Source organism: Bacillus rhizoplanae (assembly GCF_917563915.1).
Taxonomy (GTDB): domain Bacteria; phylum Bacillota; class Bacilli; order Bacillales; family Bacillaceae_G; genus Bacillus_A; species Bacillus_A rhizoplanae.
Map to the genome: position 1 here is coordinate 1 of NZ_CAKJTI010000013.1, position 89408 is coordinate 89408.

Here is an 89408-nt window from a genome sequence, read left to right on the forward strand (position 1 = left end):
AATAACAAGATTTATAAGTAATTTTATATTGTCAAATGATTTGTTAGGTTTAGTTTTAAAAGGAATTGTTTGTCTGATAGTGCCGAATTTAATCTATGTGTGCATCTTCCGTAAAACAGATGAGTTTAAGTATTTATTCGGGATTTTTAAAAATATTGTGGGCAAGTTATTGAAACGGTCTAAACTCGGTAAAGGAATCTCATATTAACTTAAGCTAAGTGATTTTTAATTATAATATTATGTATTTTTGGTAAATTTTCTCTTCGTAATAAATTTACCAAAAGGGGAAAAAGAAGAGTCTATTCATAGAATGAACTTTTCTTTTTTTATCCTAACTCATACACCCAATCTATTTAATATATAGGAGCATAATATATAGGAAAAAAGGAGAAAGGTGTAAATGTATGACGATCTATTTAAATGCTAATCTTGGAGATATTAGTGATGTAGATTTAACAACTATGTCTCCTGCCGATGGTGATGTGTTAACTTATGATAACACTAAATCAAAATGGATTCCCAAAAAGCCTTCAATCTCAAGTGCAGGAAACGTTTCGAATTTATATGTATTAGAACTAACTAGATGGAATATTAAAAATGACGGGACGAATTCTGCTGCCACTACAACAGGAATAAATGAAGCATTAGTTTGGGCTAAATCTCAAGGGTATAATCATGTTATATTGCCAAGTGGCACATATAAGTTAAAGATTGATAGTACATCATTTTCATGTATTGTCATGCAAAGCGGCATGCATTTTGAAATGGCAGATGGATGCTTATTACAGCTAGAAGCTAATTCATCACCCTGGTATCGGATATTTGACGTGAAAGGGATTAAGAACGCTAGAATTTCCGGTGGGAAAATAGTCGGAGACAAAAAGACGCATATATATGAAATAGGTGTGAAGTTTGTTAGGGGAGGGGTAAATTCCGATGGTTCATTAAATAATAATCCTAATTTTATCCGTAGTGAGATAGTGGACAGATATGAAAATCCTGGACTCCTGAAATCATTTAGATTATGGTCTATTCCTGGAGTAACTACTACGGGATATAGTTTTTATCAATATAAAGGCGTCGTTTCTCCTAGTACGTTAGTCGGATTCAGAACAAACGGACAATTCGCTCCAGCATCTCCAACAGGAAGAGGATGGTTTGCTCCAATAGAAGATGTCAATAAGATGATTTTTGTTATTGATATTACATCATCGCCTTTAAGTGATACCCAAATTGCGCAAATTAATGCAAAAGTCGACAGTCAGAACTATACACATGAATGGGGACAAGGTATAGAAATAAAGGGTTCAAACTATGTTGAAATAGATCATGTAGAAATAAGTAATTGTACTGGCGATGCTGTTTCCACGGGCTGGTTAGAATATAAACTTAATCCAGCTGACTATACGCAAGAACAGATGGGGTCGCATATTTACATTCATAACTGCGATATCCACAACTGCAGAAGGCAGGGTATTACTCTTGGTGGTTCAAATGATACCTACATCTTTGAAAATAAAATCTATTTTATCGGCAAAGCTGAGGATGGTATTACAACAGATGGAATTGCTCCAATGTTTGGGGTAGATATTGAGTCTATGTGGTCTGAAAGCAATATACCGACATGGCGGCCTGAACTAAATAAATCGGGATTTGAATTAAATACTAGAATCTATATTTACAATAACTACATTTACAATAATGCACGCGGGCACTTTGTAAATGCTGATGGTATTCATGTAGTTTTGGAAAATAATATATTTGAAGGCTCTAATGTTGGAGGCGTTAGTTCTTATCAGGATAACTGGTATATCAAATATCTTAACAACACTTTCATCGGATGCGAACTCGTTGTTAAAGGAGATAATTTTGTCAATGGAGCGGTATGTAATAACGGAAATATAAAGTTACAGGATATTAAAGGAGCAGTCGTTAGAAATTGTAAAATAAAGGACGGTTCATTTTTCGCTTCTAGCATCTATGGGTATTTTGGAACTCCTACCGTAAATGTCACTACCGGGACATTTACTTATAGTTCTCCGCACGGAATGGGAAATGGTGCAAAGATATGTTTTGAACAATGGGTTGGTAAAGTTCCTGCTGGAATCAGTGTGGATAAGCTGTATTATACCGTAAACATAACATCAACAAGTTTTCAAGTATCTGAAACATTAAATGGATCACCAGTAGGGATAACAGACGTAGGAAAAGCAGGATTCAATATAAGCAGATATGATTATGGTAGATGCTATATCTCAGATATTACAGTTGAAAGGGATTGGAGAAATGATAATACTGTAGCACAAAATTTTTCAGTGCTTTTGACAGGTGGGGTTCTTAAGAATATTACAGTTAAGAACTATGACATCAGCATCAAGCCACCTGCCAATTACGCTGGACGGCCTATCACAGTAGAAGGATTGACTTTGATAGAAGGCGCAGCAGATTTGGAATGTTGTAATATAAGCAACGGCAAGTTCTTAAGAGCAAAAACTAGCCGAATCGGTGGAGATATATCATTAGGCTCCAACAATGCCCAATATATGAGAAAAATAAATGCGGACAATTGTTTATTTCAAAATGTGGGCATAAATTTTGAAGGGAACGTTGTAAATAATCGTAGTACATTTTTGAACTCTATTATTAGGAAAACAGATAGTTCTGTAGTTTCCATCATTACACATGGTTATTTAGAAGACACTTTAGTTAGCTTACGATGGTTAACGAAAGAAAAAGCGATGACAATAGCACGGTGTGTATTTAATAATGTGTCTACTGATATAAACACAAGTACTAGGTTGATAGACAACACTGTCATCAATTAAGTGGGGATTCATATAGAAAAAGGAGAGCCGCTATGTTTTTATAAACATATTGGCTTTATTATTATATTTAGACTTCTGAGTTCTTAGAGTCAGCCGTTGTTTTAGATAATTTCCTCAATCGGAAAGGCGTGAAGAAACTAAAAAGCATCTCAATTCGTTATTTTATAATAACGAACCGGGATGCTTTTTTATGTCTAATGTAAAAGTTGGTCGTGCTTCAATAAAAAATGTATGAAAAGGATACATGATAACGAGGAGGAAGAATATATGAAAATCCTAGTCACAGGTGGAGCAGGCTATATCGGAACTCATACGTGCGTAGAGTTGTTGAATGCTGGATATGAGATAATCGTAGTCGACAATTTTTCAAACAGCAAGCCAGAAGCTTTAAATCGTGTTCGTGAAATTACAGGAAAAGATGTTATATTTTATCAGGCAGATTTATTAGATAAGGCTGCATTAGATTCCATTTTTTCTGAAAATCAGATTGATGCTGTAATCCATTTTGCAGGATTAAAGGCAGTTGGTGAGTCAGTCTCCTTGCCACTTTGGTATTATGAAAATAATATTACAGGCACTCTTAGACTATGCGAAGTCATGAAAAAGTACAATGTAAAAAAAATAGTCTTTAGTTCTTCGGCTACTGTATACGGAATGTCGGAATCTGTACCTATATCTGAAGAATGTTCACTTGGAGCAACGAACCCTTATGGGCGCACGAAACAGATGATCGAAGAAATGTTACGTGATCTGTATGTGTCTGACCATGATTGGAGCGTTGCTATTTTACGTTATTTCAATCCGATTGGAGCGCATAAAAGCGGACGAATCGGAGAAGATCCAAGTGGTATTCCAAATAATCTTATTCCATACATTACGCAAGTAGCTGTTGGAAAGCTAAATGAGCTAAGCGTTTTTGGTAATGACTATTCAACGCAGGATGGTACAGGTGTGAGAGATTATATACATGTTGTAGATCTTGCAATTGGACATTTGAGAGCTCTTGAAAAGGTATTGGGTTCTAATGGGGTAGAAGCGTATAATTTGGGAACTGGTCATGGTTATAGTGTATTAGAAATGGTTACTGCCTTTGAAAAAGCATCAGGTAAGGGAATTCCATATAGAATTGTAGATCGTCGCCCGGGTGATATAGCTATTTGTTATGCAGATGCAACAAAGGCCAAACTAGAGCTGGGATGGGTTGCTGAAAAAGGAATCGAAGAGATGTGTGAAGATTCATGGAGATGGCAGTCAAATAATCCAAGTGGTTATAAGGAAGAAGTTGATACACTAACGGTAAATGGTGTTAGAGAATAAAAATAATTATTGGTGATGTTTACTTTGTTTAACATTTAATAGTAGAAAGTAAATGTCAACTTAATTGGAAGCAGCCGAACTTTCTATATTCAATTATATTTTGTGAAAGCGGGGTTAAACATGAACATTTCTGAAAAATTAACTCAACAACAATTTGAAGAGATACTCATGTATATATACAAAAGAGGTCAAGAATCAAAAAATGTAGAAGCAAAATATTTAATAGAAGAAATTAAGCAACAACTCATTTCGATTACACATACATCGAAAGAATCTATAAATTTTAAAAAGTAAGAGGCGATTAAAAAATTTGTTTCTAAAATTTATTGTGAAATGATATTAAATGCATAACAAAAGCCTTTCATACTAGTTATCTGTGAAAAGGCATTAATAAGAATCTGGGTTAGGAGTATGATCACTAATGAAGCGGCTTTTTGATTTGGTTATTTCTTTGTCGTTATTATTGTTTTTTTCTTTCGTTATTCTTGTAGTGGCAATCCTTGTTAGATTGAAAATAGGATCTCCTATACTATTTAAACAACAACGCCCTGGGCTATATGGAAAACCATTCTATCTTTACAAATTTCGTACAATGACCGATGCAAGAGATAATAATGGTGAGTTCTTACCTGATCAAGTTAGGTTAACCACATTTGGGAAACTTCTCAGAAAATATAGTTTAGATGAATTGCCGCAGCTTATAAATGTTGTAAAAGGTAATCTAAGTTTAGTAGGACCGCGGCCATTATTAATGGAATACTTACCTTTATATTCTAATGAACAGGCTAAAAGACATCATGTAAAACCGGGAATTACTGGGTGGGCCCAAGTGAATGGGAGAAATGCGATTACTTGGGAAGAGAAATTTGAATTAGATGTATGGTATGTAAATCATCAATCCTTTTTATTCGATATGAAAATATTATTTCTTACAGTAATAAAAGTGTTTAAATCAGATGGAATAAACCAAGTTGGTCACGTAACAATGGAACGTTTTACGGGTACAAAATCAGCTGTAAGAGAGGGGAGCGAATGAAAATTGTAATGATTGGACAAGGTGGTCATAGCAAGGTCGTACGGGATATTATTTTATCAAACAATGAATATGAAATCGTTGGATATTTAGATGATCGATATGAAGATATAGCTATTGTAGATAATATTTATTTTGGGCCGATTTCAACTGCACACGAAATGATTAATTATTTTAATCAAATAAAATTTGTTATCGCGATAGGGGATAATAAAGTTAGAAAGTTAATTGTCGAAAAATTGTGTTTATCAGAAAATTATTACGCCACGTTAATACATAAAACAGCCGTTGTCAGTCCTAGTGCTAAGATAGGAAACGGTACAGTTGTAATGCCCAATGTAGTGATAAATGCCGATACTCAAATTGGCAATCATGTCATTATAAATACAGGTTCTGTCGTTGAACACGACAATATAGTAGGTGATTTTGTGCATATTTCTCCTCACGTTACACTTACAGGTTCTGTCATCATAGAAGAAGGGGCACATATAGGGGCAGCGGCTACTATGATTCCAAGTGCCAAAGTCAGAGAATGGTCTATTATTGGAGCAGGATCTGTTGTAATAAATGATATTCCACCTAATTGTACTGCTGTTGGTATTCCAGCCAAAATTATCAATGAAGTAAGTTACTAGGGGTGATAAAAATGGTAATGACACAACAAAAAAAACGAATCTATCTCTCTTCTCCGCATATGAGCGGTAATGAACAAAAATATATTCAAGATGCATTTGATACAAACTGGATTGCTCCTCTTGGTCCAAATGTAGATGCTTTTGAAAAGGAACTTGCATCTTTTGTTGGAGCTAAGGATGCTGCAGCGGTTAGTTCAGGCACTGCTGCTATTCATTTGGCACTGCGGCTATTAGATGTTCAAAAAGGGGATAAAGTGTTTTGCTCAAGTCTTACTTTTGTAGCAAGTGCAAATCCAATTGTTTATTTAGGAGCTGAACCTATATTTATTGATTCAGAGCCGGAAACCTGGAACATGTCGCCTCAAGCATTGGAATGTGCGTTAAGTGATGCTCATAAAGAAGGGGAATTGCCAAAGGCCGTTATCGTTGTTAACTTATATGGACAGAGTGCGAAAATGGATGAAATTCTTTCATTATGCAATGAATATGATGTTCCTGTAATTGAGGATGCAGCAGAATCCCTTGGTTCTACATATAAAGGAAAACCAAGTGGAAAATTCGGAAAATTCGGTATTTATTCATTTAACGGCAACAAGATTATTACAACTTCTGGTGGGGGAATGCTTGTTTCTGATGATGTTGAGGCATTACAGAAAGCTCGGTTTTTAGCAACTCAAGCAAGAGATTTAGCACCGCACTATGAACATAGCGAGATAGGTTATAATTATCGAATGAGTAATATATTGGCGGGTGTTGGAAGGGCTCAATTAGAGGTGTTAGATGAGAGAGTTAAGGTTAGAAGATTTATATTTGAGCGGTATTACCGAGAATTATCCAATATACCTGGGTTTCACTTTATGCCCGAACTAGAAAATACTTACTCAAATCGTTGGCTTACAACTTTAACGATTGATGAAAAAGAAGCAGGTATATCTATAGAATCACTATTGGGATTCTTGGCCGAAGAAAACATTGAAGCTCGTCCTGTTTGGAAACCGCTTCATATGCAGCCGCTTTTTGAAGGAATGAAATATTATAGTCATAGTGAGAATGAGCATGTGTCTGAACAGCTATTTAAAATGGGGATTTGTCTGCCTTCTAGTTCCAACATGACGGATGAGGATCAACTAAGAGTCATTCAATGTATCAAAAACGTCTTATAAAATAAAGGACCTTTTGAATGGTATGTGGACATTCAAAAGATCCTTTTATAGGTTCATCTTTTTCTCATGATGTTGTCTTCTTTTATAGAACTTTTCCTTTAATTGAATATCAAGGCAATCTTTATAAAGAATGTGATTATAAGTATACATAATCTTATGGTAATTGCGCTTTGCCTTTTTATATGAAAGTGTTAACAGTGAAAACATAGTGCTGAACCTCCTTGGTAAACTTTATGAGCGCAAAGAAGTATGTATTCAATGATGTGTAACACATTAGCTGTTTTACGTTGCTATTTTTTAATAATTTTATTTATGATAATTGTACATTTCTATTTTTAGAATTAAGTTTCTTGTTACAAAAATACTTTATGAACATCAACCTTTTATATCTTAACAGTTTTTAGAAGAAGGGTAAATCTTAGTTTCCCTTATATAGAATTGTATGATATGAAAAAATGGGGCTAAGGAGGAGTATAAACGAATGATTGGAAAAAATATTTATCGATTTCGAAAAAATAGGGGACTTACTTTATCTGAACTAGCAGAAAGGGCTGGAATTTCCAAATCTTATTTAAGCAATATTGAAAGAAATATAAATCAAAACCCGTCTATCCAAGTGATGGAAAAGATAGCATTGGTATTGGAGGCAGATCTCAATACATTACTCGAAACAAAAATAAATGTGGAAAAGAAACAGCAGATTGAAAGAGAGTGGATTGATTTTGTTTATGAATTAAAAAAAGCAGGGGTTGATAAAGAGGAGCTTCGGGAATATAAAATTTTAATAGATTTCATTAAATGGCAGAATTCAGGAGTAAACAAGTAAGGGAAGTTTTCGTTATTATTACGGATTTTATGTTATGTAGTGTGCTGCAAAACTTATCTCCATATAGAAATTGCAGGCTTCCCCTTATGACAACCCGAATTTCTTATCCGCCTAAACGTGTCTTACTAAAGTTGTTTCATTATGTTGACAGTAGCACTCTGCCTGTTTTTTTACTTCTATCTTTTTAGATTGAATATGGTGAATTTTACTTCATGTAAAATTGTAAGCGTTTTTTTATTGTTAACCTTACCAGTAATACCCCACCTCAGAATTCGGAAGAAAGTAAAGAAGTTAGGTGGGGAATAAACTGCTGGCATGTACCTGATTGGGCTGATTTTAATTCCTAAAGGATGAACCTCCGCTGATGAAAGTTTTATTTTTATAAAATAGAGTTTTTATTACTTTTCGCTTTTCTGGCGACGTAATATTGTGTGTAAAAAGTTATCTCCCCTCTTTTTATATAACCTTACATATTCAAAGAAAAGGTGCCTCTCCGTACTATTTGATTCCAATTCGAAAGAGAGTTCTATTTTAGAAGGCAGTATCCAGCTGTATATGGCTATCAGACAATGTTCGATTGTATCAAAATCTAAAAAGTTGAAGTAAGCAAAATTGATGTATTGTTTAAATGATTTAAAATCCCTGTCTCTGATTGCTTTGTATTCCCACCACAAGTTGTCTCTTCTTTTGGAAGGGAGCTGTTTTACATTTTCTAATTGTGGAAACAAATTATAGACAATCGCTAAAGTTCTAATAATTCTCTTTAAAGTTTTGTGAGAAGCTGCTTCTTTAAATAAAACAGCATAATCTAGTTTGTCATGTAACACGTATATCATTTGAATCATATCTATAAAATACTTCAAAGAATTCAAATTGTGCTTCCAGCCATGGAGGCAAATCATATAAAAGGTATGGTAATCAGATAGTTCTTTTATATGATTATACGGTTTTAAAGATTTTGCTTGGTTCCAAAATTCTTCTATTTGAAGATTAGATGTGTTTTCTTTTAATAGATCCCAATGTATTTCAACAGTTAGCGGAATTGTTGAGCCAGGCAATACCTTACTAAGGCTACAATGGAAATGAGAAGGGATATATTCTTCTTCAACTGTAAACCCTAGTGATTTTATGCAATCAATCGCTTTATTTAGATTGTGTGCCTTGATTAACAAATCAATATCTGATGTAGATCTAGCGCCTATGTGACCAAAATATTTTTCAGCAAATACCACACCTTTAAGTGGAATAACATCAACTCCAATATCCTCAAATTTGTTTAGGATTTGTTCTGTTTGATTTTTAATGAATAAATTTAGGTATAATGATTCGTTGTATTTTTGAGTTAACTGTTCTTGGAAAAAGAGAGGTGTTTGATGAAATATCTCCTGTTGTTTTAATAAATAATAAATTTGGGAGTGAATTTCAAAAAACTCAATATCCCCCATGGCTTGTTTATAAAATTCTTCGTCAGTTGGTACAGGAATTTGTGGATTATATAATGCTTGTATTAAATGAACAATCAAGGGTTTCAGCACCTTTCTACATTAGGTCAATGTCAATTTAAGCATTTAAAGTTATAGCATTGTTTTCTTTTGATTGTTGAGAAACTTGCATATGATATAAGTTACGATACAATCCGTCTTTTACTACGAGTTCCTCATGGCATCCTGTTTGCACAATTTTTCCCTCATCCATTACAATAATGAAATCTGCATTCTGAATCGTTGATAATCGGTGTGCGATGACAAGTGTCGTTCGATTCATCATTAATCGATCTAAAGCTGTTTGTACTTGCTGTTCAGTTTTGCTGTCTAGTGCAGATGTCGCCTCATCTAACAAGAGAATAGGTGCATTTTTTAATATGGCTCTTGCTATGGCAATTCGCTGTTTTTGTCCCCCGGACAGTTTTATACCTCTTTCGCCAATTTCTGTGTCATATCCATTCGGCAGAGATAGAATAAACTCATTGATATTAGCGGCCTTTGCAGAATCGATCATTTCCTCCTCTGTAATAGTAGTACCTGGACGTGCTAATAGAAGGTTTTCCCTTATTGTTCCTCCGAAAAGGAAGGTTTCCTGAGGAACATGGGCAATTGAACTTCTTAGTTCAGAAGGAGAGAGGTTTTCAATTGCTATATCATCAATCAAAATGCAGCCAGATTGCGGTTTATAAAAACCTTGCAGTAAATTAAATAGAGTTGTTTTCCCTGCACCGCTTAAACCAACAATTGCAGTTACTTTCCCTGCGTGAATCTGTAAATTAAAATGATTCAATATTTTTTGTTGTTCATCGTAGCTAAACGTGATGTTTTGGAACTGGATTGACTTTACCACTGGTTTAGCTGGGGAATAGGTTGCTACATCCGTAGATTCAGTTGGTAATTCCAAAATCTTTAGGAGCCTTTCTACTGCTGTAATTGATCTTTGAAAGCCTGCCCATTGACCTGCTAGTCCTGTTAACGGATATACTAAATGATTAACTAGATTGATAAAGGTTAATAACGAGCCTACTGACATGACTCCATCTGAAACAAAATATGCGCCTAAACAGAGACTGATAAGAAATGTGAAGGAGCTTACAGCTTGTCCGCCTGCATAAAACCATCCACCTAGTTTTGTGTTATCTAATTCTAGAGAATATAGCTGTTGATTTTGCTTGGTGAATTTTTCATATAGCAATTTTTCCATTGTAAACGAACGAATCACAGAGAAGCCAAGAAAAGTTTCGTTAAGCAGGTTATTCATAGTACCTAGTAGGCTATGTATGAGTCGACTATTTCGCCGAAGTAGTAGGCCGAAAACGACACCTGATAGTGCTGCGAGAGGCGCAACTAATATACTTAATAAAGCTAATTTCCAATTGATATAAACTAAATAAATAAAAACAGTAATATAAATAAGAGGAAGTCTAATTAAGTTAATAAGACTCCTTCCTATAACGCCATTAATATTATGAATATCATTAGTAAAGTGAGATAATAATTCTCCTGAACGGAGGTTAGAAACATCTTTGGCAGGGAGCAGTAATATATGTTTAAATAACTGTTTTTTTAAATCTCTTTTCACACCGTTTGTTGCAACAGATTCGAAGTAAGTATCAAAAAAACTTGATGTAATACTCATGAATGTTAGGATACATGCTAGCGGAACTAGCCATTTTATACGCTGAAAGTCGCTTCTTACAGCTGCGTCCAAAATATTTCCAAAGAGCCAAGCGAACGTTAAAGTAAGGAAGATATCAATAAATAGCAAGAAAAGGAGAACCATATACGCTATGCGATGTCTCATAATATAAGGCCTTAATAAGGAAAAGGTTTTTTGTATGTCTTCCATTGTAAAGTATTGTTTCATTGTATTTAGTATCGCCTGTTTTTTTCGTCCGATCATATGAACCCCTAATTTTATATTTTTTCTTTTTTATATATTCTCTGTCATAGATATGAAAGCTGATAGTGTTTGTGCCAGAGAATTCAATTGTAAAGGTAACAACGAACACTCTGGCAGACATGTATTTATCCCGCATTAACGGGCAGTAAGCCCCCCACCTCAAGATTCAGAGAGAAGCAAAGAAGATAGGTGGGGGATAACTGCCTGTAAAAACTCGATTGGTTCAACTAGCCGTCAGTGGGGGATGAAAAAAACTCCCCACTGACGGAAGTTTCACTTTATTATTTAATTGCCTTTTCCACCGCCATGGCCACCGCCGTTCCCAGGACGCGGACCTGTGTATGGAGGGTTTGGATAGTGTATTCCTCCATTTCCGTGTCCTGGGTGATCTACATTACCATGCCCTTTGTTCCAGCTTTGGGCGGTTTCAAAGCGAATAGGTTGAGTGCTTAATACCATAGGACGAGTATAGGATTTTTTTCTATTTTGATTCTCTGTCTTCATCGTTTTACCCCCTAAAATAAAATGTAGCGCTTGTTGTTCATTATAAAGAACGCGCGATGCGAAGTAAAGATACATAAAATGATATTTTCTGAATTTTTTATTATATTGATAAGTAATTATTTCCCATATCAAGGTTGTCAGGAATCAAAGGAAATATATGTGGAATAGATACTACTGGAATGTACTGCTTTGTCATACTTTCCATCAATGAGGATGAAAAACCACCCACTGATGGAAATTTCATTTTATACTTGTATTTCATTACTGCAAAATAGAGAATTTATTCGTGGTGCTAGATTAAAAAAAGAAATGAAGGGACTAAAGAAAGGGTACAGACCATATGGGAATTTTGTAAGTTTCTAAGTTGAAAAGAGTAAGGGATAGCAAAGAATGTTTCAGTAGCTATATCTATTTTGAATCATATAAAAATATATTTACAAACAGAATATCAGTGTTTAAAATGAAAATAAATTCATTATATAGAACAAATTAGGGTTAAATAGTTCATTTTAAAGAATTTTATGTAAGGTTTTATTAAAGGAATTTAAATTTTGTTACACACAGAAACCAATATGAAATATAGGAGTTCATGCTATGGAAAATATATTAGTTCAAATAGGAGAACATATAGTTTCAATCTATTCTACATCTGAAAAGTTAATGGATTGGATAAAAACACATTTTCAAATTGCTGAAGGAAATCATGTTGCAAAAATTAACTCACCAAATTTATCTATTCGTATTGAAGACAATTATGGAGTTTCTTTTGTGGATTATAATGTAGAAATCTGTTCCGATTCAGACAAGATTACGTACCAACGTGCTGATTATCTCATAGATGTTAACAGTACATATAATGAAGCAACGATTTTGGTTTATGATGAACTAGCTTTAAAACACGCTTTACATAATCTATATAGCGCTTTTATCGTCCATAATCGTTGGGGACTGTTAATTCATTCATCTTGTGTGGATCATCAAGGAAAAGCTTATTTATTTAGTGGTCAATCGGGAGCAGGTAAATCGACAGTTGCTAAGTTATCAGCCCCTAGACCGCTTTTATCTGATGAAGCCACTATTGTGAAAATAGATGAGAATGAAATTAAAGTGTTTGATTCTCCATTTCGAAGTGAATTAACGACATCTTATGTTCATCAATCTTGTCATCTTTCGTCAATTTATCTTCTAATTCAATCGTTGGATGTGAAAGCTTTACCAGTGAAAAAGTCAGACGCTATGTTAGGAATAATGGATAAAATTTTTTATTGGCACCATGACTCTTTAGAAACAGCAAAACTATTGGATATGTGTAAACAATTAATAGAAAAAATTCCAGTTTACAATATGTATTTTCAAAAAAATGATAGCTTTTGGGAGATGATATCATGAATCTAAAATACGAATGTACAAAAAACATAAATATTGTAGAAATTGATAATGAGTGGATTGTCATGGATACAGAAAATTTTACGGTAACAAAAGTAAATGCTATCGGTGCTTATATTCTAGAGGAAGTAAGAGGACAAAGAGAGCTTGAAGACATCATTTGTAATATTGCAGATAACTACGATGTTGATTTAAATACAGCAAGATCAGATGCATTGGTTTTTCTAGAAGAATTAAAAGGGATAGGTTTAATCCAGGATGAAAGAGCATAGCCTTCCAGTTTCAGGTATAAAATATTTGCTTCAAAAGCAAGGATGGGTTGATATTCCTTCCTCTGGAGTCAGCATGTATCCTCTGATTAAAGAGGGGGATATTTGTAGGTTTATCCCCTTAGGTAGTAATGAAACATTAAAAAAAGGTGAAGTTTTATTATTCGTATCGAATCAAGGGCAGTTAATAGGACACAGATATTATTATAATTTTGTGGAAAACGGTGTGATTTATTATGTATGTAAGGGAGATACGAATGTTTCTGTTGACTCCCCTATAAAAAAATCTCAATTAATAGGGAAATTAGTTTGCATTAAAAAAAAGAAATTTCAACTGAATTCCCAAGGTTTCATAGTTCAATTATGGGGAGGTATTGTCTTAACCTTCCCTAGTTTGCCAAGGGGTTGTAAAAAATATCTTGACTTACGGACAAGATTGAGGATATGGAGCAAATATTAAGTTCACTATAATGAACTTAATATTTGAGAAAATGTTATCTGAAAATTCCGTTTACTAATTGACTTAGAAAAGGTAAAGTGATAATTTTATTTTATATAAGTTCTTTTTATAGAACGAAAAAATATCTATATAATAAAAAGTAGATAGTAATATTAATATTAATTCGTAGCATTTAATTGGTAATTTACTGAAGAAAAAACTTAAGTTCTTTAAAAAGAACAAAAACAACGTAACACAATGCAGGAATTCAACCACATATTAACGGTTATTTATCTAAATAGGCTTTTATTTACTTGTTGCATAATGGGAGGAAAAAATGAGTGCTATAACAGGGATTTTACATTTTAATGATGAGCCTATATCGATTGAGCACGGTACAAGATTAATGAAGGATTTGCAAAAATATCCTGCTGATGATGTTCAAATATGGCACAAAGATAACGTCTTCCTCGGTTGTCACGCACAATGGATTACACCAGAGTCCATTGGTGAACAAATGCCTTTTTATGATTACGAAAGACAATTAGCGATTACAGCAGATGCCATTATTGATAATCGTGATGAGTTATTTGAAAGGCTACAAGTGGAATACGCCGATAGAAAAAGGATGACAGACAGCGAATTAATCTTGCTCTCCTATCAAAAGTGGGGAGAAGAAACTCCTAAGTATTTAGTAGGCGATTTTGCTTTTATGATTTGGGATGAGAGAAACCAGAAACTGTTTGGAGCAAGGGACTTTTCTGGGAGTCGGACTCTTTATTTTTATCGTGGCCAGCAACGGTTTGCTTTTTGTACGATTATAAAGCCATTATTTACTTTACCATATATCGAGAAGGCGCTGAACGAGCAATGGCTTGCTGAATTTTTAGCTATACCAGTGAATTTCGAATCGGTAGATCCTTCTTTAACAGTTTATAAACATATAGAACAGGTACCTCCTTCGCATATTATCTCGGTGAAGGACGGCAGAGTAACACTTTTGAGATATTACACACCGATTGCTGGAGAAATGCTTCGGCTCAAGTCAAATGAAGAATATGAAGAAGCATTTCGGGAGGTATATCAAAGTGCGGTAAAGGCGCGTTTACGCACTCACCATCAAGTAGGAGCTCATTTGAGCGGAGGACTGGATTCAGGTTCTGTTGTTAGCTTTGCTTCAGGAGATTTGCGCAAGGAGAATAAGAAATTACATACGTTTAGTTATATCCCGGTAGAGGGCTTTGTAGATTGGACACATAAAGGTAGAGTAGCTGATGAAAGACCTTTTATTCAATCGACTGTACAGCATGTTGGAAATATAAAGGATCACTATTTGGATTTTGCAGGAAGAAGTCCCTTATCAGAAGTTGATGATTGGCTTGAAACATTAGAGATGCCATATAAATTTTTTGAGAATACTTTTTGGTTGAAGGGGGTTTATGAAGAAGCGCATCAGCAAGGAATAGGTGTACTTCTGAGTGGACAAAGAGGTAATTGGACAGTATCATGGGGCCCTGTTTTAGACTATCAAGCTATGCTTTTGAAAAGGCTGCGTTGGATTCGCTTTTTCCGTGAGCTGCATTTATATAGTAGAAACATAGGGGTAAAAAAATCGAGAGTCTTCGCAGTAGTAAGAAAAAAGGCATTTCCATTTTTAAATCAGGTATTTTCATCTGAAGAACAAAGCCTTTTTCCCGTAATAATCAACCCAGAATTTGCAAAAAAAATGAATGTTTTAGATAAACTCAAAGAGCATGATATCGATATCACTGGTTCCTCTATTTCAACTGCATATGATATGAAAAAGCAACAGTTTGAGCAATTGTATTATTGGAGTATAAATGGGACGTATGGAACGAAATTATCTCTACGTTACTCTTTATGGGATCGTGACCCAACGAATGATTTACGAATGATTCAATTTTGTTTATCAGTTCCGGAAGAGCAATATGTCCAAAATGGTTTAGATCGGGCGCTTATTCGAAGAGCAACAAAAAACTATCTGCCTGATAAGGTTAGGTTAAACCAACGGGTTCGAGGTGTTCAGGGGGCAGACGGAGTGTATCGTATGACTCCTGCTTGGAATAAATTTATTGAGGAACTTCAACAGCTTAGCACAGATCCTATAATCTCTGAATTTCTAAATGTAGAAGTAATTAAAGCAGCAATTTTAAAGATTCGAGAGGAACCGCGGCCAGAATATGCATTTGATTTAGATTTTAGAATTTTAATGCGTAGTCTAATCGTTCATCGGTTTATAAAAAATTTTACCTGAAAGGGGGTGATATCATGAAAAAAGAGTGGCAAAAACCAGTACTAGAAGTGCTTGATATGAACATGACCATGGCTGGACCTGGACATAAAACTCCTGACGCTGTTCAACCTGATCCGGATGATCCTGTGAAGTATAGCTAAATTATGAAAAATTTTAAAGCCCTTATATAGCTTGAAACCATATAAGGGCTTTAAAAATAATTTTGTTGAAAATGTGGAGTGAGCATGATGATAAATACCGTAAGAAATGTGGCATATAAAGCTTTCGGATTAAGAATAGTAAGCGAAATTCCTCTACCAGAATTACCTCAAATGAGTGAACAGAAGGATATGGCAGATATCACAATTGAAATTGCCGATTTATCTGGACAATGGCGTAAATATACTGCTGAGCAACAACAAAGGTTTGTTGTTGAAGAAAATGTAGTGATGTTTCGGGTCCCTCATACTGCTATATTTTCTATACAAGAAGGAAAAAAAATTATTTTTTCACCTATGCCAGGGGTGGAAGAAGATAAAATACGGCTTTATATTCTTGGAACTTGTATGGGAGCGTTATTAATACAGAGAAAAATACTCCCATTACATGGAAGTGCGATAGCCATTGATGGAAAGGCTTATGCTTTGGTAGGTGATTCAGGGGCTGGAAAATCAACGCTTGCTTCAGCATTTTTGTGTAAAGGATATCAACTTTTAAGTGATGATGTGATTGCTGTGTCTCTTTCATATGAAAATTCTCCACTTGTTATGCCATCTTATCCGCAGCAAAAGTTATGGCAGGAAAGCTTAAATGGGCTTGGAATGGAAACAACACTCTATCGCCCGTTGTTTGAAAGAGAAACGAAGTATGCTGTACCTGTATCTTCCCAATTTTTTGCTGATCCATTGCCTCTCGCAGGTGTGATTGAACTAGTTAAAACGGAGAATGAAAGCATTGAAATTCTTCGAACAGAAGGACTTGAGCGTTTGCACACCTTATTTCGGCATACATTTCGCAACTTTTTAATCCCACGTTTAGGATTGATGGAATGGCATTTTGCAAATTCTGCAAATATGGTAAATAAAATTGATATGTTCCAATTACAACGTCCGACTTCAAGATTTACAGCTCACGAACTTGTGTCTCTCATTTTAAGTTCTTTAAATAAAGGAGGAATATAGATGATTAATGCTCAAAAGATTTCCTTAGAGTGCCAGGTTGTACAAAGTAAAGGAAACATCGTAAGCGATATGGATGGAGAAAAAGTAATGTTGAATGTTCAAAAAGGAAAGTACTACAATTTGGGTGAAATGGGAGGAGAAATATGGGATCTTATTGAAGAGCCAATCACGGTTGCTCGGTTGGTTACTACGTTAATATCCAATTATAATGTAGAACGAATAGAGTGTGAAGAACAAGTTCTTTCCTTTTTAGAACTTTTATTCAAAGAGAATTTAATTCATATTGAAGATTAGTTTTATATCTTTTTACTAGATTTGTTAGGAAGGGATTCATGAACATTGTGAAAAAGTTAAGAATATTTTTATCGTTGAATACGAAAACAAAGCTTTTATTTTTAGAGGCTTTTATTTTTTTAGGATGGGCTCGTGTTCTTAAAAGTATACCATTTTCTAAAGTTGCACCTTCTTTAGGCGATCACATGAATGAAACACCTTTTACTCACATTCAGTTACACAGAGAGGTATTAAAGAATGTGTCTCATGCCATACATATTATGAGCCGTTATACGTTTTGGGAAAGCCAATGCCTTGTTAAGGCGATAGCTGGGATGAAGATGCTCGAGAAACGTCAAATTGAAAGTACTCTTTATTTAGGAACCGCTAAGGATGATAATGAAAAATTGATTGCGCATGCATGGTTACGTAGCGGTCCTTTTTATGTTACTGGATCGGAAGGAATGGAGAAATTTACTGTCGTTGGAAAATTTGCAAAGAGGATAAGCGAGGAAACTACTAAAGGAGAATACAATGAGTAATGATTTTAGTATCGATGTGGAATTTATGTCTAAGGAATTAAAATTCTTGCTTGAAGTTTTGAAATTGAAAGATGACGATGCCATGCCAGTGAACAGCAATAAATGGTTTATAGACATTGATTGGAATAAATTTCTTGAACTAGTAATGCATCATCGCGTCTATTCATTTATTTATTCAAAGGTGAAAAAGATAGATGAAAAATTGATTCCTTCACATGTTGTTCAAACTCTGTATCGATTGTTTAAAAAAAATACGTTTCAAATGCTGCATTTAAGTGCTGAAATGGAACAAGTAAGTAAACTGTTTACCGAAAATGAGATTCGTACCCTTTTTTTAAAAGGACCAGTGCTTGCTTATGATCTTTACGGAGATATCTCTTTGCGGACATCCTGTGATTTGGATATTCTGATTCCTATTCATAAGCTAGAAGAAGCGGAAAGCCTTCTTTTAGAGCAGGGCTACGTGAAAGATGATTATATTCAAACGATATTAAATGACTGGAAATGGAGACATCATCATATAACATTTTTCCATCCTCAAAAGAAAATCAAACTTGAAATTCATTGGAGGCTAAATCCTGGTCCTGGAAAGGAACCAAGTTTTGAGAAACTGTGGGAACAAAAACGAAAAAGCCCGCTTACGAGTTATCCTGTGTACTTATTAGGAAGTGAGGACTTGTTTCTATTTCTTGTTTCTCATGGAGCACGTCATGGATGGTCTAGACTGCGTTGGTTAGTAGATATAAACCAAATGGTAAAGCAAGGGCTCGATTGGAAAGAAGTTAAAAAGTTATTCGAAAAATATCAATGTGGGCATGTAGGAGGACAAGCACTAATTCTATCTGCTGAGCTTTTAAATGCAACAATCCCTGAAGAAATGAAAGTGTTGACAGAACAGAGGCGGTCCAGACAATTGGCGCAAGATGCGCTATTTTATATTAAACAAATGATAAATCTGCATACAGATCCTGTTCCAGATGAAGTAGCTGCGTATCACAGTCGACATTTATTTTCATTAATGTCAAATCGACAAAAGTTTTTATTTATTATGAGTTATCTTTATCCTTATCCCATTGACGCTAAAACGTTACCACTACCTAAACCCCTTCACTTTTTGTATTTTCCTTTACGTCCTTTTTTATGCTTCTGGAGGAAAACAAGGAAACACGCTTTAACATAAGGGGGATAAAAATGAAACATATTTTATATTTTATGAAGCAATTGCAGTCTTTTTCAGGAAGAATTCTTTATGTGAATCTTTTTGGAATGGTTTTGATTAGTTTGCTTGAAGGTATAGGGCTTCTTTTATTAATTCCTATGATAAGCATGAGTGGAATTGTCAATATGGGGGGGGAGGATTCTCCCATTTCGTTTATTTTTAAATTTTTGCAGGAAGTTCCTAAGGCAACTAGTTTATCTTTTATTCTAGGTATATACATTTTAGTAGTCGTTAGTCAAAACCTTTTACAAAGAAATTTAACCATTCGAGATGTGAAAATTCAACAAGGCTTTACTCGGCAGTTAAGATTGGACATTTATAGTGCTATTTTGCAGGTGAAGTGGAGTTTTTTTCTAGAAAAAAGGAAAACTGATCTTATAAATACATTAACTTCAGAATTAGCACGTGTTAGCTATGGGATTAATCTTGTTTTGCAGCTTTTAGCTTCTATCGTTTTTACCTTCATGCAGATTTGCATTGCTTTCTGGTTATCTATTCAAATAACTATATTTGTTTTATTTTGTGGTTTGTTCTTTTCAATCGTTTCTCGTATTTTCATTAAAAAAGCTAGAATACTAGGGAGCAAAACATCTGAGTTAGCACAAAGTTATCTTTCAGGTATAACAGACCATTTTAATGGGATTAAAGATATAAAAAGTAATACTTTAGAAGGATCACAGTTAATATGGTTGCGCTCCTTAACGAGAAAAATGACTGACGAACAAATTGAATACATGGAAATAAGGTCAGCTTCTCAGCTTTTTTATAAAATTTCATTGGCTGTTCTAATTGTAGTTTTTATTTTTTTATCTGTGACGTTGTTTCATGCCCAATCAGAGCAACTATTGTTAATAGTTCTTATTTTCTCTAGACTATGGCCGCGATTTACAAGCATTCAGTCTAACCTAGAACAACTTGCTGCAAGTATTCCCGCTTTTAAGTCTTTAATAGAATTGCAGGAGGAATGCAAGGAAGCAGCGGAATTGCAAGATATAGAACAATGCTATAAATGTGTAAAACCAATGTCTATAGAAAAAGGGATTGAATGCCGGAACGTATATTTCCGTTACAATCAAAAAGAATCCTTATATGCTCTTCAAAATGTTAACTTACAAATTCCATCTAATTGTATGACAGCTATTGTCGGACGTTCGGGTGCTGGAAAAAGTACATTGATTGATATTTTAATGGGACTCATGCAGCCGGAAAAAGGACAAGTATTAATAGATAGTACTCCTCTTACAAGTGATAATTTATTGTCATTAAGAAGGTCCATTAGCTATGTACCGCAGGATCCATTTCTATTTAATGCAAGTATAAGAGAAAATTTGCTAATGATTGAACCGGATGCAAGTGAAGAACAAATTTGGGAGGCGTTGGAGTTTTCAGCAGCAGCTGAATTTGTTAGGAGGCTTCCGCAAGGGCTTGATACACTCATTGGAGATCGTGGAGTTAGGCTTTCTGGAGGAGAACGGCAACGACTTGTGCTAGCGCGGGCTATTTTACGAAAACCTTCGATTCTCGTTTTAGATGAGGCTACTAGTGCTCTAGATACGGAAAATGAAGCGAAAATTCAAGCTGCACTAGAAAGGTTAAAGGGAACGATGACTATTATCGTTATTGCCCATCGGTTATCAACGATTCGCAATGCTGACCAGGTGATTGTATTAGACAAGGGAGAAATCGTTCAAAAAGGGGCATTTCACCAATTAGCAAAAGAAAAAAGAGGTATGTTTAGTAAACTGTTAGGAACTCAAGTAGAAGTTAGTGTCTAAAGATAGGAAGAAATAAAGGTGATTATTAACAGCGGATCTTGACTGAATTAAAAATAAACTAGCGGTACTAGCTGAAGTAGATCGCAACGTCGTTTGCGTAATAATACCAGAAGAGCGTGAAAAAGCAAGTATCGTTGATTTACCAGCTACATTAGCACAAGCACTAAATGAATTAAAATAAAATGAAGTTACTTGCGATGCGTTAGGCGATCATTTACCTGAGCGTTTCATCGAAGCAAAAAAATTGAGTGGGGTATGTTCCGCACGCAAGTTCACCAATGGGAACGCGATCAATATATGACTCTTTACTAAGAGTGAGAGGCCTTGATACTACTGGTATCGGGGCTTTTTTCTTTTTGTGGCTAAATCGATGTTTGAGATGTGAAAAGAAAAACAGCCACAAAACAGCCACAAAAAATCGGAAAAAATTTTTTTACCTAAAACATCATTCATATATGCTTCGAATTCAGCGATGGAATCTTTATTAATCTTGTCACTGATATGTGAATAAACATTCGAAGTGATTTCGATATTTTTATGTCCTAAACGATCCTGGATGTATTTCATACTTAAATTTGGATTTGGAGTGAACCTATAATGATTCGGTTACATGTAATTTCACCAGAAGAAATGAAACAAACATTTGATATTAGCGAACTGTTTGGAATGCAAAAGGAATTGGACAAGCGTATTGGATATAAAGGAAACGACAAATCTAAAAAAAGAAAACTAAACCAAAGCGTTATTTTAACTAAAAGAGCAGTTAGCATCAGCTAACTGCTCGTCAGTTTTAACTTAGTTTTTCAGATGTATCTTTAACTTTATAGTTCTCAGCAGAGTTTACAGTAGCAGAGATTTTTTGCTGTTCATTGCCAGCAACATGCCCATCTATATAAATTTCATGTGTCGCATACTCACCTGACAAACTAATCTTATCAATTACAATATCAACATTCTTTTCTTTTTTAAAGTGTTCGATAGTTGCTTTTTTAGCTGTTTCTTCTGTTTTGGGCCATGCCCCTTGACTAAATTCTTTTGGCATACCGCGATCTATGACGCAATACATCCATATAGCTGGGACCAGAATTATAATACTACAAAATACAAATAAAGGATGTAATAAGATTCTTTTCATTAAAGTTCACCTTTCAAATTTGTTTTACTATTTTAGTTTCAATATTAACACTTTGTATTCTATAGTTCGGGAAACGTTTTTACTATTGCAAAAGGTGATGATAGTATTACAAATTTGTAAGGTTTTTAGAAAAAGTTAGTCAAATGAATACTTAATAAAATAGTTATCTTGTAGAGAAGGAGAATGAAAGATGAAAGATTACTATTTAGTAAAGTTGAACCATTTGTTTGTAAATGATGCTGCATTAGAAGATATGCATAATCCGTTTGATGTAATTGAGCTTACTGGTGCAAAGCAATTTGCTCATAAATTCGAAAGTGAACAAAGTGCAGGAAATGTAACAAGAAAGATAAATGGCCAAGTAATAATGGTTAAAGTGACAGTGCAAGAGGAAGAAACGTATCTGAATTAATTTGAACAAAAACGCTATTTTAAACACAAGAACAGTTAACATATGTTAACTGTTCAATTACTTGGAAAACAAAAATTAGATATGGTGTTCAAAATGATTCGTACGAATTAATGGAACTGCTGTAGAGAAACTAATAAATCTTTATGAATGCGTAATAATGTTTGAATATCTTCTTCCTGAAGTTGTTCTAGTGCTAGTGCCATCGCTTTATAGGAAGTAGAGTTTTCAATGGATTTCTTTGATACCTCTTGACCTTTTGTTGTTACTTTTAATTTTATTTCTCTACGATCTTCTTGTGATTGTTTTCGCTCGATTAATCCTAGATTAACTAACTCATCTACATTTACACTCACTGTACTTTTAGGAGCTGAAAGACGTTCTGAAATGTCTTTAAGGGTAATATTAGGAATTGCATAAATTGTGTTTAAGATACCCATTTGTTGTACAGTTAATCCTAAACTGGAGGCGTTTTGATGTGTGAATTTTATAATTTCTTTGTTTATTGTTACAAAGGATTGGACAACTTCTCCTACTTGTTTGAAACTTTGATTTTTTACACTCATATTATTAATTTCCTTTCTTTTTAGCGATGTTCATAACGGAATGATTCATAATTGAACTATTTTACTATGAATCAATTCGAGGGAGAAGTCAATAAATGCTATCGATAGAAGGCCTGATAAAAATTTCATTTTGTAGTAAAGGGGAATGGATAATGGGTACTTATTGGGAAAATGCAGTTAAAGAGTTTTTCAAGAAACAAGAGCAGGAGAGAAATAAAAGAGCAGCTAGCAAAAGCTAACTGCTCTCAATGGAAAAGTAGGCTCAAAGATGCAATACATGGAGTTGTCTGTTTGTAGTATGTGCAGGTTGTGGAAAAGTATGCGGATGGAAGTATCAATTCAATAAGAAAAGACACTCAAATTGAGTGCCTTCTCTTAGCATCAGCAGCCAAATCCACCTCCAAAACAACTACAACCGATTATGATTAATAAGATAAATAACACAATCAGTAAGGCGAAGCCGCCGCCGAAGCCACCACAACCAGCAAAACCCATGACCTATTCCTCCTTTTGGTGAGGAAACAAACTATGAGGGCTGTCGTTATAGATATTCCAGCGGATTTACATTACATTATGTGGTGTGGAGCTAAAGAGTGCATGTATGTTGTCAATAAAAAATAGGCTTTTTAAACAAAATAATCCTTTTGTACATCAGGAGTTAAGTGTGATGCAAAGAGAGTAAGATAACGTGTTCATTGATTGGAAATCTTTTGTAGGATATTCTAAATGTAGAAATGCAGGAGGAATATCCTCTAAAGGAGAGTAATTACTTTATGTTAGGAAAATGGATGAATAAAGTAAGAGAACCTAAATGTATACACAAATATAAATTCATTAAAACTCAGGATAGTGAAAATTTTAAAACAGGGCAGATGAGGATAGCTAGTTTTTATAAGTGTGAAAAGTGTGGAAAAGAAAAGATTGAATATAAATATAACAGTGATATAAATAGTGACTTTTGGGATATATAAAATAATTTGTTTAATGAAACGGAGATTTAATAATGGGAAAGAGCAACGAGATAAAGGAGCAAGACGTGAACGTGAATTTGCAAGTTTGATAGGAGGTTCTTGTGTGCCGCTCTCTGGTGCGATGAACGGGAACAGCCCGATGCATTAGCGATCAAGGCGGATAGAAAACTGTGGTTGATGGTTATGCCGTTGGATACATTTCTGAAGATGGTGAAATAGATCTTTTAATGAGAAGGTGAGGAATCAATAAGAAAGATTAAGCCCCTGTTGTTAAATGAAAGTGCTATAAAAGAAAATGTTCTTAATGCAATAGAAACGTATAGGAAATTTATAAAGAATGTGAACAAAACGAAAGAAAGAATTGATTATATAAATTACATGAATGGAGCGTTGTAAAGATTAGATAGTGAAGGTGACAAAAAATATACAAGAATACATGTTGAAAGACAAGGTAAATAGATTTCGAATTTTAGGAGAGCTCAATATATCAGAAGGAAGCGATTACAAAGTAAGAAATGAAGCTTTTGGTAATTTTGTCTACGCTTTTGGCATAGCTGTAGAGGAGGAAGACCGCTTATTTTAGCGTTTTTTTATGAAATTTTAAAAAAATATTTATTATTTTTATTTAGGTATATAATGGGAATAGCAAAATTGGTAGGAGGATATTGAAAATGGGATTTAGTTGGAATCTTGATTTACCGTTGATACTTCCTCATAACTTTAACAAGGTTCACATAATGTACACAAATTTACTATTTGCACTATGATAATATAGAAATTGTAAGCCGTTGGTAAATAATGTATCATTATGACCTGTTTTTACATGTCTATCGGCTGATCCAAAATATGAGTTATGTAAAAATATTATTTTAGAACGTAACGGAGATGATAAAATATGACGACCTGGTTTATACTTTCGTTGATTCTTTTTTTTGCTATTAAATTAATAGTGACGAGTCTTCCAACCTCTGTTGTGGAATCGTTTGTCAGCAAATTTGAATTGCATCCAAAACTTAATGAAGCTGCTGTCACCGTAACCATCGACGGAAAACGCTTAGAAGGTGAAGATAAAATTCAAGTTATTAATCATTTTAACGAAGCGTTATATTTAGAGAAATATTATTTTCCTCCACAGAGCAGCGGGACTCCATTGGTCATTGATGCTAAGAGGGGCAAAAAAGATGTTAGGTTTTCTATATACAGTTACAACGATCACGTTGATGTGTTCAAACAGAACAAGAAGAAAGTAGTTGCGTATAGCCTACGTTCCGATAGCCTTCAAAAAAGTCCTATGTTAGTAACGGGAGATGTAGTTTAAAAGGATCGTCAAAGACGGTCCTTTTTAAATAGAAATTTTATTTTCTTTGTTTTGAAGTATTAAACATTTTTGGAAGAGTTACAAAGCGTGCGCCTTTAGATGTAAGGTCAGGAATAAATCGGTCAAGGGCATTTACAGAACCTTGTAGTTTCCCACCTGGTGCAGAGTGTTGCAAGAGAATACTTCCAGGGAAAGTATTCCCTAATACTTTGTTGGTAATTTCCTCAGCGTTTAACCCTTTCCAATCTAATGTATCGACACTCCATTGAATAATCATAAAGTTTTGTTCAGTAGCCCACTTAACTTGATCTTCATTTATAATGCCATAAGGCGGACGGATTAGTTTCGGAGAATATCCTATTAGTTTTTGTAATATGTTTTCTGTTTTTATAATTTGTTCATGATATTGCTCATCACTTATTTTTGCTAAGTTAGGGTGGTTATAAGTATGATTCCCCACGATGTGTCCCTCGTTAACAATTCGTTTTACAACTTCAGGATATCTTTCGGCATTTTCACCTAGCAAAAAAAATGTAGCTTTTACACTATGTTTTTTTAATTTGTCTAACACTTGTGGAGTATATAAGAGATCGGGACCGTCATCAAACGTGAGAGCCACCTCGGATTTATTATAAGGTCCTGCAAAAGCGTATGCATATTTTTCAACCCAGGGAAAAGGAGTCCATGATCCTCTCGTTGCTTCTTCCTTAGATTGAACCTGAAAAGGAAACGGGGCTTGTGATGAAGTAGGAACTGATTTCATATAATCTAAAGTATAAAATGGATTTTGAATTGATGGATATGAAATTTTTGAAGGAAGAAAACAACGTGAAATATGATTGTAGGGAGTGCCCTGATAGGGAAATACCAATTTGGGTGGATAAAAAGAATACATGATTGAAATACCTCCTTAGAAAAGATAGAAATCTCTCTAAAATTTTTATATGCCAATGATTACAGTTTGGTTAAGGAAGAAAAAAGTGTGAGTAGTTTGTTTTTCACCCGTATTAACGGGTGGTAAGATCTATATCTCAATGGGGCGGGAGAGATAAAGAAACCCTCTTCTACCTAATTTTTACTTTATTTTATAAAAATTGGAATAGTACCTTGTAATATTCAGTACTGAATGGTATATTATGGTTAATCGAGTACCTTGTATTAAATAGTACTGAATGGGAAGGAGGGTGCCTTTGAACGTTCAATTTAAAAAAGGGGTATTGGAGCTTTGTGTTCTTGCGCTTGTAAGGAAACGAGATTGCTATGGCTATGAATTAGTTCAGCAAATTTCAAATAAGTTTTTAATATCAGAAGGATCAGTGTACCCATTGTTACGTCGGCTAACGAATGAAGGATATTTTCAGACATATTTAAAGGAATCATCGGAAGGGCCTCCGCGGAAATATTATCAGTTAACAAATCAAGGTGCAGAGCAACTCTATGCGCTTGTGACAGAATGGCGTGATTTTGCAAGGGGAGTACAAGAAATTATTGAAGAGGTGTAGCAAATGACTAAAGAACAATTTCTTCATGAATTATCAGAACACCTTAGAAAACTGCCAGAAGAAGAACGAAACGATATTTTATATGATTACGAGGAACATTTTCAATTTGGAATAGAAGAAGGAAAAACAGAAGTGGAAATTATAAAAGCGCTTGGTTCACCTAAAACAATTGCTAAGGAAACGTTAGCGTCCCATCGTTTAGAGCAGGTGAAGCATAATCCAACTTTTTCTAATGTAACAAGAGCGATTGTAGCAATCATTGGACTTAGCTTTCTAAATTTGGTTATTGTGGTAGCTCCGTTAATAACGATCGGAAGTCTTATTTTAACACTTTGGACAGTTAGTGCTGTATTTGTTTTATCACCTTTACTTTTACTAACAAAAATTATTTTTGCTCAAATTTTTATTTTATCTGATGTATTTGCTTCTATTGTACTCTTCGGTATTGGTTTACTTTTAGGGATTGGTGCGTATTATTGTACAATTTGGTTTAAAACGCTTTTTGTCAAATACGCCAATTGGAATTTGAAAGTAATTAAAGGGGAGTAGATGAGATGAGGAAAATTGTATTCATAGCATTTGTTTGTATTGCGATTGGAGGAATTGGGTTATTTTTTACAGGATCAGCCTTTTTTATGAAATCTGTGACTGGGTCAGCAGAAACAAAGGAATTGGAACAGAAACAATTTAAAAATGAGCAAATTAAAAACATCAATGTTGACAGAGATGTAGGAGATGTTGTGATTGAAAAAGGAAAAACTGATTCATTTGAAGTTCGGTATAGCGGTGATCAGGAAAAACGAAAGTTAGACATAAATGAGAACGGTGAAACGTTACAAGTGGAAGTGAAAACAAAAACGAAACATATATTTGACTTTTCTTTTTCACCATTTGGTTTTAAAAATGAAAGCTTAACGGTTATTGTACCTGAACGCGTGTACAATAAAATTGAATTAGAGACAGGAGCAGGAAAGATCCAAGTACAAGATATTCAAAGTGAAGATATATCTGCACATACAGCAGCAGGGAATGTGGAAATGAAGCAAATGAAGGCGCAGAAGATAAAAACTTCATCTAGCGCGGGAAAGATTGTTCTTCAGAAAGTAGAAGGGAAAGTGCGTGCAGAGACGGCAGCAGGAAGTGTAGAGGTAACACAGCACAACCCGCAATATAGTATTGAAGCGGAGTCAGCAGCAGGAGATGTAAATATTCAGCTGCAGGAAATGCCGAAAGATGCCGTTGTAAAGGGCTCTTCTCATGCAGGAAATGTAAAGATTTTTGGGAAAGAAAATAAAGAAGTTACTTTAGGGAACGGAAAGGTACAGATTAGCGGAGAAACAGCAGCAGGATCTGTAAAAATCGAGACGGATTAAAAACAGACCAGCTCAGCTGGTCTGTTTTTAATGTAAATGACGATAGACACCAATTACTTTTCCGATAACAGAAACGTTATCTAAAATAATAGGTTCTAAAGAAGAGTTTTCTGGTTGCAAGCGGAAATGATCTTTTTCTTTGTAAAAACGTTTTACCGTAGCTTCATTGTCTTCTGTTAAAGCGACAACGATTTCACCATTATAAGCAGATTGTTGCTGGCGAACAACAACTAAGTCTCCATCAAAAATACCTGCTTCAATCATACTGTCTCCGGAAATGCGCAACATAAATACTTGATCTGAGCCAGAAACGAGGTTTGCCGGAAGTGGAAAATGTTCTTCTACACTTTCAACTGCTGTAATTGGTGAACCAGCTGTAACTTTTCCGACAATCGGTACGTGAATGACTGGTTGTGTATCCGTTTCGATGCTATCGTTTCCTAAAATTTCAATAGCTCTCGGTTTTGTTGGATCGCGGCGAATGTATCCTTTTTCCTCTAAGCGAGATAAATGTCCGTGCACAGTAGAGCTAGAAGCAAGACCGACTGCTTGACCGATTTCACGTACGGAAGGCGGATAACCTTTTTCTTGTACTTTTTGTTTAATAAAGTCGAGAATGTCTTGCTGTCGTTTCGTTAACTTCTCCATGTTTTTCACACCTCGTTTTCTTTAAATTTTCTTACTTGTATTATAACATGCGAAAAAATATTCTACAAACATAAGTTCGAAAACATCCTCAGTTTGTGATACACTATGATGTAAAAAGTGAGATAGAGAAGAGGGTATGAAATGAATGCGATTATTTATGCACGTGTGAGTACGACGAAAGAAGCGCAAGAAACATCACTAACACGCCAAAAGGATGAATTATTGCATTTAGCTAAGCAGTATCAAATGAATATCGTAAGAGTAGTAGAAGAGAAAGCGAGTGGGTATAACATAGAACGAGATGGTATTTTAGAAGTGTTAGATACTATTCGCGATGAACATGTTGATGTACTTCTTATTCAAGATGAAACACGTCTTGGGAGAGGGAATGCGAAAATTGCTTTAATGCATTGTTTACATAAAGAAGGAGTAAAAGTATATACACATGCACATAATGGTGAGCTACAGCTTTCTGACTCAGATTCAATGGTACTTGATATTATTGGTATCGTAGAAGAATACCAGAGAAAGATTCATAATTTAAAGATTAAACGTGGAATGAAGCGAGCGGTAGAAAATGGATTTCGTCCAGAGAAAAATTTAAAGAATCGTCATTTAAGCACAGGTCGGGAGAAAAAAGAAGTACCTATCGAAGAGATTGTTCGTCTGCGCCGCAATGAATTAACATTTGAAGAAATTGCAGCAACGCTCCGTGGTTTTGGTCACGATGTATCAAAAGCGACTGTACATCGTCGGTATGTAGAGTATACGAAGCAATTGCTTGATAAACAAGAGTAACTATTGTATGATAATAATCAGTTTTTAGTAGAAAGGGGATTCGAGATGCTAAGTCACGAACTCATTGAACGCATTAATTTCTTAGCGAAAAAAGCAAAAACAGAAGGTTTAACGGAAGAAGAGCAACGTGAGCGTCAATCGCTCCGTGAACAATATTTAAAAGGATTTCGTCAAAATATGTTAAACGAATTGAAATCAATCAAAGTCGTTAACGAAGAAGGTAAAGACGTTACGCCGAAGAAGTTAAAAGAATTAAAAAAACAAGATAAAGCAAAGTTAAATTAAAAGATGGGCGCAGCCCATCTTTTTTAAGTTTGATAGGAAAATTCATTATTTAACAACTTTCCAATTATGATTAGTCATCGCTTCGATTGTTTTTCGTTCTAATATGTAATTTGCAATGAGCTCAGACATATCAATTGGTATATCTTTTATAATGGTCTTATTTTGATACATTACGTAATTTCCGCCACCACTTGCACGATAATTGTTCATGACAACGTCATACTCTTGATGCAAGTGAATAGGAGACCCTTCATATTGTAGGGAAACGACTCTTTCCCCAACTGGTTTTGAAATGTTTAATATGTATGAAATTCCTTCCCACATATCGTAATTATAATGCTGTGGTTTTGGTTTGATATATGCAGGGTTTACAATGATATTTCCATCTGTATCTAACGAGAAATATTCGGCAGATAGCTCAAGGGCCTCTTTTATATCTTTTCCTGTAACACGAATGACTTTTAGGGTATTGGGATAAATATAATTCGAAACAATATCTCTCATTGTAATGCGGTTTGGAAAGCCGGAAGATTCATTATGAAACAAGCTTGTACAAGAAATATTCACTCCAGCTACATCCATCTGTACTTTATTTATAAATTCGATGAAGGGATGATCTTGCAAACGAGTTTGCATCGCATCGCGAATCAGCATATCACCAATAATAGTACCAATGGGTTGATCTAACCAATGCTGAGTTTGGTTTTCGTATGCAGATGCCAGTGAAAGTACCATTTCGTCTGCTGGAACATTTTCCGCAGATAACAATTCAGAATAACATTCCTCAACAATCCACTCGGTATTATCCTTTTTTAAGGAGACGTGTACTTTTCCTAATGATTTCCCATTGCTGCCCGCCTGTAAGACGGTTACTCCATTTATTTTTGTATGAGCAATATAGCGATGTTGGTGTCCTGTTAACAATACATCGATTCCTTCTATTTCTTGACATATTGCATATCCTTGATTTTCCCCAGTTAAAACTTCTGTTGGCTCTCCAGTTTGCAAATCTCGTTCAAACCCTCCGTGATATGACACAATAAGTAAATGAGGTTGTTCCCGTTTACGAATATAAGAAATCCACTTTTTTGTTGATTTTAATGCATCTTCAAAAGTTAAATTTTCAATATGTTGTGGTTGTTCCCAGTTTGGGATGTAGTGAGTTGTAACCCCTAGTATCGCAACTTTTATATCAGGATGTATATGTTTAATGATATAGGGTTTTCCAAAGTAGGGCTCCATTGTTTTTTTATCTAAAATATTAGCAGCTAGGTAGGGCATTTTTGCATTTGTAATTGCTTTGTTTAATACGTCCATTCCATAATTGAATTCATGATTGCCAATAATTGCTGCATCATAGCCGATATGATTGGCAATGATAGACATTGGATGTTCTTCATGCTGTATATATTTGGCGTAGTAATAAGTAAACGGAGTTCCTTGTATGAAATCACCGTTATCGATCAAGATTACATGTTTATTTTGAGTACGTTCTTGCGCAATACGTGTTGCAAGTTTTGCTAATCCGAATTCTGCTTTTTCGTTATTTTGATAGTGAATAGGGTAAACCGTACCGTGTACATCACTTGTTAGTAAGATAGTTATATTTACTACATGATTCAGATTCAATAGTATCAACCTTCTTTATTGTTATCTTATGATAAATCATAACAAATAATTTTAATAAAATATTTATGGTTATTATTGATTTCATTTTTAATTCAATTCGCAAATAGAGTGTATAAATAATTTGTATCCTACTTGAAAAACGTCTTCTATTTTGGGTTAATAACTGAATAGAAAACGTTTTTTATATTTTTTAACTTTTTGTGTTGACTCTAACGTTACGTCATACTTTATCGTATGTACTAAGGGAGGGCAAAATGATGACAATGAAAGTAAAAGAAGTAGCAGATTTAGTTGGTATTAGTGTGCGCACACTACATCACTATGATGAAATTGGGTTATTAACTCCTGAGGAGATGACCGAATCTGGTTATCGCCTTTATTCCAACGATAATTTAGAGACATTGCAACAAATCCTGTTTTTTAAAGAACTTGGCTTCCCTTTAAAGAAAATTAAAGAAATTATCAATGATCCTTCATTTAATCGAGAAGAGGCACTTGTTTTGCACCGTAAAATGCTGCTTGAGAAGCGCTCTAGACTAGATAAAGTGATTGCGACGATTGATAAGACGATTCAACATTCGAGAGGAGAAATTCAAATGACGAACAAAGAAAAATTTGAAGGGTTTGATTTTAGTCAAAACCCATATGAGCAAGAAGCACGTGAAAAATGGGGAAATGAAGCTGTTGACAAGGCAAATAAAACAGCAGCAAACATGACGAGAGAAAAACAAGAAGAATATAATACGATTTATAGGAAACTTGCAGCACTTCGTAATGACTCACCTGAATCAGAGCAGGCTCAAAAAGCAATTAAAGAATGGTATGACTATTTGCAGAACTTTGGTCATTATTCATTAGATGCCTTTAAAGGTCTAGGGAAAATGTATGTTGATGATGAACGTTTTACAAAAAATATTGATCAATTCGGTGAAGGTTTGGCGGAGTTTATGCGTGATGCGATGGCAGTGTATGCAGATCGTAATAAGAAGTAAAATGTATGTATACAATTTTAAAGGTCCTATTCTCCATTTGGAAGAATAGGACCTTTTGTTTATGAGATAAGAAAAAGTTGGTTTTTATATTAGGAAATGTAGTGTGGTTATCAATTGTAATCAAAATACGATATTTTAAATCATAATTGAACTACCCCCACCTAAAATCCTAACGGATTTTTGAGGAAGGAGATTCCCCAAAAGGACAACTAAGACAAAATGCTTAGCAGACCATACCCATTCAACAAGGTATGGTTTTTCTGCTTTCAAACTTAGACAAACCTTTTACTTCCAAGTCTGTAAGAGCCCCTGGAGGAAAAAGTTCGTTCACAGAACGAATCTTGTTATGGTTCGAAAGCTCCATCTGATAGAATGTGTGAACACGCAAATCAGACAGGATGCCAGACAGCCACTTCCATTGCGCCCAATGATGCAGACCTACCATCTTCTCCGGTAATAGTGAATACAAAATTGGTGGAAGTTTTTCTTTAAATCCCATTGCTCTTCTAGCAATGACATAAGAAGCTGTTTGGTGAATGCTGATACCAAAACGTTTCATATATTTGATTTTACCGATTTGAGAAGTGTACGCTGGATTTACCTCAAATACTGCTACACCCATCTTCTCAGCACGGCCTTTAATAGCTAAAATCATCTTTTTATAAGCAAACATGCTCATCATCATGTTTGCTTTTTTGTTACCATAAGGGTTCTTAACCTTTGCTTTTGTTGTGTTTAATTTTTCTACAACAATCGGTTTGTTTGCTTTTACAGCAATATCAACTAATGCAATGGCTTCTGCTTCAATAATTTTAGTAATTTGTTCTGATGTTTTACTTAAAATATCAAAGGATAATACGCCCGTTTTTATGAGTTGTCCTTGTTTATTGATGTTTGACCAAGCAAAGTGGTCAAAATTACAATCTACTCCAATAACACCATCGGATTTGCTGAAGTTTTTATTTTGCTTCTCTTCAATATCTATTAAACATTTAAAAATGTAGTAATCCCCGTGGTCTTCAATTGCCCAACTGATTGGTTTTCCTGCATTCTTTTTATCTTTGCAATTCCATTGGTTTTGAACAGCTAGAGTCACTTGTTCTTGTCCATACGGAAATGTAAGGTTCGGAATTTCAACTGCAACACCGTTTGGGGTTGTAAAGTGTAAAGATTGTGATTCTGTATTGTATGTAAATACAAAGTTTCCTGATTTCGCGTCTTTTCGGCCTGAAATCAACATTTGATTGTAACGAGCCTGTTCAAAATCCTGAACCCAAAGTGTATGATTTTGAACATAAGTATCTACAGTATGTTGTGCTTTGAATCGTTTTTTACTCCCAAATACAACAGAAGAAACTTTGTTTTTTAAACTATGAAGTAGTTTTTGTAGTCTATCCAGCCGAAATTCCAGGCTACCTAAACGAGAACGAAGTGTTTGAATACGTACATTTAAATATTCATGCTCAAATTGATAGGCATGATAGTAAATATCTGTTCTCTTTTTAAATTGCACAACAAAATATCGTCCCATTTGTTGTTCTTTGGACGTTTTATTGAACTTTGGTTTTCCTTTGATAAAAGATGTTTTAATTTTATTCAGCACTGTCAAATCTGACTTGGTTTTCTTAATCTTCTTTTTTACAGCATTAATCTGTTCGTTTTTATTTTCGATATACAATTTCTTCAATTCTGTCTGAGAAGAAGACAGTGCATTGGCTTCCTGCACAGCACTATTTGCATAATAGTCATTCAGACTAAATCGTGATTTTATAGTAATTTGCATACTATCAGAACGTCTGGAGGTGCCAGAACGTTTCTCTAACACTTGCGTTTGAAAAGTAAAATGCTTCGCACGATTAAATACGAAAAGAGCATGTCCAATAGCTTCAACATACTTCGGATTCAGTGCATTCTTATAGATACGAATTGAAAAATATGCTTTTTTCATTGAACACGCTCCCTTCTTGTTTTGTATACACAAAGTATACCAAAAAGGAACATATGTTTCTATTTATATGTTTAAAAAAACAAAAATGCGATTCATCCCCCACCTATCGGCTTCGCGCTTGAGGTGGGGGTCTTCTCGCCAGATATGATAAAAAATGCGGGAAAAAATATGTGTATCATTTCGGATGCAATGTTTAAAGATAATGAGGGGTTGTATGTAATTATTGATTAGTGACAAGCAATAAAGAATCCAAGGGTTTAAGAAAGGTTTGGACATAAGAGTATAGCAAATATACATTGTGAATTTTAGTGCGTTTTTTGAACAAATACGAAAAAACATCAACATATTTGTCCGTACATGTTGTATAATCTTGCAAGGAAAGATATCATATAGATGTGTAAAACGAAAACGTTTTCTACTATAAACGAAGGGAAGAATAGCATGTCACATTCAATCGAACAACTTTCTATCAACACGATTCGCACATTATCCATTGATGCGATTGAAAAAGCAAACTCTGGTCACCCAGGAATGCCAATGGGTGCAGCACCAATGGCGTATACAGTATGGACGCAATTTATGAAACATAATCCAAATAACCCAACGTGGTTTAACCGTGATCGTTTCGTATTATCTGCAGGTCATGGTTCAATGTTATTATACAGCTTACTTCATCTATCTGGTTATGATGTAACAATGGATGATTTAAAGAATTTCCGCCAATGGGGAAGCAAAACACCAGGTCATCCTGAGTTCGGTCATACACCAGGTGTAGACGCAACAACAGGTCCACTTGGACAAGGTATTGCAACAGCTGTTGGTATGGCAATGGCTGAAAGACATTTAGCAGCAAAGTACAACCGTGATGAGTATAACGTCGTTGATCATTATACATACGCAATTTGTGGTGACGGAGATTTAATGGAAGGCGTTTCTGCTGAAGCATCTTCATTAGCGGCTCATTTAGGATTAGGTCGTCTTGTTGTGTTATATGATTCTAACGATATTTCATTAGACGGCGATTTAAATCGTTCTTTCTCTGAAAGCGTAGAAGATCGTTATAAAGCATATGGTTGGCAAGTAATCCGCGTTGAAGATGGAAACGATATCGGAGCGATTACGAAAGCGCTTGAAGAAGCAAGGTCTGACGAAAAACGTCCAACATTAATCGAAGTAAGAACAACAATTGGATTCGGTTCACCAAACAAATCTGGAAAATCAGCTTCACATGGTTCTCCGCTAGGCGTAGAAGAAACGAAATTAACAAAAGAAGCATATACTTGGGCATTTGAACAGGACTTCCATGTACCAGAAGAAGTGTATGAAAACTTCCGTAAAACAGTACAAGATGCTGGACAAACAACAGAAGCTGAGTGGAACGCAATGCTTGATGGTTATGCAAAAGCATATCCAGAATTAGCAACTGAACTGCAAACAGCAATGAAAGGTCTTCTTCCAGAAGGTTGGGATAAGAACTTACCAACATACGAAATCGGTTCAAAAACAGCAACTCGTTCATCTTCAGGACAAATTATTAATGCAATTGCTGAATCTGTACCATCATTCTTTGGTGGATCTGCAGACCTTGCTGGTTCTAACAAAACATACATGAACAAAGAAAAAGACTTCACAAGAGAAGACTACAGCGGTAAAAATATTTGGTACGGTGTACGTGAGTTTGCAATGGGTGCAGCAATGAACGGTATTGCACTTCATGGCGGTTTAAAAACTTACGGTGGTACGTTCTTCGTATTCTCTGACTACTTACGTCCAGCAATTCGTCTTGCTGCGTTAATGCAACTGCCAGTAACATATGTGTTCACACATGATAGTATCGCAGTTGGAGAAGATGGACCAACGCATGAGCCAGTTGAACAGCTTGCAGCTCTTCGTGCAATGCCAAACGTATCTGTTATTCGTCCCGCTGATGGTAACGAATCTGTTGCAGCTTGGAAGTTAGCGTTAGAATCTACAAAAACACCAACAGCATTAATCTTAACTCGTCAAGATCTTCCAACATTAGAAGGTGCTAAAGACGATACGTATGAAAAAGTTGCGAAAGGTGCATACGTAGTTTCTGCAAGCAAAAAAGAAACTGCTGATGTAATCTTACTTGCAACTGGATCTGAAGTAAGCTTAGCGATTGAAGCGCAAACAGCATTAGCACAAGAAGGTGTTGACGCAACTGTTGTCAGCATGCCGTCTATGGACCGCTTTGATGCACAATCTGCTGAATATAAAGAATCTGTATTACCAAAAGCAGTAACAAAACGTTTCGCAATTGAAATGGGTGCTACATTCGGATGGCATCGTTACGTTGGTCTTGAAGGAGATGTACTAGGTATCGATACATTCGGTGCTTCTGCTCCTGGTGAAAAGATTATGGCAGAATACGGATTCACTGTAGAAAACGTTGTTCGCAAAGTAAAAGAAATGCTTTAATGATTTTGGAAAAATCTCTCCGGCATGGAGGGATTTTTCTATATAAAAGGGTTTATCCCGCTGCTCAGGAGCAGTAAAACTCTAATTGGTGAGAATTTTCTATCAGTAGGGGGGAGAAAATCCCGGTTGATGGAAGTGTCACTTTATTCGACAGAAAAAGTTTTTTCTTTCTCCGCAGTCAGACAATCATTGCATATTTGTTTCTATATAATGAAAAGAAATGAAGTTGTCCAATGCGGGAGGGAAAGTATGAGAACGTATGAACTGTACTTAATTCAAGAAGATGTTACGAAGTCGTATTTCGGTCGTGAGTTTTTATTGTTTGATTTGTTTGCTCGTTTTGCACAGTCTCGTTCCCTTTCAGAAAAGAAAGTGTTGTATAAACAAATGAAGTATATTACATTGCCCTTACAAGTAATGAAATTACATCATAAAATGGAACAGGCACTGCGAACATACGGGAAATATGAAAGCAATGAGCATACGCATATTATATCTAATGAAAATATGTATGGGGAAGTGAGTATTAAGCCGCAGTATATTCGAATGCATACTTCCGAAAATGTTGAAATAGAAACAGCTATTTTTGAAGTACTTAGAAAATGTGAATTAACATTTCTCGCGATGGATTATGAGAGTAAACAATACGGATGGTTAAATCCTCTCAAACAAGTGCGTACTTATATATAAAAAATGTCGAATACAATCTTGTCTTATTGAAAAGGTTTTAGTACACTGTAAGGTAGACAACATGAAGGAGGAAAATATATGTCAATTTGGGTAGTTGTTCTAGTGGGCGTATTAGCACTAGTAGCAGGCGTTGCGTTAGGGTTTTTCATCGCACGCAAATATATGATGAACTATTTACAAAAAAATCCACCAATTAATGAACAAATGTTAAAAATGATGATGATGCAAATGGGACAAAAACCATCCCAAAAGAAAATCAATCAAATGATGAGCGCAATGAATAAACAACAACTGAAATAAGCGCTAAAAAAGGCACTCGATAGGAGTGCCTTTTTTTTGCTTTTTTAAAATGTTTTAAACTTTAAAAAATTCAGTAATTTTGATAAACTGAAAACATCGCTCATTTGGGATAGGAGGTATATAATGAAAGTTTTTTTAGACTTGGCATGGTTTTTTAAGCAAGAGAAACGAGCGTACATAACTGGTATTTTTTTATTGTTTGGCGTTGCTCTTCTTGAGCTTGTGCCACCAAAAGTGATCGGCATCGTTGTTGATGAAATTAGCAATCATTCATTAACAGCTGAGAAGCTATTACAATGGGCAGGAATTTTAATTGGTGCTGGGGTGACGATGTATATTTTGCGTTATGTGTGGCGCATAATGATTTTCGGTTCTTCTTTAAAGTTAGCCCGTCAATTACGTCAAAAACTGTATAAGCACTTTACTAATATGAGCCCATCATTCTACCAAAAGCATCGTACCGGTGATTTAATGGCACACGCAACAAATGATATTCAAGCAGTTCAACAAACAGCTGGTTCTGGGGTGTTAACATTTGTAGACTCATTAGCGGTGGGCGGATGTGTTCTTGCTGCGATGGGGTTTACGATTAGTTGGAAGTTAACATTACTCAGTTTAATTCCAATGCCAATCGTAGCGATTGCGACAAACTATTATGGAACGTTGTTACATCGTCGTTTTCATAAAGCGCAGCAGGCTTTTTCAGAAATCAATGATAAAGTTCAGGAAAGTATGAGTGGAATGAAAGTAATTCGTTCACTTGGTCAAGAAAAAGAAGATTTACAAGCATTTCGCGATAAATCGGAAGATGTAGTACAGAAAAATATTCTTGTTGCCCGTATTGATTCATTATTTGACCCAACAATTTCTTTAATTGTAGGTTTTTCTTTCTTAATTGCAGTGTGTTATGGCTCTGTATTGGTTGTTCGTGGTGAGCTTACGATAGGAGAACTTATTACGTTTACTTCTTATTTAGGAACGCTCGTATGGCCAATGTTAGCGTTTGGCTGGCTATTTAATATTATGGAACGTGGGCGTGCTTCTTATGATCGTATTCAAAAATTATTCATGCAAGTATCAGATGTTGTGAATAGAGAAGAGGCAAGCGAAGAAGTAGCAAGTGGTAATATCGAGTTTGATATTGATGCATTCTCGTACAAGAAAAATGAAGTGATAAATCTACAAGGAATTCATTTTTCTTTACAAAAAGGGGAAACTTTAGGGATTGTAGGACGTACTGGAGCAGGAAAAACAACATTATTAAAGTGTTTAATTCGAGAATATGATCATTTTGATGGAGCGGTACGAGTTGGAGAAACCGATATTCGAGATATGACGTTACATGCTATTCGTTCCGCTATTTCGTATGTACCACAAGATCATTTCTTATTTTCTGCAAATATAGGAGAAAATATCGCGTTTGGAAAACCGGATGCTACCTATAAAGATATTGCACATGCAGCTACTATTGCATGTATTCATGAGGATATTACGAAATTCCCAGAAGGGTATGAAACAGTGGTTGGTGAACGCGGCGTTTCTTTATCAGGTGGCCAAAAACAGCGTATTTCGATTGCGCGTGCATTATTAACAAATGCTGAAATATTAATTTTAGATGACTGTTTATCAGCAGTAGATGCAAAAACAGAAGAAACGATTTTAGCGGCATTAAAGCGTGAACGTAAAAATAAAACGACTATTATTACAGCGCACCGCCTAAGTGCTATTCAGCATGCAAATTTAATTCTCGTTATTGACGATGGGAAGATTGTACAGCGTGGCACGCACGAAAGTTTGATGCAACAAGACGGCTGGTATAAAGACATGTATGAAAGTCAACAATTAGAAGCACTAGTTGAGAAAGGAGGGGTATAATGAACGAGAAAAAACGAAGCGATCTATGGCGTCTATTGTCCTATATGAAGCCATATAAAAAACTGCTGACACTAGCGTTTTTATTTTTAGTTGGTGCAACTGTAGCGGAAATGATGGGTCCTTTTTTAATTAAGGAATTTATTGATGAACATTTAGTTCCGAGGAATTTTGAGCAAAATGTATTAGTGACGTTATTTGTTGTGTATATAGTTTTTCATTTATTAAAAGTACTCTTTACGTATTTGAATTTATTATACTTCCAAAACATTGCCTTCAAAATTGTGCAAGATATGCGTGTAGAAGTATATGAACATGTTCAAAGTTTATCGCTTAGCTTCTTTGATCGTACACCAATTGGAACGCTCGTTTCTCGGATAACGAACGACACAGAAGCGATTAAAGATTTCTTTGTAAGTGTATTATCTACTTTTGTAAAAAATATTGTATTTTTAATCGGTATTTTAATATCTATGTTTCTACTTAACGTGAAGCTTGCCTTATTTTCATTACTTCTTATTCCAACTATGATTACGATTATGGCTTTTTATCGTCGCAAGAGTTCAGTCTTTTATTTAGAGCTTCGCAATCAATTAAGTATATTAAATGCAAAATTGAATGAATCTATTCAAGGTATGAACATTATTCAAGTATTCCGCCAAGAAAAACGGATGCGTAAAGAATTTGAAGAAGTAAATGAAAAACACTACGGAGCAGGACGGCGCAATTTGAGATTAGATGCACTGCTTTTACGTCCGGCGACCGATCTTGTTCATATTTTGGCAATTGTATTGGTGTTGACGTTGTTTGGAATTGATGCAATGCATAGTCCGGTTGAAGTTGGTGTATTATATGCTTTTGTTAACTACATTCATCGTTTCTTTGATCCAATAAACGAAATGATGATGAAATTGTCTTTCTTCCAGCAAGCAGTTGTGTCATCATCGCGTGTGTTTCATTTAATGGATGAAAAAGATTTAGCACCAGTACAACAAGGTAATGGAACTCCTTTCATGACGGAAGGGGAAATTGAGTTTAAAAATGTTACTTTCTCTTATGATGGAAAACGTGACGTACTGAAAAATGTATCTTTTCATGTAAAACCTGGGCAAACTGTTGCTTTTGTTGGGCATACAGGTAGTGGGAAAAGTACAATTATGAACTTATTGATGCGTTTTTATCATGTTAATCAAGGGGAAATTGTAATTGATGGGGTTCGGTTAGAGAACTTTCAAGAGATGGAAATACGAAAACGTATCGGTCTTGTATTACAAGATGCTTTCTTGTTTGCTGGAACAGTTAAACAAAACATTCGCATGTACGATGAAAATATTACAGATGAAGAAGTGGAAGAAGCTGCAAAATTTGTGCAAGCAAATACATTTATTGAACAGCTATCAGATCAATATGATACAGAGGTAGTTGAAAGAGGAGCGGCGTTTTCAAGCGGTCAAAGACAGCTTGTAGCATTTGCGAGAACTGTTGCTACAAATCCGAAAGTATTAGTGCTAGATGAGGCAACAGCGAACATCGATACAGAAACAGAAGAAGCAATTCAAACAGCATTGCAGCGTATGCGAAAAGGGAGAACAACCATTGCGATTGCACATCGTTTATCGACAATTCAAGATGCTGACCAAATCTTTGTGATGCGTGATGGTCAAATTGTTGAGAGAGGAACACATCAAGAATTGTTGACGCAACAAGGGTTATATTACAATATGTATTTGTTGCAGAATAAAGGAAGCCTTCAGAAAGCCTTGTAAGAACAAGGTTTTGAAGGCTTTATTTTTGTTAAAATGAGCATATTGAATTTAATACTGGATCTCTAGAGAGTTTTCATATTATGTTTAATAGAATTTAAATATTTGTTTTTTGTTCATTCATTACTTAACAATAAGGATTGCATGAAATGGGGTAATTTGTATTTTAATCGAACGCATATTCTTTGGATGGGTTGAAATATGGTATAAGTAACTTAATTATAGGAGGAAGAGAACTTGCCGATACATCGTTCACATATGCTATTATTTATTAGTTTTTGGATCGTTTTATTTATCTCAGGAATACAGCCGAAAGATTTGTTTACATGGTGGCTAGAAGTATTACCAGCTATTATTCTTGTATTGATTTTAGCAGCGACATATCATCTATTTCGATTTACGACGTTTACGTATGTTTGGATTTGGCTCCATATGCTTATATTACTTATCGGTGGACATTATACATATGCAGAAGTACCTCTCTTTAATTGGTTACGTGATACGTTTCATTTAGAAAGAAATTATTATGACCGCGTAGGCCATTTTGCGCAAGGTTTCGTTCCTGCTCTTTTAACACGTGAGGTTCTCATCAGAGTGGTAGAAATTCAAAAAAGAGGATGGTTATCAATCCTTGTAATTGCTGTGTGTCTAGCATTTAGTGCGCTATATGAATTGTTGGAATTTTTAGTTGCCAAATTAACAGGAACGGCAGCAAATGCCTTTTTAGGTACGCAAGGAGATTCGTGGGATACACAGTGGGATATGACCTTCGCGCTAATAGGTGCAATTTTAGCTTTATTGTTGTTTAGGAATGTACAAGATAGAAAGATGGAATAAGAGATATTAATATGTATTACATATTAATTATATATGTAATACATATTTCCCATATAAAGAAGATTACTATACTATATTAGATGTAACATTCGAATGTTTAATGTATTACCGGTAATATCCCTATCCCTTTTCTAAAAATGCGAACTAGATTTACCCTTTTTCCGCATAATTTTTCATAGATTGTACGGAAATATTGTTCGATATCCATTATGGAACGTACATAATGGAAAAGTCCCGATTTCTTAGAAGATGCCCCTAATCTTCATGTGATAATGTGTACGGAAAAAACATAAATATTTTCTCCGTTTACAATCGGAAAAAAAGAAAGCTGGCCATTTTGGTCAGCTTTCTTTTTTTCCTGCGATGATTTCCTCTTTTATAATCTCTGTTTTCAATAATAATGCTTTTCCAAAACGGCGCTGACATTCTTCAGTTATTTTTTGAACTGCCAATGTGTTAGAAGAAGCAGCAACAGTTACTAATGTTTGTCGTGTTCCTCGATTTTCCTCACAAAACACACAATCCACAACATACTTAGAAACTTTCACAGAATCCTTCCTTTCTGTTTTTTTAGGAATGCGCTGTCTTTGAAGTTGCTGAAAGTATTCGATAGATTACAAGTTTTTTCCTCTTTTTTCGAGGAGAAGTTAAGTAAAAGACAGAATAATATGTATGGGAGGGATAGAGGATGAAGCGTTGGATTGGAGCAGCAGCAATTTGTATGAATGATAATAATGAAGTATTAATGGTCTTACAAGGGAAACGAGAAGAAGAAAAACGTTGGTCTGTACCTTCAGGTGGGTTGGAAAAAGGAGAAACGTTAGAAGAGTGTTGCATACGTGAAGTATGGGAAGAAACAGGGTATCGTGTTGAAGTTATTGAAAAAGTGCACGAAAAAATAGGTGTTACATTCAATATTCCTGTACAAGTTCACTATTATGTTGTGAAAATAGTAGGGGGAGAAAGAAAAATTCAAGATCCGGATGGATTGATTTATAGGATTGAGTGGAAACCACTCCAAGAACTTAAAAATATTCCCCTTTCATTTCCGGAAGATTATGAGTTGTTGTGTCAGTTGTGTATATGCTAGGGAATAATTGAGGCAAGAAATACAAAAATGTATATAGAGAGATAATTGAATATTGAAGGGGATAAAAGAAAACGTATATTAGGATTCTCTTGTATGCGTTTTCTTTTATTTTTACGTATTTCGAAACGCGATAAGAGAGCTGATCTTGTTTCTAATGTTAATAACATTGATAAGTTTACGATTTATTGGTAAAAGGTTTGGAGATTTTACCGTGGGATTTTTTAAAAATATTTGTCTAATATATAATTCTTATGTTATTAATTTATTATATATATTAATAAAAAAGGGTGTTCTATATGGAATTACGGCATTTACAGTACTTTATTGTTGTAGCAGAAGAGCTTCACTTTGGAAGAGCGGCAGCTCGCTTACAGATGACGCAGCCACCGCTTAGTCAACAAATTCAACAATTAGAACAAGAAATGGGAGTTACACTATTTTCAAGAACGAAACGAAGAGTAGAGTTAACAGAAGCAGGAGAATTGTTTTTAAAGGAAGTGAAAAAAGCTTTTACGCAAATTGAGAAAGCAGTCGAAGTTGCTCAGAGAGCACAAAGAGGAGAGATTGGATCGCTGTCTATTGGTTTTGTTGGTTCAGCAATGTATGATATTTTGCCGCCAATCGTTCGAGAATATCGAAATAAATTTCCGAATGTATCCGTTGTACTGCATGAATTATCTACACCAGAACAAGTAGATGCACTTCATGATAATCGAATTAATGTCGGGATGCTGCGTCCACCTATTACAAGTCAGTTATTACAATTGGAAACAGTTCAACATCTTCCTTGTACACTTTGTTTACCGAAGGCGCATCGGCTTGCGAATAAACAAGCAATATATATTGAAGACTTGCAAAAAGAATCCTTTGTTTTTATTTCTCGAAATGTTTGGCCAACATTATATGATAATATTCTCTCTTTATGCCGAGATGCAGGGTTTAGTCCGCAAATTGTACAAGAGGCGACAGAGTATCAAACAGTGGTCGGACTTGTTGCTGCTGGAATTGGGATAACGGTAATACCAGTGTCTGCAAATAATTTATATCAATCAGAAGTTGTATACAAAGAAATATGTGATTCTAATTTTGTTGCGGAACTAGCAGTCGCGTATCGAAAAGCAAATATAAATCCAGAATTACAAGAGTTTTTGAAAATAGCGAAAGCAAGAGAAACGAACGGATTTACAAAATGACGAGAAAAATGACAAAACTGTAAGAATGTACTGAAGTATGTAAGGAAGTTCGATGTTTTCCTCATTCTTTTTTTATTATAGTAAAAGAGAAGAAAGAATAAGGAGATGTCATATTCATGATGATACATATGTTTATAAAAATAAAAAAACGTGGGAGGGAATGTAGATGACATTTTCTCAACTCGCGTTAAAAAATGTTAGTCGAAATATGCGTGCATATGCTGCTTATTTTTTTAGTAGTGCATTTTCCGTTATGATTTTCTTTTTATATGCCTTTTTTATTTATCACCCTAACATTGATGGAAGTGAAGGGATTCCAGGAGCGATTCGCCAAGGAATGCTTGTTGCAGAGTACATCATTTATTTCTTTTCTTTTTTCTTTATTTTTTACTCTGTTAGTTCATTTTTAAAGATGAGGAATAAAGAGTTTGGTATTTTTGTTATTCATGGAATTACAAATCGGCAATTAATACGGATGATTTTCTTTGAAAATATGATTGTTGGTATAAGTGCTCTCATCAGCGGTATTGTTTTAGGTCTTTTATTTGGGAAGTTATTTTTTCTGTTAGCAAGTACTATGATGGGATTAAAAAGTTTGCCGTTTTATATGCCGTGGAAAGCAATGAAATTAACAGCTGTTGTATTTTTGGCATTGTTTTTCATTGTTGCTTTTACGACAAGTTTATTTGTGAAAAGTAAAAAAGTAATCGCATTATTAAAAGGGAATAAAAAACCAAAGCCTGAACCGAAAGCTTCTATTCTATTATCGATCGCAGCAGCAACTTTGATAGCTATTGGATATATGTTATCTATAACAGCAAAGCCCATGACTGTCGCGATTTTATTACTTCCTGTCGCAACAATTGTAATCATTGGTACGTATTTTTTATATACACAGCTTAGTGTATTTGTGATAAGGCTTTTAAAGCGATGGAACCATATCTATTGGAAGAAAACGAATTTATTATCTTTTTCTATGTTAGCATACCGTATGAAGGATAATGCACGTATGTTTTTTATGGTGACGATTGTCTCGACAGTTGCTTTTTGTGCCATCGGAACTTTCGCGGCTTTTATAGAAACGCAAAAGGGCGAAGCGATGAAGAACGTTCCATTTGCTTTTAGTTTGATTACATATAATGAACATCAAGGACAGAAAGCGCAATATGAAAAAGAAATTGAAGATACTTTTCAAAAGGAAAAGATTATATATAAAAAAGTAAGCACACAGTTGAAATTTCAATCTATTTCTAACGATTCGCAGCCAGCTGTAATCATGAATCAGAATGAGTATAATAAGTTTGCAAAGCAGCTTGGATACGAAACTGTGTCATTAACAGGAAATGAAGCTGTTCGCGTTCCTTCTTTTGCAATGGAAAGTCATGTTGTAGATTATTCTAAAGAACCAGATGTAACGTTGCAAGAAAGTGGAAAACAAATTCACATTTCTTCTATGTTGAAACAGAATATTTTTTCAGGCGGTGTATTTCCTAGCAAGATTTTTGTTGTTTCGAATGAAATGGGACAGCAAATTACAGCGGGACAGCAAACAGCGAGTTATACAGCGTATACAGTAAAGAATTGGGAAGGAACGACGCAAGTAGCAGCGCAATTAGAGAAACAAATAAACCAAAAAGGGCAATATGAATTTTCATCACGCATTACAACTTATAATGATATTAAACAATTGACAAGTGTCATTTTATTTATCGGGTTGTTTGTCGGAGTTATTTTTTATTTATGTGCCGTTAGCTTTTTATATTTCCGTTTATTTACCGATTTAGAAACAGATAAACAATATTATCAATCACTTTTGAAACTAGGGATGGGTGAAGATGAAATGAAACGAATTATAACCGTACAAATGGGAGCATTATTCTTTATTCCGATTCTCATAGCGGTTTTGCATACGAGTGTTGCTTTAATGACGTTGCAAAAATTATTCGTAACAGAGATTCTTTGTTCCTCACTTATTGTTATTGGGTTATTTTTATTTGTGCACACATGTTACTTTTTACTATTAAGAAGACGATACTTTTTACAGTTGAAAAAGCAAATTATGCAATGAAAACGGCGATGTTACTTTGTAACATCGCTGTTTTTAACTTCAATACAATATGTATATACGTGTTCATTTTCTTTGATAAGACGTTGTATAGAACGATCATCTTCAAGAGAAGTTGCAGATCCTTCTATTTTATTTGTGTTAAAAATCCATGCCCCAAGAATAATCTTTTCGTTGTACTTTATTGTTTTTCCTTCACGAATCGATGTGTAAGTAGATACATTCCCTTCAGGAAATATGTCCTCAAAGAATTTATACGAGCCTCCAGAAATATTCATAAACCATTGCTGAACTTCACGTGTACCGTTCTCGTATTGAAATGTTTGCTGCCCGAAAGAAAGTTTTATTTTTTCTTTTTCAAAATGAGATGAAGAAAGTCCGCCGATTTCTTTTACTTTTGTTCCGTCTTTATAATACTCAATGGTTGTACGAATTTCGTCTTGTTTGTTTGGAAGGGTGGCTTCATAGATATACATGTTTCCTTGTTGAATGGGGGATAAGTGTAATATTTGCTCTTCTTGTTTTGTTAATTTGTACGGCTTAACAAATGGGTGCGTATGATTTGTACAACCGCTAATAAGAAGTATCAGCAGCATGGAAAGAAGAAAGAATCTTTTTTTCATGTCATCACCTCAACTTAATATATTATACGCACTGTTAAATATTTCCTTCAAATAGATGATAGAGGTGTTGCAATTATTAATACATATATCGAATAAATATATGTATTTTTCAATCTAAGTCTTAAGGCTTAGGGATAATTCCTATTGGAGTTCGATGCAAAGGTATATATCATTTTATATACAAATTTGTGGTATAGGAAGTTGTACGGAGGAGTTGTTATGTCGTTATTTCAATTAGCAAGGAAAAATATACAGGCACATGCGGCAGAACGATTACTACATTTTGTTTTATAGCTTGTAGTGTAATTGTATATTTTCTCTTATTATCCATTCAATATAATGAAGCTGTTGTAGGGACAATAAAGCATAAATCATTATTAATGAATTCTTTATATTATGGATCAACAATAACCTTCAGTTTTTCATGTCTTTTCATATTGTATGTACATGCTCGTTTTATAAAAAAGCATCAAAAAGAATTTCAATCGTATCGATTAACTGGTATGAAGCGAAGGCAACTAAGTCTTATATTGTGCTATGAGCAACTTATGATAGGGGGAGGGGCACTTGTTTTTGGACTTCTTCATGGTATGTTATTTTTAAAATTATTTACTGTTATTATTCTAAGAGTAACGGGTTGTTATGGAATAAGTAGTGCACCGATTACAATATATGGCCTTTTGTATACAGCTATTTTATTTATTATTATGATTTTACTGACGGTGGGGCAATGTTATCGATGTGTGTATCAGTTGACTGTTGTAGATTCATATAACGTGAATGACAAAGTATGAATGCTTTATATGTAAAACATGGCATAAAATGAAAACCGGGCTTCCTAGAGAAGTCCGGTTTTTTTATGCTGCCACTTTTTTATGTGTATGCTGCCTTGTGGATCGTCCACGTATTTTATATGCAATTTGAGGAATTGTAATTCCGACAAGGATAAGTGCAACACCAAGCCATTGTGACGGCACTACAGCTTCTTTTAAGAAAAGCACGGACATAATTGTTGTAACTGGTAGTTCAGCGGCGCCTAAAATTGTCGCTAAACCAGAGCCGATTTTTGGAATTCCGATTGTAAATGTAATGGTGGGAATCACGATACTAAATGTTCCTAATGCTAACCCGTATTTCCATAATCCGTTTGTAAGTGCACCATTGTATATAAACGTTGGTGGGAAAGCAATCATTACTAATGTTAATGCGCCTGCCATAAGCAATACGCCGCGAGGTAATGATGGAACTTCTACTGCCACTCTTCCGCTCACGAAAATATAAAAAGCAAATGCAATTGCCGCTAATAATCCGAATAAGATACCTTTCATATCAAAGCTTCCTGCTGATTGTTCGAGTAATCCGCTTGAAAGAAACGTTCCAGTTATTAAGAAAAGTACAGAAATCATTTTCTCTCTAGAAGGGAGTGTTTTTGTTGCGACTGCTTCAATAATAATTCCAATCCAAACGAATTGAAATAGTAAAACAATAGCGATAGAAGCTGGTACAGTTTGTAATGAACCGTAATAAAAAATACCTGTTAAGCTGGCTGATGTGCCTGCTATAAATAAAATAATCATTTGCTTCAATGGTACACGATGCCTAGAGATTAATAATGTAATCGCAAGTAAAATGAGCCATCCGAACAAATATTGACTTCCGATTACTTCTCCTAGCGTAAATCCTTCACTGTACGCAAATTTAACAAAGATTGCTAAAATACCGTAACTGCATGCTCCTAATAAAACGAGTAATGAATAACGAAGCACCCTATATTCCTCCAATCTATTTTATTAGTAACTATGTTCCAAAACGAACAAATATAGCTAGATGGAAGTATACAAAATTAAAAATGTAGGGTCAACTGAAAGAAAAGTTTGACATTTTATAGAATAATAATAAAAGTATGATATTTATGCATAATGATGAAAAAAAGGGGATATATTGCTTAAGAATATAAGAGGAATATGAATATAATTTTCATTGTAAAAAAATATTTTATAATAATAAATGAAGTGAAATATATAAATCCAAATTAAAGAAACGACCTAAAAATCTCTTTCTTTTTAGGTGGGCGAGAGCATCTAATGCATAGTAGCGAAAAGCGAAGAAGATAGGTGGGGGATGAAGCCACCCACTGATGGAAGTTTCACTTTAATAAACAAAGCAAATATCAATATTACGAATAGAATTTTACGATATTCATAGTGATAATAGTAAGTTCATGAATTTTTCATGGTATTCGCTGTGAATTTTGCTACAATAAATGAGAAGAGAGGAGGCGGAATATGCAAGACATTAATATCTTTTTAGCGTTTGGGGCAGGTTTTTTATCATTTATTTCTCCATGTTGTTTACCGCTCTATCCAGCATTTTTATCGTACATAACAGGGATGTCTATTTCTGATTTAAAAGAGGAGAATGCCATGCTTCGTAAACGGAGTATGTTGCATACAGCATTTTTCTTAATTGGGTTTTCGATCATTTTTATTGCAATCGGTTTTGGAACAAGCTTTGTAGGGACATTTTTTGTAGATTATCAAAATCTAATTCGCCAATTAGGAGCTATTTTTATTGTTGTTTTCGGTCTCATTATAACAGGAGTGTTTAAACCAACATTCTTAATGCAAGATAAAAAAATTACATTTAAAAGTAGACCGAGTGGTTACTTTGGCTCTACTTTAATTGGAATCGCATTTGCTGCGGGATGGACACCTTGTACAGGACCGATTTTAGTGTCAGTTATTGCACTTGCTGCGACAAATCCACAATCAGCGATGTTATATATGATTGCTTACATACTTGGTTTTGCAATTCCATTCTTTATTTTGTCGTTCTTTATTACAAAAATGACTTGGATTAAAAAGCATAGTGCATCGTTCGTTAAAATTGGCGGTTATATTATGATTGCAATGGGTGTATTACTTTATTTTAATGGTCTTACAAAAATTACAATATTCTTTTCGAATTTATTTGGCGGATTTAAAGGATTTTAGTTTTTTTTATAGAAAAATTGGCAATACTAAAAGAAAAGCATATACTGAGACTATATTTCCGGAATAAAGGGTGAGTACGAATGAATTTAGCTCTTTTATCAAGTATTATGGCGGTTTGTATGGCTGTCGGAGTCATGTTTATTCGTTTGAAAGCGGCAAAGAAACCAGCTACTTTGAAAAAAATTGTACTTCCACCAATCTTTATGAGTACGGGAGCAACTATGTATCTTCTCCCTCAATTTCGTCTAACAGCACCAGAAATATTAGAAGCAATTGCTGTAGGGTTAATTTTTTCTATTTTTCTGATTAAAACGTCAAAATTTGAAATACGTGAACAAGAGATTTATTTGAAACGCTCTAAAGCGTTTGTCTTTATTTTAATCGGTTTACTTGTTGTTCGCATTGCGTTTAAATCGTATTTAAGTCAGACAGTTGATGTAGGACAATTAAGTGGAATGTTTTTCTTACTTGCGTTTGCGATGATTGTATCATGGCGCGTTGCAATGTATCGCGCATTTACGAAATTGCAAAAGGAAATGGAAAAACAAGCTGATTTTTATAATGAAAAAGATATAAAATTAACGTAAAAACCTCAAGAATTCTTGAGGTTTTTTATTTGGCCAGTAACGATTGATAACGGGAGTAGTCAATTTGCTTTTCTCTTAATTTTTTTATTAAAAATTTATGATCCCGTTTTGGAGTTGCTAAAATATATCCTTTAATGATTAAATCTTCTGTTATTTGTGATGCTTGTTCTTCTATAGCGAGTGCACCAATTTTACCAGCAATTTTAGACCGAGCGACGTCGCGGAATAGTTCTGGAACAGGGCTGACAAGTTCTTCTAATAAAGCTTTTTGCTCAGCTTCCCATAAATGTCTCGTTTCATCGATATAATGTTGTTCCCAATCTAAAATGGACATTCCATCTTCTTTTGGTAGTCGTTTTAGGAATTTTCGGAACATAAAATAGCCACCAATGGACATAAGTCCTAGTAAAATAACTGTCCATATGACAATAAACCAACTGAACCATCCTTCAAGCAACATAATTCCCCCTTTATGTTATTAGAAACCGATTCTTTTATGCTTATTATAAGCAGTGAGATTCATAGAAAGCAAGAAAGCTTGACCTATTGGCCAAGCTTTCTTATACAAAGTATAATTGTTCAATTCGGAATGTTTCTGTATCATCTTCAAAATATTCGATGATTAGCGTGCCAACTTTGCGATTTTTATCCTCTGTAGTGAAAATAGAATAAGAAGTAAAGCGTGCTGCTGATAAGCCGCTAATATGTGTAGGGAGGGCAATATATTCGTTGTTTTGAAAGAAAGTCATAAGTTCAATGTCTTCAAACTGCTTGCGATTTTCAACCGCTGCTCCAGTATAACGCTTTTGCAATTGTTTCAATGTTTCGTTCCATGATCGTACCTTTGTGTCGTATACCATTGTTCAAGCTCCTTACTGTATGTAGTAAAAAGAACATATGTTCCTGTATAGTATACTCCTTTTAAAAGAAAAGGAAAAGCAAAAAATAATGTAAGCTTGGTTTTTTAAGCTTACATAACGGAAAAATACGTTCAATTTAATCTCTGTTTTTTATTATAAGACAGATAGAAAAAGGAAACAAGGTGAGAAGTATCTTGCTTATAATTTCGAAAATTCCATATAATTGATGGAGAAGATTTTTTGTAGGGAGGAAAATTATGAAAACGATTGGGCTTATTGGTGGAATGAGCTGGGAATCAACTGTAGAGTATTATCGAGTTATTAACGAAGAAATAAAAAACAAATTAGGAGGGTTACATTCAGCAAAGTGCCTTTTATATAGCGTTGACTTTGAAGAAATTGAACGTTATCAATCAGAGGATAACTGGAAACAAGCAGGTGAAGTGCTGGGGGAAGCTGCACTTTCATTAGAAAAAGGTGGAGCTGATTTCATTATTATATGCACAAATACGATGCACAAAGTTGTAGATGACGTAAAAGAAAAAATCAATATTCCTATTTTACATATTGCCGATGCTACAGCTAATCAAGTAAAAAAGAAAGGAATTAGCATGGTAGGTTTACTTGGAACAAAATATACAATGGAGCAAGAATTTTATAAATCTAGATTAGAATCAAACGGTATAAAGGTGATAGTTCCAAATGAAAATGATAGGGAAATTGTAAATAAAGTGATTTATGAAGAATTATGCTTAGGAAAAGTGTGTCAAAAATCAAGAGACTACTACAAAAAGGTAATTGAACGCTTAGTTGATAACGGAGCTGAAGGAATAATATTAGGTTGTACAGAGATTGGATTATTAGTAAAACCAGAGGATTCTAGAGTTCCATTATTTGATACGACTTTCATACATGCTGTTGAAGCTGTTAATAAATCTTTAGAAGATTGAGGGAATCCAACTTTAATGAAAAAGGGCGTTGGGGATTATGAAAAAAATATTAGTCTTGATTTATCCCACTTTTGCGGAATTTGAAATTACAGTTGCTACTGCCGCTTTGAAAGACTCTTATGTAGTTGAAACAGTTGGATTAACAAAAGGGATTGTTGTAAGTGAAACAGGATTACAGGTGAAACCACATTATGAATTAAGTGAGATATGTATAGATGATTATGAAGGGATTATTATTCCTGGTGGCGATGTAGTGCATGTAAAAGATTCAGAAGTATTATTTGAACTTATACGGCAAATGTATAAGGCAAAGAAAATGATTGCTGCGATATGTGCAGGACCATTCGTGTTGGCTGCATCAGGTATTCTACAACATGTGCCGTATACGGTCACATTGGATTATAAGCAATTAGATTGTTTCTCTAAGGAACATTTTATATATAAAGAGGTAGTTCGTCATCAAAATATAATTACAGCGCAAGGACACGCATTTGTAGAATTTGGACTTGCCATAGCTGAATATTGTAAGGTACATACAGAACATAAAAATGATTTTTATTGCGGGAAAAGAAATATAGTGATGGAAAATGTTCTGAAATAATCATAGATTGATAAAAAAAGAATATTTTTTTTAAAACCATTGACGATTTAACCGTTTTCATATATTCTTAAATTAAGAAATATTTAAACAATTCAAAAGAAAAGAGCGAGTCACATGCTTCTTCATGGAACACAACGAATTGGTCGCATGGCGATGCTACTTGCACTTGCGGAGGAACACGAGAGTCCGATTTTATCTCTTCCGAAAGGTTGGAAATATTGTACGGGCAAAGTTGGTTCAATGAATTCGCAAAAAGTTGTTGCAGCAATGGAAACAGCTGCACGTAGTAACCATGTTATTGAAACAGACGTTTACAGAGAAACACATGCGCTTTATCATGCAATTATGGAAGCGTTGTACGGAGTAACGAGAGGACAGATTCAGTTAGCAGACGTTCTTCGTACAGTAGGGCTTCGATTTGCGATTGTGCGCGGCACACCATACGACGGTGAAAAAGAAGGCGAATGGGTTGCTGTTGCACTATATGGTACGATAGGTGCGCCTGTGAAAGGATCAGAGCATGAGGCGATTGGATTAGGTATTAATCACATATAAAAAACTGCCCATAGTTAATTAGTTAAGAGGGGGCCTTACTTTTTAGGACATTAGTCTGTCTTAAAAAGCTAAGGTCCCCTTTTGCTTTTTTTAAAAGGAGGAAAATCATGATTACATTAACTGGACATTCATTAACATTGCAGGAAATGAAACGAATATTGTTTGAAGGAGAGCAGGTAACTGCTTGTCCAAATAGTATGCAAAAAGTTACAGAGTGCCGACAAGCTGTAGAGCAAATTGTTGAAGAGGGTAAAGTTGTTTACGGCATTACAACAGGCTTTGGAAAATTTAGTGATGTGCTAATTCAAAAAGAAGATGTGAAAGCGCTTCAACATAATTTAATTCAATCTCATGCATGTGGTGTTGGGGAACCTTTCTCTGAAGAAGTGTCACGCGCTATGCTTGTATTACGCGCAAATACAATGTTGAAGGGGATCTCTGGTGTTAGACCACTTGTTGTAAATATGCTTCTTGAACTTGTAAATCGTCAAATTCATCCAGTTGTTCCGCAGCAAGGTTCACTTGGAGCGAGCGGAGATTTAGCACCGCTTTCTCATCTTGCGCTTGCTTTATTAGGAGAAGGGGAAGTGTTTTATAAAGGTGAGCGTGTTCATACGATGATCGCTTTAACAAAAGAAGGATTAGAACCAATCACATTAGAAGCAAAAGAAGGTTTAGCGCTTATTAACGGAACACAAGCAATGACTGCACAAGGAATTGTAGCGTATTTAGAAGCAGAAGCAATCGCTTATCAAGCAGAATTAATTGCTTCGATGACAATTGAAGGATTACAAGGTATTATTGATGCCTTTGATGAAGATGTTCATCTTGCACGTGGATATAAAGAGCAAGTAGAAGTTGCAAATCGTATTCGTAATGTGCTTCATGATAGCAAACTTGTTACGAAACAAGGGGAACTTCGTGTACAAGATGCATACTCACTTCGTTGTATTCCACAAGTGCACGGAGCATCTTGGCAAGTGTTGAATTATGTGAAAGAAAAGTTAGAAATTGAAATGAATGCTGCAACAGACAATCCGCTTATTTTTGACGGTGGTCAAAAAGTAATTTCTGGTGGTAACTTCCACGGACAGCCAATTGCGTTTGCAATGGACTTCTTAAAGGTAGGAATGGCAGAGCTTGCAAATATTTCTGAACGTCGTATTGAGAGACTTGTTAATCCGCAGTTAAACGATTTACCACCGTTTTTAAGTCCAGAACCAGGTCTTCAATCCGGTGCGATGATTATGCAATATGCAGCAGCAGCACTTGTTTCAGAAAATAAAACATTAGCTCATCCAGCGAGTGTAGATTCTATTCCATCATCAGCAAATCAAGAAGATCACGTAAGTATGGGAACAATTGCGTCGCGTCATGCACATCAAATTATTCAAAATGTACGTCGCGTGTTAGCAATTGAAACGATTTGTGCGATGCAAGCAGCTGAGTACCGCGGTATTGAACAAATGAGCACGCAAACGAAAGCGTTTTATCACCAAGTTCGCCAAATTGTACCATCTATTAAAAACGATCGTATTTTTTCAACAGATATTGAAAACACGGCTCATTGGTTAAGAACAACAAATTGGACAATGGACCGTATTAATGCAAATGCAACACTATAATAAGGGAGAGATTACAATGGAAAATGTAAAACAAACAATTCGCGCACCAAGAGGTACTGAATTAAATGCAAAAGGTTGGGTACAAGAAGCAGCACTTCGTATGCTTATGAATAACCTTGATCCAGAAGTAGCAGAAAAGCCAGAAGAACTTGTTGTATACGGTGGTATTGGCCGTGCTGCTCGTAACTGGGATAGCTATCATGCAATTGTAGAATCTCTTAAAAATTTAGAGAGCGATGAAACGTTATTAGTTCAATCTGGGAAACCAGTGGCAATTTTCAAATCTCATGAAGATGCACCGCGCGTCCTTCTAGCAAATTCAAACTTAGTACCAAAATGGGCAACTTGGGAGCATTTCCGTGAGCTTGAACAAAAAGGCTTAATGATGTATGGCCAAATGACAGCAGGTAGCTGGATTTATATTGGTACACAAGGAATTTTACAAGGAACATATGAAACATTTGGTGAAGCAGCACGTCAACACTTTGATGGTTCATTAAAAGGAACATTAACAATTACTGCTGGTCTTGGCGGTATGGGCGGAGCGCAGCCGCTTGCTGTTACGATGAACGGCGGTGTTGTGATTGCAATTGACGTGGATAAACGCAGCATCGATCGCCGTATTGAAAAGAGATATTGTGATATGTATACAGAATCTCTTGAAGAAGCATTAGCTGTTGCAAAAGAATATAAAGAAAAGAAAGAACCAATCTCTATTGGATTATTAGGTAATGCAGCTGAAATTTTACCAGAGCTTGTAAAACGCGGCATTACACCAGACTTAGTAACAGACCAAACATCTGCGCACGATCCGTTAAATGGTTATGTTCCAGTTGGTTATTCATTAGAAGAAGCGGCAGTGCTTCGTCAAGAAGATCCAGAGCGCTACGTACAATTATCAAAGGAAAGTATGACAAAGCATGTGGAAGCAATTCTTGATATGCAAAAGAACGGTGCAATTGCGTTTGATTATGGTAATAATATTCGTCAGGTTGCATATGATGAAGGCTTAAAAAATGCATTCGATTTCCCAGGATTCGTTCCAGCATTTATTCGTCCGCTATTCTGTGAAGGAAAAGGACCATTCCGCTGGGTAGCACTTTCTGGTGATCCAGAAGATATTTATAAAACAGATGAAGTTATTTTACGTGAATTTGCTGATAATGAGCATTTATGTAATTGGATTCGTATGGCACGTGATCAAGTGGAATTCCAAGGACTTCCATCCCGTATTTGTTGGTTAGGATATGGAGAGCGTGCGAAATTTGGCCGTATTATTAATGAGATGGTAGCGAACGGTGAATTATCTGCACCAATCGTTATCGGTCGTGATCATTTAGACTGTGGATCTGTTGCTTCGCCAAACCGTGAAACAGAAGCAATGAAAGATGGCAGTGATGCTGTAGCTGACTGGCCAATTTTAAATGCGTTAATTAACAGTGTAAACGGCGCAAGCTGGGTATCTGTTCACCATGGCGGCGGTGTTGGTATGGGATATTCTCTTCATGCGGGAATGGTTATTGTTGCGGATGGAACGGAAGCAGCAGCAAAACGAATTGAGCGCGTCTTAACTTCTGACCCTGGAATGGGTGTTGTTCGTCACGTTGATGCTGGATATGACCTTGCAGTGCAAACAGCAAAAGAAAAAGGCGTCAATATTCCGATGATGAAGTAAGGGGGAGAAACCATGCTAGACATTTTATTAACGAATATCGGTCAATTATTAACAATGGATCAAGAAGATGGATTACTGCGGCGGGAAGCGATGAATACGCTTCCTGTCATTGAAAACGGTGCGGTGGGTATTGAAAATGGTATTATCACATTCGTAGGCACAATGGAAGAGGCGAAGGAATTACATGCAAAAGAAGTTGTGGATTGCGAAGGGAAAATGGTTTCACCAGGTCTTGTTGATCCGCATACACATCTTGTATTTGGCGGCTCTCGTGAACATGAAATTGCTCTCAAACTACAAGGTGTACCATATTTAGAGATTTTAGAAAAAGGCGGTGGAATTCTTTCCACTGTAAATGCTACAAAACAAGCAACAAAAGAAGACCTTGTTGAAAAGGCAAAATTCCACTTAGATCGCATGTTATCTTTTGGTGTAACAACAATGGAAGCGAAGAGTGGTTATGGATTAGATGATGTAACAGAGTGGAAACAATTAGAGGCGGCAGCGCAGGTTCAGAAAGAGCACCCAATTGATGTTGTGTCAACGTTCTTAGGGGCTCATGCAGTGCCAAAAGAATATAAAGGAAAATCGAAAGAATTTTTACAATGGATGCTTGATTTGTTACCAGAAATTAAAGAAAAGCAATTAGCAGAGTTTGTTGATATTTTCTGTGAAACAGGAGTATTCTCTGTTGAAGAATCAAAAGAATTTTTACGCAAGGCGAAAGAAATCGGTTTTGATGTGAAAATTCATGCGGACGAAATTGATCCCCTTGGCGGTGCGGAAGCGGCTGCTGAGATTGGTGCTGCATCAGCTGACCATTTAGTGGGAGCATCTGATAAAGGGATTGAGATGTTAGCAAATTCCAATACAGTTGCTGTATTGCTGCCAGGTACAACATTCTACTTAAATAAAGAAAGTTTTGCTAGAGGCCGTAAAATGATTGATGATGGTGTAGCAGTAGCTTTAGCGACTGATTTCAATCCTGGCAGCTGTCCGACAGAAAACATTCAACTCATCATGAGTATTGCGATGTTAAAGTTAAAATTGACACCAGAAGAAGTATGGAATGCTGTAACAGTAAACTCAGCGTATGCAATTAATCGCGGTGATGTAGCTGGAAAAATCCGTGTTGGACGTAAGGCGGACATCGTATTATGGGATGCGTACAATTATGCGTATGTACCGTACCATTACGGCGTTAGTCATGTAAATACAGTATGGAAGCAAGGGAATATTGCGTATACAAGAGGTGACAAGGCGTGGAGCAAGGCCACTATTTAAAGAAAAATGCAAAGTTTATTGACCGTGAAGTAACGAAATGGAGCGATATGATTAAGAGATGGGATGAAAGCGAAGAAATCTTCGGAGCAGCATTAATTGGTGCTCCGCTGTCAAAACCATCCATTAGTCATTCGGGCGCATGCTTTGCACCGAACACAATTCGAGCAATGTTAGATGCTTATAGTACGTATGCAATTACAGAAGAGCATGATATGAAAGATAGCGTTCTGTATGATTGCGGTGATATTACGATGCATGTCACGGATATAAAAGAAAGCCATGCTCGCATTGCAAAAACGTTAGAAAGTCTTACAAAGTCGAATCCACAGATGGTACCGATTGTTCTTGGTGGAGATCATTCCATTAGCTTTCCAAGTATAAGTGGTTTTGCAAGTAGTAAAGGGAAAGTTGGGATTATTCAATTTGATGCTCATCATGATTTACGTAACTTAGAAGATGGCGGACCTTCAAATGGGACACCGTTTCGTAGTTTATTAGAGAATGATGTTATTACAGGGAAGCAACTCGTGCAAATAGGGATTCGAAACTTTTCTAATGCCCGTACGTACCATGAATATGCAAAAGAACATGGAGTAACAGTATATACAATGCAACATGTTAGAGAGCGTCATATAAAAGATATTATTACAGAAAGTATTGAATTACTGCGCTATCAGGGTGTTACATCTATTTATATTTCTGTGGATATGGACGTATTAGATCAAGCATTTGCACCAGGGTGTCCAGCAATTGGACCGGGTGGTATGGATAGTACCACGTTACTTGATGCAATGACAGTACTTGGGCAAGAACCTCTTGTGGCAGGTATGGATATTGTGGAAATCGATCCAACACTTGATTTTCGCGATATGACAAGCCGCGTTGCAGCACAGGTGATTATGAGCTTTTTATTGGCTCGCGAAACGGTGCGTAAACAAATAAATATATGAGGAAAGAGAGCTAACTCAAAGTTTCGTTTTAACGGAATTTTGTACGTTAGCTCTTTTTTCTTTTGGATTACATTTTAATCGTATTGGGACATAGTACATAGTTCTTTATTATATAGAAATACTAAGAATAATATTTGAAGTGAAATTGAAGGAGATGCTCTTATGGACTACAAAATATTTAGAGCTATTAACCGGTTAGTTGGTCGTTATCCATCTGTAGATGCCATTATGATAATGATTTCTCAAAAAACGCGTTATATGTATGCTCTTTTATTAATCCTAATGTGGTTTCGTAACAGGTTTTATAAAAAAATTACGATACAGGCAACAATCTCTGCATGTATAACGTTACTTATTAATCTTTTCATAAAACGATCCTATTTTAGAGCCCGTCCTTTTTTGAATCATAATGCGCATATATTACCTCCAGTTCCACCAAGAATGAATTCTTCATTTCCGAGTAAACATACGATGCTCTCATTTGCCGTGGCAACTTCGATCCTTTTTTATAAACGTTTGCTTGGATGCTTTATGTGGTTGTTAGCAATTTTAACAGGATTCTCACGTATTTGGAGCGGACAGCATTATCCATCTGATATTATAGGAAGCGCCTTAATTGGGAGTCTAACTAGTATTGTTGTTAACGTTATTTTATGGTTATGGAATTCTTTTGTTTTATGTATTATGCATAGCTATAATCGTCTTTGTACCTTCGTAAGATTGCGTTAATCATGAATGGAATATGAAATGCGTAGCATCTTGTTAGAGTAGATTCGAATTATAGAAAATTAGTGGAGTATGAATAATTGAAATATAAGAAAAATGGTAGGTAAAGCATTGCTTACTAAAAGAAGAGCAAATAGGAAAGTAACTTTTCTGTTTGCTCTTCTTATTTATCCCGCATTAACGGGCAGTAAAACCCCCACTGATGGTTAGGTTTACTTTATTTGGCGAAATAATAGGTAACCGAATATCTACAGTTGTCCCCTTATTTAATTCACTTGTAATGTGTAATTTTCCATTATGTTCTTCAATTATTTTATAACACATCATTAAACCTAATCCAGTTCCTTTTTCCTTCAAACTATAGAAGGGTTCACCTAAACGTGAAATGCGATCTTTGGGAATTCCGCAGCCTTCATCTGTGATGTTGATTAATATAGAATGATTTTCTGCCTGCATAGTTTCAATGAAAATATTACCTCCGTGAGACATTGCTTCCATCGCGTTTTTCAAGATATTGATAAATACTTGTTTTAGCTGATTTCCATCACATTGAATTGTTGGCAAAATGGATGCGTGATTCATGATGATATGTACATTTTGCATCATTGCAGTTGGTAAAATGAACGTTACCACTTCTTGAATTAACTTTTGAATTTGACAGGATTGTATAGATACCGCCTGCGGTTTAGACATTGCCATAAATTGATTCGTAATCGATTCCATTTGAGCAATTTCACTTAACATGACATCAACATACCATTTGTTGCTTTCACTAATATCAGGTTCTAGCAATTTTAAAAAACCTTTTAAAGAGGTTAATGGGTTTCGTATTTCATGAGCAATTCCAGCAGTCAGCTGTCCAACAACTGCTAGTTTCTCAGATTTTCTCAATAATTTTTCTGTTTTCTTTAAATCTGTAACATCTTGTCCCATAATGACAATTCCTTTTCGAGATCCATCAGGATGAAAGAGAGGTACTTTTATAATATCAAGGATGAGAGGGCCAGAGCTAGAATGTATAATCATTTCTTCATCACGTATGCTCTCTTTTTTTTGCCATGCAAATTCATCAGATTTTTCACAGTATAGGAAGGAGTTACGATATAGTTCGTTATATTGGATTAACTCGCTATCTTTTTTGCCGCGATATGGTACATTTTCAAAATTTAAGCTAGAAATAGCATAATCATTTGCTTCAAGCCATCTTCCTTCTTCATCTTTAAAAAGAATAAAAGCTGGCATCGCATTTATTAATGTTCGTAAGCGTTTTTCGCTCTCTTTTAATGCATGCTCCATTTTTTTACGTTCTGTAATATCTCTTAAACTACTTACAAACGCTACGACTTCTCCATATGTATTTACAATAGGAGAAATAAAGTTACTTACATTAATTAAATTTCCGTTTTTGTGCTGTCTAAGTGTTTCTTGTGATGTGAAAAGTTTGTTATTAGCAAGTTCTTGATAAATTTTGTTATATTTCTCTTTTGAAAAGTCTGGGATAGTAGGTATTGTTTTTTCGAGCATTTCTTGCTCAGTCCAACCGAAAAGAGTTTCAAAAGCTTTATTTGCTTTCATTACCCGAAGTTTTAAATCAAGAACAACAATGGCATCTACTGTGTTTTTTAGAAGTGAGTCTAGTTGTTGTTTTGTTAATGTAAAATCTTCTTTTACTTGTTTTGTTTTCATGATACCTTTCATTATCACATATGCTCCGACGAGCTTATTATCTATAAAAAATGGTGAGTTTTTTATAATCATATCCACGAGGTACCCATTTTTATGAATCATAGATAATTTATATTCTTGTTGCTTTTTATTCATTATATTTTCTAAAGGTTGTAAATTTTGTTCTGTACGTTGTGGAGTAATAAAAGAATAGATTGTCATTTTTTCCAATTCTTTAACTGTATATCCTAGCATTCTTTCGGCTGCAGGATTGGCATGTAATATATTTCCTTGTAAATCGACAGATATGATACCATCGGGATTATGTTTGAAAAGTGATGTGCAATGCTCTGTTGCATTTATACATTCTGTCATTCTATTTTTTGTAATAGTAGAGCGTCTTTTTGGATGTATACTTTTTTTAAAAGACGTAAACTGTTTCCTTCGCATTCATTATTCCCCCGGATATATATTCTGTATATGTATGATAATTTTAGATAGATAATATACGATGATACATGTTTTATTTTAGATATATAATACTACTAATGTTATATCCTTTAAGAGTATAGACATGCTAATTATGAATAGTCAATTTCTATTGTATATTTCTAAATTATAAGTTTTATTTTTTGTTAACAGTTAGTAAGTCTTTCTCTTTAAGATTCGGAGAAAACAAAGAAGATAGGCAGGGGATAATTACCTGTAATCGTCCGATTGATAGGAGTTTTTCATTAGCTTGGATGAAAAAACGATTTAATAAAAGGTTCACTTCATAACTGAAAATACGAGATGTTCTTTCGTTTTTCTTATATATCTTCATAATAAGGATGTAAGTTATTTATAAAACACTCTTTGATATAATAAGGATAGGAAAGGGGAGGGGATTATTATGACGTTTAAGATTCAAGGGATTGATCATGTACAATTAGCAGCACCAGCAGGATGTGAAGAAAAAGCACGCACGTTTTATGGAGACATACTTGGATTAGAAGAAATTCCAAAACCTGAAGAACTAAGAAAGCGAGGAGGCTGTTGGTTTCGATGCGGAAATCAAGAGATTCACATTGGAGTAGAACAAAATTTTTCTCCTGCAAAAAAAGCCCATCCTGCTTTTTATGTTCAGCACATTGAACGTTTTCAAGATGATTTAACGCAAAAAGGGGTTTCTGTTATAGTCGATACAGCACGTCCAGATGTTACAAGGTTTTATGTATCAGATCCATTTGGAAATCGCATTGAATTTATGGAGCGAAAAGATGGTTAGTTGAACCAATCCGGCTTTAACGGGCAGTTATCCCCTACCTATCTTCTTCGCTTTTCTCTAAATCTTGAGGTGGGGGTCTTGCTGCCCGCGAATAGCGGGATAAATTTGTTGTAAAAAAGCGAGATGGATAATATTCCATCTCGCTTTTAACCTCTTCTAAATAACCCTAATACTTCCACTGTTTCTGTAATGTTTACAAACGCTTGCGGATCAACTTCAGAAATTATAGATTTCATTCCAGCTAGTTCTTCTCGAGAAATTACGGTCATTAATACATGTTTTTTCTCATTTGAGTAAGCACCTTCTCCGTCGAGTAAGGTAATCCCGCGCACAAGACTGGAAAGGAGCTTTTCTTTCATTTTTTCTGCATGACTTGTTACAATCATTAGAGTAATTTTTCGATGTTTTGTGTGAATCGCATCAATTACTTTTCCTGTAACAAAAATAGATAATAAGCTGTTTAAGGCAGTATCCCAATCGAAGAAAAATCCAGAAACAATGATTACAACGGTATTAAGTGCGATTAAGATTCCGCCAAGCTGAATATCTTTTTTACGTGAAAGTAACATACCGATAACATCAAATCCACCGGTTGAACCATAGGAGTTGAAAACAAGCCCAATACCTGCACCGGCAATTACACCACCAAATAACGAAGAAAGTAGTGCATCGCTTGCCACTGCATGCACAGGAATAACGTATAATGCTGCCGAAAGTGTGATAACTGATACGATTGTGTAACCGATAAGTCGTTTGCCAAGTCCAATATACCCTAAAATAAGAATAGGTAAGTTCAGTAAAAAGTTTACTATTCCGGTATTAAATGGGGTTAAGATTCCAATGATAATTGCAATTCCACTAATCCCGCTGCTTAAAATCTTGTGGGGGATAAGGAAAAGATTAAAAGAAAGTGCTACAACTAAAGACCCTAAAATCACTCCAAGTAATCGATACATATCTTTCCCGTCCTTCACTAAAAATGCTTTACATACAAACTCATATTAATTCAAGATTATATATGAGTTTGTAAGATTTGAGGGAAAACAGTTTATTTAGGGAAATTAGATTAGTTCGAAAAATGGAAGCGATCTCTTTTCTTGGGAAAGGGAGAGGATAAATATGAAGATTCAAGTGTTTCAGCAAAAGAGTCCGTTGAAAAGAGAATGTGAAGATGCACTGATTTGTAATGAAGGTTTAAAGTTATATGGTGTGTGTGATGGGGCGACGCCGCTTATTGAGTTTCAAGATGAGAATGGGCATAACGGAGCATACTTAGCTTCGCATTTGTTTCAGCAACACTTTGAATCTATTTCAGATGTGGATTTCTTGCAAAATGAAGTTGCTAAAGCAAATCAGTTGTTGCAAGAAAAAATGCAATCCTATCATATTGATACAACCAAGAAAGAGCAACTTTGGTGTACGTGTATTGCTGCTATTCATATAACAGATAAAACAATAGAATATGCGCAGGTTGGAGATTGTATGATTGTTGCTAAATTTTTTGACGGAACAGTTCAAGTCCTTACGGAAGACACTGTGAAAGGGATTAGTAAACGGGCAAAGCAAAAGCGTGAAGAAGATCGCCAAAAAGGACTTTCTGTTCCAAGTGAAGCAATATTTGATGATAGAAAAGCGCAATTAATCTACAATCGTTATATGGCAAATATTCCAAACGGATATACTGTTGCAAATGGGATGAGTGAAGCAGCCTCGTTTATTCAGAAAGGGAAACTTTTGCGACAAGAAATTACAGATTTATTTATTTGTTCAGATGGCTTGTTTCATCCAAAGTGGCAGCTAGAAAAAAGTGCACAATTTGTGTGGGAATATGGTATTACACAATACGTACAAATAATAGAGGAATTAGAAGCGAAACAGTTTGTACGTCCAGATGATAAAACAGCAATTATCATTCATTTGTAAAGGGTGAGACTATGCATATTCAAAAAGCGAATCTATATTTTCGTGATCCGCTGCAACCATTGCAAGCCGTTACAAAAATTATTATTCATCATACAGCAGAAAATGGATGGGATATATATAAGACACATGATTTTCATCAAAATAATCAAGGGTGGAGTGGGATAGGCTACAACTATTTTATTGAAGAAGATGGTACTATTTATGAAGGACGAGGACTGTATATAGGAGCTCATGCGAAAGGATATAATACTGAGAGTATAGGGATTTGCATATCTGGCAATTTTGACGACTATGATCCAACACCAGTACAAATGCTTTCTTTGCATTGGCTATGTAAACAGTTAATGCGTCAGTTTTCTTTGTATAGTGACCAGGTTCTTGGTCATCGCGAGTTAGATGGGGTAACAAAGACGTGTCCTGGAACACGTTTTTCAATGACAGAATTGCGCAGCATTCTATCCCGCATTAACGGGCAGTAAGACCCCCACCTCAAGATTCAGAGAGATGCGAGGAAGATAGGAGGGGGATAACTGCCCATAAAAGCCCGATTGGTTCAACTAACCATCAGTGGGGGATGAAAAACTCCCACTGATGGAAGTTTCACTTTATCTAATAATGAAAAAGGAGATTTATAGCATGATTTTTATGAAATTACCAAATGAGAAAAAAGAAACACTTGTAGAACATATTCAACAGTTTTTTGAAGAGGAAGGGCTAGAAGAGATTGGTCGTTTTCAAGCAGAGCGTTTAATTGAAGAAATGATAAAAGAACTAGGGCCGCATATATATAATCAAGCGATAGGAGACGCTAGAAAGCTTGTCGCAGATAAACTTACAAATTTAGAAGAAGATTTATATGTATTAGAAAAACCAATTAAGTAGCAAGCTTACATAAAGAAAAGAGGCTAATTTACATTTTAGTGAGTTAGCCTCTTTTCGTCCAAATTGCCTTTGAATAAGCAATTTTCATTCCACTTCGTTCCATATTATTTTGGCTAATGCTTCCGAAGCGTGCTTGTCCAACGACTAATTCGCAGCCTAACTGTTTGGCGGCATTCATTCGATGCTTAAGTAAAGCGGTTTGACAGCCTTTTCCTTGTAAATGAGGTAAAGTAGCTGAAGCTGCTAGGGAAGCAATACCTTTGTTAGCAAATAAAACACCAATTGCAGCTGGAGTGTTTTCAACAAGAGCTAAATAAAAATGCCAGCCTTCTTGCCCATATAACACTTTGTTATTTTGAGTATATAAGTGATTTATTATATTCAAGTTTAAGAGTAAAAAATAATGATTTGACACGGTTTCGATTGCTTGAAATGAAGGGTTTTCATAATAGTCGAACGAATATAAATCTAGATATATAGAAAAGGATGGGGAAATATATATGATAAAATATCCGTTTTTACAAAAAGGGGCAACGATTGGTGTAACAGCACCTTCGTCTGGTATAGATGCAGCACTGCATAATATGTTTAAACAGTCTTGTGAAAGTATGGAAAAAAAAGGTTATACAGTCGTTTGCGGAGAAACGGTTTGGACACAAGAGAAAGCTAAATCCTCTAGTGCGAAAAAGAGAGCAAATGAATTTATTGAAATGATGCAAGATGAAAACATTGAAATGATCATTCCTCCTTGGGGTGGTGAACTATTAATTGAAATACTAGAAGAAATTGATTTTGAAAAGATAAACAAGAAATGGGTACTAGGGTACTCGGATACAAGTACCTTATTATTAGCAATAACTTTAAACACAGGAATAGCGACTGCTCACGGAACAAATTTAGTAGATTTAAGAGGCGAATACTCCGATGATACAACAGCGATGTGGCAAACTGTTTTATCAACGGAAACAGGTTCTTCAATTGTCCAATACTCCTCAGAGAAATATCAAAAGAAATGGGAGCATAATAATCCATCTCCGTGTGTTTTTCATTTAACGGAAGATACAAATTGGAAAACAATTCCGAATGAAAATGTGAAAATTGCAGGGCGATTGCTAGGTGGTTGTATCGATGTTATTAGACATCTCATTGGCACTCCATTTGGTAGAGTACAAGAGTTTAGGAAGAAATACTTAAATGACGACCCGTTCATTTGGTATTTTGAAAACTGCGGATTAACTACTACTGATTTGCGACGTTCATTGGTTCAAATGAAACTAGCAGGTTGGTTTGATAATTGTTCAGGTATCTTATTTGGTCGGAGTGCTGCAAACCATCCAGTCAATGATTATACTGCTGAAGACGTATATAAAGAACTTACTGATGAACTTCAAATTCCAATTATTTATGATGTAGACTGTGGTCATACGCCTCCGCAAATTACATTTATAAATGGAGCATTTGCAGAAATTGAAGTGGAAGCTGGTAAAGGAGTAATTATACAGCATTTTCAGTAGTAATGTGGAAAGGAAATGATGTGAATGGAATATAAAAATATTGCAGAAAAATATCCAATACTTATTACAGAACGATTATGCTTACGACCGTTAACAATACAAGATGCTCCAGATATATTTGAATATGCTTCAGATCCAGAAATGACAACTTATATAGTATGGTATCCGCATGAAAAACTACAGGATTCACAAGTATTCATTCAATCAATCCTACATCAATATGAAAAAGAAGAAATCGCAGCTTACGGAATAGAGCTGAAAAAGGAAAAGAAAATTATTGGAACGTGCGGTTTTATCGGATATGACAAGAATCATCACAAGGCAGAATTGGCATATGCATTATCGCGAAACTATTGGGGGCAAGGTTTTGCAACGGAAGCAGCAATGGAATTTATACATTATGGATTTGAAACATTACAATTAAATCGGATTGAAGCAGGATGTCATGCTAGTAACGTTCAATCAGAACGAGTAATGAAACGCTTAGGAATGCAATACGAGAGAACATTGCGAAAAGATATGTTTGTGAAAGGGACATATCGAGATACGAAAATATATGCTATTTTGCGAGATGGATACAATACCCAAACGGAAGAGTAATATAGAGCTTACTCTTCCGTTTGCTTTTAAAGGGGAAGATAAGAAAAAAATGTATAAATATTTATCTAAATTTTCTAAAAATATTGACAAATAAACCGTTCTATTTTTATACTTATCTCAGTTTTTACTAATTAGTAGGAATGGAGTGTCTGATTATGTAAGGTAACAAGTAATAATAAGTTGTGAATTCTATTTTTTATAATTGTGTCGCTATGAAGTTTTTTTAAAAATGAAAGCGTTTTTATAAAAGGGGGAAAAGAAACATGATGATGGATGTACCGTTAATAATTAGCTCGATGATAGAAAGGGCAGAGAAGTTATTTGCAAATAAAGAAATTATTTCTCGTACACATAGTACAATTACACGGTTAACGTATAAAGAGCTAGGTGAGCGAACGAGACGTTTGTCTAGTGCGTTGCGAAAGTTAGATGTGAAGCAAGGGGAACGAGTTGGCACACTAGCATGGAATCACCATCGTCATGTAGAAGCATATTTTGCGATTCCTAGTATTGGTGCTGTACTGCATACGATTAACATTCGTTTATCTCCGCAACATATTTCTTTTATTATTAACCACGCAGAAGACCGCATTTTACTCATAGATGAAGATATGGTACCGCTTGTTGAGAAAATTCAAGGGGAATTATCAACTGTACAAGCTTATATCATCATGACCGATAAAAAAGAGCTTCCAGAAACTTCACTTCAACCTGCATACCACTATGAACAACTTCTTGAAGAAGGAAATCCTAATTTTCCGTTTTTAAAAGATATCGATGAAAATATGCCAGCTGGTATGTGCTATACATCAGCTACAACAGGTAATCCGAAAGGCGTCGTTTATACACATCGCAGTACTGTTTTGCATAGTATGACGCTTGGACTTGCAGATACAACGGCACTTTCTGAAAGTGATGCTGCTATGCCGGTTGTTCCTATGTTTCATGTAAACGCTTGGGGATTACCGTTTGCAGCAACATGGTTTGGATCAAAGCAAGTTCTTCCTGGACCGATGTTTACACCGAAGATTTTATTAGAAATGATGCAGGAAGAAAAAGTAACAATAGCAGCTGGTGTCCCAACAATTTGGCTTGGTGTACTGCAAGAATTAGAAAAGAATTGTTATGATTTATCAAATATGAAGCGTATTTTATGCGGCGGTGCAGCTGCACCAAAAAGTGTTATTGCAGCATTTGAACAAAAATATAATGTCCCATTTGTACATGCGTATGGGATGACAGAAACAAGTCCAATAGTCACACTTGCGCGTTTGAAAAGTTATGAATGTGAATTGCCATATGAGGAACAACTTACGATTCGTGCTAAGCAAGGCTATTTAGTACCTGGTGTTGAAATGAAAGTTATTGGAGAAAACGGAGATGTAGCATGGGACGGACTAGAAATGGGTGAGCTATGCCTTCGTGCTCCGTGGATTGCGGCAAGTTATTATAAAGATGAACGAACAGTAGAGGGATTTCGAGATGGGTGGTTATATACAGGAGATGTCGTTACGGTTGATGAAGAAGGATGTATTAAAATTGTGGATCGAACGAAAGATGTGATTAAAAGCGGGGGAGAATGGATTTCATCTGTTGACTTAGAAAATGCCTTGATGGCGCATGAAGCAATATTTGAAGCAGCTGTTGTTGCAGTACCGCATAAACAGTGGCAAGAACGTCCTGTTGCATGCGTTGTTGTAAAACAAGATCAATCTGTTACAAAAGAAGAATTATATGACTTTTTAAAACCACAATTTGCAAAATGGTGGCTACCAGATGAGATTGTCTTTATGAAAGAAATTCCGAAAACTTCAGTCGGAAAGTTTTTAAAGCAAGCACTTCGAAAAGAATTGGAGCAATATTATATAGAAGATTGAAAGTGAATGTTAACTATAATTATAATTTAGTTGACAATATAAAATGAGCAAGGTAATATATCACATATGATATGTTACCTTATTTTTATTTATAGTTTACAAACAGGAGAAAACATAATATGAATACAAAAAATTTAGTTTTTGTAGCTTTATTTAGTGCCATTATGGCAGTGTTAGGATTTATACCGCCAATTGCTTTATCATTTACACCTGTACCGATTACATTACAATCACTTGGTGTCATGCTTTCAGGCGGTTTGTTAGGATCTCGTCTAGGGGCTCTTAGCCAATTAGTATTTTTACTTGTTGTAGCAGCGGGTGCGCCGCTGTTAGCTGGAGGGCGCGGTGGATTTTCAGTTTTTGTGGGACCAAGTGCTGGTTATTTAATGGGATATGTAATTGGAGCGTTTGTTATTGGATATTTCGCAGAACGTCTTCGCAGTGTATCATTTCTGAAAGTATTTTTAATTAATATTATTGGTGGTATTTTCGTTGTATATTTCTTTGGTGTTATCGTACAAGCTTTTGTGATGGATATAAGTGTAGTAAAGGCAGCACAATTAAGTGTTGTGTTTTTACCGGGAGATATATTGAAGGCTGTATTTGCGGCAATTCTTGTTACGAGACTACAGCGTTCATTGAAAGGAACAATTTATCGTACAAATTAAGAAACACGTTAAAACGTGTTTCTTTTTGTTATAGAAAAGGAAGTGAAATAAGTGGGAATTACAAAATCTTATGCAGCACATGCTCAATATCAACCGAATAAAATTGCAATAAAAATAAAAGATAGAGAAGTTACATATAAAGAATGGTATAGATCTGTATGCCAAGTTGCTAATTGGCTTCACAAGGAAGAATCAGCTAATAAAAAGATTGCGATTTTGCTTGATAATAGTGTGGAATTTTTACAAATTTTTGCTGGGTCTGCTATGGCAGGATGGATTTGTGTACCACTTGATCCAAAGTGGAATAGTTATGAACTTGAGGAACGACTACAAATCGTACAGCCTTCTATTATAGTTGTAGCGCAGCATAAACGTAACCAGTTGCCTCAAACAAATAGTAAAGTATTTTCTATCAGTACGTGGTCTGAAAGAATAACAAATGCTTCTATTACAGCAAATTGTGTAGAAAAGGTAGGAGAGTTACCTTTTTATATGGGATTCACATCAGGATCAACCGGAAAAGCAAAAGCATTCCTTCGTTCACAACAATCATGGGTAGAAAGCTTTGCTTGTAATGTTTATGATTTTCATATGGAAAAAGAGGAGGCAGTATTGCTCGCAGGGACATTTGTTCATTCTCTTTTTTTATACGGTGCAATGAGTGCTTTATTTTTAGGACAAACGATACACATGACAGAAAAGTTTATTCCAAACCGTGTTCTTTCAATATTAGAGAAGGAATCTATTTCTGTTATGTATACAGTTCCAACGATGCTAGAATCCCTATACAAAGAAAAAAGAGTTATAGAACGAGAGATAAAGATTATTTCATCAGGTGCAAAATGGGAAGCTGAAGCAAAGCAAAAAATAAAACAGATCTTTCCAAAGGCAAAGCGATTTGAATTTTATGGGGCTTCTGAATTAAGCTTTGTTACAGCACTATCACATCATGATAATGAAAATAAACCATCTTCAGTTGGAAGGCCATGTCATAATGTAAAGATTAGTATTCGTAATGGGGACGGACAAGAAGTAGAGCAAGGAAAAGTTGGAACAATTTATGTGAAGAGCGAACAGTTTTTTATGGGGTATATAATAGATAATAAACCAATTTGTCACGTAACGAGTGATGGATGGATGACAGTTCATGATGTGGGTTATGTTGATGAAGATGGATTTTTATATATTGTAGGACGAGAAAAAAATATGATTATTTATGGCGGAATCAACATCTTTCCTGAAGAAATTGAACGTGTATTGCAGATACATCCAAATGTTGATGAAGTAGTAGTTGTTGGTAAGAAAGATGTGTATTGGGGAGAAAAACCGGTAGTGCTGGTTAAAGGAGCGGTATCAAAACAAGAGCTGAAGCAACTTTGTTTGGGAAAGTTATCTTCTTATAAAATTCCGACAGAATGGTATTTTGTAGATGCAATTCCTCATACAAGCAGTGGAAAAGTTGCACGGGCAGAAGCGAAAGAAATCGTTGAAAAGCAGGAGTTTATGTATGAATAGAGCAGTAATTGTTGAAGCAAAACGCACTCCGATTGGAAAGGTAAATGGGATATTTAAAGATTATTCTGTTGAAAAATTAGCGGCCCCTTTACTTACATATATAAGTAAAGGTGTCGAAAAAGAAATCGATGATGTTATATTCGGAAATGTTGTCGGGCCTGGTGGAAATGTGGCCCGGTTGTCAGCGTTGGAGGCGGGCCTTCCATATGCAGTACCAGGCGTGACGATTGATCGTCAGTGCGGAGCTGGACTGGAAGCAATTCGTATGGCATGCTATCTGATTCAAGGTGGAGCTGGAACTTGTTACATTGCAGGTGGAGCCGAAAGTGTAAGCACTTCACTATTCGAGAAAAGAGCATGCTTCTCACCTGAACATATTGGTGATCCTGATATGGGAGTTGCTGCAGAGTATGTAGCCAAGCGTTACGGAATTACAAGGGAGATGCAAGATGCGTATGCATGTTTGAGCTATAAACGAACGTTAGGGGCATTAGAAAAAGGGTATTTACAAGAAGAAATTGTACCAGTTTCTCACATTACAGTAGATGAAACGATTAAACATTGTATGAATTATGAAAGGATTATAAAACGAACACGCCCTGCCTTTTTACAAGAGGGGACAGTGACGGCAGGTAATTCATGTGGAGTGAACGACGGAGCGTGTGCACTTCTTATTATGAATGAAAGGCAAGCTGAAAAGCTTGGCTATAAACCGGTGCTACGATTTGTGCATAGTGCCGTTGCTGGTATAGACCCTCATTTCCCTGGTAGTGGCCCGATATTTGCAGTGCAAAAGCTATTACAACAGACGAATCTTACAATGGAGGACATTGATTGTATTGAAATGAATGAAGCGTTTGCTTCTAAAATAGTTGCATGCGCGCAAGAGTTAAACATTCCTTATGAAAAATTAAATGTAAACGGCGGAGCAATTGCTCTTGGACATCCGTACGGTGCATCGGGAGCAATGCTCGTGACAAGATTATTTTATCAAGTGCAAAGAGAACGTGTGAAATATGTGATTGCAACGTTAGGCATTGGCGGAGGAATTGGACTTGCGCTTTTATTTGAAAAGGTAGAAAGTTAGGAATCACAACATATGCTTTTTAAAACTTAGCGATTCAAGGTGCGGATTATTATGTTCATTCGTATCATCAGTTACTTCATATTCTGAGAGAGAAGAAAAGCAACGCAAGAAGCTATTTATGCTTCTTGCGTTGCTTTTTGTATGTGAATGAGATGATTTAAAAATGCTTCGCTTGTAACAGTTGCTTTTCCACCGCCGCGTGCGCTTTTTTGATTACCTCCGCCTTTTCCTTCTATAAGAGGAAGAGCTGTTTTTAAAAGAGTGTTCATGTCTTGCTCAACGGCTTTACCGCATGCGCAAATGCATTGTAAATTTTCACCGTTTTGTGTAACAAAATATGTAATGATATGTACGTCTTGCTCTGTAATTATAGCTGCTAATTTAGCCAGTTCCTGCATAGAACGGTCTGTAAAGCTAACCGCAATTTGTTTTCCAAACGAAGTTTTCTTTGCTTGTTGTAATAATTCATTTGCTTCTACAAGGATGAGTTTTTCATTGGTTGCTTGCAGTGCTTTTTCATTTTCCTTTTGAGAAGAAAGGAGCTGATTTATTTTGTTTGGAATATCGTCTTCTTTACTATGTAATTGCTGGGCTGCGCTTTTTACGAGATATTGATTGCGCTGCATAAGTTCGATTGCACGCCAGCCGCAAACGAATGTAAGACGAATATTTCCTTTATGACGCTCCCAATCGATAATGTGAATCGGACCAACTTCACCAGTTTGTTTTGGATGTGTACCGCCACAGCCGTTATAATCAAAGTTTTCAATAATAACAACACGAATGTTTTCTGTTACAGTCGGTTCCTTGCGAAGGGGAAACTTTTTTGCCTCTTCTTGGTTTACCCATTGAACTGTAATTGGACGATTTTCAAATACAATTTGATTAGCAAGGTAAGCAGCTTCTTTGGCTGTTTCCAAAGAAAGGTCGGAAGTTTCTAAATCAATTGTTACGATTTCTCTTCCTAGGTGAAAGCCGATTGTTGGAATATTAAAGTGGTCCCAAAATATAGCAGACAAAATATGTTGTCCAGCGTGCTGCTGCATATGATCAAAACGACGTTTCCAAGAAATATATCCTGTTACTTCATTTGCACGTATCTCTTCGGTAATGTAGTGACGAATTTCTCCATCTATTTCTTCCACATTTATAACGGGAATTTGATTTAACTGTCCCGTGTCATGCGGCTGACCACCGCCTGTTGGGTAAAAAGCTGTTTCTGTTAATACAACATATATATTACCATCGTTGTCACGTGCTTGTTTTGTAATTTGAGCTGTGAATGTTTGTAAGTATGCGTCTTTGTAATATAGTTTTGGGTTCACGTCTATACTCCTTTCAAAATTAACTATTTTCATTGTAAAACAATATGTATAACTTTCCAAATATTTCATAAGAAAAATTCTCTTTTTTAGAATTTTCTTGCTATAATAAGGGAAAGGTAACATAACGGGGGTGGATGATATGTTATATGAAAATGGTGTAAGTAAACTGATTCATCTGAGTACAAATATTTCTGAGCTATACCGAGAATTGCATGAAGTGACCCGTCATTTAACAGAAAGTAACCGAGAAAGTATCACGTTTGATCGGTTATATGTGAAAGAATTGCTATGGAAGAAAGAAGATGTAGTCTCTATGTATGATCAGCTGCTTATTCAAGTTTGTATTAATGAATGTTTTGATATGAAAAGTTGGATAGCTGGAGAATATAGCTATACACATGAAGAAGTAGAGAGTTGGGTGGCTGAATTTAATAGTAAACATAATGTAGACATTATAGTAGAGGCAGTATTAAAAGAATTGCAGTTTACATATGGTATTGACATGGAGCTGAAACGAACAGCTCGTGTTTAAGAAAATGAAAATCATGTTTTCAAAGGAAGCTGTTTTTCAGCTTTCTTTTTCTTTGCATTGCATTTGTAGATAGAGAAGGTGAAAGAGATGAAGGGGAAGTTACAACACATTCACCCTATAGGGATGAATATCATTATTGGAACATTATTTGCAAGATTTGCAACATCAATGAGCATTCCGTTTTTAGCAATTTACTTGACGAATGCAAAAGGAATATCAGCAGGAGTTACAGGAGCAATTATTGGAACGAGCGCATTAGTGGGTGTATTTGCAAGTTTTATTGGCGGAAATTTATCAGATCGTTTTGGAAGAAAGAAGATTATGCTATCTTCTATTATTGTTTGGATTTTTGTATTTATTGGATTTGGATTTGCAGAGCATGTCGCTGCATTTTTCCTGCTAAATGCACTAAATGGGATGTGTCGTTCATTTTTTGAGCCAACGTCTCGCGCTTTATTATCTGATTTAACAAAGCCGGAGCATCGTTTAATGGTGTTTAACTTACGTTACGGTGCCATTAATGTTGGTGTTGCGATTGGGCCGCTTGTTGGTCTTCAGATTGGCAGCGCTGAATCAACAACACCATTTTTTATAGCAGCTATTATGTATGCTCTTTATACAATTGTGCTCGCATTACAATTTCGAAAGTATCGCATTGGAGAAGAAAAAACAGAAGAGACAGAACGAGTTACTTTTATGGATTCCTTGCGCATTATAAGAAAAGACATTGTCTTTTTAGTTGCGTTAATTGGAATTATCATTAGTACAGCAGGATACGCACAGTTTTCATCAACGCTTTCTCAATATTTTGCGAACTCCCATCTATTTGAAAATGGAGTGAAATTGTTTTCTTATGCATTAACATTAAACGCAATTACTGTAGTAATTGTTCAGTACCCACTCATTCAAGTTTGTAAAAAGTATACACCGCTCGTATCCATTATGATTGGTACATTACTTGTTAGTGTAGGATTATGTGGATTTGGATTTGCGGGATCAATGTGGGCCGTTTTCGTTTGTACGATCATATTTACAATTGGAGAAGTATTAATGTTTTCCATGACAGATGTGTTTATTGATCAAATTGCTGTTGCAAATTTAAAGGGAACATATTTCGGGGCAATGGGATTCTCAGGAATCGGAGCTGTTATTGGGCCATGGTTTGGCGGACTTCTGTTAGATTATTACGGTTACCATAATGGTTTTACGATTTTTACAATTTTGGCGGTACTTTCAATGCTTGCATTTCCAATTTTGTTGTTGACAAGGAGTTTGCTACGTAAAAGAACGATAGAAGAAAAATGGGAAGCACAAATGTAATACGCGTATGTACGAAATAAGGTTTTATGAATAAAGGAGGCTGATCATTTTAAGAATCAGCCTCCTTTTATCCCGCTATTCGCGGGCAGTAAGACCCCCACCTTAAGATTCAGAGAAAAGCGAAGAAGATAGGTGGGGGTCTTACTGCTGGCATGCGCCCGATTGGTTCAACTAACCATCAGTGGGGGGTGAAGAAAACCCCCACTGATGGTTAGTTTCACTTTATTATTGCCAGTGCAATAGTAGTTCTAAGATGTTAATCGCTTTCAAATCTTCCGTTACTTTCTGCTTTATCACGCCATTCGCGGGTAGTAATACCCCACTGATGGAAGTTTCACTTTATTTTGCAGAAAGACTCTTTCTTATATCATGTGTTAGATTTGCATATGACTATTCTGTAAAGAGGACAGTTCGTTCTGCTAATTGTGCTGTTTCTGTTTTAGAAATGTGAATGGTAAGAAGCCCATTTTCAAGAGAGGCTAACATTTTTTTATATATAATATTGGTTGGTAAAAAAATCATATGCTGCAAGGCAGAATTATTATAAGATACGTTAATTTGTAGGCCTGTCTCCATCTTTTTAATTAGAATATTTCGCTCTACTATGTTCGGAATATCAGCTTCTAAAATATATTCTTGTTCCGTTTCAAAAAGGTCAACGTGAATATCGTTTGGAGAGGGGGAATTTGCGTATAAATCGGAGCAAAATTGATTCATCCATTCTTCAAAGCCATCAACATGAAAAAGGCAGACTTTTTTCTTTTTCTTGCCCATTGTAAGAAAACCTCCATAAAAATTCATTCATATTACGATATTCACTTTTAAAATAGAGGTGAAAAAGAAAGAGGAAATGTGCTTAAAAAGAAGGGAAGATATTAGAAATATATGATAAAAAGACAGTGCGCATGCACTGTCTACTTTGTTACATATCGTGGTGAGCATGATTTTTTTGACGCGTATGTTTTTGGTTTTTTACTTTGTGTGATCCGCTTAACGGTTCTGGTTGACCACCAGAAACTTGCCCTTGCGGAGAATTTTTACGAATGGATTTGCTGTTGTTTTTCTCCATTATAATACCCCTCTTTTTCTTGTGCTCTAGCGGTTATTCAAATGAACGGTAGAGCTCGATTAGCGAAATGAATTAGCTGAAGGAAAGTACCTAGTCTAAAGTTTCGCTCTACATTAGGATGAGAAAACTTCATAAATTTATACGAGAATGTTTTTTGAGGTAAAGGTAAAAGATAATGGAGAGTAATAACAGAAAGGGGAATGGTTATGCCGTATCACAAAGATAAGCAACAAGCATTTCAAGCTGCGCAGCAAGGAACGACGGATGCAGAAAATGTATATAACAACATTGTAAAAAACGATCCAAATTATGCACAGGATTTAAAGCATTTACGCCAAGAAGTGCATGAAGCATATGAACAAATCCAAAATGCATTAGAAGTTGCTTCTGAAACACAGCGAAAGCAATTGCAACAATATGAACAAGATTTACAACATATTATGCAAAATGTGGAGGAAGTACGTGATTAATAGGTTGTTGAGTGGTCTCAGCAGCCTTTTCACATAAGACGAGCTAATGATGATAAAAAAAAAATGTATTGTAATTAGTTGTTTTATTGTTATGTTAAGCATAATAGGAATTGAACATGTTGATGCGAAAATGTTAATGAGAAAAGAGTTAGAGCCAACTGGCTATGTAACGTGGGAAGTACCAACTAATGAAAAAATAATGGCAATCACTTTCGATGATGGCCCAGATCCTACATATACACCTCAAATTTTAGAGATATTACGCCAATACAATGCTGAGGCAACCTTCTTTATGATTGGATTCCGAATTCAGCGTAATCCATATTTAATTGAACAGGTGTTAAAGGAAGGGCATGAAATTGGTAATCATACAATGAATCATTTGTATGCACGCAGTGCAGCAGGACAAAAACTCGAAAATGATATTCTAGATGGGAAACGTTATTTACAAAAATGGGTAGATAAACCCCTCCTTTTTCGTCCGCCTGGTGGGTATATTAATGAATCGGTGTTTAAAACGGCAACAGAAGCAGGATATCAAATCGTGTTATGGTCTTGGCATCAAGACCCGAGAGATTGGTCTAATCCTGGAAAGGATAAGATTGTAAATCACGTTCTAAAAAATGCGAAAAGTGGTGATATTGTCTTATTGCACGATGGAGGAAGTGATAGAAGTCAAACTGTTGAGGCACTAGAAGAGATTTTACCAGCCTTGCAAAAACAAGGGTATCGATTCGTGAAAGTGTCAGAGTTATTAAAGTACAAGCATTGAAAAATCCCAAAAGATTATCTTTTGGGATTTTGTATTATTGATTCTTTTTACGTTTTTTATTGTTTTGACGCTGAGCCGCTGTTAATGGCTCATTTGAAAATTCCTCATTATACCCTGTACCTTGTCCTTGTGCAGAGGCTGCGTTCATTCCTGGAATGACATGATTGGCTTTACGTTTTCCCATTATTATACCCCCCTAATTGACTATAAGAGCCTGAAGAGTTCCATTTACTTTTTATAAAGAAAAGCGCTTTCTAAAAAGCAGTTTCACTTTATAGAAATAGTATCTGTTAACGAGTAATTTACTATGCAGTAACGAAGTTATAAAGAAAACTTATGAAAAACGATAAGTTTCTTCTTATTTACTTATCCTTTAAGTTGTAATAATATATTATCGTAAGGTATTGAAAAGTTTGTCTACATTTTATATTCAGACAATTTTAGTCACGTTTAACAGGGGGGTAACCATAATGGTAAAACACAATCCATTTCACGCTCGTACAACATTTGAAGTAGATGGAAACACGTATCATTATTATCGTTTGAAAGCGCTTGAAGATGCAGGGGTAGGTAATGTTTCTAAGTTGCCTTATTCAATTAAAGTATTGCTTGAATCAGTACTTCGTCAAGTTGATGGCCGCGTTATTAAAGAAGAACATGTTGAAAATTTAGCGAAATGGGGAACGAAAGATATTCAAGATATCGATGTACCGTTTAAACCATCTCGCGTTATCTTACAAGACTTTACAGGGGTTCCAGCAGTTGTTGATTTAGCTTCTCTTCGCAAAGCAATGGCAGATATGGGCGGAGATCCTGATAAAATTAATCCGGAAATTACAGTTGATCTTGTTATTGACCACTCTGTACAGGTTGATAGAGCAGGTACACCAGACGCGCTTCAATTTAATATGGACTTAGAGTTTAAGCGTAATGAAGAACGTTATAAATTTTTAAGCTGGGCACAAAAATCATTTGATAACTACCGTGCAGTTCCACCAGCAACAGGCATCGTTCACCAAGTAAACCTTGAGTATTTAGCACCAGTTGTTCATGCAGTGAAAAATGCTGAAGGTGAACTTGTTGCATATCCAGACTCATTAGTAGGAACTGATTCTCATACAACAATGATTAACGGAATCGGTGTTCTTGGATGGGGCGTTGGTGGTATTGAGGCGGAAGCTGGTATGCTTGGACAGCCATCATACTTCCCAGTTCCAGAAGTAATCGGTGTGAAATTAACTGGTACACTTCCAAGTGGTACAACAGCAACAGACGTTGCATTAAAAGTAACACAAGTATTACGTCAAAAAGGTGTAGTTGGAAAATTTGTTGAGTTCTTCGGTAGCGGTTTACAAAGCATGCCATTAGCTGACCGTGCAACAATTTCTAACATGGCACCAGAGTATGGTGCAACTTGTGGATTCTTCCCAATCGATGATATTTCATTAGATTACTTACGTTTAACAGGAAGAAGCGAAGAACAAATTCGCATCGTTGAAGAATATTGTAAAGCGAATGGCTTATTCTATACAGCTGATAGTCAAGATCCAATCTATACAGATCTTGTTGAAATTGATTTAAATACAATTGAGTTTAACCTTTCTGGTCCAAAACGCCCACAAGACTTAATTCCTCTTTCTAACATGAGAGATGAGTTCCGTAAAGCTGTTGTGGCACCGGTTGGCAACCAAGGATTCGGCTTCTCAGAGCAAGAATTTGATAAAGAAGCGAAAGTTGTATTACAAGATCAAGAAGTAACGATGAAAACAGGTGCAATTGCAATCGCAGCAATTACAAGCTGTACAAATACATCTAACCCATATGTGTTAATAGGTGCAGGCTTAGTTGCGAAAAAAGCAATTGAAAAAGGACTTAAAGTACCTAGTTACGTAAAAACATCATTAGCACCAGGGTCTAAAGTTGTTACAGAATACCTAGATAAATCAGGATTAACAGCTTATTTAGATCAATTAGGTTTCCAAACGGTAGGTTACGGTTGTACAACTTGTATCGGTAACTCTGGTCCACTAGCACCAGAATTAGAAGAATCAATTGCTGCAAATGACTTATTAGTAACATCTGTTTTATCTGGTAACCGTAACTTTGAAGGTCGTATTCATCCGCTTGTAAAAGCAAATTACTTAGCATCTCCACCACTAGTTGTGGCGTATGCACTTGCAGGTACAGTTGATATCGACTTGAAAAATGATGCAATCGGTAGCGATGCAAACGGTAATCCAATTTACTTTAACGACATTTGGCCAACAGCGGCAGAAATCGAAGAAGTTGTACAAAATGTTGTAACATCTGAGTTATTTAAGAAAGAATATGCACAAGTATTTAACAGCAACGAACGTTGGAATGAAATCCAAACTTCAAATGAAGCTTTATATACTTGGGATAATGATTCAACATATATCCAAAACCCACCGTTCTTCGAAGGGTTAGCAAAAGAGCCAGGTGAAGTGGAAACACTTTCAGGACTGCGCGTAGTTGGTAAATTTGGCGACTCTGTAACAACAGACCATATTTCACCAGCAGGATCTATCGGCAAAAACACACCAGCAGGCCGTTACTTATTAGAAAATGGTGTGCAGCCAGTTGACTTCAACTCTTACGGTTCTCGCCGTGGTAACCATGAAGTAATGATGCGTGGTACATTTGCGAACATCCGTATTAAAAACCAAATCGCACCAGGTACAGAAGGCGGATTCACAACGCACTGGCCAACAGGCGAAGTGACATCTATCTATGATGCTGCAATGAAATACAAACAAGACGGAACAGGTCTTCTTGTTATCGCAGGTAAAGACTACGGTATGGGAAGCTCTCGTGACTGGGCTGCAAAAGGTACAAACTTATTAGGTATTAAAGCAGTTATCGCAGAAAGCTTCGAGCGTATTCACCGCAGTAACCTTGTGTTAATGGGGGTATTACCACTACAATTTAAAGATGGTGAAAGTGCAGAAACACTAGGTCTTACTGGTCAAGAGTCATTTGAAATTCAAATTGATAAAACAGTAAAACCACGCGACCTTGTAAAAGTAGTTGCAAATGACTCAGAAGGAAACGAAAAACAATTTGAAGTAGTAGCACGCTTCGACAGTGAAGTAGAAATCGACTACTACCGTCATGGCGGTATCTTACAAATGGTTCTTCGTGAGAAATTAGAAGAGTCTAAGGTGTCTAACTAAGTTTAGATGTGAATGATTTGTCGAGTGACAATAATTAAGTATACTGTGACAAAGTTAAGTATACTGGAATGAAGTATGACATTGGCATGATTATTCATAAAATTGTATAAAAATGATTTTTACTCAAAAAAGGAAGATGACGAAGGTCATCTTCCTTTTTTATGATTGCGAATTATTTTTCGAATGATGTGTTTGTGATTTCATATGCCGATATCCGATTTTATATCGTTTAGAATCTTAAAGTTTGTTTCTTTTGTAATTGTAAAGTTTTGTATACTGTTGTTATTATATTTATGTATTATTTTTTTACGGCGAGCTTAGTTGATATGGAAGGTAGTAAGTTGCCGTGGTCAATAAATATAAATTTCTTCTTTCTTTCCAATAGACATACAACTCGATGGTTAGATAATTACTTGTATTGGTTCCGTTTTCTTCAATTAAACAAGAAACTACCATATTAGGAACAGATAACTTCTTTATTGTTAGGGTGTTGTCGGAAATCTAATTATTCAACGGTAGAAAAATTGATAACTGCAAAGAAAAGACCTCAAATCGAGGTCTTAATTAGTCATTGTCAAGGTCTTTATCAAGAAAGGAAGGTTTTTTCTCTTCCTTAATTCCTAATTTTGCTTTTATTTCTGTTAAATCTCTTATTATGGTCTGAGTGTTTAGCCAAGCTGCAATTGAAGCGAAAATAGCCAAAACTAATACAATTATGATTAGAACATTAACAACCATATAGCCACCTCTTAAATGTAAGTTTTTACTAATTTTAGCACAAGTCTATAGGTGATTTTTAAAATTATGCCTAAAACTACAATATTTTAGAAAACAGGCAATTAAAAAGACATATTGCGAGGTAATAGGTTATTTTGTAGAAAGAGAGATTGCGGATGGATGTCATTTTGTATTTTCTATTCTTTATATTTTATTGCAAAAACAAAATATTAATTTTGAATTAATTATAGGAGAAGTACAAGGTGGCAGACAACAATTTAGTCATTCTCGGGTGGAAATAAACGGTGAAGTTTATGACGTCGCTATTCAATTGACTTATTAGGGGATAGAAATCCACCTGTCTTTGCAAATATAGAGGTTGGCGTAGGTGATATTAAACGTGTTTATGAGATGAATGTTCCTTTTGAGAGATTTGATCATCCAGCACAAATGATATGTAGAAGCTTTAATTTTCATTGCAAATACTTGAAATATTACTTGTTAAAAAATTCAAAAATTTCGACCAAATTTAGGGTCTTAACCGTCTAATAGTTAAAGTACATAAAGTAGGTGATTACAATCTTTAAAATAAACAAGAAGAAAAAGAAGAATAAAGATGAGTTTTCCGAACTATTCAACAACTACCAACATGATTTATATAGGATGGCATATACCTATATGAAAAATTCTGAGGATGCAATGGATGTTGTACAAGAAGCCGCTTATCGAGCATTTCTTAAGTTTGATACAGTGAAAGAAACAAAATATGTAAAAACATGGTTGATAAAAATAACAATAAATTGTGCCATTGATTTGTTAAGGAAAAAAGAAAAAATTTTTCCAATAAAAAATGAGGATTTAAATATCTCTTATTTAGAAAATTCTGATATTTCTCTATCATTATCGCTCGAAGAACTGTTAGATTCATTGAATACAAACGAAAGAGCTATTATTTTTTTTAAGTATTATCACGAGTACACCTTCCAGCAAATTTCTGAAATTATTAACTTACCTAGCAGCACAGTAAAGTCAATCCATTATCGGGCTTTAAATAAACTGCGCAATCAAATTAGGAGGGAAGATATGTATGGAGAATAACAGCAAAACACTATTCAAAAAAATTGAAATTCCTTCTGAGCTGGATAATAAAGTACGGATTGGAATTGAACGAGCGGAAAAGGAATTAAACAAAAAACATGGTTCAATTTCAAGGATAAGTATTCCTCAAAAAAGAATACTATACGCCGCCCTGGCAGTTATACTCTTATTCAGCTTGTTCATTGGTTCTGCATTTGTATCTCCTGTAATGGCCAATGTAGCTTCTAATATCCCTTACCTGGGAAGGATTTTTGAATCGAAAAATATGGATCAAGTTGTTTCGGAAAAGTTAAAAGATGAAGGATATAATGTTGGTTCAATAGGAGTTAGTTATAATCCAAAACCAACTATTTCCATACCTTTGAATGAATCTGAAGAATACATCAACCAAGTGGAGGAGAAAGTTGAAAAAATAGTCAAGGATACTTTGTATACTAGGGACTATGATAGATTCGAAATCAAAATTTATAGCAATAGAAATGTTGAACACAATGTTTCTGATGTTGGTCCAAAACAAACTTATTTGACTAAGGATATTTATAAAAAAGTGGAAGAGCATGGTTTAGAGGTCCTAATGGTTGGTATGAGCCCAAATGAAAAGATTATTCATGTTGATATACCAAGTAATGAAGAGCGAACAGATGAATTAGAAAAAATAATTTTAGATGTTGCAAAGGGATATGGGATGCAAGACTATACTGTAAAATTCCGTAAGGTGGATTTAAAAAAACAAGCTAAATCACAAGAATGGGCGCAAATCATTCCGGTATTGTCAGAGGGGTTGATTGGCAATAGCAAATATAAAGTGGACGGGATAGGTTATTCAGATTCTAAAGAGCCATTTACCATAATTATTACTTCAAGTTTGAATTCGTCAAATCCTGAAGCGAAAAATTTAGCCAAAGATATTGAAAAAATGGTTAATGACTTAATAAATTCTGAAGTAGTTAATGAAAAAATCAAGGGGGAACCATATGATATTTTGATAAAAAGTAAAGATGGAAAGAAGATCAACTAATATGAAGGGATGATTCAATAGAACAATATCAATAATGGTAAATCCGATTTCTTTTGAATGGTAAATCGGATTTTTTTATGAGAACTTATGATCCAAAGTTACTTCCCAAGAAGGTGAATCGTGATGTGTTCTATAAAAATCCCTACTATATCTAGAAATTTGGGTTCTGGTTTTTGAAATTGAATGACTTCATTTTCAATCTGCTTTTGGTACGGGAGGAAATGTAGCGTCAAATTTTTGCAGACGTTTATTAGCACATATAATATAAGGTGCCAAATATAATTTTGAATTTACTTCTTCAACTATTACATATTATTCCATTCGATTCCGTATTTATATTAGGAGTGGAGGTGTCAAATGGAAGTAATGGAAGTAATACTCTTCTTTTTAGGGATGGTATTCTTAATAACTTATTGTTTGTTAAAAGACAAAAAAAGAATGGGCTCAACTAAGAATAAGTTGTACTTTTTAAGTCTGATTTTCGCTATTGTCTTTGCCTTCATCCCTACAACAGGACCAGATAATGGAAGTGGTGGGAGTTTTCTTTACTTCGGTATACCTGCACAAAATTTCTCCTATTTCGGTAAAGGGATGTTGGGATTTAATCCATTAGGATTTGTCTTTAACTTTTTTGTGTTTTACTGGTTTTTTAAGCTAATACTAAAGGTATGGGTATTTTTGTTGAAAAAAGATTAACGGGAGTATGTTTGATTATCTATTCTTTTATGGGAATGACAGGGATTCTATAAATTAGTGACTTCCAATATCATCAAAATCGCAAAAGATAAGCTAGGATTGTACAAAAACACGGCCGATATTCCTTGTCGGTCGTGTTTTTGTTTGATTACGAAAAGTGCGCTTTGTGTCGGGGAATGAAACAGCATGGTAGCTTATCAAGTAGACGATTAGATTTCGGGAATCAAAACTGTACAGGTTCTTTGAAATGGAAAAGAAGTGAAGAAAAAAGGAGATTCAAGTTGGCTACTACTTGTCATTCTTTTAAGTATTGTGCTTTGGAGACTTAGCGGTCGATTTTATATATACTCAATAAAAACATTCTGAATATTATTGACATTAGTTGATTACAAATGTAATATCAAATTTAAGATTACATTTGTAATATAAGGGGAGATATGCAATGAAGGAATTACCTAGAATATCTGAAGCTGAACTAGAAGTCATGAAAGTTCTTTGGGAAAAATCCCCTCAAACGGCGAATGAGGTGATTAAAGAGCTGGAATCAATCGTAGATTGGAATCCGAAAACCATTCGAACACTGATGAATAGATTAGTTCAAAAAGAAGCTGTTTCCTATCATCAGGATAAAGGGCGTATGTACGCCTATTATCCTTTAGTGTCACAAGATCTCTATCTACAAGTAGAAACAAAATCTCTACTCAAGCGTTTTTGCGGTGTGGCGTTTAAACCATTGCTTGTAAACTTTTTGAAAGAAGAAAAATTATCTTCAGAGGACATTAACGAACTCAGACAGATTCTTGATGAGAAGAATGAAGAAAATCAGCGAAAGGGGAGAGAGAAGTGATAGATAGGTTTTTAAATACCTACCTTCCTTTCGTATTTGACTGGATGATAGAAACATCTTTGATGGCAAGTGTATTAGTGGGACTTATTTTATGTGTCAAAGTCTTGCTAAGAAACAAGCTAAGTCCAAGGTGGCATTATTTACTATGGATGATTTTGATTGTACGACTACTGCTGCCCTGGTCGCCCGATAGTTCTTATAGTATGTATTCACTTCTTTCATATGGTTACCAAACGACCACTTTTGCTCAAAATCAACCTGTTGTTTCTTCGATAAAAGAACACGTGCGTGAAACGAAAAGCATGCCAGATACCAATAAAGTTATACAAGAGACAAGCTCTATTGATCATACACCTCAGACAACAAAGAAACCTATAGTAGAGCCCGCTAATAATGAGAAGCAAAAGGATACCTCTCTTTCTTTGTATACAATTGCTTCATACATTTGGATAATAGGCGTTATCATACTAGGCTTCACAACTTATCTTATCAATAGACGATTACATTCTTACATACAACAACAACCCGTTATCACAGAAGAAAGGGTTGTCAACATCTTTGAAAAGTGTAAAAAATCTATGTCCATCCAGCAGAATGTCCCGCTACTGTTAGCTGGGAAAATTTCAAGCCCGACAGTGTTTGGATTCATTCATCCGAAAGTATTAGTATCGAGTGTGCATATTAGTCGGCTCAATGATCAGCAACTACAACATATTTTTCATCATGAGTTAGCTCACATTAAGCGGAGAGATGTTTGCGTCAATTGGATTATGTATAGTCTGTTAGTTTTGAATTGGTTTAATCCGATTCTTTGGTATGCTTACTCATGCATGCGGGAAGATCAAGAGATGGCATGTGATGCGCTTGCTCTCACGTTTTTGGAGGAAAAGGAAAAAATCGCATATGGATATACCATTATCAATCTTTTAGAACATTACTCCAACTATTACCCAGTACCAGGATTGGCGAATCTAATCAGAAATAAAAGAGCCTTAAAGAGGAGGATTTTCATGATTAAAAAGTTTCAAAAGAAATCGTATCGTTGGTCAGCGCTTGGTGTAATTACTGTGATTGTTGTTTCTTTATTCTCTCTGCTAAATGTGCGTGCAGATGGGACAACCGAGCAGCAGAAAGGACAAGGTTCCAAAAAGGTAACAACAACAGAAACAAAAAAAGAGGGAACAGTATATACTCCTCCTAAGCAAGAAGAATATCTTGGGGATATGACGAAAGAAGAAATACTGACGAAAATGCTGAATACAGTTGATAATTTTGAAACTGCTAAAGGTGAGTTTAAAGTTCATCAAGCAAATGTTCCAGGTGACAGGATCATTAACTATGAACTCAGTTTGCATAATAAAGCAGGTGGTTATAGTAAAACTACCTATGTAGAAAATGAAATAGAAAAGGTAACATCTCATTATTACAATAACGGTACGATGTGGGATCTCAGAGAAGATACAGGTATGTATATAGAGATGAACTATCAAGAAGAAAAACGTTCTAAGCCATTAAAGATTAAGAATGCATTTTCAGTAGATAGTGAAGGTGAAAACGTAACAGCTTCTCGAGAAAGACCCATTATTGGAGAAGCACAAAGTTCACTATTTCCTTATGAAATAGCCTCAAACTATACAAGGAATTTGAATACTTGGGAGATTGAAAAGCAAAACGAACAGTTATTGGGGCATAATACGCTTGTCATCAAAGGGAATATAAACAAAAGAATCAACAAATCCTTTCGTTTTTGGGTTGATAAAGATACGGGAATTCTCGTAAAGTATGAAACGTATGATGCGGCTGGCAAGGTGGCTGATTATTTATATCCTACGAGCTTAGAAATCAATGTTCCTATTGATAGTAAAAGATTTACACCAGATTTAACAGGATACCAGAAAGAAGAAATGTTTGGAAAGGACCAGCCGCATATGACGACTGGAAATATCGATAATCTCGTCCCTGAAGCAATAAAAGTACAATGGGAGGAAGCAAAGAAAAAACCAAATGAAACAACGACTTTGAAATACGACGGCAAGTGGTACATTCAAGCCAAAAAAGGCTACTTGGTAAACAATATAGAAGTTAATGGAAAAGAGGGGACGTTATTCTTAGCGAAAGCATCTCCGCAAAAAGAACAATTTGTATTCCATGCCTTAGCAGAGGGATATAATGTAGAAACCCTTAAGGTTGTTTACGAATGAAGTGCAACCTTCTTTGGAAGGGGTGTTGTGTCTTACTGCAGATAAAACACTTTCTTTCTGCAATACAAATTATGACTTTACAAAAAGCGCGGCCGATTTTACTTGTCGGCCGTGTTTTCATATGTTTGATACAAGAGCGTCATCAAATGTGCATTTTGCTCTTCGAGTACTTTTATTTTTTGAAGCAATTCTCGAATTTGAGTACGGTATTGTTCTTCAATCAGACTGTACTCATCAAGTGGTGAATCGTAGTCGTACTGTTGCTTTCGAAGGTTATCAATTTGTTGAAACAACTCTTCATTGCGGTAGAGATAGGATTTGGAAACGCCAGAGCGCACAGAGATCGCATGAAAATTAACAGCACGATTTTCTCGAAGCAATGCTTGAATGGCGTGATGAACGCGGGTAGCTGCTTCTAAACTTTTCTTTCTGTTGTATGCTTGCACACCCGCTGTATTTCGATGTTGCTGGGACATGGTACTCCTCCTATAAAACGATATAAAGAACGTATGTTCTTGTTATAATTGTAAGAAAGAGTAGGAGAAGATGCAATGGGGGGTTACAGTAGTCGCTGTGAAAAATGTAATAATGAAGAAAATGAAGGATGGTGGTATGATCAAATGTTATTTACCGTGCCATTAGAGTTTTATATAATAAACAAACAAATAAATAAAATTAAATTTTTGCCATTTTAAGGGGAGACAAAAAGGATATCCTGGTATTTAGATAATGTTTACGAGCTAAACAAAGAATGGTTCTGGTACAAAAGCTTAAGGACAATTGCAATGAATCTATAAATCTTGGACATACTGTTACTATTACTTTAGAAAGGGTGCGTGATTGGTATGGAAAAGGAAAATGTATTCAA

90 protein-coding genes and 6 pseudogenes are annotated in these 89408 nt (G+C 35.4%); 71 read left to right on the forward strand and 25 right to left on the reverse strand.

The window, feature by feature from the left end; translation table 11 throughout:
• Window positions 1-404 precede the first annotated feature (404 nt).
• The 7 genes from LRP84_RS13230 to LRP84_RS13260 all read left to right on the forward strand — a co-directional run bounded on the left by LRP84_RS13230 (window position 405) and on the right by LRP84_RS13260 (window position 7799).
• Window positions 405-2825, forward strand: a complete 2421-nt coding sequence (locus LRP84_RS13230; RefSeq protein WP_230575507.1) for a right-handed parallel beta-helix repeat-containing protein — start codon at window positions 405-407, stop codon at window positions 2823-2825.
• Window positions 2826-3092: 267 nt separating this feature from the next.
• Window positions 3093-4142 carry a UDP-glucose 4-epimerase GalE gene (galE, locus tag LRP84_RS13235; RefSeq protein WP_230575508.1) on the forward strand — a complete coding sequence of 350 codons (1050 nt, stop codon included), beginning with the start codon at window positions 3093-3095 and terminating at the stop codon, window positions 4140-4142.
• A 120-nt stretch (window positions 4143-4262) separates the two neighbouring features.
• Entirely contained in the window at window positions 4263-4436 is a 174-nt protein-coding gene (locus LRP84_RS13240; protein WP_230575509.1) for a YwzD family small protein, read from the forward strand.
• Between the two features lie 127 nt (window positions 4437-4563).
• Entirely contained in the window at window positions 4564-5178 is a 615-nt protein-coding gene (locus LRP84_RS13245) for a sugar transferase (protein WP_230575510.1), read from the forward strand.
• Window positions 5175-5810, forward strand: coding sequence for an acetyltransferase (locus LRP84_RS13250; protein WP_230575511.1), 636 nt, complete (start codon window positions 5175-5177; stop codon window positions 5808-5810). Before LRP84_RS13245 ends, LRP84_RS13250 begins: the two co-directional genes overlap by 4 nt.
• Before the next feature lie 11 nt (window positions 5811-5821).
• A complete protein-coding gene (locus LRP84_RS13255) occupies window positions 5822-6973 on the forward strand; it encodes a DegT/DnrJ/EryC1/StrS family aminotransferase (protein WP_230575512.1) in 1152 nt (383 codons plus the stop codon).
• Window positions 6974-7454: 481 nt separating this feature from the next.
• Window positions 7455-7799 carry a helix-turn-helix domain-containing protein gene (locus LRP84_RS13260; RefSeq protein ID WP_230575513.1) on the forward strand — a complete coding sequence of 115 codons (345 nt, stop codon included), beginning with the start codon at window positions 7455-7457 and terminating at the stop codon, window positions 7797-7799.
• A gap of 398 nt (window positions 7800-8197) precedes the next feature.
• Here LRP84_RS13260 and LRP84_RS13265 read toward each other — a convergent pair whose 3' ends face one another.
• The 3 genes from LRP84_RS13265 to LRP84_RS13275 all read right to left on the reverse strand — a co-directional run bounded on the left by LRP84_RS13265 (window position 8198) and on the right by LRP84_RS13275 (window position 11690).
• Window positions 8198-9322: a nucleotidyltransferase family protein gene (locus LRP84_RS13265; protein WP_230575514.1), complete on the reverse strand. Its 1125-nt coding sequence runs from the start codon at window positions 9320-9322 to the stop codon at window positions 8198-8200.
• Window positions 9323-9359: 37 nt separating this feature from the next.
• Complete coding sequence (locus LRP84_RS13270) at window positions 9360-11186, reverse strand: ABC transporter ATP-binding protein (RefSeq protein WP_230575515.1); 1827 nt, start codon at window positions 11184-11186, stop codon at window positions 9360-9362.
• Window positions 11187-11471: 285 nt separating this feature from the next.
• Entirely contained in the window at window positions 11472-11690 is a 219-nt protein-coding gene (locus tag LRP84_RS13275) for a hypothetical protein (protein WP_230575516.1), read from the reverse strand.
• Window positions 11691-12284: 594 nt separating this feature from the next.
• Between LRP84_RS13275 and LRP84_RS13280 the strand changes: the two genes are divergently transcribed.
• The 11 genes and pseudogenes from LRP84_RS13280 to LRP84_RS13330 form a co-directional block, all read left to right on the forward strand.
• Window positions 12285-13079 (forward strand): hypothetical protein, encoded by a 795-nt coding sequence (locus LRP84_RS13280; protein ID WP_230575517.1) that lies wholly within the window; start codon window positions 12285-12287, stop codon window positions 13077-13079.
• Window positions 13076-13348: a PqqD family protein gene (locus LRP84_RS13285; protein WP_230575518.1), complete on the forward strand. Its 273-nt coding sequence runs from the start codon at window positions 13076-13078 to the stop codon at window positions 13346-13348. Before LRP84_RS13280 ends, LRP84_RS13285 begins: the two co-directional genes overlap by 4 nt.
• A complete protein-coding gene (locus LRP84_RS13290) occupies window positions 13335-13805 on the forward strand; it encodes a S26 family signal peptidase (protein ID WP_230575519.1) in 471 nt (156 codons plus the stop codon). Before LRP84_RS13285 ends, LRP84_RS13290 begins: the two co-directional genes overlap by 14 nt.
• A gap of 316 nt (window positions 13806-14121) precedes the next feature.
• Entirely contained in the window at window positions 14122-16059 is a 1938-nt protein-coding gene (locus LRP84_RS13295; RefSeq protein WP_230575520.1) for a lasso peptide isopeptide bond-forming cyclase, read from the forward strand.
• 14 nt (window positions 16060-16073) lie between these two features.
• On the forward strand, window positions 16074-16199 hold the full coding sequence (locus LRP84_RS13300) for a paeninodin family lasso peptide (protein WP_230575521.1): 126 nt from the start codon (window positions 16074-16076) through the stop codon (window positions 16197-16199).
• 87 nt (window positions 16200-16286) lie between these two features.
• Entirely contained in the window at window positions 16287-17219 is a 933-nt protein-coding gene (locus tag LRP84_RS13305; RefSeq protein ID WP_230575522.1) for an aldolase, read from the forward strand.
• On the forward strand, window positions 17220-17513 hold the full coding sequence (locus LRP84_RS13310) for a lasso peptide biosynthesis PqqD family chaperone (protein WP_230575523.1): 294 nt from the start codon (window positions 17220-17222) through the stop codon (window positions 17511-17513).
• A gap of 38 nt (window positions 17514-17551) precedes the next feature.
• Entirely contained in the window at window positions 17552-18034 is a 483-nt protein-coding gene (locus LRP84_RS13315; protein WP_230575524.1) for a lasso peptide biosynthesis B2 protein, read from the forward strand.
• The gene (locus LRP84_RS13320; protein WP_230575525.1) at window positions 18027-19214 is read left to right on the forward strand and encodes a nucleotidyltransferase domain-containing protein; all 1188 of its coding nucleotides are present in this window, start codon (window positions 18027-18029) and stop codon (window positions 19212-19214) included. Before LRP84_RS13315 ends, LRP84_RS13320 begins: the two co-directional genes overlap by 8 nt.
• A gap of 11 nt (window positions 19215-19225) precedes the next feature.
• The gene (locus LRP84_RS13325) at window positions 19226-21028 is read left to right on the forward strand and encodes an ABC transporter ATP-binding protein (protein WP_230575526.1); all 1803 of its coding nucleotides are present in this window, start codon (window positions 19226-19228) and stop codon (window positions 21026-21028) included.
• A gap of 46 nt (window positions 21029-21074) precedes the next feature.
• Window positions 21075-21340: pseudogene (locus LRP84_RS13330) on the forward strand (type I glutamate--ammonia ligase); the annotation flags it as partial.
• Window positions 21341-21463: 123 nt separating this feature from the next.
• On the opposite strand, the pseudogene LRP84_RS22455 reads toward LRP84_RS13330, so the two are convergent.
• Window positions 21464-21598, reverse strand: a pseudogene (locus LRP84_RS22455) (site-specific integrase); the annotation flags it as partial.
• 27 nt (window positions 21599-21625) lie between these two features.
• On the opposite strand from LRP84_RS22455, the pseudogene LRP84_RS13335 reads away from it, so the two are divergent.
• Window positions 21626-21742 (forward strand): annotated as a pseudogene (locus LRP84_RS13335) (dUTP diphosphatase); the annotation flags it as partial.
• Between the two features lie 76 nt (window positions 21743-21818).
• Here the strand turns inward: LRP84_RS13335 and LRP84_RS13340 are convergent.
• Window positions 21819-22163: a phosphoglycolate phosphatase gene (locus tag LRP84_RS13340; RefSeq protein ID WP_230575527.1), complete on the reverse strand. Its 345-nt coding sequence runs from the start codon at window positions 22161-22163 to the stop codon at window positions 21819-21821.
• A gap of 190 nt (window positions 22164-22353) precedes the next feature.
• Between LRP84_RS13340 and LRP84_RS13345 the strand changes: the two genes are divergently transcribed.
• Window positions 22354-22575, forward strand: a complete 222-nt coding sequence (locus LRP84_RS13345) for a hypothetical protein (protein WP_230575528.1) — start codon at window positions 22354-22356, stop codon at window positions 22573-22575.
• Window positions 22576-22682: 107 nt separating this feature from the next.
• Here LRP84_RS13345 and LRP84_RS13350 read toward each other — a convergent pair whose 3' ends face one another.
• On the reverse strand, window positions 22683-23138 hold the full coding sequence (locus LRP84_RS13350) for a MarR family winged helix-turn-helix transcriptional regulator (RefSeq protein WP_230575529.1): 456 nt from the start codon (window positions 23136-23138) through the stop codon (window positions 22683-22685).
• A 95-nt stretch (window positions 23139-23233) separates the two neighbouring features.
• Here LRP84_RS13350 and LRP84_RS13355 point away from each other — a divergent pair, with 95 nt between their 5' ends.
• Window positions 23234-23377, forward strand: coding sequence for a hypothetical protein (locus LRP84_RS13355; protein WP_230575530.1), 144 nt, complete (start codon window positions 23234-23236; stop codon window positions 23375-23377).
• Between the two features lie 142 nt (window positions 23378-23519).
• Here the strand turns inward: LRP84_RS13355 and LRP84_RS13360 are convergent, their stop codons facing one another.
• On the reverse strand, window positions 23520-23633 hold the full coding sequence (locus tag LRP84_RS13360) for a YjcZ family sporulation protein (protein ID WP_090913000.1): 114 nt from the start codon (window positions 23631-23633) through the stop codon (window positions 23520-23522).
• Window positions 23634-23911: 278 nt separating this feature from the next.
• Here LRP84_RS13360 and LRP84_RS13365 point away from each other — a divergent pair, with 278 nt between their 5' ends.
• The 3 genes and pseudogenes from LRP84_RS13365 to LRP84_RS13375 all read left to right on the forward strand — a co-directional run bounded on the left by LRP84_RS13365 (window position 23912) and on the right by LRP84_RS13375 (window position 25427).
• Window positions 23912-24109 (forward strand): hypothetical protein, encoded by a 198-nt coding sequence (locus LRP84_RS13365; RefSeq protein ID WP_230575531.1) that lies wholly within the window; start codon window positions 23912-23914, stop codon window positions 24107-24109.
• 13 nt (window positions 24110-24122) lie between these two features.
• Window positions 24123-24328, forward strand: a pseudogene (locus LRP84_RS13370) (hypothetical protein).
• Between the two features lie 676 nt (window positions 24329-25004).
• Window positions 25005-25427 (forward strand): YfmQ family protein, encoded by a 423-nt coding sequence (locus LRP84_RS13375; protein WP_230575532.1) that lies wholly within the window; start codon window positions 25005-25007, stop codon window positions 25425-25427.
• A 37-nt stretch (window positions 25428-25464) separates the two neighbouring features.
• Here the strand turns inward: LRP84_RS13375 and LRP84_RS13380 are convergent, their stop codons facing one another.
• Complete coding sequence (locus tag LRP84_RS13380; RefSeq protein WP_230575533.1) at window positions 25465-26322, reverse strand: peptidoglycan-N-acetylglucosamine deacetylase; 858 nt, start codon at window positions 26320-26322, stop codon at window positions 25465-25467.
• A gap of 295 nt (window positions 26323-26617) precedes the next feature.
• Here LRP84_RS13380 and LRP84_RS13385 point away from each other — a divergent pair, with 295 nt between their 5' ends.
• Genes LRP84_RS13385 through LRP84_RS13395 form a run of 3 tightly spaced genes read left to right on the forward strand, consistent with a single transcriptional unit; the run spans window position 26618 to window position 28302 of the window.
• Entirely contained in the window at window positions 26618-26929 is a 312-nt protein-coding gene (locus tag LRP84_RS13385) for a PadR family transcriptional regulator (protein ID WP_230575534.1), read from the forward strand.
• 3 nt (window positions 26930-26932) lie between these two features.
• On the forward strand, window positions 26933-27478 hold the full coding sequence (locus LRP84_RS13390; protein WP_230575535.1) for a DUF1700 domain-containing protein: 546 nt from the start codon (window positions 26933-26935) through the stop codon (window positions 27476-27478).
• A 5-nt stretch (window positions 27479-27483) separates the two neighbouring features.
• The gene (locus LRP84_RS13395; protein ID WP_230575536.1) at window positions 27484-28302 is read left to right on the forward strand and encodes a DUF4097 family beta strand repeat-containing protein; all 819 of its coding nucleotides are present in this window, start codon (window positions 27484-27486) and stop codon (window positions 28300-28302) included.
• A gap of 27 nt (window positions 28303-28329) precedes the next feature.
• Here LRP84_RS13395 and lexA read toward each other — a convergent pair whose 3' ends face one another.
• A complete protein-coding gene (gene lexA, locus LRP84_RS13400) occupies window positions 28330-28950 on the reverse strand; it encodes a transcriptional repressor LexA (protein ID WP_230575537.1) in 621 nt (206 codons plus the stop codon).
• A gap of 141 nt (window positions 28951-29091) precedes the next feature.
• Here lexA and LRP84_RS13405 point away from each other — a divergent pair, with 141 nt between their 5' ends.
• Both LRP84_RS13405 and LRP84_RS13410 read left to right on the forward strand, forming a co-directional pair.
• The gene (locus LRP84_RS13405) at window positions 29092-29748 is read left to right on the forward strand and encodes a YneB family resolvase-like protein (RefSeq protein WP_230575538.1); all 657 of its coding nucleotides are present in this window, start codon (window positions 29092-29094) and stop codon (window positions 29746-29748) included.
• Between the two features lie 45 nt (window positions 29749-29793).
• On the forward strand, window positions 29794-30033 hold the full coding sequence (locus tag LRP84_RS13410; protein WP_230575539.1) for a DUF896 domain-containing protein: 240 nt from the start codon (window positions 29794-29796) through the stop codon (window positions 30031-30033).
• A gap of 45 nt (window positions 30034-30078) precedes the next feature.
• Here the strand turns inward: LRP84_RS13410 and LRP84_RS13415 are convergent, their stop codons facing one another.
• Window positions 30079-31662, reverse strand: coding sequence for a bifunctional metallophosphatase/5'-nucleotidase (locus tag LRP84_RS13415; protein ID WP_230575540.1), 1584 nt, complete (start codon window positions 31660-31662; stop codon window positions 30079-30081).
• Window positions 31663-31919: 257 nt separating this feature from the next.
• Here LRP84_RS13415 and LRP84_RS13420 point away from each other — a divergent pair, with 257 nt between their 5' ends.
• Window positions 31920-32654, forward strand: a complete 735-nt coding sequence (locus LRP84_RS13420; protein WP_230575541.1) for a MerR family transcriptional regulator — start codon at window positions 31920-31922, stop codon at window positions 32652-32654.
• A 241-nt stretch (window positions 32655-32895) separates the two neighbouring features.
• Here LRP84_RS13420 and LRP84_RS13425 read toward each other — a convergent pair whose 3' ends face one another.
• Window positions 32896-34602 carry an IS200/IS605 family accessory protein TnpB-related protein gene (locus LRP84_RS13425; protein ID WP_230575542.1) on the reverse strand — a complete coding sequence of 569 codons (1707 nt, stop codon included), beginning with the start codon at window positions 34600-34602 and terminating at the stop codon, window positions 32896-32898.
• A gap of 441 nt (window positions 34603-35043) precedes the next feature.
• On the opposite strand from LRP84_RS13425, the gene tkt reads away from it, so the two are divergent.
• The 6 genes from tkt (at window position 35044) to LRP84_RS13455 (ending at window position 42506) form a co-directional block, all read left to right on the forward strand.
• The gene (tkt, locus tag LRP84_RS13430; RefSeq protein WP_230575543.1) at window positions 35044-37044 is read left to right on the forward strand and encodes a transketolase; all 2001 of its coding nucleotides are present in this window, start codon (window positions 35044-35046) and stop codon (window positions 37042-37044) included.
• A gap of 249 nt (window positions 37045-37293) precedes the next feature.
• Window positions 37294-37734, forward strand: coding sequence for a sporulation inhibitor of replication protein SirA (gene sirA / locus LRP84_RS13435; RefSeq protein ID WP_230575544.1), 441 nt, complete (start codon window positions 37294-37296; stop codon window positions 37732-37734).
• A 78-nt stretch (window positions 37735-37812) separates the two neighbouring features.
• On the forward strand, window positions 37813-38034 hold the full coding sequence (locus LRP84_RS13440; protein ID WP_098309636.1) for a YneF family protein: 222 nt from the start codon (window positions 37813-37815) through the stop codon (window positions 38032-38034).
• Between the two features lie 123 nt (window positions 38035-38157).
• On the forward strand, window positions 38158-39909 hold the full coding sequence (locus LRP84_RS13445) for an ABC transporter transmembrane domain-containing protein (RefSeq protein ID WP_230575545.1): 1752 nt from the start codon (window positions 38158-38160) through the stop codon (window positions 39907-39909).
• Window positions 39909-41672, forward strand: coding sequence for an ABC transporter ATP-binding protein (locus tag LRP84_RS13450; protein ID WP_230575546.1), 1764 nt, complete (start codon window positions 39909-39911; stop codon window positions 41670-41672). The genes LRP84_RS13445 and LRP84_RS13450 overlap by 1 nt, the downstream gene beginning before the upstream one ends.
• 255 nt (window positions 41673-41927) lie before the next feature.
• Window positions 41928-42506, forward strand: a complete 579-nt coding sequence (locus tag LRP84_RS13455; RefSeq protein ID WP_230575590.1) for a DUF2238 domain-containing protein — start codon at window positions 41928-41930, stop codon at window positions 42504-42506.
• Between the two features lie 341 nt (window positions 42507-42847).
• On the opposite strand, the gene LRP84_RS13460 is transcribed toward LRP84_RS13455, so the two are convergent.
• Window positions 42848-43054 carry a DUF3903 domain-containing protein gene (locus LRP84_RS13460; RefSeq protein ID WP_230575547.1) on the reverse strand — a complete coding sequence of 69 codons (207 nt, stop codon included), beginning with the start codon at window positions 43052-43054 and terminating at the stop codon, window positions 42848-42850.
• A 140-nt stretch (window positions 43055-43194) separates the two neighbouring features.
• Between LRP84_RS13460 and LRP84_RS13465 the strand changes: the two genes are divergently transcribed.
• The 3 genes from LRP84_RS13465 (at window position 43195) to LRP84_RS13475 (ending at window position 46857) form a co-directional block, all read left to right on the forward strand.
• On the forward strand, window positions 43195-43596 hold the full coding sequence (locus LRP84_RS13465; RefSeq protein WP_230575548.1) for an NUDIX hydrolase: 402 nt from the start codon (window positions 43195-43197) through the stop codon (window positions 43594-43596).
• A gap of 296 nt (window positions 43597-43892) precedes the next feature.
• Entirely contained in the window at window positions 43893-44789 is an 897-nt protein-coding gene (alsR, locus tag LRP84_RS13470; RefSeq protein WP_230575549.1) for an acetoin biosynthesis transcriptional regulator AlsR, read from the forward strand.
• Between the two features lie 166 nt (window positions 44790-44955).
• On the forward strand, window positions 44956-46857 hold the full coding sequence (locus LRP84_RS13475; protein WP_230575550.1) for an FtsX-like permease family protein: 1902 nt from the start codon (window positions 44956-44958) through the stop codon (window positions 46855-46857).
• Between the two features lie 11 nt (window positions 46858-46868).
• Here the strand turns inward: LRP84_RS13475 and LRP84_RS13480 are convergent, their stop codons facing one another.
• Window positions 46869-47477, reverse strand: a complete 609-nt coding sequence (locus LRP84_RS13480; RefSeq protein WP_230575551.1) for a YgaN family protein — start codon at window positions 47475-47477, stop codon at window positions 46869-46871.
• A 380-nt stretch (window positions 47478-47857) separates the two neighbouring features.
• On the opposite strand from LRP84_RS13480, the gene LRP84_RS13485 reads away from it, so the two are divergent.
• Window positions 47858-48271 (forward strand): FtsX-like permease family protein, encoded by a 414-nt coding sequence (locus LRP84_RS13485; RefSeq protein ID WP_335379713.1) that lies wholly within the window; start codon window positions 47858-47860, stop codon window positions 48269-48271.
• A gap of 63 nt (window positions 48272-48334) precedes the next feature.
• Here LRP84_RS13485 and LRP84_RS13490 read toward each other — a convergent pair whose 3' ends face one another.
• Window positions 48335-49243: an EamA family transporter gene (locus LRP84_RS13490; protein WP_230575553.1), complete on the reverse strand. Its 909-nt coding sequence runs from the start codon at window positions 49241-49243 to the stop codon at window positions 48335-48337.
• Between the two features lie 519 nt (window positions 49244-49762).
• Between LRP84_RS13490 and LRP84_RS13495 the strand changes: the two genes are divergently transcribed.
• Window positions 49763-50470: a cytochrome c biogenesis CcdA family protein gene (locus LRP84_RS13495; RefSeq protein WP_230575554.1), complete on the forward strand. Its 708-nt coding sequence runs from the start codon at window positions 49763-49765 to the stop codon at window positions 50468-50470.
• Between the two features lie 80 nt (window positions 50471-50550).
• Entirely contained in the window at window positions 50551-51057 is a 507-nt protein-coding gene (locus LRP84_RS13500; protein ID WP_230575555.1) for a CcdC family protein, read from the forward strand.
• Between the two features lie 25 nt (window positions 51058-51082).
• Here the strand turns inward: LRP84_RS13500 and LRP84_RS13505 are convergent, their stop codons facing one another.
• Together LRP84_RS13505 and LRP84_RS13510 are read right to left on the reverse strand one after the other, a co-directional pair.
• Entirely contained in the window at window positions 51083-51514 is a 432-nt protein-coding gene (locus LRP84_RS13505; protein ID WP_230575556.1) for a DUF2621 domain-containing protein, read from the reverse strand.
• A gap of 103 nt (window positions 51515-51617) precedes the next feature.
• The gene (locus LRP84_RS13510; protein ID WP_230575557.1) at window positions 51618-51917 is read right to left on the reverse strand and encodes a hypothetical protein; all 300 of its coding nucleotides are present in this window, start codon (window positions 51915-51917) and stop codon (window positions 51618-51620) included.
• A 257-nt stretch (window positions 51918-52174) separates the two neighbouring features.
• On the opposite strand from LRP84_RS13510, the gene LRP84_RS13515 reads away from it, so the two are divergent.
• The 8 genes from LRP84_RS13515 to LRP84_RS13550 all read left to right on the forward strand — a co-directional run bounded on the left by LRP84_RS13515 (window position 52175) and on the right by LRP84_RS13550 (window position 60286).
• Window positions 52175-52867, forward strand: a complete 693-nt coding sequence (locus tag LRP84_RS13515; protein WP_230575558.1) for an aspartate/glutamate racemase family protein — start codon at window positions 52175-52177, stop codon at window positions 52865-52867.
• A gap of 37 nt (window positions 52868-52904) precedes the next feature.
• Window positions 52905-53468, forward strand: a complete 564-nt coding sequence (locus LRP84_RS13520; RefSeq protein ID WP_230575559.1) for a DJ-1/PfpI family protein — start codon at window positions 52905-52907, stop codon at window positions 53466-53468.
• Between the two features lie 114 nt (window positions 53469-53582).
• Window positions 53583-54023: a histidine utilization transcription antiterminator HutP gene (hutP, locus tag LRP84_RS13525; RefSeq protein ID WP_035437001.1), complete on the forward strand. Its 441-nt coding sequence runs from the start codon at window positions 53583-53585 to the stop codon at window positions 54021-54023.
• 107 nt (window positions 54024-54130) lie between these two features.
• Entirely contained in the window at window positions 54131-55648 is a 1518-nt protein-coding gene (gene hutH, locus LRP84_RS13530; protein WP_230575560.1) for a histidine ammonia-lyase, read from the forward strand.
• A 16-nt stretch (window positions 55649-55664) separates the two neighbouring features.
• Window positions 55665-57323 carry a urocanate hydratase gene (gene hutU / locus LRP84_RS13535; RefSeq protein ID WP_230575561.1) on the forward strand — a complete coding sequence of 553 codons (1659 nt, stop codon included), beginning with the start codon at window positions 55665-55667 and terminating at the stop codon, window positions 57321-57323.
• 12 nt (window positions 57324-57335) lie between these two features.
• A complete protein-coding gene (hutI, locus tag LRP84_RS13540; RefSeq protein WP_230575562.1) occupies window positions 57336-58607 on the forward strand; it encodes an imidazolonepropionase in 1272 nt (423 codons plus the stop codon).
• Window positions 58586-59557 (forward strand): formimidoylglutamase, encoded by a 972-nt coding sequence (gene hutG, locus LRP84_RS13545; protein WP_230575563.1) that lies wholly within the window; start codon window positions 58586-58588, stop codon window positions 59555-59557. Before hutI ends, hutG begins: the two co-directional genes overlap by 22 nt.
• Before the next feature lie 162 nt (window positions 59558-59719).
• Window positions 59720-60286, forward strand: a complete 567-nt coding sequence (locus tag LRP84_RS13550; protein ID WP_230575564.1) for an undecaprenyl-diphosphatase — start codon at window positions 59720-59722, stop codon at window positions 60284-60286.
• Window positions 60287-60460: 174 nt separating this feature from the next.
• Here LRP84_RS13550 and LRP84_RS13555 read toward each other — a convergent pair whose 3' ends face one another.
• Window positions 60461-62398 (reverse strand): PAS domain-containing sensor histidine kinase, encoded by a 1938-nt coding sequence (locus LRP84_RS13555; RefSeq protein WP_335379712.1) that lies wholly within the window; start codon window positions 62396-62398, stop codon window positions 60461-60463.
• A gap of 442 nt (window positions 62399-62840) precedes the next feature.
• On the opposite strand from LRP84_RS13555, the gene LRP84_RS13565 reads away from it, so the two are divergent.
• On the forward strand, window positions 62841-63215 hold the full coding sequence (locus tag LRP84_RS13565) for a VOC family protein (protein WP_230575565.1): 375 nt from the start codon (window positions 62841-62843) through the stop codon (window positions 63213-63215).
• Window positions 63216-63361: 146 nt separating this feature from the next.
• Here LRP84_RS13565 and LRP84_RS13570 read toward each other — a convergent pair whose 3' ends face one another.
• Window positions 63362-64171: a YitT family protein gene (locus tag LRP84_RS13570; RefSeq protein WP_230575566.1), complete on the reverse strand. Its 810-nt coding sequence runs from the start codon at window positions 64169-64171 to the stop codon at window positions 63362-63364.
• A gap of 163 nt (window positions 64172-64334) precedes the next feature.
• On the opposite strand from LRP84_RS13570, the gene LRP84_RS13575 reads away from it, so the two are divergent.
• From LRP84_RS13575 to LRP84_RS13585, 3 genes are all read left to right on the forward strand, one after another.
• Entirely contained in the window at window positions 64335-65138 is an 804-nt protein-coding gene (locus tag LRP84_RS13575) for a protein phosphatase 2C domain-containing protein (RefSeq protein WP_230575567.1), read from the forward strand.
• A gap of 11 nt (window positions 65139-65149) precedes the next feature.
• On the forward strand, window positions 65150-65617 hold the full coding sequence (locus LRP84_RS13580; RefSeq protein WP_230575568.1) for a peptidoglycan recognition protein family protein: 468 nt from the start codon (window positions 65150-65152) through the stop codon (window positions 65615-65617).
• A gap of 157 nt (window positions 65618-65774) precedes the next feature.
• Window positions 65775-66020: a DUF2164 domain-containing protein gene (locus LRP84_RS13585; protein ID WP_230575569.1), complete on the forward strand. Its 246-nt coding sequence runs from the start codon at window positions 65775-65777 to the stop codon at window positions 66018-66020.
• Between the two features lie 43 nt (window positions 66021-66063).
• Here LRP84_RS13585 and LRP84_RS13590 read toward each other — a convergent pair.
• Window positions 66064-66378 (reverse strand): annotated as a pseudogene (locus LRP84_RS13590) (GNAT family N-acetyltransferase); the annotation flags it as partial.
• A gap of 142 nt (window positions 66379-66520) precedes the next feature.
• Here LRP84_RS13590 and LRP84_RS13595 point away from each other — a divergent pair.
• The 6 genes from LRP84_RS13595 to LRP84_RS13620 all read left to right on the forward strand — a co-directional run bounded on the left by LRP84_RS13595 (window position 66521) and on the right by LRP84_RS13620 (window position 73281).
• Window positions 66521-67534 (forward strand): S66 family peptidase, encoded by a 1014-nt coding sequence (locus tag LRP84_RS13595; protein ID WP_230575570.1) that lies wholly within the window; start codon window positions 66521-66523, stop codon window positions 67532-67534.
• A gap of 24 nt (window positions 67535-67558) precedes the next feature.
• Window positions 67559-68134 carry a GNAT family N-acetyltransferase gene (locus tag LRP84_RS13600; RefSeq protein WP_230575571.1) on the forward strand — a complete coding sequence of 192 codons (576 nt, stop codon included), beginning with the start codon at window positions 67559-67561 and terminating at the stop codon, window positions 68132-68134.
• A 263-nt stretch (window positions 68135-68397) separates the two neighbouring features.
• Window positions 68398-70011 carry a long-chain fatty acid--CoA ligase gene (locus LRP84_RS13605; protein ID WP_230575572.1) on the forward strand — a complete coding sequence of 538 codons (1614 nt, stop codon included), beginning with the start codon at window positions 68398-68400 and terminating at the stop codon, window positions 70009-70011.
• Between the two features lie 119 nt (window positions 70012-70130).
• A complete protein-coding gene (locus LRP84_RS13610; RefSeq protein ID WP_230575573.1) occupies window positions 70131-70679 on the forward strand; it encodes a biotin transporter BioY in 549 nt (182 codons plus the stop codon).
• A 51-nt stretch (window positions 70680-70730) separates the two neighbouring features.
• Entirely contained in the window at window positions 70731-72194 is a 1464-nt protein-coding gene (locus tag LRP84_RS13615) for an acyl-CoA synthetase (RefSeq protein ID WP_230575574.1), read from the forward strand.
• Window positions 72187-73281, forward strand: coding sequence for an acetyl-CoA C-acyltransferase (locus LRP84_RS13620; protein WP_230575575.1), 1095 nt, complete (start codon window positions 72187-72189; stop codon window positions 73279-73281). The genes LRP84_RS13615 and LRP84_RS13620 overlap by 8 nt, the downstream gene beginning before the upstream one ends.
• Before the next feature lie 116 nt (window positions 73282-73397).
• On the opposite strand, the gene LRP84_RS13625 is transcribed toward LRP84_RS13620, so the two are convergent.
• Complete coding sequence (locus tag LRP84_RS13625) at window positions 73398-74606, reverse strand: alanyl-tRNA editing protein (RefSeq protein WP_230575576.1); 1209 nt, start codon at window positions 74604-74606, stop codon at window positions 73398-73400.
• Between the two features lie 139 nt (window positions 74607-74745).
• Between LRP84_RS13625 and LRP84_RS13630 the strand changes: the two genes are divergently transcribed.
• Together LRP84_RS13630 and LRP84_RS13635 are read left to right on the forward strand one after the other, a co-directional pair.
• Window positions 74746-75138 carry a hypothetical protein gene (locus LRP84_RS13630; protein ID WP_230575577.1) on the forward strand — a complete coding sequence of 131 codons (393 nt, stop codon included), beginning with the start codon at window positions 74746-74748 and terminating at the stop codon, window positions 75136-75138.
• A gap of 87 nt (window positions 75139-75225) precedes the next feature.
• Entirely contained in the window at window positions 75226-76458 is a 1233-nt protein-coding gene (locus LRP84_RS13635; RefSeq protein ID WP_230575578.1) for an MDR family MFS transporter, read from the forward strand.
• A 390-nt stretch (window positions 76459-76848) separates the two neighbouring features.
• Here the strand turns inward: LRP84_RS13635 and LRP84_RS13640 are convergent, their stop codons facing one another.
• The gene (locus tag LRP84_RS13640; protein WP_230575579.1) at window positions 76849-77232 is read right to left on the reverse strand and encodes an Hsp20/alpha crystallin family protein; all 384 of its coding nucleotides are present in this window, start codon (window positions 77230-77232) and stop codon (window positions 76849-76851) included.
• A gap of 148 nt (window positions 77233-77380) precedes the next feature.
• Window positions 77381-77527, reverse strand: coding sequence for a small acid-soluble spore protein P (locus LRP84_RS13645; protein ID WP_098307004.1), 147 nt, complete (start codon window positions 77525-77527; stop codon window positions 77381-77383).
• A 206-nt stretch (window positions 77528-77733) separates the two neighbouring features.
• Between LRP84_RS13645 and LRP84_RS13650 the strand changes: the two genes are divergently transcribed.
• Both LRP84_RS13650 and LRP84_RS13655 read left to right on the forward strand, forming a co-directional pair.
• Window positions 77734-77997: a hypothetical protein gene (locus LRP84_RS13650; RefSeq protein ID WP_230575580.1), complete on the forward strand. Its 264-nt coding sequence runs from the start codon at window positions 77734-77736 to the stop codon at window positions 77995-77997.
• A 112-nt stretch (window positions 77998-78109) separates the two neighbouring features.
• Window positions 78110-78769, forward strand: a pseudogene (locus LRP84_RS13655) (polysaccharide deacetylase family protein); the annotation flags it as partial.
• 34 nt (window positions 78770-78803) lie between these two features.
• Here LRP84_RS13655 and sspO read toward each other — a convergent pair.
• Entirely contained in the window at window positions 78804-78953 is a 150-nt protein-coding gene (gene sspO / locus LRP84_RS13660; protein ID WP_098307008.1) for a small acid-soluble spore protein SspO, read from the reverse strand.
• Between the two features lie 286 nt (window positions 78954-79239).
• On the opposite strand from sspO, the gene acnA reads away from it, so the two are divergent.
• The gene (gene acnA, locus LRP84_RS13665) at window positions 79240-81963 is read left to right on the forward strand and encodes an aconitate hydratase AcnA (RefSeq protein ID WP_230575582.1); all 2724 of its coding nucleotides are present in this window, start codon (window positions 79240-79242) and stop codon (window positions 81961-81963) included.
• Between the two features lie 564 nt (window positions 81964-82527).
• On the opposite strand, the gene LRP84_RS13670 is transcribed toward acnA, so the two are convergent.
• On the reverse strand, window positions 82528-82701 hold the full coding sequence (locus LRP84_RS13670) for a hypothetical protein (RefSeq protein ID WP_230575583.1): 174 nt from the start codon (window positions 82699-82701) through the stop codon (window positions 82528-82530).
• A gap of 549 nt (window positions 82702-83250) precedes the next feature.
• Here LRP84_RS13670 and LRP84_RS13675 point away from each other — a divergent pair.
• From LRP84_RS13675 to LRP84_RS13695, 5 genes are all read left to right on the forward strand, one after another.
• Entirely contained in the window at window positions 83251-83778 is a 528-nt protein-coding gene (locus LRP84_RS13675; protein WP_302850594.1) for a sigma-70 family RNA polymerase sigma factor, read from the forward strand.
• Window positions 83768-84796, forward strand: a complete 1029-nt coding sequence (locus LRP84_RS13680) for a DUF4179 domain-containing protein (protein ID WP_230575585.1) — start codon at window positions 83768-83770, stop codon at window positions 84794-84796. Before LRP84_RS13675 ends, LRP84_RS13680 begins: the two co-directional genes overlap by 11 nt.
• Before the next feature lie 366 nt (window positions 84797-85162).
• Window positions 85163-85492 (forward strand): hypothetical protein, encoded by a 330-nt coding sequence (locus LRP84_RS13685; protein ID WP_230575592.1) that lies wholly within the window; start codon window positions 85163-85165, stop codon window positions 85490-85492.
• 442 nt (window positions 85493-85934) lie between these two features.
• Window positions 85935-86339, forward strand: a complete 405-nt coding sequence (locus LRP84_RS13690) for a BlaI/MecI/CopY family transcriptional regulator (protein ID WP_230575586.1) — start codon at window positions 85935-85937, stop codon at window positions 86337-86339.
• Window positions 86336-88540: a M56 family metallopeptidase gene (locus tag LRP84_RS13695; RefSeq protein ID WP_230575587.1), complete on the forward strand. Its 2205-nt coding sequence runs from the start codon at window positions 86336-86338 to the stop codon at window positions 88538-88540. Before LRP84_RS13690 ends, LRP84_RS13695 begins: the two co-directional genes overlap by 4 nt.
• 98 nt (window positions 88541-88638) lie before the next feature.
• On the opposite strand, the gene LRP84_RS13700 is transcribed toward LRP84_RS13695, so the two are convergent.
• Window positions 88639-89016 carry a DUF6262 family protein gene (locus LRP84_RS13700; RefSeq protein WP_230575588.1) on the reverse strand — a complete coding sequence of 126 codons (378 nt, stop codon included), beginning with the start codon at window positions 89014-89016 and terminating at the stop codon, window positions 88639-88641.
• A 75-nt stretch (window positions 89017-89091) separates the two neighbouring features.
• Here LRP84_RS13700 and LRP84_RS13705 point away from each other — a divergent pair, with 75 nt between their 5' ends.
• Window positions 89092-89235 (forward strand): hypothetical protein, encoded by a 144-nt coding sequence (locus tag LRP84_RS13705; protein WP_230575589.1) that lies wholly within the window; start codon window positions 89092-89094, stop codon window positions 89233-89235.
• Window positions 89236-89408: the final 173 nt, after the last annotated feature.

What these genes read in the sequence shown, in the direction of transcription:
- LRP84_RS13700 (WP_230575588.1), bottom strand. Translation starts at nt 89,016, where the DNA reads ATGTCCCAGCAACATCGAAATACAGCGGGTGTGCAAGCATACAACAGA.
- LRP84_RS13340 (WP_230575527.1), bottom strand. Translation starts at nt 22,163, where the DNA reads ATGAAAAGAATCTTATTACATCCTTTATTTGTATTTTGTAGTATTATA.
- galE (WP_230575508.1), top strand. Translation starts at nt 3,093, where the DNA reads ATGAAAATCCTAGTCACAGGTGGAGCAGGCTATATCGGAACTCATACG.
- LRP84_RS13480 (WP_230575551.1), bottom strand. Translation starts at nt 47,477, where the DNA reads ATGAAAAAAAGATTCTTTCTTCTTTCCATGCTGCTGATACTTCTTATT.
- LRP84_RS13390 (WP_230575535.1), top strand. Translation starts at nt 26,933, where the DNA reads ATGACTAAAGAACAATTTCTTCATGAATTATCAGAACACCTTAGAAAA.
- hutP (WP_035437001.1), top strand. Translation starts at nt 53,583, where the DNA reads ATGCTTCTTCATGGAACACAACGAATTGGTCGCATGGCGATGCTACTT.
- LRP84_RS13565 (WP_230575565.1), top strand. Translation starts at nt 62,841, where the DNA reads ATGACGTTTAAGATTCAAGGGATTGATCATGTACAATTAGCAGCACCA.
- lexA (WP_230575537.1), bottom strand. Translation starts at nt 28,950, where the DNA reads ATGGAGAAGTTAACGAAACGACAGCAAGACATTCTCGACTTTATTAAA.
- LRP84_RS13685 (WP_230575592.1), top strand. Translation starts at nt 85,163, where the DNA reads ATGGAAGTAATACTCTTCTTTTTAGGGATGGTATTCTTAATAACTTAT.
- LRP84_RS13290 (WP_230575519.1), top strand. Translation starts at nt 13,335, where the DNA reads ATGAAAGAGCATAGCCTTCCAGTTTCAGGTATAAAATATTTGCTTCAA.
- LRP84_RS13245 (WP_230575510.1), top strand. Translation starts at nt 4,564, where the DNA reads ATGAAGCGGCTTTTTGATTTGGTTATTTCTTTGTCGTTATTATTGTTT.
- hutH (WP_230575560.1), top strand. Translation starts at nt 54,131, where the DNA reads ATGATTACATTAACTGGACATTCATTAACATTGCAGGAAATGAAACGA.
- LRP84_RS13380 (WP_230575533.1), bottom strand. Translation starts at nt 26,322, where the DNA reads ATGTATTCTTTTTATCCACCCAAATTGGTATTTCCCTATCAGGGCACT.
- LRP84_RS13610 (WP_230575573.1), top strand. Translation starts at nt 70,131, where the DNA reads ATGAATACAAAAAATTTAGTTTTTGTAGCTTTATTTAGTGCCATTATG.
- LRP84_RS13395 (WP_230575536.1), top strand. Translation starts at nt 27,484, where the DNA reads ATGAGGAAAATTGTATTCATAGCATTTGTTTGTATTGCGATTGGAGGA.
- LRP84_RS13630 (WP_230575577.1), top strand. Translation starts at nt 74,746, where the DNA reads ATGTTATATGAAAATGGTGTAAGTAAACTGATTCATCTGAGTACAAAT.
- LRP84_RS13650 (WP_230575580.1), top strand. Translation starts at nt 77,734, where the DNA reads ATGCCGTATCACAAAGATAAGCAACAAGCATTTCAAGCTGCGCAGCAA.
- LRP84_RS13270 (WP_230575515.1), bottom strand. Translation starts at nt 11,186, where the DNA reads ATGATCGGACGAAAAAAACAGGCGATACTAAATACAATGAAACAATAC.
- LRP84_RS13520 (WP_230575559.1), top strand. Translation starts at nt 52,905, where the DNA reads ATGAAAAAAATATTAGTCTTGATTTATCCCACTTTTGCGGAATTTGAA.
- sspO (WP_098307008.1), bottom strand. Translation starts at nt 78,953, where the DNA reads ATGGGAAAACGTAAAGCCAATCATGTCATTCCAGGAATGAACGCAGCC.
- LRP84_RS13600 (WP_230575571.1), top strand. Translation starts at nt 67,559, where the DNA reads ATGGAATATAAAAATATTGCAGAAAAATATCCAATACTTATTACAGAA.
- sirA (WP_230575544.1), top strand. Translation starts at nt 37,294, where the DNA reads ATGAGAACGTATGAACTGTACTTAATTCAAGAAGATGTTACGAAGTCG.
- LRP84_RS13450 (WP_230575546.1), top strand. Translation starts at nt 39,909, where the DNA reads ATGAACGAGAAAAAACGAAGCGATCTATGGCGTCTATTGTCCTATATG.
- LRP84_RS13550 (WP_230575564.1), top strand. Translation starts at nt 59,720, where the DNA reads ATGGACTACAAAATATTTAGAGCTATTAACCGGTTAGTTGGTCGTTAT.
- tkt (WP_230575543.1), top strand. Translation starts at nt 35,044, where the DNA reads ATGTCACATTCAATCGAACAACTTTCTATCAACACGATTCGCACATTA.
- LRP84_RS13260 (WP_230575513.1), top strand. Translation starts at nt 7,455, where the DNA reads ATGATTGGAAAAAATATTTATCGATTTCGAAAAAATAGGGGACTTACT.
- LRP84_RS13620 (WP_230575575.1), top strand. Translation starts at nt 72,187, where the DNA reads ATGAATAGAGCAGTAATTGTTGAAGCAAAACGCACTCCGATTGGAAAG.
- LRP84_RS13300 (WP_230575521.1), top strand. Translation starts at nt 16,074, where the DNA reads ATGAAAAAAGAGTGGCAAAAACCAGTACTAGAAGTGCTTGATATGAAC.
- LRP84_RS13360 (WP_090913000.1), bottom strand. Translation starts at nt 23,633, where the DNA reads ATGGGTTTTGCTGGTTGTGGTGGCTTCGGCGGCGGCTTCGCCTTACTG.
- LRP84_RS13475 (WP_230575550.1), top strand. Translation starts at nt 44,956, where the DNA reads ATGACATTTTCTCAACTCGCGTTAAAAAATGTTAGTCGAAATATGCGT.
- LRP84_RS13515 (WP_230575558.1), top strand. Translation starts at nt 52,175, where the DNA reads ATGAAAACGATTGGGCTTATTGGTGGAATGAGCTGGGAATCAACTGTA.
- LRP84_RS13555 (WP_335379712.1), bottom strand. Translation starts at nt 62,398, where the DNA reads ATGCGAAGGAAACAGTTTACGTCTTTTAAAAAAAGTATACATCCAAAA.
- LRP84_RS13570 (WP_230575566.1), bottom strand. Translation starts at nt 64,171, where the DNA reads ATGTATCGATTACTTGGAGTGATTTTAGGGTCTTTAGTTGTAGCACTT.
- LRP84_RS13690 (WP_230575586.1), top strand. Translation starts at nt 85,935, where the DNA reads ATGAAGGAATTACCTAGAATATCTGAAGCTGAACTAGAAGTCATGAAA.
- LRP84_RS13255 (WP_230575512.1), top strand. Translation starts at nt 5,822, where the DNA reads ATGGTAATGACACAACAAAAAAAACGAATCTATCTCTCTTCTCCGCAT.
- hutU (WP_230575561.1), top strand. Translation starts at nt 55,665, where the DNA reads ATGGAAAATGTAAAACAAACAATTCGCGCACCAAGAGGTACTGAATTA.
- LRP84_RS13320 (WP_230575525.1), top strand. Translation starts at nt 18,027, where the DNA reads ATGAGTAATGATTTTAGTATCGATGTGGAATTTATGTCTAAGGAATTA.
- LRP84_RS13575 (WP_230575567.1), top strand. Translation starts at nt 64,335, where the DNA reads ATGAAGATTCAAGTGTTTCAGCAAAAGAGTCCGTTGAAAAGAGAATGT.
- LRP84_RS13465 (WP_230575548.1), top strand. Translation starts at nt 43,195, where the DNA reads ATGAAGCGTTGGATTGGAGCAGCAGCAATTTGTATGAATGATAATAAT.
- LRP84_RS13285 (WP_230575518.1), top strand. Translation starts at nt 13,076, where the DNA reads ATGAATCTAAAATACGAATGTACAAAAAACATAAATATTGTAGAAATT.
- LRP84_RS13495 (WP_230575554.1), top strand. Translation starts at nt 49,763, where the DNA reads ATGCAAGACATTAATATCTTTTTAGCGTTTGGGGCAGGTTTTTTATCA.
- LRP84_RS13350 (WP_230575529.1), bottom strand. Translation starts at nt 23,138, where the DNA reads ATGAGTGTAAAAAATCAAAGTTTCAAACAAGTAGGAGAAGTTGTCCAA.
- LRP84_RS13355 (WP_230575530.1), top strand. Translation starts at nt 23,234, where the DNA reads ATGCTATCGATAGAAGGCCTGATAAAAATTTCATTTTGTAGTAAAGGG.
- LRP84_RS13455 (WP_230575590.1), top strand. Translation starts at nt 41,928, where the DNA reads ATGCTATTATTTATTAGTTTTTGGATCGTTTTATTTATCTCAGGAATA.
- LRP84_RS13275 (WP_230575516.1), bottom strand. Translation starts at nt 11,690, where the DNA reads ATGAAGACAGAGAATCAAAATAGAAAAAAATCCTATACTCGTCCTATG.
- hutI (WP_230575562.1), top strand. Translation starts at nt 57,336, where the DNA reads ATGCTAGACATTTTATTAACGAATATCGGTCAATTATTAACAATGGAT.
- alsR (WP_230575549.1), top strand. Translation starts at nt 43,893, where the DNA reads ATGGAATTACGGCATTTACAGTACTTTATTGTTGTAGCAGAAGAGCTT.
- LRP84_RS13325 (WP_230575526.1), top strand. Translation starts at nt 19,226, where the DNA reads ATGAAACATATTTTATATTTTATGAAGCAATTGCAGTCTTTTTCAGGA.
- acnA (WP_230575582.1), top strand. Translation starts at nt 79,240, where the DNA reads ATGGTAAAACACAATCCATTTCACGCTCGTACAACATTTGAAGTAGAT.
- LRP84_RS13405 (WP_230575538.1), top strand. Translation starts at nt 29,092, where the DNA reads ATGAATGCGATTATTTATGCACGTGTGAGTACGACGAAAGAAGCGCAA.
- LRP84_RS13365 (WP_230575531.1), top strand. Translation starts at nt 23,912, where the DNA reads ATGTTAGGAAAATGGATGAATAAAGTAAGAGAACCTAAATGTATACAC.
- LRP84_RS13315 (WP_230575524.1), top strand. Translation starts at nt 17,552, where the DNA reads ATGAACATTGTGAAAAAGTTAAGAATATTTTTATCGTTGAATACGAAA.
- LRP84_RS13680 (WP_230575585.1), top strand. Translation starts at nt 83,768, where the DNA reads ATGGAGAATAACAGCAAAACACTATTCAAAAAAATTGAAATTCCTTCT.
- LRP84_RS13410 (WP_230575539.1), top strand. Translation starts at nt 29,794, where the DNA reads ATGCTAAGTCACGAACTCATTGAACGCATTAATTTCTTAGCGAAAAAA.
- LRP84_RS13510 (WP_230575557.1), bottom strand. Translation starts at nt 51,917, where the DNA reads ATGGTATACGACACAAAGGTACGATCATGGAACGAAACATTGAAACAA.
- LRP84_RS13345 (WP_230575528.1), top strand. Translation starts at nt 22,354, where the DNA reads ATGAAAGATTACTATTTAGTAAAGTTGAACCATTTGTTTGTAAATGAT.
- LRP84_RS13585 (WP_230575569.1), top strand. Translation starts at nt 65,775, where the DNA reads ATGATTTTTATGAAATTACCAAATGAGAAAAAAGAAACACTTGTAGAA.
- LRP84_RS13645 (WP_098307004.1), bottom strand. Translation starts at nt 77,527, where the DNA reads ATGGAGAAAAACAACAGCAAATCCATTCGTAAAAATTCTCCGCAAGGG.
- LRP84_RS13425 (WP_230575542.1), bottom strand. Translation starts at nt 34,602, where the DNA reads ATGAAAAAAGCATATTTTTCAATTCGTATCTATAAGAATGCACTGAAT.
- LRP84_RS13310 (WP_230575523.1), top strand. Translation starts at nt 17,220, where the DNA reads ATGATTAATGCTCAAAAGATTTCCTTAGAGTGCCAGGTTGTACAAAGT.
- LRP84_RS13635 (WP_230575578.1), top strand. Translation starts at nt 75,226, where the DNA reads ATGAAGGGGAAGTTACAACACATTCACCCTATAGGGATGAATATCATT.
- LRP84_RS13440 (WP_098309636.1), top strand. Translation starts at nt 37,813, where the DNA reads ATGTCAATTTGGGTAGTTGTTCTAGTGGGCGTATTAGCACTAGTAGCA.
- LRP84_RS13295 (WP_230575520.1), top strand. Translation starts at nt 14,122, where the DNA reads ATGAGTGCTATAACAGGGATTTTACATTTTAATGATGAGCCTATATCG.
- LRP84_RS13305 (WP_230575522.1), top strand. Translation starts at nt 16,287, where the DNA reads ATGATAAATACCGTAAGAAATGTGGCATATAAAGCTTTCGGATTAAGA.
- LRP84_RS13375 (WP_230575532.1), top strand. Translation starts at nt 25,005, where the DNA reads ATGACGACCTGGTTTATACTTTCGTTGATTCTTTTTTTTGCTATTAAA.
- LRP84_RS13500 (WP_230575555.1), top strand. Translation starts at nt 50,551, where the DNA reads ATGAATTTAGCTCTTTTATCAAGTATTATGGCGGTTTGTATGGCTGTC.
- LRP84_RS13485 (WP_335379713.1), top strand. Translation starts at nt 47,858, where the DNA reads ATGAATTCTTTATATTATGGATCAACAATAACCTTCAGTTTTTCATGT.
- LRP84_RS13280 (WP_230575517.1), top strand. Translation starts at nt 12,285, where the DNA reads ATGGAAAATATATTAGTTCAAATAGGAGAACATATAGTTTCAATCTAT.
- LRP84_RS13605 (WP_230575572.1), top strand. Translation starts at nt 68,398, where the DNA reads ATGATGATGGATGTACCGTTAATAATTAGCTCGATGATAGAAAGGGCA.
- LRP84_RS13670 (WP_230575583.1), bottom strand. Translation starts at nt 82,701, where the DNA reads ATGGTTGTTAATGTTCTAATCATAATTGTATTAGTTTTGGCTATTTTC.
- LRP84_RS13230 (WP_230575507.1), top strand. Translation starts at nt 405, where the DNA reads ATGACGATCTATTTAAATGCTAATCTTGGAGATATTAGTGATGTAGAT.
- LRP84_RS13240 (WP_230575509.1), top strand. Translation starts at nt 4,263, where the DNA reads ATGAACATTTCTGAAAAATTAACTCAACAACAATTTGAAGAGATACTC.
- LRP84_RS13250 (WP_230575511.1), top strand. Translation starts at nt 5,175, where the DNA reads ATGAAAATTGTAATGATTGGACAAGGTGGTCATAGCAAGGTCGTACGG.
- LRP84_RS13580 (WP_230575568.1), top strand. Translation starts at nt 65,150, where the DNA reads ATGCATATTCAAAAAGCGAATCTATATTTTCGTGATCCGCTGCAACCA.
- LRP84_RS13595 (WP_230575570.1), top strand. Translation starts at nt 66,521, where the DNA reads ATGATAAAATATCCGTTTTTACAAAAAGGGGCAACGATTGGTGTAACA.
- LRP84_RS13640 (WP_230575579.1), bottom strand. Translation starts at nt 77,232, where the DNA reads ATGGGCAAGAAAAAGAAAAAAGTCTGCCTTTTTCATGTTGATGGCTTT.
- LRP84_RS13445 (WP_230575545.1), top strand. Translation starts at nt 38,158, where the DNA reads ATGAAAGTTTTTTTAGACTTGGCATGGTTTTTTAAGCAAGAGAAACGA.
- LRP84_RS13705 (WP_230575589.1), top strand. Translation starts at nt 89,092, where the DNA reads ATGGGGGGTTACAGTAGTCGCTGTGAAAAATGTAATAATGAAGAAAAT.
- LRP84_RS13420 (WP_230575541.1), top strand. Translation starts at nt 31,920, where the DNA reads ATGACAATGAAAGTAAAAGAAGTAGCAGATTTAGTTGGTATTAGTGTG.